A 115,343-nucleotide genomic window follows, 5' to 3' on the forward strand; every position below is an offset into this window, starting at 1 on the left:
ACTGGGTCTCGACGTGCCGGGGGCGGTCCAGGTAGCGCTCGACGAAGCACTCGCCACGGCCGAAGGCGGCGACCGCCTCGCGTACCGCCGAGTCGTACAGCTCCGGCACCTCTTCGAGGTTGCGGGCGACCTTCAGGCCGCGGCCGCCACCGCCGAAGGCGGCCTTGATCGCGATCGGGACGCCGTGCTCCCGGGCGAACTCGACGACCTCGTCGGCGCCCGACACGGGGTCCTTGGTGCCCGCGACGAGGGGCGCTCCGGCCCGCTGCGCGATGTGCCGCGCGGCGACCTTGTCGCCGAGGTCGCGGATCGCCTGCGGCGGCGGGCCGATCCAGGTGAGCCCCGCGTCGAGGACGGCCTGCGCGAACTCGGCGTTCTCGGACAGGAAGCCGTACCCGGGGTGGATCGCGTCCGCTCCCGAATCGGCCGCCGCGGTCAGCACCTTGGCGACGTCGAGGTAGCTCGCCGCCGGTGTGTCACCGCCCAGCGCGTATGCCTCGTCGGCGGCCCGGACGTGCGGAGCGTCCCGGTCCGGCTCCGCGTAGACCGCTACGCTCGCGATTCCGGCGTCCTGACAGGCCCGGGCAACCCGGACAGCGATCTCGCCGCGGTTCGCGATGAGCACCTTGCGCACGATGACTCCCTCCTGGAAACAAGGTGAGTTTAGGTATTGGTGACACCACACGCCGAGCGGCTCACAGGGGTGAGCTTGCCCACAGAGTGCGACCCCGGGGGCGGCTGCGTCCCCGTCATTCCTTGTCTCTACACGGTACGCCGGGTTTTGCGGGCTGCCCGCCGAACACCCCTGTGGCTAAGGTCTCCGTGGCGTAAAGCATGGTCATTCTGGTGCCGTTTGTGGAACCCCTACTAACGTCCCACGGATTCTTTAGGGTTCTGTCCAGGCACTTGCCGCCTCATTTACCCGTGAGTAGCGTTCCGTTGCCGCGCGAACGTGCTCGGCTGGCGAGAGAAATTAGGGGTGGGTCGGGGTGCCTCGGAGGCCCGTAGCGGCGGTCGGCGCGGCAGTGCTGATACTCGAAGCGCTGGGGATCGTGCTGGTCCACGTATTCCTCAGCATGGTCGTCGACGACCAGCAGATGTCCCTCGCGGGGCTCGCGCCGCGCTCGATGAGCGTCGCCACCGTCATCGGCGGCATTCTCTTCGGCGGCTATCTCCTCGTGTGCGCCGGGGTGTTGGTCCACATGGCGCTCCGCGACCGCGCGCCCCGCGACTTCCTCCGCATCCTGCTGATCAGCGCCGCCGTGGTGCACGGGCTGCTGGGCGCGTTCAGCATCGGGCTCGTCGGCTGGGCCGCGTTCCTCTTCATGATGCTGGTGCTCGGGCTGATCGTGTGGTCCCTCGTCGCCTACGGCGAGCGCGGCCGCGAGGGCGGTACGGGTGCGGGTGCGACGGTTGCGGACGCGGGTGACGGCGCGGCCGACGGCGACGCCCCCGGCCCCGCCGGGCCGCTCACCGGCCCGGCGCCCACAGGTCCGTGACGGCGACACCCACCTCCGCGAGCAACGTGCGCAGCAGCGGCAGGGACAGGCCGATCACGTTCCCGTAACTTCCCTCGATGCCGTCCACGAACGGCGCCGACAGCCCGTCCAACGTGAACGCCCCCGCCACGTGCAGCGGTTCACCGGAGGCGACGTACGCGTCGATCTCCGCGTCCGAGGGGACGCCGAAGTGCACCGTCGTCATGGCCGTGGCCGCGGCGCGCGCCCCGCTCGCCGTGTCCACCACGCAGTGCCCCGTGCACAGCACCCCGGAACGCCCCCGCATCGCCTTCCACCGCGCCGTGGCCTCCGCGGCGTCGGCCGGTTTGCCCAACGGCTCCCCGTCCAGCTCCAGCAGCGAGTCGCAGCCGACGACGAGCGCACCGGCGGCCTCGTCCCGAACGGCCACCGCGTCGGCCTTCGCCTCCGCCAGCACGCCCGCCAACTCCCTCGGCGTGTCCGCGTGCAGCGCGTCCTCGTCCACCCCGCTGACGATCACCTCCGGCGCCAACCCCGCCTGCCGGAGCAACCCCAGGCGCGCGGGTGAGCCGGAGGCGAGAACGAGACGGCGTGCGGGGAGCGGCGGTCGGCCGGTGCTGTCGATCATGCGGCCGATACTAGGCGGCGTCGTCCGCGGTGCGGGGCGTCAGCGCCCGCCCGCCGCCAGCAGGACGCATGAGAGGACGGCGACGGCGAGCAGCCAGCTCAGGCGCCGCAACATGGCCTGAGCGGCCCGGAGTTCCTCCGGCGGTTCGTCACGAGGGTCGGACCAGAGCATGCCCCCGATGGTGCGCCGGAAGGGGCGACGGCGCCTGAGTACCCGTACTCAAGCTCTTTCTGGGGCTCGGCTCGCTTCCGGGCGCTGGTCCCGGTGCCGACGCTCCTCGGCGCTGCGCTCGCTCGTCCCTCGCTCCCTTGACCTCGTCACTTTCGGCACCGGCGCGCCCCTCGGCTCGCTCAGGCGGGCCAGAACGTCGTGCGCCACGCCTTCGGGCCCGGGTGCGGGACCTGGGAGCGGGGGATGGTGCGGGCCGGGTCGGACCACTCGTCGGCCTCGGCCACCGTGTGGTCGCCCGCCACCGAAGCGGCGGCCCGCGCACGGACCACCGCCAGGGCGGCGGCCAGCTCCTCGGGGGTGGGGTTGCCGCGTACGACCTTGATCATGGTGTTGCCCCTCTCCGTGTTCCGTGCTTGCGGCGGCGGAACGGCCGCTCTAGAGCGGGATGTTGCCGTGCTTCTTGGGGGGCAGCTGCTCGCGCTTGGAGCGGAGCGTACGTAGCCCGCGGACGATGTGGCGCCGGGTCTCCGACGGCATGGTGACGGCGTCTACATACCCACGTTCAGCCGCGACATACGGATTGAGGAGCGCGTCTTCGTACTCCTCCGTCAGTTTCGCCCGCAACTCCTCGGTGCGTTCCGGCGATCCGGCCTCCGCGAGCGTCCTGCGGTGCAGGATGTTGACGGCGCCCTGGGCGCCCATGACGGCGATCTGGGCGGTGGGCCAGGCGAAGTTGAGGTCGGCGCCGAGGTGCTTGGAGCCCATGACGTCGTACGCGCCGCCGAACGCCTTCCGCGTGATCACCGTGATCAGCGGAACGGTCGCCTCCGCGTACGCGTAGATCAGCTTCGCGCCGCGCCGGATGATCCCGTCGTACTCCTGGTCGGTGCCGGGCAGGAAGCCGGGGACGTCCACGAAGGTGAGCACCGGCACGTTGTACGCGTCGCAGGTGCGGACGAAGCGCGCCGCCTTCTCGCTCGCGTCGATGTCGAGGCAGCCGGCGAACTGCATCGGCTGGTTCGCCACCACGCCCACGGAGCGGCCCTCGATCCGCCCGAAGCCGGTGAGGATGTTCGGCGCGAAGAGGGCCTGGGTCTCCAGGAACTCCCCGTCGTCCAGCATGTGTTCGATGACGGTGTGCATGTCGTACGGCTGGTTCGCGGAGTCCGGGATGAGGGTGTCCAGCTCGCGGTCCTCGTCCGAGGTCTCCAGGTCGGCCTCCTCGGGGAAGACCGGCGGTTCGGAGAGGTTGTTGCTCGGCAGGTACGACAGCAGCGCCTTGACGTACTCCACCGCGTCCTTCTCGTCGCCCGCCATGTGGTGCGCGACGCCCGACGTGGTGTTGTGCGTACGGGCGCCGCCGAGCGCCTCGAAGCCGACGTCCTCGCCCGTGACGGTCTTGATGACGTCCGGGCCGGTGATGAACATGTGCGACGTCTGGTCGACCATCACCGTGAAGTCGGTGATCGCGGGGGAGTAGACCGCGCCGCCCGCGCAGGGGCCCATGATCAGGCTGATCTGGGGGACGACGCCGGACGCGTGCACGTTCCGGCGGAAGATCTCCGCGAACAGGCCGAGTGCCGTGACGCCCTCCTGGATACGGGCGCCGCCCCCGTCGTTGATGCCGATCACCGGGCAGCCGGTGCGCATCGCGAAGTCCATGACCTTGACGATCTTCTCGCCGTAGACCTCGCCGAGGGAGCCGCCGAAGATCGTGAAGTCCTGCGAGTAGACGCAGACGGGGCGGCCGTCCACGGTGCCGTAGCCGGTGACGACGCCGTCGCCGTACGGCCGGTTGCGCTCGATGCCGAACGCGGTGGAGCGGTGCCGGGCGAACTCGTCCAGCTCCGTGAAGGAACCCTCGTCCAGCAGCAGGTCCACGCGTTCGCGCGCGGTCAGCTTCCCCTTCGCGTGCTGCTTCTCGACGGCGCGCGCGGACCCCGCGTGGACGGCCTCCTCCGCCCGCCGCCGGAAGTCCGCGATCTTGCCCGCGGTCGTATGGATGTCGGGGCTGGTCTCCTGCTCGGACACGGCCTTCGGCTCCTACTCGTCTCGGGGCTACTCGCTCGTAGGTTATCCGTGCGGCCCCGTCGCGTCGCTGCGGCGTTGGACACATCGCCGTCACCCGCCGGACACCCGCGGGGGCGTACGGGACGTACGCGTCGTACCGGTTCCGAGCCGTACGCCACCTCCCCGGACTAGGGTGTGGACGTATGACCCCGCAACCGCCCGACGGGCCGGGAAACCGCTGGTCCGACCTTGATCGGCCGCCGCTCAGCGCCGACGCGCTGCGCCGCGCCCTCGTGCGCGAGGGCGGCCTCTACACCTCCCTGGACGTGCTCGACGCCATCGGCTCCACCAACACCGAGCTGGTCGGGCGCCTGAGCGCCGGGACCGCCGCGCCCGGCGCCGTCGTCGTCGCGGAGGAGCAGACCGCCGGACGCGGCCGGCTGGAGCGCACCTGGACCGCGCCGCCGCGTTCCGGACTGTTCTTCTCCGTGGCCCTCCGGCCGTCCGCGCCCGTCGAGCGCTGGGGCTGGCTGCCGCTGCTGGCGGGCGTCGCCACCGCGACGGCCCTGGCCCGCGCGTCGGGCGTCGACACCTCCCTGAAGTGGCCGAACGACCTGCTGGCGGACGTCGCGGGCGACGAACGGAAGATCGGCGGCATCCTCGCGGAACGCACGGGCGACGACACCGTCGTGATCGGCATCGGCCTCAACGTCTCGCTGCGCGCCGACGAACTCCCCGTCCCCACCGCCGGATCGCTGGCGCTCGCCGGGGCGGACGGCACCGACCGGGACCCGCTGCTGCGCGCGGTGCTGCGGTCGCTGGAGGAGTGGTACGGGCGCTGGGACGAGGCGGACGGCGACCCGGGCGCGAGCGGCGCGCAGGCGGCGTACGCGGCGGGCTGCGCGACGCTCGGCCGCTCCGTACGGGTCGAACTGCCCGGCGGCGACGCCCTGACCGGCGAGGCCGTGGCGCTCGACGGCGACGGTCGGCTGGTGCTCGCCACGTCCGCGGGCGTGCAGCGGCCCGTCGCGGCGGGCGACATCGTGCACCTGCGCGGCACCGACGGCTGACGGGCGGTGGCGGAGACGTACGCGGGCCGGACCGGGTGTGGCCGAAGCAGAGTGAGCTGGCACACACCTGCCGTATTGTGGGCGTTCCGCAGACGGGAAGAGAACGGGAAGGTCTGTGCACAGGGACGACCGGACCTGGCAAGGGGCGGGCAGTGACCGTGGATGAGCCGGACCCTCCCGGCGACGGGACGCCCGCCGCCCCCCGGCAGGGCGGCACGGAGGACGACCCCAGCGCCCTGCGGATCGAGGAGCTGATCCTCGGCGCCCCGCGCCAGTACACCCCGTTCCAGGCGGCGCGCGCCGCCGGGGTGTCGATGGATCTGGCGTCCCGCTTCTGGCGCGCGATGGGCTTCGCGGACGTCGGCCAGGCGCGGGCGCTGACGGAGGGCGACGTGCTCGCCCTGCGGCGGCTGTCGGGCCTGGTCGAGGCAGGGCTGCTGAGCGAGCCGATGGCGATCCAGGTGGCCCGTTCGGCGGGGCAGACCTCGGCGCGGCTGGCGGACTGGCAGGTGGACTCGTTCCTGGAGAGCCTCACCGACCCGCCGGAGCCGGGCATGACCCGGAACGAGGTCACGTACCCGCTGGTGCAGCTGCTCCTGCCGGAGCTGGAGGAGTTCCTCGTGTACGTCTGGCGGCGCCAACTGGCCGCCGCCACCGGACGGGTCGTGCAGACCGACGAGGAGACCGTCGACCGGCGGCAGGCCATCGGCTTCGCGGACCTCGTGGGCTTCACGCGGCTGACCCGGCGGCTGGAGGACGAGGAACTGGGCGAGCTGGTCGAGGCGTTCGAGACCACCGCCGCCGACCTGGTCGCCGCGCACGGCGGGCGGCTGATCAAGGCGCTGGGCGACGAGGTGCTGTACGTCGCGGAGGAGGCGGGCACCGCGGCGGAGATCGGGCTGCGGCTCATCGAGACGTTGGGGAACGACGCGACCATGCCGGAGCTGCGCGTCGGCATCGCCTTCGGCACCATGACGACGCGCATGGGCGACGTCTTCGGCAACACCGTCAACCTGGCGAGCAGGCTGACGTCGATAGCGCCGAAGGACACCGTGCTGGTCGACGACGCGTTCCGCGCGGAGCTGACGGCGGCGGGCGACGCCCCCGAGTCGGAGAAGGAGAGCGCGGACCTCACCGGGTTCCGCTTCGCCCTCCAGCCGCTCTACCGGCGCCCGGTGCGCGGGCTCGGCGTCGTCGAGCCCTGGCTGCTCGGCCGCCGGGGCTAGCGCCGCCCCGTACGGTCGCCGCCCGGTCTCCCGCCGCCCCGCCGCGTACGCGATGATGCTGCGCAGCGCGAGTGCGTGAGCGACCGTTAACAGCTGAGGAGCGTGCGATGACGCGGTACGGCGAGTGGATCGAGGTCAGGACGGGGGCCGCGGACGCCGGTTCCGGCGCGGGCGCCGCCCACGTCGCGGAGCTGGTGCTCGACCGGCCCGCGGCGATGAACGCGGTCTCCACCGACCTGGCCCGCGCGCTCGCGGACGCCTGCGCGGACCTCGCGCGGGACACCTCCGTACGGGCCGTCGTGCTGACGTCCACGCACGAGCGCGCGTTCTGCGTCGGCGCGGACCTCAAGGAGCGCAACTCCTTCACCGACGCCGAGTTGGGCCGCCAGCGCCCGCACGCGCGCGCCGCGTACACGGGCGTGCTGGAGCTGCCCGTACCGACGATCGCCGCCGTCCACGGCTACGCGCTGGGCGGCGGCTTCGAGCTGGCGCTCTCCTGCGACCTGATCGTGGCCGACCCCAGCGCCGTGGTCGGGCTGCCGGAGGTGTCGGTCGGGGTGATCCCCGGCGGCGGCGGTACGCAGCTGCTGCCGCGCCGGGTGGGCGCCGCGCGCGCGGCGGAGCTGATCTTCAGCGCGCGCCGCGTGGACGCCGCCGAGGCGCACGGGCTGGGGCTGGTGGACCGGCTGGTCGGCCCCGGCGAGGACCGTACGGAGGCGCTGGCGCTGGCCGCGGGCATCGCCGCCCACTCGCCGGTCGGGCTGCGCGCGGCGAAGCGGGCACTGCGTACGGGCTGGGGCACCGACCTCCGGGCCGGGCTGGAGATCGAGGACGCGGCGTGGCGCTCTGTCGCGTTCTCCGGGGACCGGGCGGAGGGCGTGGCCGCGTTCAACGAGAAGCGGAAGCCGGAGTGGCCCGGGGAGTGACGGGCGGCGCGCGGCGGGGTCGGTCCGGGAGGTCCGGACGGGTCGCGGCGGCGCCCACCGTACGGCGCGTGCCGTAACGGCTTACGCCGCTTGCCGCGCGCGGGCGTACGACGGGTGGAATACCCGGCGCGCGTGACACGGCGGAGGGTACCGAACGCTTCTAGGCTGGGCACATGGGAGAGGACGCGCGGCTGCGGGCGGCGGTGGAACTGGCGCAGGCCATGGCGGTGGCCCACACGTCGCGGGAGGTCGCGTACGCGGCGGCAGCGGGTGCCCGGGACGCGTTGGGCGGCGCGTTCGCGGCGGTGTCCGTGTGGGAACGCGAACGCGGGCGGCTGCGCGTACTGGCGAACGCGGGCACGCTCGCGGACGGCGAGGCGCGCCATCCGGCGGACGAGTCGTACCCGGTGCACGACTTCCCGGAGATCACCGGCTTCCCGCACGGCGAACCGGTGGGCGACGACGGGACGCCCCGCGCCTGGGTCGAGACGGCGGCGGGCGGCGCGGCCGAGGACACGGGTACGGCGGGCGGTACGGAAGGAGGCCCGGCGGGCGCCCCGTACGCGGGTGGCGGGCGCGCGGAGATGCTGCGCAGGCGCGGGCGGGCGTGCTGCGTGGTCGCGCCGATCGTGCTGCACGGGCGCGCGTGGGGCGAGTTGTACGTCGCCCGGAACACCGACGAGCCCGTCTTCCGGCGCGACGACGCCGACTTCGCGGCCGTACTCGCCGCGATCATCGCCGCCGGGATCGCGCAGAATGAGCGGCTGGAGGAGGTCCGGCGGCTCGCCTTCACCGACCCGCTCACGGGCCTCGCCAACCGCCGCGCCGTGGACGCGCGGCTGGAGGAGGCGATGGCGCTGCACCGTTCCGAGGCCGCCGTCGTCAGCCTCGCGGTGTGCGACATCAACGGTCTGAAGCGGGTCAACGACGAGTACGGGCACGCCGCCGGGGACCGGCTGCTGGAGCGCTTCGGCTCGGTGCTGTCGCTGTGCGGCGCGATGCTGCCGGGCGCGCTGGCGGCGCGGCTCGGCGGGGACGAGTTCTGCCTGCTCGCGGTGGGGCTGCCCGCCGACGAGGTGGTCCGCGCGGCGGACGAACTGTGCCGCCGGGCCGGGCGGTTGGAGTGGGGCGAGGGGGTCGCGTGCGGGGTCGCGTCGACGGGCGATCCGATCGGGCCCGTACGGTCGGCGCGGCGTCTGTTCCGGCTGGCGGACGCGGCGCAGTACCAGGCGAAGGCGGCTCGGGCGGAGAAGCCGGTGGTCGCGGGGCGGGAGGGGCCGCGGGACCCGGTCGTGCGGCTGGCGGACACCCCGGCGCGGCCGGGCGGGGAGCGGCCGGGGGGTGAGCGGAGGCGGTTCCGGGGGAGCGCCCCGCGTTGACGAATCGTTTCGGCGGAGCGTCGTCCGTGGCGTCGGCGGATCGTTCCGGCGCCGCGCGGTCCGCTCCGTACCGGCCGTGACAGAACGCGATTCACTCTCTAGGGTGCCTGAATATGAATATGCATACCGTGGTGGTGGAACCCTCCGGCGCCAGCGCCGAGGACGTTCTCGCCGTCGCCCGGGGCGGTGCCCGGGTCGAGCTGTCCCGGGCGACGCTGGACGCCGTCGCCGCCGCGCGCGGACACATCGAGGACCTGGCCGCCAAGCCCGAGCCCGTGTACGGCGTCTCCACCGGATTCGGCGCCCTCGCTGTCCGGCACATCAGCCCCGACCTGCGCGCCCGCCTCCAGCGCAACATCGTGCGCTCGCACGCCGCCGGGATGGGCCCGCGCGTGGAGCGCGAGGTGGTGCGCGCGCTCATGTTCCTGCGGCTGAAGACCGTCTGCTCCGGCCGTACGGGCGTCCGCCCCGAAGTGGCGCTCGCCATGGCCGACGTGCTCAACGCGGGCATCACGCCCGTCGTGCACGAGTACGGCTCCCTCGGCTGCTCCGGCGACCTCGCGCCCCTCTCGCACTGCGCGCTGACCCTCCTCGGCGAGGGCGACGCCGAGGGCCCGCCCGCCGACGGGTCGGCCGAAGGTGCCGTACGGCCCGCCGGTGAACTCCTCGCCGAGCACGGCATCGCCCCCGTCGAACTGCGCGAGAAGGAGGGCCTGGCCCTCCTCAACGGCACCGACGGGATGCTCGGCATGCTGGTCATGGCCTGCGCCGACCTGGCACGCCTGCTGACCTCCGCCGACATCACCGCCGCGCTCACCATGGAGGCGCTGCTCGGCACGGACCGCGTGCTCGCGCCCGAGCTGCACGCCCTCCGCCCGCACCCCGGGCAGGCCGACAGCGCGGCCAACATGCTGAAGGTGCTGGCCGGTTCGGGCCTCACCGGGCACCACCAGGACGACGCCCCGCGCGTCCAGGACGCGTACTCGGTGCGCTGCGCCCCGCAGGTCGCGGGCGCCGTACGGGACACCCTCACGCACGCCCGTACGGTCGCGGCGCGCGAACTCGCCGCCGCCGTCGACAACCCCGTGGTGCTGCCCGACGGCCGCGTGGAGTCCAACGGCAACTTCCACGGCGCGCCCGTCGCCTACGTGCTCGACTTCCTCGCCATCGCCGCCGCCGACCTCGGGTCGATCGCGGAGCGCCGTACGGACCGGCTGCTGGACAAGAACCGTTCGCACGGGCTGCCGCCGTTCCTCGCGCAGGACGCCGGGGTGGACTCGGGGCTGATGATCGCGCAGTACACGCAGGCGGCGCTGGTCAGCGAGATGAAGCGGCTCGCCGTGCCGTCCTCCGCCGACTCGATCCCGTCCTCCGCGATGCAGGAGGACCACGTGTCGATGGGCTGGTCGGCGGCGCGCAAGCTGCGTACGGCCGTGGACAACCTGACGCGGATCATCGCCGTCGAGCTGTACGCGGCGGCGCGCGCCGTCGAACTGCGCGGCGCCGACGACGGGTCGGGCCGCGCCGCGCTGCCCGACCCCGCGCCCGCGTCGCGCGCGGTGCTCGCGGCGGCGCGTGCGGCCGGGGTGGCGGGCGCGGGCGGCGACCGCTTCCTGTCACCGGACCTGGCGGCGGCCGAGGAGTTCGTACGGAGCGGCGGGCTCGTCGCGGCGGCGGAGTCGGTGACCGGGCCGCTGGCCTGAGCACGCGGTACGGGCGGGCGTCCGGGGCGTGGTGCCCGGGGCGCCCGCCCGTACGTGGTGCGTGCGTTGGTACGTGCGCGCGTTGGCGCGTGCGGTGCCGGTGGTGGTGCGCGGTTACGCGGCGCCGCGCCGCCCGGCGCGTACGGCGAGCAGGCCGGTGAGCCCGACGGCGCCGGCGGCCGTCCCCACGAGGACGGACGTCGGCACACCGCCGGAGCCCTCCTCCGTCTCCCCGGCCGCTCCGTCCGTCCACTGCTCCGTGGAGCCGTGGTCGCGGTCGGAACCGGAACCGGAACTGGAACCGGGGTCGGGGTCGGACGCGGCCGAGGAGTCCGACGCGTCCGAGGCCGATCTGGCGTGTGTGACGGGCCCGTTGTCCGTGGCGGTGCGCACGTGATGCGTCGTGCCGGTCGAGTTGACGTCCGGTGAGGTGTCCGCCGACGGCAGGAACGCGACGGCGAACAGCGCCCCCGCCGCGACGACCGCGGTGGCCAGCGGCCTGCGGTGAGCGGCTGCGGTGGGCGGTATGGGCACGGGGAGCCCCCTAGCTGCGAGTAGGCAGTGCGGGGGCCGATGTTAGTGATACCGCGCGGCAGGGCAAAGGCGCGGTGCCCCGAGCCGCGCGCCCCCGCGGCCGAACGGGCCCCCGTACGCTCCGCATATGCCACATGTGCCGTCCGTGAGCGCCGGACCCGTCCCGTGATGTCGTACATGTGTGGTATGTCGGCGCCGGGAAAGTGTGACATGGGCGACGTCGCGCAAGTGCGGCGCGAGGTGTAGCCGGGGGACGACCGGGCACGCGATCCGGAGTCCGGAACGGCCGTCGCCCGTCTCCGACTCCGCGAACCCCCGCGGTCCGCGGGTCACGATCTGGTGTCCTGCCCCACACTTTGCGCCGAGGTGGAACGGATCACAGCGCCGCTGCGTATTGATGGGTACAGCTGGGATACGCTTGTCCGGTTTTCGCCGGTACGGGGTGTACGGCGGCAGGGGTTCTGGGACTCTTGGACTCGGCAATCAGATGGGGAAGTGTGTGATGAAGGTGGGGAAGCACCGCAGGGCCGTGACGGCGGCGGCGATGCTGCTGAGCGGTGCGCTGGCACTGACCGCCTGCGGCGGCGACGACGGTGACGGCGACGGGGGCAAGGACGGCAAGGACAAGTCCAACTCCCAGAGCAGCGCTGACAAGGCGGCCGCCGAGGAGTCGTCCGACGCGCGAATAACCATCGATCCCAAGGACGGCGAGTCCGGCGCGAGCATCAACTCGGGCGGCAAGGTCGCGGTCAAGGACGGCAAGCTCACCGACGTCACCATGACGGCCGCGCAGTCCGGGACCGAGATCCCGGGCGAGATCGCCGGTGACGGCACGTCGTGGAAGCCCACCGGTGCCCTGGAGCGGGCCACGCGGTACGTGATCAAGGCCGTGGCGGAGGACGGGGACGGCCGCGAGGCGCACGAGACCTCGACGTTCACCACCGTCTCCCCGGAGAACAGCTTCATCGGTTACTTCACGCCGGACGACGGCAAGACCGTCGGCGTGGGCATGCCAGTGTCGATCAACTTCGACAAGCCGGTCACCAACAAGAAGGAAGTCCAGTCGGCGATCAAGGTCGACACCACGAGCGGCCAGCAGGTCGTGGGGCACTGGTTCAGTGACACCCGGATCGACTTCCGCCCCGAGGACTACTGGAAGTCCGGCTCCAAGGTCACGGTCGACCTCGCGCTGGACGGCGTGGACGCCGCCGAGGGCGTCACCGGCGTGCAGGACAAGGAGTTCTCCTTCAACGTCGGCCGTTCGCAGGTCAGCACCGTGGACGCGGAGTCCAAGAAGATGACCGTCGTCCGCGACGGCAAGACGGTCAAGACCGTGCAGATCTCCGCGGGCAACGCCGAGAACCCCACGTACAACGGGGAGATGGTGATCTCCGAGAAGTACAAGGAGACCCGGATGAACGGCGCGACGGTCGGCTTCACGGACGACGACGGCAAGGGCGAGTACGACATCAAGGACGTACCGCACGCCATGCGCCTCTCCACCTCCGGCACGTTCATCCACGGCAACTACTGGGGCGCGGACTCGATCTTCGGCTCCGTCAACACCAGCCACGGCTGCGTGGGTCTGAACGACGTGAAGGGCGCGGGCGACTCCAAGCAGGACGGCGCCTGGTTCTACGAGAACTCGATGATCGGCGACGTCGTCATCGTCAAGAACTCGCCCGACAAGGAGATCAAGCCGGACAACGGCCTCAACGGCTGGAACATGTCCTGGTCCGAGTGGCAGGCGGGCTCCGCGGCCTGATCCGCGAGGGCGCCGACGTACGGCCCGACCTGACGGCGCCGACGTACGGCACCGGCGCACAGCGCGTACGGGAGGCGGGGCACGGGAGTCGACTCCCGTGCCCCGCTTCCCGTTCGTGCCTGTGGACTCCTGCGTCCGTGGCCGTACGTGTCAGTGGCCCGCCAACGCGCCGGTGTCCCGCGCGAACTCCCGCAGGAACGCGTCGTCGAACGCGTGCAGGTCGTCCGGCTTCCGGCTCGTCACCAGCGTGTTGGAGCCGCCCCGGCAGACGAACACCTCCTCGTCGACCCAGGTGGCGCCCGCGTTGCGGAGGTCCGTCTGGAGGCTCGGCCAGGACGTGAGCGTACGGCCGCGTACGACGTCCGCCTCGATCAGCGTCCACGGCGCGTGGCAGATCGCCGCGACGGGCTTGCCCGCGTCGAAGAAGCCCTTCACGAACCGTACGGCGTCGGCGTCGGCGCGCAGCGCGTCCGGGTTGGCGACGCCTCCGGGCAGCACCAGACCGTCGTACTCGTCGACGCACGCGTCGTCCACGGTCTGGTCCACGGCGTACGTGTTGGCCTTGTCGAGGTGGTGGAACGCCTGCACCCGGCCCTCCGTCGTGGAGACCAGACGCGGGGTTCCGCCGCTCTCGACCACCGCTCGCCACGGATCGGTGAGTTCCATCTGTTCGACCCCCGCGGGGGCCACGAGAAAGGCGATCTTCACGATCGTCACTCCTCTCCGGCTCGTCAGGCTGCGGTTTCCGTCGGTGGCGGGTGTCCCGTACGCGCCAGGTCATGCACACGAACGTCCCCACCGGCCCGGCGGCCGGGCGTACGGTGACCGCGGCGGGGGCGCGGAGCGCGGGTGAGAGGGGTTCGGGGTGGCGGAGCGTACCGACTGGACGGCCGTGTTCGACGACGGCTACACGCGGCAGCGGCGGCGGGACACGCGGCGGCGGGTGTGGCGGGAGGTGTACGGCGACGAGTACCCGGAGGGTGCCGACCCGTACAGCTACACGACGCGCACCGAGCTGGCCCGTATCGCGGCGGAGGTCCGCGTCGGGCGCGGCGGGCTGCTCGTCGACCTGGGGTGCGGGCGGGGCGGCACCGGGCTGACGGTGGCGGCGGCGCTGGCGGGCGCGGGTACGGCGGGTGCGCGTGCCGGTGCGGGTGCCGGTGCCGGTACGACGGGTGCGGGCGGGGCGGATACGGATACGGGTGCGGACGTGCGGCTGCTCGGGCTGGACATCTCCGAGGTGGCGCTGCGCGAGGCCCGTACGGCCGTGGCCCGCTTCCCCGGCCTGGACCCCGCCCACGTCACCTACCGGCGGGGCGAGTTCGCGGCGACGGGGCTGCCGGACGGCGCCGCGGACGCCGTGATGAGCGTCGACGCGCTGACCTTCGCCCCCGACAAACAGCGGGCGCTCGACGAGGTGTTCCGCGTCCTCGCCCCCGGCGGCCGGGCCGTCTTCACCAGCTGGGACTACGACCGCACCCCGGACGACCGCCCACCCCAAGTCCCGGACCACCGGCCGCTGTTGACGCGCGCGGGCTTCACCGTACGGGCGTACGAGGAGACCCCGCACTGGCGGCGGCGGATGCGGGCCGTCAGCCACGGCCTGATCGCGCACCGCGACGGGCTCGCGGCGGAGGAGGGGCCGGAGGCGGCCGACGCGGTGGTCGCCTCGGTGCGGCACCAACTGGCGTACCAGATCCCGCTGATGTCGCGCCGGGTGCTGGCCGTCGCCGAACGGCGGCCCTGACCACCGCGCCCGACCGCCCGCCACCCGCCTCCGTGCGCACCGCGCGCTGCCCCCGCAGTGGTCGTCAAGGCCCGCCCAGTGGCGGTGAGTTGGCGGGCGATGAGCCTCCAGGCGCTGAGCGGGGCCGGGCGGTGTGCCCGGAGGACCCCGGCGGCGGATGGAGCGACTTCCTGTGGGCGTACGCCGGTACGAGCACGTCCGGTGGACCGCGCTCCCGGACGCGCTGGCGGACGCGGGCGGGGCGAACCGGACTTCACGCACCAAGTCTGAGGAAACACCTGCCCGTTGGGCGCGGGCGCCGGGGCGCGGGGGAGTGACGGGTAGACCTCGGAGCGTAGGCGACGGAGGGCGCCGCCCCGCCCCCACCTGGAAGGAGACCTCCATGTCGCGAACGGGACGCGGACCACGGCACCGCGGTCGGCTCCGGCGGGGACTGACGGGCGTCGCGGGCGGCCTGCTCGTCCTCGGCAGCGTGTCCGCCACGGCGTACGCGGGGGAGTACGCGCCGGAGCCCGCTCCCTCGTCGGAGCCGGACGGGGAGCACCGGGCGAACGCCGAACTCCTCGGCGCCTGCGCGGTCCCGCCCGAACACGACCCCGCGATCATCGACACCGTCCACCAGGTCGCCCTCGACCACCAGGTCACCCCGAAGGTGCTGCTGGCCGCCTTCGAGGCGGGCTGGGTCGAGTCCCACATGCACAACCTCGACTGCGGCGACAAGGACTCCCTCGGCGTCTTCCAGCAGCGCCCGAGCGCGGGCTGGGGCACGCCGGAGCAGATCACGGACCCGGTGTACGCGACGGCCGGATTCCTCGAACAGGCCGTCCGCAACGACGCCCGGAACCCCGCCTACACCCCCGGCCAGCTCGCCCAGAGCGTCCAGCGCTCGGCGTTCCCCGACCGCTACGACCAGAGCGAGGCCAAGGCCCGCGAGCTGATCGCGATCGCCGGACGGACGGCGGGCACGCGTACGGCAGCCGGTACCGCCGCGCGTACCTCCGGCTGAGCCGCGCGCGTCGACCGGCCGCCCGTACGTACGGGCCGGGGCGCGCGCCGTTCAGCTCCCGCCCGGCCCGCGCTGCTGCCCCCGGTCCGGCCCCGGCGCCGTCCGCCAGAACTGCCGCTTGTCCACCTCCCGTACGAACACCCCGAGCCGCGCCAGCTCCTCGCGCAGCTCCCGCGCGTCCGCCGTGTCCGCGCCGGACTTCCGGAGCGTACGGTCGCGCGCCCTGAGCAGCGGGTCGGCGCCGGCGGGCAGCCCGGGGGCGTCGGGGACCCAGCGCCGGAACGCGTCGCGGTACGGGTCCTCGGCGGCCCAGCGGTAGCCGTACGAGGTGAACGCCGCCGCCAGCCGGCCCGCGTCCAAGTCGCACTCCTCGCGCGCCAGTTCCTCGCCCTCGTGGCCGAACACCACGAGCTGCTTACCGTCCCGGCACACCAGGCCGATCCGTTCGCGCGGGATGTCGCGCGACCTGTCCTCCCTGGTGAGGACGGTGCGTTCGGCCGACACGGACAGCGACAGCTCGTGGTGCAGGATGACGGCGCCGCCCAGCAGCCCCACCACCCCGCCCGCGCAGAGCGCGCCGACGGTGAGCCACGGCTGCGGCACCGAGCCCAGCAGCTCCAGCGGCCTCTCGAACGGGATGAGGGGGATCTCCACCAGCCGGTCCGCGAGCAGCGTCACCGCCCAGGCGAGTCCGGCGCCGAGCACGGTCAGGGCGTACGCGATCCAGTGCGGCTGCGCGAGCCGCGTGACCCCGCCGCGCTCGGTGCCACCGCCCGTACCCGTACCCTTGCCCGGGTCGGCGTCCGGTCCGGCCGTACGTGGCCGCTCCGGCTCCGGGCCGCTCGGCCCCCGGTTCTGCGGCTCCTGGTCCCTCGTCATGATCGACACTCATCCGTCTCCGGCTCGGCGCGTGCTGCGGCCGGTCGCGTCCGGTGTTCCGGCGCGTCCGGTGTTCCCCGTCGAACGTAGGAGCCGTGCGCCGCGCGGACCATCGGCCGGGAGCAGCCCGCCGGGTGCCGAAAGTCGTACGCGCGGGCCGCGCCGTCATCCGAAGGTGAACCCGCACGGAGGTGAACCCGCACGGCCCGTGCGCGGACCCGAACTCCCGCGCCCCGTATGCCCCGACCCGTACCGGCCCATGGTGGTGCGGGCACCGCGTGCGCGCCGTAGGGTGTCCTCTCCCCGAGCCGCAGGAGCCGCCGCCGTGACGTGCCCGCCCCCTCGTGACCCGCGCGCCGACGGCACCTCGCGCCGCCGCTTCGGACGGCTGGCCGCCGGACTCGGCCTCGCCACGGGCGTGGCCGCCACCTCGGCGGGCGCCCGCGCCACGGACACGTACGGCGTCACGGAGACGTACGGCGTCACGGACACGTACGGCGGAGGGGGCGGCGCGAGGAGGGGCGCACCGTACGGCGCGGGCGGCGACCCGCAGGCGCACTACGCCCACGCGCGCCGCCTCGCCGGGAACGACCCCGTCCTGCGCGCCATCATGACGGCGCTCACCCCGGACTACGAGCTGCCCCGCCCGCCCGCGCAACCCCCGCTGCGCCTCTTCGACAACCTCGTGCTGCTCAGCGCCGGTTGGGTCTCCGCCCTGGCCGTGCTCACGGACGACGGCATCGTGCTGCTCGACGCCCTCGCCACCCCGGAGGAGGCCGAGACGGTGCTGCTCCCCGGCCTGCGGGAGGTGGGCGCGGACCCGGCGGCGATCCGGTACGTCGCCGTCACCCACGGCCACCCCGACCACTACGGCGCCGCCCGCCACCTCGCCGAGCGCTACGGCGCCCGCGTCCTGATGTCCCCCGCCGACTGGGACCTCGTCGCCCGCACCGGCCCGGCGCACGCCCCCGTACGCGACCTCGACCTGGCCGACGGGCAGCGGCTCACCCTGGGCGGCACCACGATCCGCTTCCACCACACGCCCGGCCACACGCCGGGCACCGTCTCACCGATCCTTCCCGTACGGGCGGGCCGCGAGCGCCGTACGGCGATGCTGTGGGGCGGCGCCAACCCGCCGGAGAGCCGTGCGGAACTGGCCGCGTACCTGGAGTCCCTGCGTACCTTCCGGCACCGGATGCGGCTCGCGGGCGTCGACGTGGAACTCTCCAACCACCCCAACGACCACGGGCTCGAACGCGCCGCCCGACTCCGCGCCGACCCGTCCGGGCCGAACCCGTTCGTGCTCGGCCGCCGCCGTACGGACCGCTTCATGGCGGTCATGACGGCGATGCTGCGCGGCCGGTACGCGGCGGCCCCCGCGCCGGGCCGACCGGCGGCGCCCTGACCGCCACCTCACCTCCGGCCCGGCCGGCGCACGTACCGCCCCGACCGGTGTACGAGGGGCGCCCGGCGGGTGCCGTACGCGCGTCGGGCCGTCCCGCCGGTACGGCGTCGTCTTTCCCACGCCCGACGCGGACAACCGATCGGCCCGGACCTCCGTCCTCCCGTACATGGCAGACCCCACCTCGGAAGCACCGCGCGGCCCCCTCGCGGAACCGTTCCCCGAACCGTCCGCCGGGCGGCCCACCCGTGGCCCCGCCCCGTCCGGCGGCCCCGGCGCCCGGCCGTACCACGGGCCGAACCGTGGGCCGTACTGCGGACAGGGCGCCACGCCGTACGCCCTCGCGGGCTGCCAGGGCACGCCGGTCGGCGGGCACCCCGCGTGCCTGGCGCACCTCGACGAGGCCGACCGCGCCGCGTACCTCGCCGCCCTCACCCCCGGCGCCGACCTCGACCACCGCGGCACGCCGTTCACCCAGGCCCTGCTCGACCGGCTGCTCGCCGCCGTCCACGACGACGCGGAGCGTCGTCCGCGCACCGGCGCCGCCTCGTTCGCCGGGGCGGTCTTCGCGGGCGACGTGGACTTCCGCGGTACGGCGTTCACGGGTGCCGCCGACTTCGACGACGCCACGTTCACCGGCCGCGCCGACCTGCACGGGACATGGTTCGGCGCCGCCGCCCACTTCACGGACGCGCGCTTCGGCGGCGCCGCCGACCTCGCGGGCGCGGCCTTCCACGGCGAGGCGCACCTCGGCGCGCGGTTCGGCGGTGACGCGCACTTCGGCGGCGCGCAGTTCGGCGCCCGCGTCCGCTTCGACCGGGCCCGCTTCGGCGCGGCGCGGCGGCTGGGGCCGCTGGTGTGCGGCGGCACCGTACGGCTCGACGGCGCCGAGTTCGGCGCGCCCGTGACGGTGGAGATCGCGGCGGCGGGCGTGTCGTTCCGGCGTACGCGCTGGGAGGCCCCGGCGGCGCTGCGGCTGCGCCGCGCGACCGTCGACCTGGCGGGCGCGGTGTTGGAGCACCCGGTCACCCTGGTGACGTACCCCCGCCCGTTCACCGGTCCGCTGGGCGACGACATGGGGGAGGAGCCGCTGGCCGACCGGGACGCGCAGGTGCACGTACGGTCCCTCGACGGGGTGGACGCCGCCCGGCTGACCCTGACGGACGCGGACCTGACGGGCTGCCCCCTCACGGGCGTCGTCCACCTCGCGGACCTCCGGCTGGAGGACACGGCGGAACTGCGCGCGCTGACGGGGTGAGGGCGGCGGAGGGGCGTGCCGATCGGCGGCTCACGGGGTGACCGGCTCACGGGCTGGCCGACTCACGTGCTCACGGGGCTCGCCGGAAAGCATGCGGCGATGGCGGACAATTCTGGCGCCGACTTGCTGTCACGGCACGGGGGTTCCGGATTCCGCCGCCGGTCCTACGCTGCGTGCGCATGGACCTCACCACGGCGCTGGCCCTCTTCGGCGCGGTCACCGGTGCCGGGAGCCTCGGCTGGACGATGTGGAGCCACCGCCTCACCGGCGGGCGCGTACGGGTGTCCGCACAGCAGATCCGCGTGGACGACCACTGGCTGATCACCACCAGCGTCACCAACACGGGACGGCTCGACGTGGAGGTGATCGGCTACATGGTCTGGCTCCACCACCACAACAACCGCCTGCGCAGGCCCCGTTGGCGACTCCGCCTGGGCAGGGACCTCGGCTTCCGCGAGGCGTGGACGACGACGTCGGCGTTCCACCCCTCGGTGGTGATCACGGCGCCGGTGTCCTTCGACGTGGATGACGAGCACCACGAGTTCCCGTACGTCCTCAAGGCGGGCACCGTCTCGCACCTGCCGGAAGTCATTTTCGAGGCGCTCGACTTCGTCTCCGGCAGGCTGCGCGTCGCCGTACGGTTCGGAGCGCACCGTCCGATCGAGGAGCCCGTACGCGACGCCGGCGCCCTCCGGCCCCGGTCCTCGACGGCCTCAACGACGCCCACCCGGGCCCGTGGTCGATCCGCCTCGGCCGCGGCCAGCCCTGCCCTCGGCCCCGCCGGGTCCGTGCTCCCAGGTCCTGTCGTGATCCTAGGGTCTGCCCATCGGCAGCTCGGAGATGCCCGGGCTCCGCCGCATCGTCTGCCGCGTCTCGTACAGGCCCGCCGACGCCGGACACGACGGCGCCCAGCACGCCGAGCACGGTGCTGACCAGGGCATTGGTGGAGGGGCCGTGCCGCGGAACGCAGCCGGGTCGTGCCTGCCCGGTCACCGCTTGTGAGGAACGCCTTCGGCCGGGATCTGCGTTCAGAGCTCCTCGAAGGGCGGGATGATCCGTACGACGACGATCAGGCCCGCACGCGGGAAGGAGAACCATCCTCCCGCCGCGTCCATGCGCCGTAGTCCGCCCGGCCGGGGGCGTCGCCGAAGTCGCTCACATCCACGCCCGTCGCGGCCAGTTCGACGAGCTGCGAGGTCAGACGTTCCACCTCCGACACCACGTACGTCGGCACCCCGCCGGCGACGTGGGCGTGGTCCGGGTCGTACTCCCAGCGCCAGCCGCCGCTCACCGCGGCGTCAGCGCGAGCGCCGCGTGGGCCTCGTCGAGGAGGCGGCCGATCTCGGACGCCGCCTTCCGCGCCTCCGACGCGTAGCCGGACGCCGCCAACTCCTCCCAGTGCCGGAGTCTTGCGGCGAGGTCCGGCTGTCGCTGGATGTGGACGTAGACGGCCCACTGCGCGATGAAGCGCTGCAACGGCGCGAGGTCCGCTCCCTGCCGGGACTGGTCCGCCGCTTGGTCGAGCTCGCGGGTGTAGGCCGGGAGCGAGGCGGGCGCGATCTGCGCCAAGGCCTGGCGCAGACCGGACACGGTGGCGGGCGGCTCGGGCACGAGAGGCTGCCCGGCGGCGGAGGTCAGGGCTTCTCCCATGGGTGAGAGTGTGCTGCCTGCGGCCAGCGTACCGAGTGGGATCAGCCGTCCGCCGCCCGAACGGGTGACGCACCCGTCACCTGCCGGGGCCGGTGCTACCCCTCCGCCGGGGCCACGCCCACGGGGCAGCTCACGCCCGTGCCGCCGATGCCGCAGTAGCCCGAGGGGTTCTTGTCCAGGTACTGCTGGTGGTAGGGCTCCGCCGGGTAGAAGGTCCGGGGCGCCGCCGGGAGGATCTCCGTGGTGATCTCGCCGTAGCCCGAGTTCGCGAGGACCTTCTGGTACGCGTCGCGGGACGCCTCGGCCGTCGACTGCTGGGACGGGCTGTGGGTGTAGACCGCCGAACGGTACTGCGTGCCCACGTCGTTGCCCTGGCGGAAGCCCTGCGTCGGGTCGTGCGACTCCCAGAACAGCTTCAGCAGCGCTTCGTACGAGACCTTCGCCGGGTCGAAGACGACACGGACCGCCTCGGTGTGACCGGTGAGGCCCGAGCAGACCTCCTCGTACGTGGGGTGCTCTGTGTGGCCTCCCTGGTAGCCCACGAGGGTCGTCCACACGCCCTCCGTCTGCCAGAACTTGCGCTCGGCGCCCCAGAAGCAGCCCAGCCCGAAGTCGGCCGTCTCCAGGTGCTCCGGGTACGGGCCGAGCAGCGCGTTGCCCAGGACCGTGTGCCGGTCCTCGACCGCGTACGTCGGGGCCGGGCGGCCCGGCAGCGCCTCGTCGGGCGTCGGGAGGTGGGACTTGTGGCGGCCGAAGATCATGGTGGCTCCCGTGGGGCGTACGGAAAGGGCAGCGTCCGTTCAACGAGCGTGCCGCGCCCCGAATTCCCCCGCCGCGCCGCGGAACGGCGGGAACGTTCCCGAACGCCCCGGAACGGTCGCGGACAGCCGGGAACGGTCAGGAACGGCCCGGAGCGGTCCGGTCCGTGCGCGGTCCCGCCGGGGTGGTCAGTCCGCGCGCTCGGTCTTGTCGGCCGTCACCCGTTCCGCGTCCGCGGTCTCGGCCGCGTCCCGGCCGGAGTCGCCCGCCGCCGCGTCCCCGTTGGACCCGCCGCGAGGCTCCTCCGGCGTCTCCTCGAAGTCGATCTTCTTCATCTCCTTCGTCATCGACTTCATCAGCATCCACACCGCGAGACCGATGACCGCGAAGACGATGAAGCCGAGGACACCGGGCGTCACCTTGTTCTCGTCCAGCTCCTTCGCCAGGGGGAGAAGCAGGACCGCGCTGCTCTGCGTCGCACTCATACGTCAATTCTCGCGGATGCCCGCGAAGAGGTCGTCCTCGGGGAGGGAGGTGTCGACGAGGGACTTCGCGAGCTCGTACTCCTCGGTCGGCCAGATCTCCCGCTGGACGTCCAGCGGGACGCGGAACCAGCCGCCGTCGGGGTCGATCTGCGTCGCGTGCGCGATCAGTGCCTTGTCGCGGATCTCGAAGAAGTCGGCGCAGGGCACGAACGTGGTGAGCGTGCGCTCCTTCGCCCGCATCTTCTCCCAGCGCTCCAGCCACTCCCCGTACGGCGACTCCATGCCGCGGGCCAGCAGCCCCTCGTGCAGGGCGATGGTGCGGGGGCGGTTGAAGCCCTGGTTGAAGTACAGCTTCTGGGGCTGCCAGGCGGGACCGGCGTCGGGGTAGCGCTCCGGGTCGCCGGCGGCGTCGAAGGCGACCGCGGAGATCTTGTACGTCATGATGTGGTCCGGGTGCGGATAGCCGCCGTTCTCGTCGTACGTGGTGATCACGTGCGGCTTGAACTCGCGGATCAGCTTCACCAGCGCGCCCGCCGCCTCGTCCACGTCCTGGAGTGCGAAGCAGCCCTCCGGCAGCGGCGGCAGCGGGTCGCCCTCGGGGAGGCCCGAGTCGACGAAGCCCAACCAGGACTGCTTCACCCCGAGGATCTCCCGGGCCTCGTCCATCTCCTTCTTGCGGACCTCGTGGATGTGCTCCTCGATGTAAGGGTCGCCCTGGAGCCGGGGGTTGAGGATGGAGCCACGCTCGCCGCCCGTGCAGGTGGCGACCAGCACGTCCACCCCCTCGGACACGTACTTCGCCATGGTCGCGGCACCCTTGCTCGACTCGTCGTCGGGGTGCGCGTGCACGGCCATCAGTCGCAGCTGTTCAGTCAAGACCCGATCCTCGTCATCTCGTCACTTCAGACGGCTTCTATAGTGACCGCACCAGCACCCTGGTCTATTCCCCCGCCCAGACCGAAGGCTCAGGACATGGTTGCAGCGCAGCAGACACCGCCCGAGGGTCGGTACGGCCGCTCCGCCGACGCCCGTGCGGACCGCACGCTGAGGACCGTCGGCCTCGTGCTGGGTGTGCTGGCGCTGGCGCTGGTCGGCTGGTTCGGATTCTCCTACGTCTCGGGTGCGGATGTCAGCGGAGAACTGATCAAGTTCAAGGTGGTCTCGGACGATTCGGTCGAGGCGCATCTGGAGATCCGCAAGGACTCGGACGTGCGCGGGGTGTGCACGCTGCGGGCGATGGACAAGGAGGACGGCGAGGTCGGGCGCAAGGACGTGCGGGTCGACGGCGACGAGAGCCGCGTCGACACCGTGGTCACGATGCGTACGACGGGGCTCGCCGCCAGTGTCGAGCTGGTCAACTGCGAGTCGGTACGGGAGAACTGAGGCGCGGTTCCCCGCGCGGGGTCCGCAACGTCCGTTCCGTGGGCGTCCGATGACGGGAAGTGTCTCCGTGCTGACTTTCTGTTTCTCCTTCTTCCCTTTTCCGCCGTAATTGTTAGGCTCGTAGTTTCCGCCCGCCCACCCAGGCGCAGCCTGTTGGGTAGGGCGTTGCTTATATCCCAGCACCGACGAGGAGCGACCTGTGACCCAGACGAGCGACAGCGTCACCTGGCTGACCCAGGAGGCGTACGACCAGCTCAAGGCCGAGCTGGAGTACCTGTCGGGTCCTGCACGCACCGAGATCGCCAAGAAGATCGAGGCGGCTCGTGAGGAGGGCGACCTCCGGGAGAACGGCGGATACCACGCGGCCAAGGAGGAGCAGGGCAAGCAGGAGCTGCGCGTGCGGCAGCTCACGCAGCTGCTCGAGTCCGCGAAGGTGGGGGAGGCGCCCGCCGACACCGGCGTGGTCGCGCCCGGCATGGTCGTGACCATCGCGTTCGACGGCGACGAGAGCGACACCATGACCTTCCTGCTGGCCTCGCGCGAGTACGCCAGCTCGGACGTCGAGACGTACTCGCCGCAGTCCCCGCTGGGCGCGGGTGTGAACGGCAAGAAGGTCGGCGCCGACGCCGAGTACGAGCTGCCGAACGGGAAGATGGCATCGGTGCGGATCATGGACGCCAAGCCCTACCAGGGGTGAGCACCGTCGGAGACGGCCGCCGCGGATGAGGCGGTGGTGAGGGGCCGGGCGCGCGGGGCGTGCCCGGCCCCTCCGCGTCCGGTGCGGGTGCCGCGCCGCGCTGTGGAGCGCCCCGCTGTGGACCGCCGCGCCGCGCGGGTTCCCGTGGCCCCACGCCGTCACCCCGTGGCCGACTTGTATCTGCGGACCGCCAGGGTGCGGAACACCGCGATGATCACGATCGACCAGAGCAGCGAGGCGAGCACCGGGTGCTGCATGGGCCAGGCGTCCGCGGTCGGGTAGCCCGGCGGTATGTTGCCGAACAGCTCGCGGGACGCCTGCACGGTGGCGCTGAACGGGTTCCACTCGGCGACGTGCCGGAGCGCGGACGGCATGTTCTGCGAGGGGACGAAGGCGTTGGAGAGGAACGTCAGCGGGAACAGCCAGACCAGTCCGCCCGAGGTGGCCGCCTCCGGCGAGCGGACGGACAGGCCGATGAGCGCGCCGATCCAGGTGAAGGCGTACCCCAGCAGGAGCAGCAGGCCGAAGCCGCCGAGGACCTTGAGAAGGTTCTCGTGCGTGCGCCAGCCGACCAGCAGCGCGACGAGTGCGAGGACGACGAGGGTCAGCGCCGTCTGCACCAGGTCGGCGAGGGTGCGGCCGGTGAGTACGGCGCCGCGCGTCATCGGCAGTGAGCGGAAGCGGTCGATGAGGCCCTTGTCCATGTCCTCCGCGATGCCCGCGCCCGCGCCCGCCGTGGCGAAGGTGACCGTCTGCGCGAAGATGCCGCCCATCAGGAACTCGCGGTAGGCGTCGGCGTCCGTGCCCGCTCCCGGCAGTTCGATGGAGCCGCCGAAGACGTAGCTGAACAGCACCACGAACATGATCGGTTGGATCAGGCCGAAGATCACCACCTCGGGGATGCGGAGCATCCGGATGAGGTTGCGCTGGGCCATGACCAGCGAGTCGGACACGGCCTGGCCGAAGCCGCCCTTGGCCCGTGGCGTGGCTGGTGCGAGCACCGCGCCGTCATCGGTGGTCACGACGCCGCTCCTGTCCTGTCCGCGCCGATCTGCGCGCGGGTGCCCGTGTCGGCGTCCGGGCCGACGTCCCAGCCGGTGGCGGTGTCCGGGCCGGTCCCCGTACGCGCTCCCGTGCCCGTACGTGACTCCGCGCCCGTACCCGTACGTGCCCCCGTGCCCGGATCGCCGCCGCCCGCTCCCGTACCCGCGCCCCGTTCCGTCGCGGCCGCGTGGCCCGTCAACGAGAGGAACACGTCGTCGAGCGTGGGGCGGCGCAGGCCGATGTCGTCGATCTCCACGCTCCGCGCGTCGAGTTCGCGGATGATCTCGGCGAGCAGCTTCGCGCCGCCGGTCACCGGAACGGTGATCCTCCGGGTGTGCTCCTCGACCCGCGAGCCGCCGCCCTCGCCGAAGCCCCGCAACACCTCCTCGGCCGTCGGGAGGAGCGCGCGCTCGTGCACGACGACCTCGACCCGTTCGCCGCCCGTGCGCGCCTTCAGCTGGTCGGAGGTGCCGCGGGCGATGACGCGGCCGTGGTCCACCACGGCGATGTCGTGGGCCAACCGGTCGGCCTCCTCCAGATACTGCGTGGTGAGCAGCAGTGTGGTGCCTCCGGCGACCAACTCCTCGATGACGGACCACAGTTCCTGCCGGTTGCGCGGGTCGAGGCCGGTGGTCGGCTCGTCCATGAACATCACCGGAGGGCTCACGACCAGTGCCGCGGCGAGGTCGAGGCGGCGCCGCATCCCGCCGGAGTACGTCTTCGCCGTACGGTCGGCCGCGTCCGTGAGGTGGAAGCGCTCCAGCAGGGTGGCGGCGCGCTTCTTGGCGTCGCGCGCGGAGAGTTGGTGGAGCCGTCCGACCATGCGCAGGTTCTCCCTGCCGGTCAGGTACTCGTCGACGGCGGCGAACTGGCCGGACAGGCCGATGGAGCGGCGTACCTCGTTCGGATGCTTCAGGACGTCGACACCGGCCACCACCGCTCTGCCGCCGTCGGGTCGGAGCAGGGTGGTCAGGACGCGGACCGCGGTCGTCTTGCCCGCGCCGTTCGGTCCGAGCAGGCCGAGCACGGTGCCTTCGGGGACGTCGAGGTCGACGCCGTCCAGTGCCCTGACCTCGCCGAAGGTCTTGACGAGACCTTCGGCGTAGATGGCGCTCGGCATGGGGCCCCCAGAGTGGGATGGAGTGGGTCCGATAAGGGATTTTACGGACAGCGCGCCCGTACGGCATGTGCGGTCCGCGTCGCCGGTGACCCCCGCGACTCCCTCACTCTGGCAGACGCGATATAGCGCGTCAAGCGTGGGGACGAGTCCCCGGGCAGGGTGTGCGGCGCGGCTGAATTGTCATGAACTATCAGTAAGTTGAGGGGGAGAGGCGCCTCGCGGCCGTGTCGCGACCGTCCCGGAGAACGCCACCGCCCCACTCGCGACAGTCGCGAGTGGGGCGGGAGATGCCAGGGTGGCGCGAGGGGAGGGCCGGTGTCAGCCCAGGACGGTGTAGCCCGCGGCGCGCAGCGCGTCCGCGACGGCGGCGCAGTGCTCCCGCCCCTTCGTCTCCAGACGCAGTTCGACCTCCGCCTCCTCCACGCCGAGGCGGGAGTCGGTACGTACGTGGCTGACGTCCAGGACGTTCGCGTCCGCCTCCGACAGTTCGCGCAGGAGGGCCGCCAGCGCGCCGGGCCGGTCCGTCAGCCGCAGCCGCAGGGAGAGGTAGCGACCGGCGGCGGCCATGCCGTGGCGCAGGGTGCGTTGCAGCACGAGGGGGTCGACGTTCCCGCCGGACAGCACCGCGACGACCGGCCCCTCGAACGTGTCGGGTGCTTCCAGCAGCGCGGCCACCGGGCTCGCGCCCGCCGGTTCGACGACCAGCTTGGCCCGTTCCAGGCACAGCAGGAGCGCGCGGGACAGCGCGTCCTCGGAGACGGTGCGGACCTCGTCGACCAGGCGGCTGACGATGGCGAAAGGGACGTCCCCCGGACGTCCGACCTTGATCCCGTCGGCCATGGTCGACGGCGCGGTCAGCACCACGGGGGCGCCCGCCGCCAGCGAGGGCGGGTACGCGGCGGCGCCCTCCGCCTGAACGCCCACGACCCTCACGTCCGGCCGGAGTTGCTTGACCGCCGCCGCGATGCCGGCGGCCAGGCCGCCGCCCCCGACGCCGACGACGATGGTGCGCACCTCCGGGCACTGCTCCAGGATCTCCAGCCCGACGGTGCCCTGCCCCGCGACCACGTCCGGGTGGTCGAAGGGGTGGATGAACACGGCGCCCGTCTCCCGCGCGTACTCCTGCGCGGCGCGCAGCGTCTCGTCCACCACCTGTCCGTGCAGGCGCACCCGTGCGCCGTAGTCGCGGGTGGCGGCGACCTTCGGCAGGGGTGCGCCGACGGGCATGAAGACCGTCGAGGCGACGCCGAGCAGGGACGCGGCTAGGGCGACGCCCTGCGCGTGGTTCCCCGCGCTCGCCGCGACGACGCCGCGCGCGCGTTCGTCTGCGGAGAGGGCGGCGATGCGCACGTACGCGCCGCGCAGCTTGAACGAGCCGGTGCGCTGGAGGTTCTCGCACTTGAGGTGTACGGGGGAGCCGACCAGTGCGCTCAGGTGGCGGCTGCCCTCCAGGGCGGTCGCGCGGGCGACGCCGGAGAGCGTCTTCTGCGCGGTGCGCACGTCGTCCACGGATACGGCGAGGGCGGTGCCGAGGTCCCCGCCGGTGCTGTCAACCATGCCGCCAGTGTGGCGTACCGTTCCGGCCGGCGCGTATCGCGAGGGTGCCTCCGATGGCACGCGCTCCCCGCGTGGTCGCGCAGCGCGTGCGCCCGCGTACGCACCGCTTCCGTACCGGGGTGTACGCGTCCCCCGTCGGTCTCCGTCGCCCGTGCGCGCGGAGCCCGTACGCCTCCCACCGCCCACTTCCGTCGTCCGCGCGCGCGGAGGCGGAAAACCGCTCCGGGGCCGGGGTCCGCCCCCGGAACAGGGGGTGTTCCCGTGCGCGGTCCGGGTTCGCGAAGGGCGCTACGCCGGGGCTGCCGGTGCGCGTACCCTGTGCCCCACACTTTCGGTCGTACGTATTTGAACTTCCAAAGAAGCGAGCATCCCGGCCATGCCCACGCACCCGGACATGACGACAGAACTCCCCGACGACGACTCCGCCGTCCCCGACGCGGAGCTGCCCGAACCGCCCGAACCGCCCGTACTCGACGCGCTCCAGCACCAGGTCGCCGTCTTCGCCCGGCGGGCGGAGCAGACCCGGCTCGGCGGCGTCGGACAGGCCCGCAACTCCATGGACCGTGCCGCGTACCTGCTGCTCAACCGCCTCGACCTGGAAGGCCCCATGGGGGTCAAGGCCCTGGCCGCCGGAATGGGCATCGACTCCTCCACCGTCACCCGGCAGGTGGCGCCCCTCGTGGACTCCGGCCTGGTGAAGCGCACTTCGCACCCGGAGGACGGCCGCGCCGTCGTCCTCCAGCTGTCGCCGCGCGGCACCGCGCGCCTGGAGCAGGTGCGTTCCTCGCGGCGCGAACTGATGGAACTGCTCACGGACGGGTGGTCCGAGGAGGAGCGCGACGTGTTCTGCGCCCTGCTCACCCGCTTCAACTCGGCGCTCCACGGCGCGCAGAACGCGGTGACGGTGACTCCCGGCTCTTGATTTGATCACTGTGCGTGCCGTCCCATGGAACGTGGGGGTACGTACTGTGCGAATGCGGCAGGCGCGACAGGACTCCCGCCGGGCCCGCGACTTCGAGGCGTTCGTCGCGGGCGCGGGCGGACGGCTGCTGCACGCCGCCACGCTGCTCACCGGCGAGCGCCCCGGCGCCGCACCGGCCGCCGAGCGGCTGCTGACCGCCGCGCTGGCCCGGACGTACGCGTCGTGGGACCGGCTGCGCGGCGAGGACCCGTACGCGTGCGCGCGGCAGGAGTTGGCCGCCGCCTTCGCGCACGGCGCGTGGCGCCATCGGGCCCCGCGCGGCGGGCTGCTGGGCGGGCTGCCGCCGCGCGAACGGCTGGTGCTGGTGCTGCGGTTGTACGAGGGCGTGGCCGAGGAGCAGGTCGCGGCGGCGCTCGGACTGCCGGTCGAGCGCGTCCGCGCCTTGTGCGTGGGCGCCTGCGCCACCCTGCGCAGCCGCCCTCCGACGGCGGCCCCCGTACGGCGGTCGCCGTCGCGTACGGGTACGGCCGCGGGGACCCGGGCGGGTGCGGCGTGAGCGCCCCCGACCGCAAGCAGGCGGAGGTCCGGCGGATGCTGGAGCGGGACCCCGCGCCGGTGCCGACCGACCTGGCGGCGCGCGCCGTCGCCGCGGGCGCGCGCCGGTCGCGCCGCCGCCACGCGCTGCGCGCCGTCCTCTGGGTGCTGCTGTGCGTCGCCGTCGTCGTGTTCGCCGTGTGGGCGCTGTCCGTGGAGCCCTGGGTGGCGCGGCCGGACCGCACCTCGCCGTCGTACGGTTGGTGACGGCCGGTGGGTGTCCGGCGTCCGTCAGCCGGTGCGCGGGCCGGGGCGCGTCGGACCCCCGGGCCCGCCGACTGCCCGTTCCACGGCGCCGGGCCGCCCTCCGGGCAGCGCTCGGGCACGCCGCGGGCGCCGCGAATTCGAGGGGATTGCTGGTAATGCGTGGTGCACGCTGACACGGCGGGCGCCGATGACCCGTGCCACTTCAACGCAGGGGAAGCAGCGCATCATGACTGAGATCAAGTCCGTACAGGTCGCGGACGGCGTTTCGTTCTTCGTGCCCCAGACCGGGGATGGCCAGTTCTCCGAGGTCTCCTTCATCTACCACGAGATTTTCGAGGACCGTACATATCTCCGCCACGGGATCAAGCTCTCCGACACGTCGCGGATCGTGGACGCCGGCGCGAATGCCGGTCTCTTCAGCGTCTTCGTCAAGCAGCAGTTCCCCGGCGCCCGTGTGCTCGCGATGGAGCCGATTCCGCCGATTTACGAGGCTCTCCAGCGCAACCTGGAGGCGCACGGCGTGGAGGGTGTCGACGCCCGCAACCTCGCCCTGGGGGAGAAGAGTGAGCAGGTGAAGTTCACCTTCTACCCTGTCATTCCGGGCAATTCGACCCGCTACCCGGAGCAGAAGAAGGTCGGCCAGGAACTGACGGTCGGGCACATCGGCCAGGCCGAGGTGGACCGCGTGATGACGGGCATCGAGGTCGAGGCCCAGGTGGAGCGGCTGTCCACGGTGCTCGCCGACTGGGCGCCCGGGGAGCGGATCGACCTGCTCAAGATCGACGTCGAGGGCGCCGAACTCGACGTCATGCGCGGCCTGGACGACGAGGACTGGGCCCGCGTCGACCAGACCGTCATCGAGGTTCAGGACCTGGACGGGCGGCTCGACACGATCGTCGCGCTGCTGGAGGACAAGGGGTTCTCCGTGGTCAAGGAGCGCGCGGAGATGCCGGAGGAGTACCGCTACCACATGGTGTACGCCACCCGTCAGCCGTGACGCCCCGGTCCCGCGCCTGCCTGCGGGCGCGGGACGACATCCCGTACGGCGTGCCCCCACACCTGACGCCGCGCGGCCCGCGCACGCCCCACACCCGTACGACCCGCCCGCGTACGCCCGGCGCCCGGCCCGCCGGTGGTCACATCCCGGTCGCGCCCACGTAGTTCTCCGCGAGCATCGTGGACGCCGCCTTCGAGTGGCAGACGTACGCGAGCTGCGCCAGCTGCGCCCGCTGCTCGAACTCCGCGCCCTCCGTACGGTGCAGCAGCCCCGTCATCCACTGCGAGAAGTCCTGCGCGCGCCACACGCGCCGCAGGCAGGTGTCCGAGTACGCGTCGAGGGGGCCCTCGTCGCCGTCCGCGTACCGGCGGATCAGCGCGTCCCCCAGCAAACGGGCGTCGGACACGGCCAGGTTGAGCCCCTTGGCGCCGGTCGGCGGGACGATGTGCCCGGCGTCCCCGGCCAGCAGCAGCCGTCCGTGCCGCATGGTGCGGCTGACGAAGCCGCGCATGCCGGTGACGCTCCGCTCCGTCACCTCGCCCTCCGCCAACCGCCAGCCGTCGTCGGTGGCGAGCCGCAGGTGCAGCTCCTTCCAGACGCGCTCGTCCGGCCACTCCGCGAGGTCCGTGTCGGGCGGCACCTGGAGGTAGAAGCGGCTGACGGACGGCGAGCGCATGCTGTGCATGGCGAATCCGCGGTCGTGCCGTGCGTAGATCAACTCGTCGGAGGAGGGCGGCACCGAGGCCAGGATGCCGAGCCAGGCGAAGGGGTAGTCCCGCTGGTACGCGGGCGACTCCGGCGGTCTGCACACCCCGTGGAAGCCGTCGCACCCGGCGATCCAGTCGCAGTGCAGCTCGTGCGTACGGCCGTGCTGTTCGTAGCGGATGACGGGCGTCGCCGTGTCCGTACCGGCGACCTCGGTCACGGTCGCCTCGAACTCCACGTCCGCGCCCGCCGCGCGCCGGGCGTCGATCAGGTCGGCGACGACCTCCTGCTGCCCGTAGACGGTGATGGACTCGCCGGTCAGCTCGTCCATCGCGATCCGGTGACCCCGCCCCGCGAACCTCAGCTCGAATCCGCCGTGCACGAGGCCCTGGCGCAGCATCCGTTCGCCCGCGCCGACGTCGCACAACGCGCGCACGGTGCCGGGTTCCAGCACGCCCGCCCGCACCCGCGCCCGTACGTACGCCTCGTCCTGCCGCTCCAGGACCACGGTGTCGATGCCCTGCCGGTGCAGCAGCTGCGCGAGCAGCAGCCCGGCCGGGCCGGCTCCGACGATCCCCACCTGGGTGCGCGTGCGCATGGACCTGACTCCCTCTCGGCGGCGCGGACTCCGGTACGCGGGCCCCGGCTGGCGCGGGAACCCCGTTCGCGGGCTCCCGTACGGAGCCGTACGGGACGCGTCGGTACCGTACGGCCGGTCCGCGGCGCCGGTCCACCGGCGCGGGACGCACTCCCCGCCCTTCTGGGTCAAGACCTAGGGTCTGCGTCCCGCCGGGGCGCCGCGGGCGACGCCCCGTGCCGTGCGCGGGGTCAGCCCAGGGCCTCCGTGAGGTCCGTGAGCAGGTCGTCCGCGGCCTCGATGCCGACGGAGAGACGGACGAGGTCGGCCGGTACCTCCAGCGCGGAGCCGTTCACCGACGCGTGCGTCATCAGCCCCGGGTGCTCGATCAGCGACTCGACGCCGCCCAGCGACTCGCCCAGCGTGAACAGGCGCGCGCGGTTGCAGACCCGTACGGCCGCCTCCTCGCCGCCCTCGACGCGGAACGACACCATCCCGCCGAACGCCCGCATCTGCTTCGCCGCCACCTCGTGCCCGGGGTGCGTGGGCAGGCCCGGGTAGTAGACCTGGGTGACCGAGGGGTGGCCGGTGAGCAGGTCGACGACACGGGTGGCGTTCTCGCTGTGCCGGTCCATGCGGACGGCGAGCGTCTTGATGCCGCGCATCACCAGCCAGCAGTCGAACGGCCCGGCCACGGCGCCCATCGCGTTCTGGTGGAAGGCGAGTTGCTCGCCCAGCTCCGCCTCGGCGGTCACGAGCGCGCCGCCGACCACGTCCGAGTGGCCGCCCATGTACTTCGTCGTGGAGTGCACGACGACGTCCGCGCCCAGCGCCAGGGGCTGCTGGAGGTAGGGGCTGGCGAAGGTGTTGTCGACGACGAGCCGCACCCCGGCCGTACGGGCGATGTCCGCGAGCGCCGCGATGTCCGTCACGCCGAGCAGCGGATTCGACGGGGTCTCCACCCAGATCGCGCGCGTACGGTCGCGCAGCGCCGCCCGTACCGCCGCCGGGTCGGAGGTGTCCGCGACGGACCACTCCACGCCCCACTGCTCGACGACCCGCGCGAACAGGCGGAACGTGCCGCCGTACGCGTCGTTCGGGATCACCACGTGGTCGCCGGGGCGCAGCAGGGTGCGCAGCAGGCAGTCCTCGGCGGCCAGCCCGGACGCGAACGCCAGGCCGCGGCGCCCGCCCTCCAGCGCGGCGAGGTTCTCCTCCAGGGCGGTGCGGGTGGGGTTGCCCGAGCGGCTGTACTCGTAGCCGCCGCGGAGGCCGCCGACACCGTCCTGCTTGTACGTGGACACCTGGTAGATCGGTGTCACCACCGCGCCGGTGGCGGGGTCGGCGGGCTGCCCGGCGTGAATGGCGCGGGTCTCGAAGCTCTGCGGGAAGTTGTGCTCGTTCATGCGGCCACCGTAATGGGCCGTACGGTGGAGTCGAGTGCCCCACCTTCCCCCTGTTCCCGGAGAGTTCGCCGCGATGGAAGCCCTTCTCCTGCTGATCGCCCTCACCGCCGTCTTCGGCGTTCTCGTGGCACCCGCGCTGCGCAGGCGGCGGCTGGCGCAGCAGGGCGTGCAAGGACTGGCGAAGGCGGCCTCGCCGTCCGCCGGGTACGGCTTCGTGCCGGTGGGGCAGCTCGACGTACGGCTGCCGGGCCCCGACCCGGCGCTGGTCGAGGCGTTGGAGGAGACGCAGCGTACGCAGACGTGGGAGCCCGTCGCGCAACTCCTCGCCCTCACGGGTGACGAGTGGGAGCTGCGCTGGCAGCGCGTGCTGTCGATCGCGGGCGCCGCCGCCCTGGAGTTGACGGAGTCGCGGGCGCGGGACGCGGAAGGCGACTCCGCGCGCGCGGAGGGCGGGTCCGGCGCGGACGGTGCGCGGAAAGAGGGTGACGGGGCGGGCGTCTCGTTCACGAAGGGGGACGTCGTACGGGACGCGCGGTGGCTGCGGGCCTGGCGGTCCGAGCGGGCGTCGGACCCGGGGGGCGCGCAGGTGTACGCGCAGTTCCTGGTCTGGCAGGCGATGGCCGACACCGGCTCCGCCGACCACCGGATCATCCTCGAGGAGGCCCGTACGGTCTGCCGTACCGCCGCCGGGCTGGCGCCCGCCGACCCCACGCCGTACGTGACGGAGCTGCACGTCGCCCGCGTGCTCAGCTACCGCAGGGCGGACTTCGAGGAGCTGTGGTCCGAGGTGACGCGGCGGGCACCGCACCACATGGGCGCCCATCTGGTCGCGCTGCCGTACTGGTCGGAGCGGTGGAGCGGCTCCAAGGAGGACGCGGACACGTTCGCGCGCACGGCCGCGGCGGCGTCCCCGGAGGGCACGCTGCTGGCCGCGCTGCCGCTGTTCGCGGTGCTGGAGCACCTGCCCGAGGTGAACGTGGTGCGCGGCCTCTACCAGAGCGCGGAGATCGAGACGGCGATCGAGGCCGCGGAGTTCGCCGTGGACCAGGTCGAGGGTGACCATCCGGTCAGGCCGCACGTGCTGCACCTGCTCGTCTGGTTCCTCGTACGGGCCGAGCGATACGCCGAGGCGATGGACGCGCTACAGGTGGTGGACGGTTTCGTGGGCGCCGTTCCGTGGGTCGACAGCGCCGACCCCGCCGCTTCGTACGCCGCTTACCGCGCGCTCGCCATCAGCGGCTTCGAGGCTTCCGGCGGCACCGCGATCCTGCCGAACTGAGCGGCCCCGGCTCCTCCTCCAGAGTAATGGTCGGACTACTGACCGGAGTCGCCGCAGAAAAGCGTACGCATAGACTTCTCGTCGTGGACATGACCGATACCCCCCGCGTCACCCTCCCGGGTAATTTGATAACTCAACTTGACTGGTGAATTCCCAGTTCAGGGGAGGGTATTGTCAAGCTGTGACTGCTCTGACTTGACTATCATCTGTGACTTGTGACAGGTTTCCCACGACGGCTGTTCACGGCAACCGGAGGGGGAGGTTGATGAGCCGGAACGAGCAACTCCGGATCGTCGGAGTGTCACACCTCGGGGTCTTCTCTTCGTGCCGTCCGGTCGACGGTTCCACGTACTCCCCAGTAGCGAAACGCGCTGGTCGAGGCCGTACGCACTCCCGTTCCCCGCTCTCCGCACCTCTCGCGCGCGCTCCGCGACCCGCCCCCGTGGCGGTCGTCCCGACCGCGGCGCGGGCAGGAAACGGCGCTCCCGGCGCGGAAACGGGCCGTGGGGTCGGAGGCGTGGTTATCGGTTCCGGTGACGAACAGGTCACGGCGCTCGGTGGTGAGCGCCCCACGCGGCAGTCATTTCTGCTACTCGGGGGTAACGCAGTAATTAAACGAGAGTGACGGTGCTGTGGCTTCGCACCTATTGACGAGTTGTAAATTCTGGGCACCCCCCACCTCGGCCCAGGTGGCGCCCTTCCATCGTCTTTCCGTGCGGAAAGGAAGACCGGGGAAAGCATTCCGGGACTTCGCGGACCGCGTGTAAAGGCTGCGACCAAGTGGGCCGATCGTGATAACCGATGACCCCTTCGGTAACGGAGGGAGACGGTGCGAACACATGGGATTCGGGGGACGATTCCCGTGTGTTGAGAGAGAAAGGCACTGATCCCCTTGACTCCTCAGCGAACCAAAGAACCGGCCCCCGAGGTCCGACGCCCGAACGGGCAACAGCGGACCTGCATGGCGAGCCTCGACTCCTCCCTCACCGTGGTCGCCGCCGACGCCGCCTTCCTCCGGCAGTTCGGCGCCACCTCCGCCGAGATCTTCGGCCGCAACCTCTACGAGCTGCTGCACCCCAGCGCCCCGCAGATGCTCGACCGGCACTTCGCGCGCCTCGCGGACGGACGCCGTACGCACTTCGCCGAGCGCGTCGTGGGCCTGCGCGAGGGTGACAAGGTGTTCTCCGCCGAGATGACCGGCGTCGCCGTGCAGAGCGTGGGCAACTCCCTCTCCTGCGTGATGATCCTCCGCCCGGACGACGGCCCGGTGGACGTCCCCGAGACCGCCGCCGCGGCCCGCCGCAACAAGGCCGTCTTCTCGCACCTCGACGCCCGGATACTGGAGGGCGTCGCCAGCGGCTCGTCCACGGTGCAGCTCGCCGCCCGGCTCTACCTGAGCCGCCAGGGCGTCGAGTACCACGTGGGCCTGATGCTCCGCCGCATGAAGGTGCCGAACCGCGCCGCGCTCGTCGCCCGCGCCCACTCGATGGGGATGCTCACCGTCGGCAGCTGGCCGCCCCGGGTGCTCCCCGACTTCGTGAAGGACGCCAAGTAGCCTCCTCCGCTCGCGTACCGGCCCGGAGCCCCGCCCTCGACAGGCGGGCGCACCGGGCCCGCGTCGTTCCACGCCCCGGGCGGGCGTGCGGAGCGGCGGCGCGGGGCGCGCGTGCCGTACGGCGGGTCGTTCCGTACGTCCACGGGCGACGTGTGTGGGGATTTCCCCAAACGGGGGCGCTGGAGGATGAGGCACACAGTCGACAGGGACGGGGTCAACCGGATCATGCCGCACGTATCCGAGAGCGCGAGCGTCACGCGCATGCTGCTCGCCAGTGACGGCTCGACCACGGTCCTGCTGGAGGCGCTGCTCGAATGCCCGCTGGTGGTGCTCGTCGAGTCCCAGCAGGACGTGTCCGTCGAGGAGTTGCCCGACCGCGCCGTGACCGCGTTGGGGTTGGCGCCGGGGGACCCGGTCATCGAGCGGCGGTCCGCACTGGTCACCCCCGACGGCGTGCCCGCCAGCATGAACCTGGTCTTCTTCGCCGCGCCGCCCAGCGGCTGGTCCGGCTCGGCCAGCGACACGGCGCCGCTCGGCAAGCGGCTGCGCGAGGCACGCACCCGGCAGCACCGCGAGGTGCTGTCGTTCGGGGCGTCGCGGTGGCCGGGTGACGACTCGGGCCGCCCGTGCGCGTACAAGGAGTACGTCATCGCGTGCGACGACGGCGTACGGCTCTACGTGCTGGAGAAGTTCCACCCCGATCACGTCGAACCGCCCGCGGACGCCGGGCTGTTGGCGACGGCGGGGCCCGACGCGGTCTGAGGCGGCCGGGACGGGCGGGGCGGTCGCGCGCCCGGTTCGGCCTCCCGTCGGCCCGGGGGACGACGCCTTCACCGAAGCGGCACACCAGCACCACCAGTGCTCACAACCCTGGCGGCAACATCTCCGGGAGCGGTGACACCGACCACGCTGGCAGTACGGCGCCACAGCAGCACCGAGCACCACGGCAGCACCCGCACCGCACCACAACAGCACAGCAGCCCGCAGCACACCGCCACTCGACCGACTCCTGAGCGAAGGAGCAGATCTCGATGACTGTTGCCCCACGTGACGCGCACGAGGCCGAGCACGCGCCGACCCCCTCCCGGCAGGACGGCGATTCGGGGACGTCGAACGCGTCGAAGGGCGAGTTCGCGATCACGCTCCTCTGCGACCTCGTCGCACCGATGGTGCTGTTCTACGTCTTCCGCGCCGTCGGGATGGGCCAGTTGCCCGCGCTGCTGCTGAGCGCGACGCCGCCGCTGATCCACACGCTCTACTCGATGGTCAAGCACCGCAAGGTCGACACCATCGGCGTCTTCGTCATCCTCATCGTCGGCCTCAGCGCGGCGGTCTCGGTGATCTCCGGCGACCCGCGCGCCGTGCTCGTCCGGGGCGCGGTGCTGACCGGTCTGATCTCGCTGTGGATCCTGTCGACGATCTGGCTGGCCCGCCCGTTCGTCTACCGCGCGATGGAGGCGCTGCTGCCCGCCAAGCGCGCGAAGATGGACGAACTGTGGCACAACGACCCGTCGTTCCGCCGCCTGTGGAACAGGTTGACGCTGCTGTGGGGCGTGGGTCTGCTGATCGACGCGTTGATCCGGCTGGTGATGGCGTACACGCTGCCGGTCGACTCGGTCCCCGCGCTGGAGGGCATCCTCTACGCCGTGACGTGGTGCCTGCTCCAGCTCGTCACGCAGCTGGCCCTGAGCAAGACCGGCACGTTCACCAAGATCTTCGGCGAGCGTGACACCCCGTTCGCCCGCTTCCGCAAGGGCGGCAAGGGCAAGGCGACGCGCGCGGCCGAGGAGCAGGCGGCGGCGGACGTGCCGGAGACGGCCCCGACCGGGCGGCCGTAGCACCGGAGGGTACGCGCCCGGTCCGCGTCCACGGGCGTGATGTGACCGGGGTCAACGGGCGTCAGCGGGCGAGGAGTTCGCGGAGGGCGCCGGTGACCACGGCCGGCGCCTCCTCCGCCATGAAGTGGCCGTGGTCGACGGTGGTGTGCCGCAGGTCCGGCGCCCACGCGCGCCACAGGGCGGCCGCGTCGAAGCCGAGCGCGGCGCCCCAGTCCTGCTGGAGCACGGCGACCGGCATGCGCAGCCGCCGCCCGGCGGCGCGGTCGGCGCGGTCGTGGGCGAGGTCGACCCCGGCGGAGGCGCGGTAGTCGGCGACGACGGACGGTACGGCGGCGCGGCAGGCGGCCAGGTAGGCGGCGCGTACGTCGGCCGGTATCGCCGCCGGGTCGCGGGTCCAGATGTCGAGGAAGTGCCCGAAGAACGCCTCGGGTTCGGCGCCGATCAGCCGTTCCGGCAGGCCGGGCGGCTGCGCCATCAGATACAGGTGGAAGCCGACAGCCGCGTCGACGCCGCGCATCGCCTCCCACATGTCCACGGTCGGCAGCACGTCCAGGCACGCGAGGTGCGTGACGGCGTCCGGGTGGTCGAGCCCGGCGCGGAACGCGACGAGCGCGCCCCGGTCGTGCCCGGCCAGCGCGAAGCGCTCGTGCCCGAGGGCGCGGGCCAGGGCGACGACGTCGGCGGCCATGGTGCGCTTGGCGTACGCCCCGCCGTCGGCACGGTCCGTACCATCCGCCTCGGCGGGCTTGTCGCTCGCGCCGTAACCGCGCAGGTCCGGGCAGATCACCGTGTGGTCGGTGGCGAGGTCGGCGGCGACGTGCCGCCACATCAGGTGCGTCTGCGGGAAGCCGTGCAGCAGCACGACGGGGCTGCCGCCGGAGGCGGCGCTGACGGCGGCGTTCAGGGCGACCCCGTCGGCGACGGTGACACGTTCGTACGTGAAGCCGTACGGGCCGACGGGGGCGGTGGTGTCGGAGCAGTCGGCGAACCGGTGGCCGGTGTACGCGGGAGGCATGGGCGCCCCTTCCGTGAGCGGTGGACACCGTGCGGGCGGCACGGCGTGCTCCAGCGTCCCCGGCGCGGATGAGCAGCGGATGAGCGCCGCGTACGGGAGCCGCGTACGGGCGCGCGCTACCGTGGCCCGGCCGGGGGACCCGCGACCGGAAGGGCCCCCGACCAGGGGCGGCGTCCCCGGGAAGGCGGTCGGCGGCGCATGGTCGTGTTCGGGGTGCTGGGGCCGGTGGCCGCCTGGGAGACCGCCGGGGACGGCGGCTGGGACGGTGCCGGGGACGCGGTCGCGCTGAAGGGGCCGCGGCACCGCGCGGTGCTGGCCCGGCTGATCGTCGCCCGCCGCCGGGTCGTGCCGGTCGGTCTCCTCGTCGAGGACCTGTGGGCGGGCGAGGCGCCGCCGGGCGCGGTGAGCGCCGTACGCACCTTCGTGGCCGCGCTGCGCCGCGCCCTGGAGCCGGAGCGCGCGCCCCGCGCGCCCGCGCGGCTGCTCGTCACCGAGGGCCCGGGGTACGCGCTGCGCGCCGGGCGCGACGCGGTCGACGCCTGGCGCTTCGAGGACGCCGTCACCGAGGCGGGCGACCTGCCGCCCGCGCGGGCGGCGGCGCGGCTGGCGGAGGCGGGGGAGTGGTGGCGGGGGCCCGCGTACGCGGAGTTCGGCGCCGAGCCGTGGGCGCGCGCGGAACGGGCCCGGCTGGGCGAGCTGCGCGCGCGGGCCGTGGAACGGCTCGCGGAGGCGCGGCTCGCGCTCGGCCGCGCGCCCGACGCCGTACCCGACCTGGACGCGCACGTCGCGGAGCACCCGTGGCGGGAGGAGGGGTGGCGGCTGCTGGCCCTCGCGCTGTACCGCGCGGACCGCCAGGGCGACGCGCTGGCCGTGCTGCGGCGCGCCCGTACGCTGCTCGTCGGGCGGTTGGGCGTGGACCCGGGGCCGGAGCTGCGGCGCCTGGAGGCGGACATCCTGCGGCAGGCGGAGCACCTGCGCCCGCCCGACGCCCGTACGCCCGGCGCCCACACCCCCGACGCCCGTACGCCCGGCGCCCCCACGGCCCCCGACCCCGGTGGTGCCGCCGCCCGTGTGTGGTCCGAGGCGGCGGCCGCGTACGACCGGACCGCCGGGTCCGGCGCCCGTGTCCGCCTGGAGTCGACCGTCGACCTGCTCCGCGGCCTCGCCGTGACCGGCGGCGGTGGGCTGGTGGCGGCGCGGCGGCACCGGCTGGCGGCCGTCGCGGCGGCCGAGGAGGTGGGCGACCCGGAGCTGACGGCGCGGGTCATCGGCGCGTACGACGTGCCCGCCGTGTGGACCCGCGCGGACGACCCGGAGCAGGCCGCGCGGATCGTGGCCGCCGCCCGCCGCGCCCTCGCCGCGCTCCCGGAGGGGGCGCACGGGGCGGCGCGCGCCCGGCTGTTGGCGACGGTGGCCGTGGAGTCGCGCGGCCAGGTGCCCGGCGCCGCCGCCGACGCGGCCCGCGCGGCGGCCGGGGAGGCGGTGCGGATCGCGCGCGGTCTGGACGATCCGGCGCTGCTGGCGTTCGCGCTCAACGGCGCGTTCATGCAGGCGTTCCGGCGGGCCGGGCTGGCCGGGGAACGGGACGCGATCGGCGCCGAACTCGTCGCGCTCTCCGCCCGCAACGGCCTCCCCACGTACGAGGTGCTGGGCCGTCTCGTACGGCTCCAGGCCCGTGCCGCCCTCGGCGACCACGTCGCCGCCGACGCGCACGCCGCCGCCGTGGACCGGCTGGCCGGGCGGCACGAGCTGCCGCTGGCCGGGGTGTTCACGCGCTGGTACGGGGCGTTGCGCCGCGCCGCCGACGACACCGTCCCGCCGCCCGTGGCGGAGGCCGCCTACCGCGACGCCGCCGCGCTCCTGGACGGCGCGGGCATGCCCGGCCTGTCCCACGGCCTGCTGCCGCTCGCCCTGCTGTGCCTCCGGCTGCGCCGCGGCCTGCCCGCCCCGACCGGCGAACCGCCCGGGGGACCGGCGGGTTGGGGGCCGTACGCGCCCTGGGCGCGGCCGCTGGTGCTGCTCGCCCGCGGCCACCGTACGGCCGCCGCCGCGGCCCTGCGCGCGCTGCCCGAACCACCCCGCGACCTGCTGTACGAGGCGATGTGGTGCCTGGCCGTACGGGCGGCGCGCGAGCTGGGGGACGAGGTGACGCTGCGCCGCGCGTACGCGGAACTCGCCCCGGCCGCCGGGGAGTTCGCGGGCGCGGGCAGCGGCCTGCTCACCCTGGGACCGGTCGCGGACCACCTGCCGCGGTGACCGGCCCGGGTACGGCGGCGGGGTGCGGCGGTCGGGCTCAGCCCCGCGCCGGGTACGTCCCCCGCGACCCCGTCGTGCCGGTCGCACCCGTCGCGTACAGCGGCACGTACGCGTCCAGCACGCGGTCCAGGTACGCGCCCGGCGGGCCGGAACCGGCGTCGAAGTCCGGTACCAGCTTGCGCAGTCGGGCCGTCGACACCGGCGTGCGGAACGGTCCGCCGTGCTCCGGTACCCGCGTGCGTTCCACCGCCGTGCCGAGCCGCTTCTCGATGCCGTCGATGACGTCCTCGACGGACTCCGGCCGCCCGGAGACCACGTTCAGCGTCTCGCCGGACACCTCGTCCGTCAGCAGCCGGTCGAGGGCGTGCAGCAGGTCGCGGATGTCGACGAGGTCGCGGTACACGCCGTCGTAGACGGTCACCTCGCCGGACTCCACCTGCCGTACGAGGGCGGGCAGCAGCTGGTGCGCGCGCTGGCGCGGGCCGATCAGATGGCTGAGCCGCAGGATGAGGTGGTCCGCGCCGGAGGAGCGGACGCACGACTCCAGGGCCAGCTTGTGCCGCCCGTACACGCTCGGCGGGAACACTGGGTCGGTCTCCGCCGCGGGCGACTCGGGCGCGCCGTACATCGCGAACGACGCCGTGGAGAAGAACACCACCGTGCGCCGTTCGCGGCGGCACTCCCGCAGCACCTCGTACAGCAGGTGCGCCTCGCGGTCGAACTCCTCCGCGACCGCGGTCGACGTGCTCGACACCCCGGCCGCGATCGCGGTGACCCGGGGGAAGCGCCCGTCGAAAGCCTCGCGCAGATGGCTCGCGACGAAGCCGTTTCCCACGATCCGCATCGTCACCCCTCGCCCGCCGCGTCGCCCGTCGTGCGCGCGTCCGCCGTGACACGTACGGCCAACTCGCGTACCTGGTCGACCAGTTCCGTCGTCTCCAGCGCGGCCGCCCGCCAGTCGGCCTCCACCGGGTCGGCCGACGCGCCGCCCGCCGTGCCCGCCGCCGCGGCCTGCACGGCCCGCGCGAACCCGGCGATGCCGTGGGCGAGTTGGTCGGCGGGCGGCAGCGTGAACCGTTCGCCGTGGTCCTGTTCCTCCAGGACCAGCCGCGGCTGGTACGCGGGCGGCGGTGTGAACGGCCGGTCCACGGAGAGCCGCGCCCGGCTGCCCCACAGGGCGTACGACTGCCCGTAGTCGTGCTCGAAGCCGTAGTCGACGGTGACCAGGACGCCCGACGCGGACGTCAGCAGCGCCTGCCCCGACAGGTCGAGTCCGTCGGACTCCCGTACCCGCATCGTCGCGCCCGCCACCGCGAGGCGTTCCCCGAGGACGAGCCGCGCGGCCCGCAGCGGGTACACGCCGAGGTCCAGCAGGGCGCCGCCGCCCAGCGACTCGTCGTAGCGGATGTCGTCCGCGGGCAGCGGCGGGATGCAGAACGCGCCGTGGAACGACCGGAGTGTGCCCAGCCTGCCCTCCGCGACCAGCGCGCGGACGCGCTGGTGCTGCGGGTGGTGCAGGAACATGTAGTTCTCGCGGAGGACCAGGCCGCGTTCCGCCGCGAGCCGTACGAGGTCCCCGACCTCCGCCGCCGCGACGCCCGCGGGCTTCTCGACCAGCACGTGCTTGCCCGCGCGCAGGGCCCGTTCGGCCCAGGGCACGTGCAGCGACGTGGGCACGGAGACGTACACGGCGTCCACGTCGTCGCGCTGGAGCAGCCCGTCGTACGTGTCCGCCGCGCAGCCGAACCGTCCGGCGAACTCCTTCGTCCGCCCCTCGTCGCGTCCCGCGACCGCCGTCAGCTCCACCGCGTCGCTCGCCACCATCGCGGGCAGCGCGCGGCGGTTGGCGATGGCGGACGTGCCCAGCGCGCCGATCCGTACCGGCGCGGCCGCGGACTCCGCGGCACCCACGAGGCTCACCGGACGCTCCGCAGCGCCGCGACGAGCGTCCGGGCCTGTACGTTCAACTGGCCGCCGTACCGCAGCAGTTCGTCCAGCTGCGTCACGCTCGTCCAACGGAACTCCGCCGCGCACGCGCGCGGCCCGTCCCCTGTCTCCAGTGTCTCCAGCACGTCGTCCTCGACCTCGGTGATCACGTAGCGGCACTCGGCGTGGTGGAAGCGGCCGCCCTCCTCCGAGAGCACCGAGTCGAAGAGGGGCTTGCCCGCCCCGCCCTCCAGCAGCTCCCGCTGGAACGGCGGCTGGTCCTCCGCCGGGAGATGAGCGTAGTTCCCCGGCGTCAGCTGCACGGTGGGGCCCAGCTCCGCCACGTCGATCAGGCCCGGCTCGACGCGCGCCCGCAGCAGTACGTGCGGCACCCCGGCCACGTACCGCAGCAGCAGGCCCGACAGGCCCACGCCGCTCGGCAGCAGCAGCGGCTGCGTCCAGGCGGGCACCTCGCGGCGGCCGGAGCTGACGTCGACACCGATGACGCTGAAGAAGAGGCCGCGCTCGTGCTCGACCCGGTCGTCCCAACGCTGCCACCCGGCCACGTCGTTGAGCGGCAGCCGGGTGGTGGTGACTTCGTGCTCGACGCGGCGCTGGGTGAGCCAGCTGCGTACCTCCGCGTCGCCGTGCAGGGAGACGGCGGGGGCGCCGCCGTCGGCGGGCGGCTGCCAGTCGGGGAGGCAGGCCAGGACCGTACGGGAGTCCATGTTGACGAGGTTGTCGAAGCCGAGGAGGGCGTTGACCTGGCCGAGCGTCAGCCAGCAGAAGTCCTCGCCCGCCTCCACCTCCGGGCCGACCTCGACGACCATGTTCCGGTTCCGCTTGCGGTGGAACCAGGTGCCCTGCTCCGACTGGAGGGAGTCCGCGAGGACGCTGCCGGGCGCCGGGCGGTAGAACGAGTCGAGGTACGCGACGGCCGAACCGCCGTGCACCCGCGAGTAGTTGCTCTTCGTCGCCTGGATCGTCGGGGACAGCTGCACGCCGTTGACGTTGCCCGGCTCGGACTTGGCCTGCATCAGCAGGTGCAGTACGCCGTCGATCTCCCGTACGGCGATGCCGAGGATGCCGAACTCCGGCTGGTCGATGATCGGTTGCTCCCACTCGGGCACCGGCCCGAAGTCCGACCGCACCCGCAGCCCGTGCACCGTGAAGAAGCGCCCGCTGCGGTGCCGGAGGTCGCCCGTCGCCTGGTCGAAGCCCCAGCCCTTCAGCTCGCTGAAGGGGACGCGCCGGACCCGCTGCGGCTGCTCGCGCCGCCGCTCGTCCAGCCACTCGAAGAACGCGGCGTTGCTCATGGCCACGCCGTCCGTCGCCGCCGCGGAGACGGCGAGCCGCGCCGCGGGCCCGCCGCCTCCGGCGCCGGAACCGCGTGACGTCGGCGCCGCGCTGGCCTTGTGCATGATTCGCCTCTCCCGTGCTGGAACGGAGTCGCCCACTGCGTGTGCTGGAACGGAGTCGTCCACCGTGTGCAGACTGCCTGGCGGGATACCGGGAACCGCCTAGACTTTCGCCGCCCGGCCCGATTCCGCGCCGCCGCCCGCGCCGGACGCGCGGTGGTGAGGACGCGTACGCGCGAGGTTCCGGGAATCACCTAGTTCCGGATCGCGGGGCCCGTGGGCGCGCCCCCGCCGGTCCTACCGTGGGGGACCCCCGGCCCGTACGGACGCGGGGCGAACGCGGGAGGCACACAGCATGAGTCACTTGGCAATCTTCGTCGTACCGGGCTACGGCCACGTCGGCCCGACGATCGAACTCACCAGGGAACTCGTCGGACGCGGGCACCGCGTCACGTACGTCATCGACGAGGGGTACGCGGACGTGGTCGCCGAGGCCGGCGCCCGTACGGTCACGTACCGGTCGATCCGTGGCCAGCTGCCCGGCCAGAAGAGCCTCGAAGGCGCCCACATGGCCAGCCTCTTCGCGGACTTCATCCAGGACGGCGCCGAGACCGTGCTGCCGCTGGCCGAGTCCGCCCTCGCGGACGACCGGCCGGACCTGATCCTCTACGACTTCGGCAGCTTCCCCTCCGCGCGCATGCTGTCGCGGAAGTGGTCCGTGCCGACGGTGCAGCTGTTCCCGCAGATCGCCTCGAACGAGCACTTCTCCCTGTTCGGCGGCCCCGACGCCGCGATCCAGACCGACGAGTCCGCGATGGCGGAGTTCGGGCGCGGCTACGCCGCCCTCCTCGCCATGGCCAACGCGAACGGCGTGACCGAGGCCGACATGCCCGTCTTCGCCGCGGGCTTCGACGAGCGGAACCTGGTCTTCCTGACCCGCGCGTTCCAGCCCAAGGGCGAGACGTTCGACGAGCGGTTCGCGTTCGTCGGCCCCTGCTTCGCCGCCGACGCAGGGAAGGCGGACGACGCGTGGCAGCCGCCGTCGTCGTCCGACGCGAAGGTGCTCCTCGCGTCCATGGGTACGGAGTCCAACGAGCAGGCCGAGTTCTTCCGCTCGTTCAGCGACTCCTTCAAGGACGACGAGTGGCACGTCGTGATGACCCTCGGCAAGGGCGCCGACCCGGCCGCGCTGGGCCTCGCGGACCACATCGAGGCGCACTCGTTCCTGCCGCACCCCCAGGTCCTGCCGCACGCCTCCGTGCTCGTCACGCACGGCGGTCCGGGCAGCGTCACCGAGGCGCTGCACTACGGCACCCCCATGGTCGTCGTGCCGCAGACCCCGGAGACCCGCTTCAACGCGCAGCGCCTCACCGAGCTGGGCCTCGGCACCACCGTGCTGCCGGAGGACCTGACCGGGGACACGCTGCGCGCCGCCGTGGACAAGCTCGCCGCGGACACCCAGGTGCGCGAGAACGTGGCCCGGGTCGGCCAGGAGTCCCGTGAGGCGGGCGGCGCCGTGCGCGCCGCCGACGTGCTGGAGGGCTGGATCGCGGGTTCGCCCGCGAAGTGACCCGCCCGGGGGCGGGCGGGTTCGCCCGTCACCCCCCGTCGCACCGTCGCACCGTCGCCGCCGGACCCGCCGCCACGCGGGTCCGGCGGCGCGGTGACGGGGCGGCCTCCGCGCCGGAGCGGCGGCCGTGAACCGCCGGGGCCCTCCCGCCCGTTCGGGACGGCGCCCCGTGGCGGGAAACCGCCGCTGGACGCGGGCCCCGTACGCCGAGGCCGTACGCCGAGCCCGTACGCGACGCCGCGTGCCGGAACGTACGCCGCACCGCACGTCGTATGTCCGCTTCCGCCCGTTCCGGAAGTGGTGCCGGGGGTGCCGCGGACGGGGCGGGGAGGTGCGCGCGAGGCCGTGCGGCCGAGCGCTCCCGAGGACCTCCGTGAGGGGCGTAAGCCCAGTTCACCGGGGGTCGCCCGGACGGTGTCAGCGACTGGAAATTCCCCTAGTGCTGTCCACCCGGGACAGGTGGCGCACACCCCTCTGTGGAACTCTGAACGCGGTTGTGAGGCTCCACTAAGGGTGACTTGGTCGTTTGGAGTGCGATAGATGAACATGTCGGAACCCGAAGGCACCGGAAGCCCTCTCCCGCAGCACGACCTCCCGCAGGGCGCCGACGCCTCCGACCGCCGCCCGCCGCACCGCGAGCCCATCGCGGTCATCGGGCTGGCCTGCCGACTCCCCGGCGCCGACACCCCCGCCGCACTCTGGGACCTGCTGACCGAAGGCCGCAGCGCCCTCACCGACGTCCCCGCGGACCGGTGGGACGCCGACGCGTACCGCGAGGCCGCCGTCGCCCCCGACGGGCGGCCCGTCCCCGCGCGCGGCGGGTTCGTCGCGCACGTGGCCGACTTCGACCCCGCGTTCTTCGGCATCTCGCCGCGCGAGGCCGCCGCGATGGACCCCCAGCAGCGCCTCGCCCTCGAACTCGGCTGGGAAGCCGTCGAGAACGCCCACCTCGACCCCGACGTGCTGCGCGGCGAACGCGGCGGCGTCTTCGTCGGCGCGACCGTCGAGGACTACGCCGCCCTCGTCCACCGGCACGGCGAAGCCGCCATCGGGCACCACACCATGCCCGGCCTCAACCGCGGCCTCATCGCCAACCGCGTCTCGTACGCCCTCGGGCTGCGCGGCCCCAGCATGACCGTGGACACGGCGCAGTCCTCGTCCCTCGTCGCCGTCCAGAACGCCTGCGACAGCCTGCGCGCCGGGGACTGCGACCTCGCCCTCGCCGGGGGCGTCCACCTCAACCTCGTGCCCGAGAGCACCATCGCCGCCGCCCGCTTCGGCGCCCTCAGCCCCGACGGCCTCTGCTACACCTTCGACGAGCGCGCCAACGGCTTCGTACGCGGCGAGGGCGGCGGCATCCTCGTCCTCAAGCCCCTGTCCCGCGCCCTCGCCGACGGCGACCGCGTGCACGGCGTCATCCGCGGCGGCGCCGTCAACAACGACGGCACCGGCGACACCGTCGTCAGCCCTGACGCGGGCGCCCAGGAGGACGTGCTCCGCCGGGCCTGCGCCCGCGCGGGCGTCGACCCCGCCCACGTCGACTACGTCGAACTGCACGGCCCCGGCACCCCCGCGGGCGACCCCGTCGAGGCGGCCGCGCTCGGCGCCGCCCTCGGCACGGCCGAGGGGCGGCGCGCGCCGCTGCGCGTCGGCTCCGTCAAGACCAACATCGGCCACCTGGAAGGCGCTTCGGGCATCGCGGGCCTGCTGAAGGCGCTGCTGTGCGTCAAGCACGGCACCCTCGTGCCGAGCCTCAACTACTCCCGCCCGCACCCCCGTATCGCCCTCGACGAGCTGAACCTGCGCGTGCAGCAGGACGCCGCCCCGTGGGAACGGGACGGCGTACGGCCGCGTACGGCGGGTGTGTCGTCGTTCGGCATGGGCGGTACGAACGCGCACCTGATCATCGAGGAGCCGCCGGAGGTCGAGGCGGAACCGGTGGCCGTGGAGGACGGCGCGGGTGTGGTGCCGTGGGTGCTGTCGGCGCGTTCGGCGGAGGCCCTGCGGGCGCAGGCGGAACGGTTGGCCGCGTTCGTGGAGGCGGGCCGTCCGGACGTGTCGGGCGTCGGCCACGCGCTGCTGAACGGGCGCGCGGTCTTCGAGCACCGCGCGGTGGTCGCCGGTGCCGAACGGGACGTCCTCGTCGCCCGCCTGGCCGAGGTGGCCGCAGCCCCGTCGCGGGCGGTGCCGGAGGACGGGTCGGGTCGTGGTCCGGTGTTCGTGTTCCCGGGTCAGGGTGCGCAGTGGGTGGGTATGGGGCGTGAACTCCTCGATTCCTCGCCGGTGTTCGCGGCGCGGTTCGCTGAGTGTGATGCGGCGTTGGCGCCGTTCGTGGACTGGTCGTTGTCCGGTGTGTTGCGGGGCGTCGAAGGTGCTCCGGGGTTTGACCGGGTGGATGTCGTGCAGCCGGTGTTGTGGGCGGTGATGGTGTCGTTGGCGGAGGTGTGGCGCTCGTACGGTGTCCAGCCCGCCGCTGTCGTGGGTCATTCGCAGGGTGAGATCGCCGCCGCGTGTGTGTCGGGCGCGTTGTCGATCGAGGACGCGGCGCGTGTGGTGGCGTTGCGGAGTCAGACCATTACGGCGCTTGCGGGTCGTGGTGGCATGGTGTCGGTGGCGAAGCCTCGTGCCGAGGTGGATGAGTTGATCTCCGGGTGGGACGGCCGTATCTCGGTCGCCGCCGTCAACGGGCCCTCCGCTGTGGTGGTTTCGGGTGACGCCGACGCCCTCGACGAACTCCGCGCCCACTGCGACGAGCGGGAGATCCGTGCGCGTCGTATCGAGGTGGACTACGCCTCCCACTCGGCGCATGTGGAGAGCATCCGCGACGATATCCTGACCGCTCTCGCGCCGGTCCAGCCGCGTGTGCCGTCCGTGCCGTTCTTCTCCACCGTCACGGGTGACTGGCTGGACGCGGACACCCTGGTGGACGCGGACTACTGGTACACGAATCTGCGGCAGACGGTGCAACTGGAGCCCGCGATCAGGTCGTTGATCGAGGATGGTCATCGTGCGTTCGCGGAGATGAGCCCGCACCCCGTGCTCACGGTTCCGGTGCAGGACACGGCTGAGGCGACGGACACCGAGGTGACGGTGACGGGCACGCTCCGCCGGGACGAGGGCGGTCTCGACCGCCTCTACCTCTCGCTGGGTCACCTGTGGGCGCATGGCGTGGAGGTGGACTGGTCCCCGGCGTTCCCCGCCGACCGCCGCCCCGCCACCCCCGTCGACCTCCCCACCTACCCCTTCCAGCGGCGCCGTTGCTGGATCGACGCCGTCGGAATCCCCGCGCCCCGGCCCGAACTCCCCGCCGCCGCCCCGGTGTCCGCGCCCGTGCCCGTGCCCGCCGGGCAGGCCGCGCTGGACGCCGTGCTCGACGGCGCCGCCGCCGTCCTCGGCCACGACTCGGCGGAGACGGTCGAGAGCGGCCGTACGTTCAAGGACCTCGGTTTCACCTCCGTCACGGCCGTGGAGCTGCGGGACCGCCTGAACGTCCAGTTCGGCGTACGCCTGCCCTCCAGCGCCCTCTTCGACCACCCGACGCCCGTACGCCTCGCCCGGCAGATCGACACCGAGCTGACCGGCGGGCAGCCGGACCCGGCCGGTGACGCCGTACTCCCGCGCACCCCGCGCGAGGCCGACGAACCGATCGCGATCGTGGCGATGGGCTGCCGCTTCCCCGGCGACGTCCGTACGCCCGAGGACCTGTGGCGCGTCGTACGCGACGGGTTGGACGTCGTGTCCGACTTCCCCACGAACCGCGACTGGGACCTGGCGGCGCTCCACGACCCGGACCCGGAGCGTTCCGGTACGAGCTACGTGAGCAAGGGCGGATTCCTGCACGACGCGGGCGAGTTCGACGCCGCGTTCTTCGGGATCTCGCCGCGCGAGGCCCTCGCGATGGACCCGCAGCAGCGGTTGCTGCTGGAGACGTCGTGGGAGGCGCTGGAGCGCGCGGGCATCGACCCGACGTCCGTACGCGGCAGCCGTACCGGCGTGTTCGTCGGCGCGATGGCGCAGGACTACGGGCCGCGGCTGCACCAGGGCGGCGAGGACGTCGAGGGGCACGTGCTGACCGGTACGACGACGAGCGTCGCGTCCGGCCGTATCGCCTACACGCTCGGCCTGGAGGGCCCGGCCGTCACCGTCGACACGGCGTGCTCGTCGTCGCTGGTGGCACTGCACATGGCGGCCCAGTCGCTGCGGAACGACGAGTGCTCCATGGCGCTCGCGGGCGGCGCGACGGTGATGTCCAGCCCCGGCATATTCGTGGAGTTCAGCCGCCAGCGCGGCCTGTCGCCGGACGGTCGGTGCAAGCCGTTCGCGGCGGGTGCGGACGGTACGGGGTGGGGTGAGGGCGTCGGTGTGCTGCTGCTGGAGCGGCTGTCCGACGCGCGGCGGAACGGGCACCAGGTGCTGGCCGTCCTCAAGGGTTCCGCGATCAACCAGGACGGCGCGTCGAACGGTCTGACCGCGCCCAACGGCCCCTCCCAGCAGCGCGTCATCCGCGCCGCCCTCGCCAACGCCCGGCTGGAGCCCGGCGACGTGGACGTCGTCGAGGCCCACGGCACCGGCACCACCCTCGGCGACCCCATCGAGGCACAGGCACTGCTCGCCACGTACGGACGGGACCGCGACGCCGAACGGCCCCTCTGGCTCGGCTCCTTGAAGTCCAACGTCGGCCACGCGCAGGCCGCCGCGGGCGTCGGCGGCGTCATCAAGATGGTCGAGGCGCTGCGGCACGGCGTCCTGCCCAGGTCCCTGCACGCCGAGGACCCGTCGCCGCAGGTCGACTGGGAGTCCGGCGCCGTACGGCTGCTCGCCGAGGCGCGGGAGTGGGACACCGCCGGGGACACTGCTGCCCGTACGCGGCGCGCGGCCGTCTCCTCGTTCGGCATCAGCGGCACCAACGCGCACGTCATCCTGGAGGCCGCCGCAGAGGCCGCCCCCACCGCTTCCGTGGCCTCCGAGGGCGACGGGTCGGAGGCCGTCGCCCCCTGGCTGCTCTCCGCCCGTACGGCCGACGCGCTCAAGGCACAGGCGGAGACGCTGCTCGCCCACCTCGACACGGCGACCACCGCACCGCGCCCCGTGGACGTCGGGCACACCCTGCGCACCGCGCGCGCGGCGCTCGACCACCGCGCGGTCGTCACCGGCGCGGACCGGGACGAACTCCTCGCCGGACTGCGGGAGGTGGCCGCCGGCCACGTCGACGCGGTCGCGGGCGAGCACCGGCGCGGTCCGGTGTTCGTGTTCCCGGGTCAGGGTGCGCAGTGGGTCGGTATGGGGCGGGAGTTGTTGGACTCCTCGCCGGTGTTCAAGGCGCGGTTCGCTGAGTGTGACGCTGCGTTGGCGCCGTTCGTGGACTGGTCGTTGTCCGGTGTGCTGCGGGGTGTCGAGGGCGCTCCGGGGTTTGACCGGGTGGACGTCGTACAGCCCGTGCTCTGGGCGGTGATGGTGTCGTTGGCGGAGGTGTGGCGCTCGTACGGTGTCCAGCCCGCCGCCGTCGTCGGCCACTCGCAGGGTGAGATCGCCGCCGCGTGTGTGTCCGGCGCGTTGTCGATCGAGGACGCCGCACGCGTGGTGGCGTTGCGGAGCCGGACCATCACCGCACTCGCGGGCCGCGGCGGCATGGTGTCCGTCGCGCTGCCCCGCGCCGACGCCGAGGAGCTGATCGCCGCATGGCCCGGAAGCCTGTCCGTCGCCGCCGTCAACGGGCCCTCCGCCGTGGTGGTGTCCGGTGATGTGGCCGCTCTGGACGCCCTTGTGGAAGCTTGCGAGGAGCGCGAGGTACGGGCCCGCCGCATCGAGGTCGACTACGCCTCGCACTCGGCGCACGTGGAGGAGATCCGCGAGGAGATCCTGACCGCCCTCGCGCCGGTCCGGCCGCGTAAGCCGTCCGTGCCGTTCTTCTCCACCGTGACCGGCGACTGGCTGGACGCGGACACCCTGGTGGACGCGGACTACTGGTACACGAACCTGCGGCAGACCGTACAACTGGAGCCCGCCGTACGGTCGTTGATCGAGGACGGCCACCGCGCGTTCGCGGAGATGAGCCCCCACCCCGTGCTCACCATGCCGGTGCAGGACACGGCCGAGGCCACCGACACCGACGTGACCGTCACGGGCACGCTCCGCCGCGACCAGGGCGGCCTGCCGCGCCTCCACGCCTCCCTCGGGGAGCTGTGGGCGCACGGCGTCGAGGTCGACTGGGCACCGGCGTTCGCCGGGCACCGGCCCGCGCTGGTGGACCTGCCCACGTACGCCTTCCAGCGGCGGCACTTCTGGCTCGCCACCGACAGCGCGGACCGTACGGCCGCCGACCCGGCGGACGCACGTTTCTGGGACACCGTCGAACGCGAGGACCTCAAAGCCCTCGCGGGCACCCTCGGCCTCAGCGACCCCGGCGCGCTCGCCGCCGTGCTGCCCGCCCTGTCGTCCTGGCGCCGCGACCGGCGCCAGCGGGACACCGCCGACTCCTGGCGCCACCGCGCCGTCTGGCGCCGCCGCCCCGAACCGGCCGCGGGCACCGCCACCGGCGCCTGGCTCCTCGTCGTACCCGAGGGCCACGAGGACTCCACCCCCGTCGCCCAGGCCACCGAGGCGCTGCGCGCCGCCGGGGCCGAGGCGTACACCGTGCTCGTCGGGCAGGCCGAGGCCGCCGACCGCGAACTCCTCGCCAAGCGGCTGCGGACCGCCGAACACGGCACGGACACCGTCTCCGGCGTACTGTCCTTCGCCGCGCTCGACGAGTCGCCGCTGCCGGACCGGCCCGCCGTGCCGACCGGGCTCGCCGTGACGCTGGCGCTGGTGCAGGCGCTCGGCGAGGTCACGTTCGACGCGCCCCTGTGGTGCCTGACCCGTGGCGCCGTCGCCGCCGATGGCGAGGCCGCCCCGTACGCGCCCGCGCAGGCCGCCGTCTGGGGCCTCGGCCGCGTCGCCGCCCTCGAACACCCCGACCGCTGGGGCGGGTTGGTGGACCTGCCGCCGCCCACCGCGACCGGGCCCGGCTCCACCGCGACCGACGAGCACGCCGACGCCGGCGGTGTCGACGCGCGCGAACGTACGCGGACCCGGCTCGCCGCCCTCCTCACCGCCGACGACGCCGAGGACCAACTCGCCCTCCGCGACTCCGGCGTGTACGCCCGCCGCCTCGTCGCCGCCCCCGCCGCCACCCAGGCCGCGCCCCGCACCTGGCGCCCGCGCGGCACCGCCCTCGTCACCGGCGGCACCGGCGCCCTCGGCGCCCGCGTCGCCCGCTGGCTCGCGCGCGGCGGCGCCGAGCACGTCGTGCTCGCCTCCCGGCGCGGCGACGCGGACGCCGACGGCGTCCCCGAGCTGCGCGCGGAACTGGCCGAGCAGGGCGTCGGTGTCACCGTCGCCGCCTGCGACACGTCGGACGGCGACGCCGTACGGGCGCTCGCCGCACGCCTCGCGGCCGACGGGCACACGGTACGGGCCGTCGTGCACGCCGCGGGCGTCAGCCAGTTGGGCACCCTGGAGGAGGCGGACACCGCCGACCTCGAAGCGGCCCTCGGCGGCAAGGTGCGCGGCGCGGAGCACCTGGCGGAGGCGTTCGGCTCGGACGCCCTCGACGCCGTCGTGCACTTCTCCTCGATCTCTGGCACGTGGGGCGTGGCCGACCACGGCGCGTACGCCGCCGCCAACGCCGCCCTCGACGCGTACGCCGCCCGCCAGCGCGCCGACGGCCTGCCCGCCCTCTCCGTCGCCTGGGGCCCCTGGGCGGGCGGCGGCATGATCGCCGACTCCCTCCAGGACGTGCTGCGGCAGCGCGGCGTACCGGTCATCGACCCGGACACCGCCCTCCACGGCCTCCAGCGCGCCCTCGACCTGGACGACACCGTCGTGGCCGTCGCGGACGTCGACTGGCCGCGCTTCGGCGGCGTCTTCACGTCCGTACGCCCCAGCAGGCTGCTGGACGAGATCCCCGCCGCGCAGCCCGCCGCCGACGACGACGCCGCACGTACGGCGGAACCCTCCGCGTTCCTCCGCGAACTCGCCGGACTCGACGAACGCCGCCGGAACGCACGCCTCGTGGCCCTCGTCCGCGAACAGGTCGCCTCCGTCCTCGGCCACGCCGACCCGGCGTCCGTCGACCCGCAGGGCGCGTTCAAGGAGCTGGGCTTCGACTCGCTCACGGCCGTCGAACTGCGCAACCGCCTCCACACCGCCTCCGGCCTGAAGCTCGGCGCGACCGTCGTCTTCGACTACCCCACCGTGCGCGCCCTCGCCGGGCACCTGTCGGGCAAGCTCACCGGCTCCGACGGGCCGTCCGCCGCGTCCCTGTCGACCGGCGCCGTACGGGCGGCGGGCGCGCGGGACGGCGAGGCCGACGAGCCGATCGCGATCGTCGCGATGAGCTGCCGCTTCCCCGGCGGCGTACGGTCCCCCGAGGACCTGTGGCGCGTCGTACGGGACGGTGTGGACGTCATCTCCGACTTCCCCACCGACCGCGGCTGGGACCTCGACGGCCTCTACGACCCCGACCCCGACAGCACCGGCAAGAGCTACGTACGGCGCAGCGGATTCCTGCACGACGCCGCCGACTTCGACGCCGCGTTCTTCGGCATCTCGCCGCGCGAGGCCGTCGCCATGGACCCGCAGCAGCGGCTGCTGCTGGAGACCTCCTGGGAGGCGCTGGAGCGCGCCGGACTCGACCCGGCGGCGCTGCGCGGCTCACCCACCGGCGTGTACGTGGGCATGACCGACCAGGAGTACGGCACCCGGCTGCGCGCCGCGGCGGGCGAGGCCGAGGGCTACCTCGCGACGGGCGCCGTCGGCAGCGTCGCCTCCGGCCGCATCTCGTACACCCTCGGCCTGGAGGGCCCGGCCGTCACCGTCGACACGGCCTGCTCGTCGTCGCTCGTCGCGCTGCACATGGCGGCGCAGGCGCTGCGCAACGGCGAGTGCACCCTCGCGCTCGCGGGCGCGGTGATGGTCATGTCCGACCCGTCGCAGTTCATCGCGTTCAGCCGCCAGCGCGGGCTGGCGCCGGACGGCCGCTCGAAGCCGTTCGCGGCGGCGGCCGACGGCTTCGCCCTCTCCGAGGGCGCGGGCGTCATCGTCCTGGAACGGCTGTCGGACGCGCGGGTGAACGGGCACCAGGTGCTGGGCGTCGTGCGAGGTTCCGCGATCAACCAGGACGGCGCGTCGAACGGTCTGACCGCGCCCAACGGCCCGTCGCAGCAGCGCGTCATCCGCGCCGCCCTCGCCCAGGCCGGACTCTCCGCCGGGGACGTGGACGCGGTGGAGGCGCACGGCACGGGTACGAAGCTCGGCGACCCGATCGAGGCCGAAGCCCTCCTCGCCACGTACGGCGAGGAGCGGGAGGCCGGGCGCGAGCCGCTGTGGCTGGGCTCCGTGAAGTCCAACATCGGGCACGCGCAGACCGCTTCGGGCATGGCCGGGGTCATGAAGATGGTCCTCGCCATGCGGCACGACCTGCTCCCCGCGACCCTCCACATCGACGAGCCGTCGCCGCACGTCGACTGGTCCAGCGGCACCGTGGAACTGCTGGCCGAGGCCCGCCCCTGGGAACGGAACGGGCAGCCGCGCCGCGCCGGGGTCTCGTCGTTCGGCGTCAGCGGTACGAACGCGCACCTGATCATCGAGGAGCCGCCGGAGGCCGCTCCGGAGGTTCCGGAAGCCGTCGACGCTGTTCCGGGCGTGGTGCCCTGGGTGGTGTCGGGGCGTTCGGGGGAGGCGTTGCGTGCGCAGGCGGAGCGGTTGGCGGATTTCGCGGCCGGTGCGGGTGCGGGTGTGGCGGATGTGGGTCATTCGTTGGTGGTGGCGCGTGCGGGGTTGGAGCACCGTGCGGTCGTGACCGGTTCGGACGTGGACGGGTTGGTGGAACGCCTGCGCGCGGTGGCGCGTGGTGAGCTGCCCGCCGGGGCTGTGCAGGGGGTGGACGAGACCTCGGGTGAGAGCCCGGATGTGGTGTTCGTGTTCCCGGGTCAGGGTGCGCAGTGGGTGGGTATGGGGCGTGAACTCCTCGACTCCTCGCCGGTGTTCAAGGCGCGGTTCGCTGAGTGTGACGCGGCGTTGGCGCCGTTCGTGGACTGGTCGTTGTCCGGTGTGTTGCGGGGTGTTGAGGGCGCTCCGGGGTTTGACCGGGTGGACGTCGTGCAGCCGGTGTTGTGGGCGGTGATGGTGTCGTTGGCGGAGGTGTGGCGCTCGTACGGTGTGCAGCCCGCCGCTGTCGTGGGTCATTCGCAGGGTGAGATCGCTGCCGCGTGTGTGTCGGGCGCGTTGTCGATCGAGGACGCGGCGCGTGTGGTGGCGTTGCGGAGTCAGACGATCACGGCGCTTGCGGGTCGTGGTGGCATGGTGTCGGTGGCGAAGCCCCGTGCCGAGGTGGATGAGTTGATCGCCGGGTGGGAGGGCCGTATCTCGGTCGCGGCGGTGAACGGGCCCTCCGCTGTGGTGGTTTCGGGTGACGCCGACGCCCTGGATGAACTCCGCGCCCACTGCGATGAGCGGGAGATTCGTGCGCGTCGTATCGAGGTGGACTACGCGTCGCACTCGGCGCATGTGGAGAGCATCCGCGAGGCGATTCTGACCGCTCTCGCGCCGGTCCAGCCGCGTGTGCCGTCGGTGCCGTTCTTCTCGACGGTGACGGGTGACTGGTTGGACGCGGACACCCTGGTGGACGCGGACTACTGGTACACGAATCTGCGGCAGACGGTGCAACTGGAGCCCGCGATCAGGTTGTTGATCGAGGATGGTCATCGTGCGTTCGCGGAGATGAGCCCGCACCCCGTGCTCACGGTTCCGGTGCAGGACACGGCTGAGGCGACCGACACCGAGGTGACGGTGACGGGCACGTTGCGCCGGGACGAGGGCGGTCTCGACCGCCTCTACCTCTCGCTGGGTCACCTGTGGGCGCATGGTGTGGAGGTGGACTGGTCCCCGGCGTTCGCGGCGTGCCGCCCGAATGTCGTCGACCTGCCTACGTACGCGTTCCAGCGGCAGCGTTTCTGGTTGGAGGTGCCGGACGCGAAGGTCGCGGCGGACCCGGTCGACGCGCAGTTCTGGGAGACCGTCGAACGCGAGGACCTCGAAGCCCTCGCCGGCACCCTCGGCATCACCGACTCGGGCGCGTTGGGCCAGGTGCTGCCCGCGTTGTCGTCCTGGCGCCGCGACCGGCAGCAGCGGGCCACGGTGGACAGCTGGCGCTACCGCATCGTGTGGCGCCCCCGCCAACTCCCCAAGTCCGGTGTCCTGGACGGCGACTGGCTGCTGGCCGTCCCCGCCTCCCACCGTGCCGACCCGCTCGTCGGCCAGGTCACGGAGGCCGTCATGGCGGCGGGCGCCCGCGTGAACGTGTTCACCGTGGACCCCTCCGCCGTGGACGACGGCACGTTGGCCGAACAGCTGCTGACGGAGGCCGAGTTCGGCGCCGACCCGCGCGGTGTCCTCTCCCTCCTCGCCCTCGACGACGCCGACAGCGCCCACGGCCACGGCGTCAGCCGCGGCCTCCTCGCCACCATCGCGCTCGCGCAGACCCTCGAAGAGGGCGTCGTCCCCGCGGCCCCCCTGTGGTGCCTCACGCGCGGCGCCGTCTCCACCGGCCCCGACGACGCGTCGCCCGCCCCCGCGCAGGCGGCCGTACGCGGCCTGGTCCGGGTGTTCGGGCTGGACGAGCCGGAGCGGTTCGGCGGCCTCGTCGACCTCCCCGCGCACGACGGCCCGGACGGCGGGTACGGCGCGGACGACCGTACGGCCGCCCTGGACCTCCTCGCCCCGCTCCTCGCGCACGCCCAGGCGTACGCGGGCGCGGCGGGCGCGGACGAGTCGTCCGTCGAGCCGCCCGAGGAGGACGTCGCCCTCCGCCCGTCCGGCGTCCACGCGCGCCGCATGGTCCGGGCGCCGCTGAGCGCCTCGCCGTCCGTACGCCAGTGGTGCCCGCACGGCACCGTCCTGGTCACCGGCGGTACGGGCGCGCTCGGCAGCCACGTGGCCCGCGACCTGGCCCGCGAGGGCGCCGAGCACCTGCTGCTCGTCAGCCGCCGCGGCGAGAACGCGCCGGGCGCGGCCGAACTCCGCGAGGAGCTGACCACGTTGGGCGCCCGCGTCACCGTCGCCGCGTGCGACGTGGCCGACCGTACGGCGCTCGCGGAACTGCTCGCCGCGATCCCCGCCGACCTGCCGCTGACCGCCGTCATGCACACCGCCGGTGTCGTCGGTGACCCGCGCCCGCTGGCCGGTACGTCCCTGGCGGACGCGGCGGCCACCGTACGCGGCAAGGTCGCCGGTGCCCTGCACCTGGACGAGCTGCTGGCGGACGCGGAGCTGGAGGCGTTCGTGCTGTTCTCCTCCGGCGCCGGGGTGTGGGGCAACGGCGGTCAGGGCCCGTACGCCGCCGCCAACGCCCAGCTCGACGCGCTCGCGGAACGCCGCCGCGCCACGGGCCGTACCGCGACGTCCGTCGCCTGGGGCGCCTGGGCGGACGGCGGCATGGTGGACGAGGCGGTGGCGGAGCAGCTGCGCCGCCGCGGGGTGCCGGAGATGGCGCCGGACCTGGCCGTACGGGCGCTGGGCGAGGCCGTCGACCGGGACGAGACGGCGCTCGTCGTCGCGGACATCCGGTGGGACCGCTTCCTGCCCGCGTACGCCAGCCGCGGCCACCGGCCGTTGCTGGACGACCTGCCCGACGTACGGGAACTGCTCGCCGCCCGGCGCCGCGAGCAGGACGCGGCGGACGCGGGCCAGGCGGAGGACCCGGGCGCGGAGCTGGTACGGCGGCTGAAGGCGCTGCCGGAGCCCAAGCGGAAGCGGGCGCTCGTCGACCTGGTGCGCGGCGAGGCGGGCGCGGTGCTCGGGCACGCGTCGCCGGACCAGGTGAAGGCCGACCGGGCGTTCCGGGAGCTGGGCTTCGACTCGCTGACGGCGGTCGAGCTGCGCAACAGGCTCGCCGCCGCCACCGGCCTCAAGCTGCCCGCCGCCCTGGTCTTCGACCAGCCGACACCGAACGCGCTCGCCGCCCACCTGCGCGCCCAACTGCTCCCCGAGGGCGGCGACGGCGCCGAGGGCGGCCCGGAACTGCCCGCCGAACTCCAGCAGTTGGACACCGCCTACCGTGAGGCGCCGGACGACGACGCCCGCCGGGCGATGGCGGACGGCATGCGCGCGCTGCTCAGCGCGTGGGACGGCGGGACACCGCGGGAAGAGGACGACGACGGCATCGACGAGGAAGTCGCGGCCGCCAGCGACCAGGACATGTTCGATCTGATCGACCGGGAACTCGGGATCTCCTGAGCCAGCACGTGCAGACATCCCGTTTCTTGAAGGGCTGACGCTTCACCATGGACAACAACGAGGACAAGCTCCGCGATTACCTCAAGCGGGTCACCACGGACCTGCGGCAGACCCGCCGCAAGCTGTCCGAGGTCGAATCACGGCAGCACGAGCCGATCGCCGTTGTCTCGATGGCCTGCCGCTGGCCCGGTGGCGTCACCAGCCCGGAGCAGCTGTGGCAGCTGGTCACCGACGGCACCGACGCCATCGGTCCGCTGCCCACCGACCGCGGCTGGGACCTGGACGCGCTCTACGACCCGGACCCGGACCAGCTCGGCACCAGCTACGTGCGCGAGGGCGGCTTCCTCTACGACGCCGCCGACTTCGACGCGCCCTTCTTCGAGATCTCCCCGCGCGAGGCGCTGGCCATGGACCCGCAGCAGCGGCTCCTGATGGAGACCGTGTGGGAGGTCTTCGAGCGCGCCGGGATCGACCCCGGCACGCTGCGCGGCAGCAGGGCGGGCGTCTTCGTCGGGTCCAGCAACCAGGGCTACGCCGTGGACGGCTCCATGGCGCCCGACGAGGTCGAGGGCCACCTCCTCACCGGCGGTTCGGCGGCCGTGCTGTCGGGGCGCGTCGCGTACCACTTCGGCCTGGAGGGCCCGGCCGTCACCCTCGACACCATGTGCTCGTCGTCGCTGGTGGCACTGCACCTCGCGATCCAGTCCCTCCGCGACGAGGACTGCACCATGGCGCTCGCCGCCGGTGCCACCGTCATGTCGTCCACCCGTAACTTCGTGGAGTTCAGCCGTCAGCGGGGGTTGGCGCCGGACGGTCGGTGCAAGCCGTTCGCGGCGGGTGCGGACGGTACGGGGTGGGGTGAGGGCGTCGGTGTCCTGCTGCTGGAGCGGCTGTCCGACGCGCGGCGGAACGGGCACCAGGTGCTGGCCGTCCTCAAGGGTTCCGCGATCAACCAGGACGGCGCGTCGAACGGTCTGACCGCGCCCAACGGCCCCTCCCAGCAGCGCGTCATCCGCGCCGCCCTCGCCAACGCCCGGCTGGAGCCCGGCGACGTGGACGTCGTCGAGGCCCACGGCACCGGCACGAAGCTCGGCGACCCCATCGAGGCCGACGCGCTCAGCGCCACGTACGGCAAGGCGCACAAGCCCGAACGCCCGCTGTGGCTCGGCTCCGTGAAGTCCAACATCGGCCACACGCAGGCCGCCTCCGGCATGGCCGGCGTCATCAAGATGGTGCAGGCGCTCCAGCACGGCGTCCTGCCCAAGTCCCTCTTCGCGGACGACCCCACGCCGCACGTCGACTGGGAGGTCGGCACCGTACGGCTGCTCACCGAGCAGCGGCAGTGGCCCGACACGGGCGACGCGCCGCGCCGCGCGGGCGTCTCGTCGTTCGGCGGCAGCGGCACCAACGCGCACGTCGTACTGGAGCAGGCACCCGCCGCCGACGCGTCCATCGAGGACGCGGACAGCCCGGCGGAGGAGAAGGCCGCGGTCACCGCCGCCGTACTCGCCGCCGCCGCCGACGTCGACGCGGAGGAGGCCGCCGCGACGGCGCCCCCCGCGGGCAGCCCGATCCCCTGGGTGGTGTCGGGGCGTTCGGGGGAGGCGTTGCGTGCGCAGGCGGAGCGGTTGGCGGATTTCGCGGCCGGTGCGGGTGCGGGTGTGGCGGATGTGGGTCATTCGTTGGTGGTGGCGCGTGCGGGGTTGGAGCACCGTGCGGTCGTGACCGGTTCGGACGTGGACGGGTTGGTGGAGCGGCTGCGCGCGGTGGCGCGTGGTGAGCTGCCCGCCGGGGCTGTGCAGGGGGTGGACGAGACCTCGGGTGAGAGCCCGGATGTGGTGTTCGTGTTCCCGGGTCAGGGTGCGCAGTGGGTGGGTATGGGGCGTGAACTCCTCGACTCCTCGCCGGTGTTCAAGGCGCGGTTCGCTGAGTGTGACGCGGCGTTGGCGCCGTTCGTGGACTGGTCGTTGTCCGGTGTGTTGCGGGGTGTTGAGGGCGCTCCGGGGTTTGACCGGGTGGACGTCGTGCAGCCGGTGTTGTGGGCGGTGATGGTGTCGTTGGCGGAGGTGTGGCGCTCGTACGGTGTGCAGCCCGCCGCTGTCGTGGGTCATTCGCAGGGTGAGATCGCTGCCGCGTGTGTGTCGGGCGCGTTGTCGATCGAGGACGCGGCGCGTGTGGTGGCGTTGCGGAGTCAGACCATTACGGCGCTTGCGGGTCGTGGTGGCATGGTGTCGGTGGCGAAGCCCCGTGCCGAGGTGGATGAGTTGATCGCCGGGTGGGACGGCCGTATCTCGGTCGCCGCCGTCAACGGGCCCTCCGCTGTGGTGGTTTCGGGTGACGCCGACGCCCTCGATGAACTCCGCGCCCACTGCGACGAGCGGGAGATCCGTGCGCGTCGTATCGAGGTGGACTACGCCTCCCACTCGGCGCATGTGGAGAGCATCCGCGACGACATCCTCACCGCTCTCGCGCCGGTCCAGCCGCGTGTGCCGTCCGTGCCGTTCTTCTCCACCGTCACGGGTGACTGGCTGGACGCGGACACCCTGGTGGACGCGGACTACTGGTACACGAATCTGCGGCAGACGGTGCAACTGGAGCCCGCGATCAGGTCGTTGATCGAGGATGGTCATCGTGCGTTCGCGGAGATGAGCCCGCACCCCGTGCTCACGGTTCCGGTGCAGGACACGGCTGAGGCGACCGACACCGAGGTGACGGTGACGGGCACGCTCCGCCGGGACGAGGGCGGTCTCGACCGCCTCTACGCCTCCCTGGGTCACCTGTGGGCGCATGGTGTGGAGGTGGACTGGTCCCCGGCGTTCGCGGCGTGCCGCCCGAATGTCGTCGACCTGCCTACGTACGCGTTCCAGCGGCAGCGTTTCTGGTTGGAGGTGCCGGACGCGAAGGTCGCGGCGGACCCGGTCGACGCGCAGTTCTGGGAGACCGTCGAACGCGAGGACCTCGAAGCCCTCGCCGGAACCCTCGGCATCACCGACCCCGGCTCCCTCGGTGAGGTGCTGCCCGCCCTCTCCTCCTGGCGCCGCGACCGCCAGCGGCGCGCGACCCTCGACAGCTGGCGCTACCGCATCGTGTGGCGCCCCCGCCAACTCCCCAAGTCCGGTGTCCTGGACGGCGACTGGCTGCTCGTCGTCCCCGCCGCCCAGCGCGACCACGTACTCGTCGGCCAGGTCAGGGAGGCCGTCGCCGCCGCGGGCGCCCGCGTCAGCGTGCTGACGCTCGACGCGTCCGCCGTCGACGACGGTTCCGTGGCGGAGAAGCTCCAACAGCTGCTGTCCTCCGGCGAGTTCGGCGCCGACCCGCGCGGCATCGTGTCCCTCCTCGCCCTCGACGAGGCGCACCAGCCCGGCCACGAGGGCGTCACCGTCGGCCTCGCGCTGTCCCTCGCGTTCACGCAGGGCCTGCTCGCGACCGGTGTCGAGGCGCCGATCTGGATGCTCACCACCGAGTCCCACACCACCGGTCTCGCCGACGACCCGGTGCACCACCCGATGCAGGCCGCCGTCTGGGGCTTCGGCCGGGTCGTCGCCCTCGAACACCCCGCGCTCTGGGGCGGGTTGGTCGACCTGCCCGCCGCGCTCGACGACACCGTCGCCGGGCTGCTCACCGCGAAGTTCGCGGAGGGCGGCGACGAGGACCAGGTGGCCCTCCGCCCCTCCGGCCCGTACGACCGCCGCCTCGTCCGCACCCCGCGCGCCACCCCCCGTACGCCCCGCGAGCCGTGGCGTACGAGCGGCAGCGCGCTCATCACCGGCGGTACGGGCGGCCTCGGCGCACACACCGCGCGGCTCCTCGCCCGCCGGGGCGCCGAGCACCTGGTGCTGACCAGCCGCCGCGGCATGGACGCGCCGGGCGCGGCCGAACTCCGCGACGAACTCACCGCGTTGGGCGCCCGCGTCACCGTCGCCGCCTGCGACGTCACCGACCGCGCGCAGGTGCGCGCCCTGGTCGAGCAGGTGGAGGCGGACGGCCCGGCGTTCCGCACGGTCGTGCACACCGCGGGCTACGGCCTGCTGGTGCCGGTCGCGGACGTCAGCATGGACGACTTCGACGAGGGCGCCCGCGCCAAGCTCCTCGGCGCGCAGAACCTGGACGTGGTGTTCGACCGCGACGGGCTCGACGCGTTCGTGCTGTACTCGTCCGTCGCGGGCGTGTGGGGCAGCGGCGACCACGGCGCGTACGCCGCGTCCAACGCGTACGTCGACGCCCTCGCCGACCACCGCCGCGCGCGCGGACTCGCCGGTACGACCATCCCGTGGGGCATCTGGAGCCCCGAGGGCGGCGGCATGGCCGTCGAGGTGGTGAAGGAGCAGCTGAAGTGGCGGGGCATCCCGTTCATGGACGCGGGTCTCGCCGTGCAGGGCCTGGAGCAGGCGCTCGACGACGACGAGACGTTCCTCGCCGTCGCGGACATCGACTGGCCGCGCTTCGTCCCGGTGTTCACCGCCACCCACTCCCGGCCGCTGCTGCACGAGGTGCCGGACGTCGCGGAGCTGATGGCGGCCGACGAGGCCGAGACGGAGGGCGCGCAGAGCGCGTCCGCGACGCTCCAGACGCAGCTGCTGGGCATGGACGCGGGGGAGCGGGAACGTACGCTCGTCGACCTCGTACGCGTCCACGTCGCCGGGGCCCTCGGCTTCACCGACAGCTCGGACGTGTCCGCCACGCGCGCGTTCAAGGAGCTGGGCTTCGATTCGCTGACGGCCGTCGAGCTGCGCAACCGCCTCAACGCCGCGACGGGCCTGAAGCTCGCCGCGACCGTCGTCTTCGACTACCCGAACGTCCGGACCCTCGCCGGGCACCTCGCCGTCAAGCTGATCGGCGACGCCGCGTCCGGCCCGGCCGCGCCCGGCACCGTCGTACGGCCGCTGCCGACCGGCACCGCCGGCACCGTGGACGACGAGCCGATCGCGATCGTCGCCATGAGCTGCCGTTTCCCCGGCGGCGTGCAGTCCCCGGAGGACCTGTGGCGCGTCGTACGCGACGAGCTGGACGTCGTGTCGCCGCTGCCCACGGACCGTGGCTGGGACGTCGAGCGGCTCTACGACCCGAACCCGGACACCGTCGGCACCACGTACGCGCGTGAGGGCGGATTCCTGGAGGACGCGGGCGAGTTCGACGCCGCGTTCTTCGGGATCTCGCCGCGCGAGGCCCTCGCGATGGACCCGCAGCAGCGGCTGCTGCTGGAGACGTCGTGGGAGGCGCTGGAGCGCGCCGGTATCGACCCCAAGAGCCTGCACGGCACCGCGACCGGCGTGTTCGTCGGCGCCGCCTACCAGGGCTACGGCAACACCGCCGCCCCGCCCGAGGGCCTGGAGGGCCACCTCATCACCGGCACGGTGACGAGCATCGCCTCCGGCCGCATCTCGTACACCCTGGGCCTGGAGGGCCCGGCGGTGACCATGGACACCGGCTGCTCGTCGTCGCTCGTCGCCACGCACCTCGCCGTACAGGCGCTGCGCAGCGGCGAGTGCACCCTCGCCCTCGCGGGCGCGGCGGCCGTCATGGGCGAGCCCATCGGGCTCATCGGCTTCAGCCGCCAGCGCGGCCTGGCCCGCGACGGGCGGTGCAAGGCGTTCGCCGCCTCGGCGGACGGCATGGGCATGGCCGAGGGCGCGGGCATGATCGTCCTGGAACGGCTGTCGGACGCGCGGGCGAACGGGCACCAGGTGCTGGGCGTCGTGCGGGGTTCCGCGATCAACCAGGACGGCGCGTCGAACGGTCTGACCGCGCCCAACGGCCCGTCGCAGCAGCGCGTCATCCGCGCCGCCCTCGCCAACGCGGGCCTGGAGCCCGGTGACGTGGACGCGGTGGAGGCGCACGGTACGGGTACGAAGCTGGGCGACCCGATCGAGGCGCAGGCGCTGCTCGCCACGTACGGCGAGGAGCGGGAGGCCGGGCGCGAGCCGCTGTGGCTGGGCTCCGTGAAGTCCAACATCGGGCACGCGCAGGCCGCTTCGGGCGTCGCGGGCGTCATCAAGATGATCGAGGCGTTCCGGCACGGCCTGCTGCCCCGGTCGCTGCACCTGGACGAGCCGTCGCCGCACGTCGACTGGTCCAGCGGTGCCGTGGAGCTGCTGGCGGAGGCCCGCCCGTGGGAGCGGAACGGGCACCCGCGGCGCGTGGGCGTCTCGTCGTTCGGCGTCAGCGGTACGAACGCGCACCTGATCATCGAGGAGCCGCCGGAGGTCGAGGCGGAACCGGTGGCCGTGGAGGACGGCGCGGGTGTGGTGCCGTGGGTGCTGTCGGCGCGTTCGGCGGAGGCCCTGCGGGAGCAGGCGCAGCGGTTGGCCGCGTTCGTGGAGGCGGGCCGTCCGGACGTGTCGGGCGTCGGCCACGCGCTGCTGAACGGGCGTGCCGAGTTCGAGCACCGCGCCGTCGTGGCCGCCGCCGACGTGGACACCTTCGTGGCGCGCCTCGGCGACATCGCCACCGGGACCTCCGTCGGGGTGCCGGAGGACGGGTCGGGTCGTGGTCCGGTGTTCGTGTTCCCGGGTCAGGGTGCGCAGTGGGTGGGTATGGGGCGTGAACTCCTCGATTCCTCGCCGGTGTTCGCGGCGCGGTTCGCTGAGTGTGATGCGGCGTTGGCGCCGTTCGTGGACTGGTCGTTGTCCGGTGTGTTGCGGGGCGTCGAAGGTGCTCCGGGGTTTGACCGGGTGGATGTCGTGCAGCCGGTGTTGTGGGCGGTGATGGTGTCGTTGGCGGAGGTGTGGCGCTCGTACGGTGTCCAGCCCGCCGCTGTCGTGGGTCATTCGCAGGGTGAGATCGCCGCCGCGTGTGTGTCGGGCGCGTTGTCGATCGAGGACGCGGCGCGTGTGGTGGCGTTGCGGAGTCAGACCATTACGGCGCTTGCGGGTCGTGGTGGCATGGTGTCGGTGGCGAAGCCTCGTGCCGAGGTGGATGAGTTGATCTCCGGGTGGGACGGCCGTATCTCGGTCGCCGCCGTCAACGGGCCCTCCGCTGTGGTGGTTTCGGGTGACGCCGACGCCCTCGACGAACTCCGCGCCCACTGCGACGAGCGGGAGATCCGTGCGCGTCGTATCGAGGTGGACTACGCCTCCCACTCGGCGCATGTGGAGAGCATCCGCGACGATATCCTGACCGCTCTCGCGCCGGTCCAGCCGCGTGTGCCGTCCGTGCCGTTCTTCTCCACCGTCACGGGTGACTGGCTGGACGCGGACACCCTGGTGGACGCGGACTACTGGTACACGAATCTGCGGCAGACGGTGCAACTGGAGCCCGCGATCAGGTCGTTGATCGAGGATGGTCATCGTGCGTTCGCGGAGATGAGCCCGCACCCCGTGCTCACGGTTCCGGTGCAGGACACGGCTGAGGCGACCGACACCGAGGTGACGGTGACGGGCACGCTCCGCCGGGACGAGGGCGGCCTCGACCGCCTCTACGCCTCCCTGGGTCACCTGTGGGCGCATGGCGTGGAGGTGGACTGGTCCCCGGCGTTCCCCGCCGACCGCCGCCCCGCCACCCCCGTCGGCCTCCCCACCTACCCCTTCCAACGCCAGCACTACTGGCTGGAGTCCGCCCCGGCCCCCGCGCCCGTCCCGCAGACGGCCGGTGCCCTCGACGTGGTGGACGCGAAGTTCTGGGAGACGATCGAGTCCGAGGACATCGACGGGCTCGCCAGCGAGTTCGACATCTCGCTCGACCGCGAGTCCCTGCACAGCGTCGTCGCCGCGCTCTCCTCCTGGCGGCGTGAACGGCAGCAGGCCAGCATCGTGGACGGCTGGCGCTACCGCGTCGCCTGGCGTGCCACGCCCGCCTCGTCGAACGCCTCCCTGAACGGCACCTGGCTCGTCGTCGTACCCGACGCGCACCAGGAGGACCCGCTCGTGGAGCGGATGTTCGAGGCGCTCGCCGTCAGCGGCGCGCAGACGCAGACCCTCGTCGTCGGCAAGAACGACGCCGACCGCGACTGGCTGGCCGACCGGCTGCGTACGGAGGTGCAGGGCGCCCTGTCCGGCATCCTCTCCCTCGTCCCGCTCGACGAGCGGCGCTGGCGCGAGGACCAGGCGCTGCCCACCAGCCTCGTGCTGACCACGACGCTGCTCCAGGCCCTCGGCGACGCGGGTGTCGACGCGCCCCTGTGGTGCGCCACGCGCGGCGCCGTGACGGTCAGCCGCCCCGACACGCTGACCAGCCCCACGCAGGCGATGACCTGGGGGCTGGGCCGGATCGCGGCGTTCGAGTACCCGCAGCGCTGGGGCGGCCTCATCGACCTGCCCGAGAAGGTCGACCACCGCGCGGCCCGCCGTCTCCTCACCGTGCTCTCCGGCGAGCTGGACGAGGACCAGGTCGCGGTGCGCCCGTCCGGCGTGTTCGCGCGCCGCATGCTGCGCGCCGTCAACGGCCCGGCGGACGTGGAGCCGTGGCGCCCCACCGGCACCGTGCTGGTGACCGGCGGTACGGGCGGCCTCGGCGGCCACGTGGCGCGCTGGCTCGCGCGCGGCGGCGCCGACCACGTCGTACTGGCCAGCCGCCGGGGCGCCGACGCCCCCGGCGCGGCCGAACTCGTCGCGGAACTGGCCGCGTCCGGCACCGCCGCCACGGCGGTCGCCTGCGACGTGGCCGACCGCGCGGCGGTCGACGCGCTCCTGGCCGACCTGCCCGGCGGGCAGCCGCTGACGGCCGTGGTGCACACGGCGGGCATCATCGACGACGGCATGCTCGACGCGCTCGTCCCGGAGCGCGCGGCGGCCGTACTGCGGCCCAAGGTGGACGCGGCGCAGGTGCTGCACGAGGCGACGCGGCACCTGGAGCTGTCGGCGTTCGTGCTGTTCTCGTCCATGGCGGGCACGCTCGGCGGCCCCGGCCAGGGCAGTTACGCCGCGGCGAACGCGTACCTCGACGGCCTCGCGGAACGCCGCCGCGCCGACGGCCTGCCCGCCACCTCCGTCGCGTGGGGCGCGTGGGCGGGCGGCGGTCTCGTCGACGAGGAGCTGGCGGAGAACCTGCGCCACCTCGGCGTCCCCCCGATGGACCCCGGCCTGGCGATCTCCGCGTTGCAGAACGCGTTGGACCAGCGGGACACGTTCGTCGTCGTCGCGGACGTCGACTGGCGCGTCGCGGCGGCCCGGGTCGCCGCCGCCCTCCGGGAACTGCCCGAGGCGCAGCTGGAGGAGAGCGCGACCCGCAAGGAGAACGCGGCGCCCGAGGACGCGGCGCCGCTCGTACGGCAGTTGGCGGCGTTGAGCGCGGGCGAGCGGCGCGGCGCGCTGCTGGAGGCCGTACGGGCGCAGGCCGCGGCCGTGCTCGGCTTCGACCGGGTGGAGGCGGTGCCGGAGACGCGGGCCTTCCGCGACCTGGGCTTCGAGTCGCTGACGGCGGTCGAGCTGCGCAACCGGCTCGGTGAGGCCACCGGCCTGCGGCTGCCCGTCACGATGGCGTTCGACCACCCGACGGCGAGCGCGCTGGCGACGTTCCTGCACGGCGAACTCTTCGCGGACGGTTACGAGTCGGGCGCCACCGCCGCCCCCGTCGTCGCGGTGGACCGCGACCCGGTGGTCATCGTCGGCATGGGCTGCCGCTTCCCCGGCGGCGTACGGTCCCCGGAGGACCTGTGGCGGCTGGTGGCGGACGGTACGGACGCGATCGGGCCGTTCCCGGAGAACCGCGGCTGGGACGTGGACGGGCTGTACGACCCGGACCCGGACAAGCCCGGCACGTTCTACTCGCGTGACGGCGGATTCCTCTACGAGGCCGACCACTTCGACCCGGCGTTCTTCGGCATCTCGCCCCGCGAGGCGCTCGCCATCGACCCGCAGCACCGGCTGCTGCTGGAGACGGCGTGGGAGGCGTTCGAGCGGGCGGGCATCGACCCGGTGTCCGTACGCGGCACCCAGTCCGGGGTGTTCGTCGGCTCCAACTACAACGACTACGGCTCCCGCGTCCGCCGCGCCCCCGAGGGCATGGAGGGCTACCTCGCGACGGGCAGCGCCAGCAGCGTCGCGTCCGGCCGCATCGCGTACACCTTCGGGCTGGAGGGCCCGGCGGTGACCGTCGACACGGCCTGCTCGTCGTCGCTCGTCGCGCTGCACCAGGCGGCGCAGGCGCTGCGCAGCGGCGAGTGCTCGATGGCGCTCGCGGGTGGCGTGACGGTGATCTCGACGCCGGACACGTTCATCGAGTTCAGCCGCCAGCGGGCGTTGGCGCCCGACGGGCGCTGCAAGGCGTTCAGCGCGGACGCCGACGGCGCGGGCTGGGCCGAGGGCGTCGGCCTGGTGCTGCTGGAGCGGCTGTCGGACGCGCGCGCCAACGGGCACCGCGTACTGGCCGTCGTCAAGGGCTCCGCCGTCAACCAGGACGGCGCGTCCAACGGCCTCACCGCCCCCAACGGTCCGTCGCAGCAGCGCGTCATCCGTGCCGCGCTGGGCCAGGCCGGGCTGGAGCCCGGCCAGGTCGACGCCGTCGAGGCGCACGGCACCGGCACGTCGCTCGGCGACCCCATCGAGGCGCAGGCCCTGATGACGGTCTACGGGCAGGCGCACACGCCGGAGAAGCCGCTCTGGCTCGGCGCGGTCAAGTCCAACATCGGCCACACGCAGGCCGCTTCCGGCATCGCCGGGGTCATCAAGATGGTGATGTCGCTCGCGGAGGGCGCCCTCCCGCGGACCCTGCACGCCGACGAGGTGTCCCCGCACATCGACTGGTCGGCGGGCACCGTACGGCTGCTCCAGGAGCAGCGGGAGTGGGCCCGTACGGACGAGCCGCGCCGGGCGGGCGTGTCCGCGTTCGGCATCAGCGGCACCAACGCGCACGTGATCCTGGAGGAGGCCGGGCCCGAACCGGAGCCCGCCGTCTCCGTACCGGCACCCGCGCCCGCCGCCGAGGCGCTGGACGCCGGCACCGCCGTGGACGGCGTGTCGCGCGTGCCCGTGCCGTGGCTGCTGTCCGGCCGGGGCGAGGCGGCGCTGCGGGAGCAGGCCGCACGGCTCGGCGCGCACCTGGCGGCGGCCGGAGCCCCCGGCGGGCCCGGCGCGCCGTGCGCCGCCGACGTGGCGCTGTCGCTGGCGACGACGCGCGCCGGGTTCGAGGACCGGGCCGCGGTCATCGGCCTGGCCACGCTGGGCACGCCCGGCACCGGCGCGTCCCCGGCGGCGGAGGCCGCCGCCGCGGACATGGCGGAGGCGCTGGCCGCGCTCGCGGCGGGCACCGAGCACCCGCGGCTGATCACCGGCCGCGCGCGCGGCGGGAAGACGGCGCTGCTGTTCACCGGGCAGGGCGCGCAGCGGGCCGCAGCGGGCCGCCGCCTGTACGACACGTCGCCCGTGTTCGCGGACGCGCTGGACGAGGTCTGCGCCCACCTGGACGCGCACCTGGACACACCGCTGGAGGGCCGTTCCGACGCGCCCGTCGAACGGCAGCTGCGCGAGGTGCTGTTCGCGGACCCGGACACGCAGCCCGCCGGGCTGCTCGACCGGACCGCGTACACGCAGGCCGGGCTGTTCGCGCTGGAGGTGGCGCTGTTCCGGCTGCTGGAGTCGTACGGGACGCACCCCGACTACCTCCTCGGCCACTCCGTCGGCGAACTGGCCGCCGCGCACGTCGCCGGGGTCCTGTCCCTCGACGACGCGTGCGCGCTGGTCGCCGCCCGGGGCCGCCTCATGCAGGCGCTGCCCGGCCGGATCTCGGACGACGGCACCGCCGTCCCGGGCGCCATGGTCTCCGTGCGGGCGACGGAGGAGGAACTGCTGCCGCTGCTGGAGCCGTACGGCGACCGCGTGTCCGTCGCCGCCCTCAACGGGCCCCGCGCGGCCGTCCTCTCCGGCGACGAGGACGCGGTGACGGAGGTCGCCGAGGCGCTCGCCGCCGACGGCCGCAAGACGAAGCGGCTCACCGTCAGCCACGCGTTCCACTCCGCGCACATGGAGGGGATGCTGGAGGAGTTCGGGCGGCTGGCCGGGCGGCTCACGTACGAGGAGCCGCGGATTCCCGTCGTCTCCAACGTCACCGGCCGCCTCGCCACCGGCGACGACCTGCGCACCGCCGACTACTGGGTACGGCACGTGCGGCAGGCCGTCCGCTTCCACGACGGCGTACGGCTGCTCGCGGGCGAGGGCGTCGGCACCTTCGTGGAGCTGGGCCCGGACGGGGTGCTGACCGCCATGGCGGGCGACTGCCTCGCGGAGCACGCCGAGGCCGCCGACGCCGAGGGGGCCCCCGTGGCGTCGGGCGCGCCCGCGCCGCTGCTGGTGCCCCTGCTGCGGCGCGGCACCGACGACGCCGAGTCCGTCACCACCGCGCTGGCCCGGCTGCACGTCCACGGCCACGGCCTCAACTGGGCGGGCGTGCTCGCCCCGTTGGGCGCCCGTACGGTCGACCTGCCGACGTACCCGTTCCAGCAGCAGCGGTACTGGCTGGAGGCTTCCGACAGCGGGCAGGAGATGGCCGCGACCGGCCTGGAGGCCGCCGGGCACCCGCTGCTGGCCGCCGTCGTGCCGCTCGCGGGCGGCGAGGGCGCGGTCTTCACCGGCCTGGTGTCCGTCAGCCGCCAGCAGTGGCTCGCGGACCACGCCTTCGACGGCAACGCCGTCTTCCCCGGCACCGCCTTCCTGGAGCTGGCGCTCCAGGCGTGCGAACGGGTGGGGGCCGCGCAGGTCGAGGAGTTCACGCTGGAGCAGCCGCTGATCCTGCCCGCGTCGGGCGCCGTACAGCTCCAACTCGCCGTGCAGGGAACGGACTCCACCGGTGGCCGCGCCGTCACGGTGCACTCGCGGCCGGACGGCGACCCGTACGCGGAGTGGACGCGGCACGCCACCGGCGTGCTCACGGACACCCCCGCGGAGCAGCGGGACCTGACGGCGTGGCCGCCGCCCGGCGCCGAACCCGTCGACGTCACCGGCCTCTACGAGGACATCGCCGCCCGCGCCTTCGACTACGGGCCCGCCTTCCGCGGGCTGACGGCGGCCTGGCGGGACGGCGGCACCGTGTACGCGGAGGTCGCCCTCGACCAGGAGCAGCACGTGGCGGCCGAACGGTTCGCGCTGCACCCGGCGTTGCTCGACGCGGCGCTGCACACGCTCGCGCTCGCGCCGGACGCGGCGGGCCGCGCGGTGGCGCCGTTCAGCTTCACCGGGGTGGCGCTGGCCGCGACGGGCGCCACCGCGCTGCGCGTACGGCTCACGCCGCACCCGCGCTCGGACGGCGCGGCGGCGGACGGAGGCACGGGCGGGGGCGGTTCGGACGGCGGACCGGAGACCACGTACGCCGTGCAGGTCACCGACACCACCGGCGCACCCGTCGCCACCGTCGGCGGCCTCGCGCTGCGCGCCGTGGGCGGCGGCCAGCTGGCCGCTCCCGGCAGCGGCCCGCGCGGCCTGCACCGCGTCGAGTGGACCGCACTGCCGCTGCCCGAGGCGTACACCGGCCGCGTCGCCGTCGTCGGCGCCGCCGACGACCTGGCCGAACTGGGCACGCCCGACGGCGCGTACGCGACCGTCGCCGCGCTCGGCGCGGCCGTCGCCGCCGGACTGCCCGTACCGGAGACCGTGCTGGCGCCGCTGGCGCCGCTGGCGCCCGCCGCCGACGGCACGGACACCGGCGCCACGGGCACCGCCGACGCGGTGCGCCGCGCCACGGCGCGCGCCCTCGCGGTGGCGCAGGACTGGCTCGCCGACGAGCGGTTCGCGGACTCGCGGCTCGTCCTGTGCACCCGCGGGGCCGTCGCCCCCGGCACCGGCACCGGCACCAGCACCGGCACCGGCACCGGCACCGGCACCGGCACCGGCGCCGGCGCGGCTCCGGCCGCGGCGGAGGCCGCGGTGTGGGGGCTGCTGCGTGCGGCCCGTACGGAGAACCCCGGCCGCTTCGCGCTGCTGGACCACGACGGGACGGACGCCTCGTACGGCGCCCTGAACCGCGCGCTGGCCACCGGCGAACCGGAGTCGGCGCTGCGCGACGGCGCCCTGTCGGTGCCCCGCCTCGTCCGCGTCACCGCGCAGGAGCTCGCGGCCGGGGACACCGGAGCCGACGCCACCGCGACCGAGGCCACCGCCGCCACCGGGCCGTTCACCGGCTTCACCGACGGCGGCACCGTCCTGGTCACCGGCGCCAGCGGCATGCTGGGCAAGCTGCTGGCCCGGCACCTGGTGGCCGCGCACGGCGTACGGTCGCTGCTCCTCGCCAGCAGGCGCGGCGCCGAGGCCGAGGGCATGCCCGAGCTGTGCGCCGAACTGCGCGCGGAGGGCGCCGAGGTGACCCTCGCCGCCTGCGACGTCGCGGACCGGGCGCAGCTCACCGCGCTGCTGGAGACCGTGCCCGACGCGCACCCGCTGACGGCCGTCTTCCACACGGCGGGCGTACTGGACGACGGCGTGTTCGCGGCGCTCACCCCCGAGCGCCTGGAGCCCGTGCTGCGCGCCAAGGTGGACGCCGTACTCAACCTGGACGACGCCACCCGGGACCTGGACCTGTCGGCCTTCGTGCTGTACTCGTCGCTCGCGGGGACCCTCGGCGGCGCCGGACAGGCCAACTACTCGGCGGCCAACGCCTTCCTGGACGCCCACGCCGCCCGGCTGCGCGCCCACGGCCGCCCCGCCACCTCCCTCGGCTGGGGCCTGTGGGCGGAACGCAGCGGCATGACGGGCAAGTTGGACGGCGCCGACCTGCACCGCATGGCGCGCGGCGGCGTGCGTCCGATGGCCACCGACGAGGCCCTGGCCCTGCTGGACGCGGCGCTGGCGACGGGTGAACCGCACCTGGTGCCCGCCCAGTTGGACATCGCCGGGCTCAGGGCGCCCGACGGCGGCGTCCCGCACCTGCTGCACCGCCTGGCGCCGCCGCGCGCCCGGCGGGCCGTGTCCGCCGCCGCGTCCGCCGGCCCCGAACGGGCCGAGCAGACCGTCGGGTTGCGGGAGCAGCTGGCCGAACTGCCGCTGGCGGAGCGCCCGTCGGCGGTACTGGACCTCGTCCTCACCCAGGCCGCGCTCGTCCTCGGCCACGCCTCGGCCGACGCGCTCGACCCCGAACGCGGCTTCCTGGAGCTGGGGTTCGACTCGCTGACCGCCGTGGAGCTGCGCAACCGGCTCGGCGCCCTCGCGGGCGTACGGCTGCCCGCGACGCTGCTGTTCGACTACCCGTCGCCGCCCGTGCTGGCCGCGCACCTGCTCGCCAAGGCGGCGCCGCCGGAGCCCTCGGGGCCCACGGCGAACGGCACCGCCGACGCGTCCGGCGGGCTGCTCGGCGGGCTGGACACGTGGGAGGCGGAGTTCGACCGGATCGTGCGGGACGACGCGGCCCGCACCGAGCTGTCCACCCGGCTCCAGACGCTGCTCGACCGGCTGGGCGCGGCGGGTCCCGCCGAGGGCAGTGTGGAGAGCCGGGTCGAGGGCGCGTCGGACGACGAGCTGTTCGACTTCATCGACAACGAACTCGGGGGCGCCTGACCGGACCAGCCGGACCAGCCGGACCAGCCGGTACGCGCCGGACCAGCCGGTACGGGACGGGGGCGTCCACCGCCCCCGCCCCGTACCGGGCCCCGACCGACTGCCCGCCCCGCACCCGTAGCCGCACTCGCACTCGCACCCGAGTCCGCACCCGTACCCGTACGGGCCTCATCACCGGAGTAGTCCCATGCGTGTCCTGTTCGTCAGCCTGGCGGAGAAGTCCCACCTGTACTGCCAGGCGCCGCTGGCCTGGGCGCTGACCGCGGCCGGGCACGAGGTCCGGGTCGCGTCGACCTCGCTCCTCACCGAGACCACAACCCGCGCCGGGCTCACCGCCGTACCGGTCGGCGAGGTCAACACCCTCCTCCACGAGCAGATGGCCGCCCACCCCTGGACGCAGGACATCGAGACGGCCAACTGGAGCCGCACCGAGCAGGGCGACATCTCGTGGAAGGACATCAAGTTCCGCTACGACATCAGCGTCAACCACGGCGTCACCGCCTACAACGACCCGATGATCGACGACCTCGTCGCCGTCGCCCGGGAGTGGCGGCCCGACCTGGTGATCCGCGACCCGCTGGCGTACGCCGGCGGCATCGCGGCCCGTGCCTGCGACGCCGCGCACGCGCGGCTGCTGTGGTGCGCCGACGTGTGGGCCCGTACGCGGCACACGTACCTCGCGATGCTGCCCGACGCCCCGCCGGAGGAGCAGAACGACCCGCTGGCCGAGTGGCTGACGGACCGCTGCGCCGCCGCCGGTGTCGAGTACGACGAGGAGCTGGCGAACGGCCGGTTCACCCTCGACACCATGCCGCCCAGCCTGCGCCTGCCGTCCGACCTCGACGTCGTCGACATGCGCTACGTCCCCTACAACGGCCACGCCGTCGTCACCGAGTGGCTGCGCGAGAAGCCCGCGCGGCCCCGCGTGTGCCTCACCCTCGGCACGTCCAACAGCGAGGACTACGGCACCGACTTCGTCTCCGTGCCCGACATCTGCGAGGCCCTCGCCGACCTGGACGTCGAGGTCGTCTGCACCCTCTCCGAGGCGCAGATCGAGAAGCTCGGCACCCTCCCCGGCAACGCGCGCGCCGTCCACGGAGTCGCCCTCAACACGCTGCTCCCCACCTGCTCCGCGATCATCCACCACGGCGGCTTCGGCTCGTACGCCACCGCGCTGGCGCACGGCGTGCCGCAGCTCGTCCTGTCCACGTACATCTCCGACCACCAGCTGCGCGGCACCGGCCTGCGCGACGCCGGGGCGGGCGACTTCGCGCACTGGAAGGACGCCGACGCGGCGTACGTACGGGACGCGGTGCGGCGGCTCGTCGAGGAGCCGTCGTACGCCGAGGCGGCCCGCGCGCTCCAGGCCGAGGCGGCCCGGCTGCCCAGCCCGGCGGAGCTGGTGGCGCGGCTGGAGGAGGTCGTCGCGGAGCACCGCGCGGAGCGCGCGGCGGCACGGGCGTGACCGGGGTACGGGCGTGACGGCCGTACGGACCAGCGGGTACGGCCGTACGCGATTGTCTGAGCGATTCCCCAGACCCTGACGGCGACGGGATACACCGGCGGGGACACCCACCACGATGGGAGACCTGCGCGCGGTGTGCGGGGACGACCCGTACCGGCGGGCAGCGCACCGCGACACCGGAAAGGACCGAGGACCACGATGAAGATCACGGTGGACAGGAACAGGTGCGTGGGCGCCGGTAACTGCGTACTGGCGGCCGACGAGCTGTTCGAGCAGGACGAGTCCAACGGCCGGGTGAACCTCCTCGTCGCCGAGCCGCCGGAGGAGAAGGCCGACATGGCGGAGGAGGCGGAGCTGATGTGCCCGTCCCGCGCCATCACTGTGGACTTCGACTGAAGTCCACCCACAGCGCAGCACACACCACCGGGATGGAATCGTGAAGGCACTGGTGCTCTCGGGGGGATCGGGTACGCGTCTGCGGCCCATCACCCACACGTCCGCGAAGCAGCTCGTTCCCGTCGCCAACAAGCCCATCCTGTTCTACGGGCTCGAAGCCATCGCCGCCGCCGGGATCACCGAGGTCGGCATGATCGTCGGGCAGACGGAGCCGGAGATCCGGCAGGCCGTCGGTGACGGCGCGGAGTTCGGCCTGGAGGTCACCTACCTCCGGCAGGACTCCCCGCTGGGCCTGGCCCACGCCGTCGCCATCGCCCGCGACTTCCTCGCGGACGACGACTTCGTGATGTACCTCGGGGACAACTTCGTCTTCGACGGCATCACGGAGCTGGTGAAGGACTTCCAGCGGGAGCGTCCGGACGCGCGCATCCTGCTGACGAAGGTGTCCGACCCCTCCTCGTTCGGCGTGGCCACGCTGGACGACGAGGGCCGGATCTCCGCGCTGGAGGAGAAGCCCGCGCACCCCAAGAGCGATCTCGCGATCGCCGGGGTGTACCTCTTCACCCCCGCCGTGCACGCGGCCGTCGACGCCATCGAGCCGTCCTGGCGCGGCGAGCTGGAGATCACCGACGCGATCAAGGTGCTCATCGAGGAGGGACGCGACGTCCGCTCCACGATGATCACCGGCTACTGGAAGGACACCGGGAACGTCCCGGACATGCTGGAGGTCAACTGCACGCTCCTGGAGCGGCTGGAGACCCGTATCGAGGGCGACGTGGACGACGCCAGCGAGATCGTCGGCCGCGTCCGCATCGACGCGGGCGCCACCGTACGCGGCTCCCGGATCGTCGGCCCCGCCACCATCGGCAGCGGCACGGTCGTGGAGAACAGCTACATCGGCCCGTCCACGTCCATCGCGGAGAACTGCACGGTCCGCAACAGCGAGATCGAGTTCTCCATCGTGATGAGCGACGCGTCGTTCGAGGGCATACGCCGGGTGGAGGGCTCGCTCGTCGGCCGCCACGTCGCCGTCTCGTACGCGCCCCGCGTGCCCGCCACGCACCGGCTCGTCATCGGTGACCACGGCAAGGTGCAGATCTCGTCATGAGCGACCCGACCACCCCGTCCGAAGGGGGCGACGTGACGCGTCTCCTCGTCACCGGCGGCGCCGGTTTCATCGGCTCCCACTACGTGCGCACCCTGCTCGGCCCGGACGGGCCCGGCGGCGTACGCGTCACGGTGCTGGACAAGCTCACGTACGCCGGGACGCTCACCAACCTCCAGGAGGTGAAGGGGCACGACGGCTTCCGCTTCGTCCAGGGCGACATCTGCGACGCGGAGCTGGTCGACTCGCTCGCCGCCGAGCACGACCAGATCGTGCACTTCGCCGCCGAGTCGCACGTCGACCGGTCGATCCTCAGCTCCACCGAGTTCGTCCGCACCAACGTGCTGGGCACGCAGGTCATGCTCGACGCGGCGCTGCGGCACGGCGTACGGAGCTTCGTGCACGTCTCCACGGACGAGGTGTACGGGTCGATCGACGAGGGGGAGTGGACGGAGGAGTGGCCGCTCGCGCCCAACTCCCCGTACGCGGCGGCCAAGGCGTCCAGCGACCTGCTGGCCCTCTCGTACCACCGCACCCACGGCCTCGACGTCCGCGTCACCCGCTGCTCCAACAACTACGGGCACCACCACTTCCCGGAGAAGGTCATCCCGCTGTTCATCACGAACCTGCTGGACGGCCTGCCGGTGCCGCTGTACGGCGACGGCGGCAACGTACGGGACTGGCTGCACATCGACGACCACGTGCAGGGCATCGAGCGGGTGCGCCGGGCCGGGCGCGCGGGCGAGGTCTACCACATCGGCGGCGGCACCGAGTTGAGCAACAAGGAGCTGACGCAGCTGCTGCTCGACGCGTGCGGCGCGGGCTGGGACATGGTCGAGCACGTCGCGGACCGCAAGGGCCACGACCGGCGTTACGCCCTGGACTGGACGAAGCTCCGCACCGAGCTGGGCTACCACCCGCGGAAGGACTTCACGACCGGCCTCGCGGAGACCGTCGCCTGGTACCGCGACAACCGCGCCTGGTGGGAACCGTTGAAGAAGAACACCGCAGCCGTCCCCCTGGGACGCTGAACGGGCACCCTCCGTGCCCCGTCGCCGCCCGTCTCTCCCCTCCCCCCCAGGGGACAGGCGGAAGCCGGAGCGACGGAAGGGCGAACGGCCGCACCCCGCGCGGGAGCGGCCGTTCGCTGCGTTCCGTACGGCCCGCCGTCGAGTGGACTCGCGCCGCGCCGGGGTCAGCGGGTGTGGGGGCGGTGCCCCTGGGCGAGGGAGTCGGCCAGTGCGGCGAGGGTCTCGGCGAGGGCGGGCACCTGCTCGGCGGGGACGCGGTCCAGCACGCGGCGCCGGGCGCTGGCCAGATGGGCGGGCTGGGCGGCCTCCATGGTGCGCAGCCCGGCGTCGGTGAGTACGGCCTCGCTGCCGCGCGCGTCCTGCCCGTGCCGCTCCTTCCGTACGAGCCCGTGCTTGCCGAGGCCGTCGACGACGCGGGTGATCCGGGACGGCGTCAGCCCGGCGGCGTCGGCCAGCGCGGACATCCGCAGCCGCCGGTCGGGGGCGGCGCCGAGCAGGTGCAGTACGGCGAACTCGGTCATCGTGAGGCCCGTACGCGACATGTCGTCCTCCAGCACGCGCGGCAGGGCGTGGGCGAGGCGGCCGAGGCTCTGCCAGAGCCGCTGCTCGTCGGGGGAGAGCGGCGCGGGCGGCGGGCCGGACGGGGAGGGGGAGGGCTTCGGGGACGGGGGTGAGGCGGGCATGCGGGCAGTGTATTTGACGAGGCAATCAATCAGCTGCATTATTGCCGACGCAAGCAACTTTCTGGAGGTCGCCATGCCCTCGCCCCCCGTTCCGCCCTCTGTCCCGCCGGTGCCGGTCGCGCCGCCGCCCGTCGCGCCGATGGCCGCCCCGCCCGGCTTCCGCCACGGCGACACGGACGTCGACGGCGTACGGCTCCACCACGTCACCGGTGGCGACGGCCCCGCCGTCGTCCTCCTGCACGGCTGGCCGTTCACCTGGATCGAGTGGCGCGCCCTGCTGCCGCAGCTGGCCGCCCACGGCTTCACCGTCATCGCCCCCGACCTGCGCGGCTCCGGCGACTCCGCGATCCCCGCCGGGCACTGGGACAAGCGCGCCGAGGCCGACGACCTCCACCGGCTGCTGCGACGGCTCGGGCACGACGAGGCGTACGTGGTCGGGACCGACGTCGGCGCCATGACCGCGTACACGTGGGCCGCCGCGTACCCGGACGACGTACGGGCCCTGGTCCTCGCGGAGTCGGCGCTCCCCGGCCACGGGCTGGAGGAGCTGATGAACCCGGCCACCGGCGGCCACTGGCACTTCGGCTTCCACGCGCGCAGCGAACTGGCCGCGATGCTCACCGAGGGCCGCGAGGAGCGTTACCTCGACGGCTACTGGTCCATGATGAGCTGCGGCGGCCTCACCCGCGCCGACCGCGCCGAACTCCTCCGCGCCTACACCGCGCCCGACGCCATGCGCGGCGGATTCGAGCACTACGCCTCGCTGGTCGAGGACGGCCGCGCGGCGCGCGCCGCCCGCGCGGCCACCGGCCCGCTGCCCATGCCCGTACTGGTGCTGAACGGCGAACACGGCCTGCCGCAAGGGGTGTTGCTCGACGGCGCGCGGGCGGTGGCGACCGACATACGGGCCGACACCGTGCCCGGCGCCGGGCACACCTTCGCCGCCGACAACCCGCGCTGGACGGCCGACCGGCTGGCCCGCTTCCTCACCGCCGAGGCCGCCCCGCACCGCGCGCCGGTCCCGTAGCCCGGCCCCCGTACGCGGGCCCCGGCCCTCGTACGCGCCTCCCCGAAAGCCCCTTCGTACGCACCACGGAGCAGCAGCATGCAGATCCTCGTCATCGGCGCCACCGGCTACGCCGGCCAGCACGTCTCCGCCGCCCTCGCCCGCGCCGGGCACACCGTCCGCGGCCTCACCCGCGACCCCGACTCCCCGGCCGCCCGCCGCCTCACCGTCGCTGAAGTGAACCCCGTGCGGGGCGACTTCGCCCGGCCGGAGAGCTGGCGCGGCCACCTCGACGGTACGGACGCGGTGGTGCACCTGCTGCTGGAGGCGGGCGACCCCGTCGGCAGCGACCGGCGGCTGTTCGCGGAGCTGGCCGCCGCGCGGGAGCGCGACGGACGCGCCCGCCATCTCGTCTACACGACGGGCATCTCCGCGTACGGGCGCACCGGTTCGCCGCTGATGGACGAGCGGACGCCCGGTGACCCCGCGAGCCCGCTCGCCTTCCGCCTCGCCCTGGAACGGGAGTTGGCCGCGTCCGGCCTGCCGCACACCGTGGTCCGCCCCGGCTTCCTCTACGGCGGCGCCGCCACCACGTCCCTGACCGGCGAGTGGTTCGCCGCCGCCGAGGCGGGCCGCCCCGTCTTCCACGGCGACACCACCAAGCGCTGGAGCTGGGTGCACGTCGACGACCTCGCCGACGCGTACGTCCGCGTGCTGGACGACCCGATGGCCGTCGACGGGGAGGTCTTCGTCGTGGCCGACGACCAGCGGACGCGCGCCCTCGACCTCCAGTACGCCGCCGTACGGGCCGCCGGTTGGGCCGGGGAGGTCGCGCGGGAGTCGGCGGAGGCGGGTGGGATGCTGCAACTGGCCGCCGACCAGGACGAGTTGGTGACCAGCGCCAAGGCCCACCGGATGCTCGGCTGGCGCCCCCGGCACCTCGCGTTCACCGACGCCCCGGAGACCCACCACCGCGCCTGGCGAGCCGCCCGCACCCCGGCCTGACCACCAGCGCGCGTGCGCGGGGGCGGGCGCGCGGGTTCGCGCGTCCGCCCCCGTGGGCCCCCGCCCCGGTCCCTCGGCTCGCCGCCGACGGACGTGCGTGGTCAGACCCCCGCCGAGTCCTTCGCGTACGGCGCGCTCGGCGCGGGTACGGGGTCCTGCTCGGGGCCGCTCTCGCTCAGCCCGAACCGCGCGTGGAAGGCGCGCAGGAAGCCCGGCGCGTACCAGGCGGACCGGCCCAGCAGCCGCATCGCGGCCGGTACGAGCACGCCGCGGACGGCGATCGCGTCGATGAGGATGGCCAGGCCGCTGCCCAGGCCGAACATCTGCATGAAGCTGATCTCCGAGGTGCCGAAGGCGAAGAAGCTCACCGCGATGAGCAGGGCCGCCGCGCTGACGATGCGGCCGGTGTGGCCGAGCCCGTTCGCCACGGCCGACTCGTTGTCCTCGCCCAGCTCGTGGAGTTCCTTGATGCGGCTGGTGACGAACACCTCGTAGTCCATCGACAGGCCGAACGCGATGCAGAACATCAGCACCGTCATCGACGTCTCCATCGGCTGTGGGGTGAAGCCCAGCGCGGACGACAGGTGGCCGTCCTGGAACATCCACGTCATGACGCCGACGGTGGCCCCCAGGCTGATCAGGTTGAGGACCAGGGCGCGCAGCGGCTGTACGACGCTGCCGGTGAAGAGGAACAGCAGGACGAACGTGCTGACGGCGATCAGCGTGACGGCGAGCGGCAGTTCGGCGGCGATGGAGTCGTTCGAGTCGACGAGTTCCGCGTCGGCGCCGCCCACCAGCGGCTCCGCCCCGGCGGGCGCGGGCGCCGTACGCACCTTCTCGACCAGGTCCTTCGCCGCGTCGGACTTCGGGGTGAGGGAGCTGACCACGGTGAGCTGCTGCCCGTCGGGCCGGCCCAGTGCCGGGTTGCCGGGGCCGGTCGCGGTGGTGTTCCCGTCGCTGTGGACGCCGGTGCTCGCCTCGACGCGGAGCACGCCGTCCAGGCCGGACAGGCGGGCCGCGTACGGTGCCAGCGCCCGTTCGCCCACCGGCTCGTCGAAGACGACGTGCAGCGCGCCGTCCTCACTGCCGTTGAAGTCCTCCCGCAGCGTCTCGGTGACCTGTCGGCTCTCGGCGTCCTCGGGCAGCACCCGCTCGTCCGGCGTGCTGAACGTGATGCCCAGCAGCGGGCTCGCCGCCAGCAGCAGCACCGCCAGCACGGGCAGCGCGGTGAGCGCGGGCCGCCGCATCACGGTGCGGGCCAGGCGGCCCCACAGCGGCGTACGGGTCGAGGTGCGGCCCGGCCGGTACCAGGGCATGCGGCCGCTGTTGATCCGGTGCCCCAGGACGGTGAGCAGGGCGGGCATCACCAGGAGCGTGCTGACGGCCGAGACGGCCACGACGCCCACGCCCGCGTAGCCGAACGACCGGAGGAAGTACTGCGGGAACACCATCAGCGCCGCCAGTGCCGCCGCAACCGTCGCGGCGGAGAACGCGACCGTACGGCCCGCCGTGCTCATCGTCTTGCGTACGGCGTCCTCGACGGTCGCCCCCGACGCCAGCTGCTCGCGGAAGCGGCTGATCATCAACAGGGCGTAGTCGACGCCGAGTCCGAGACCGAGGGCCGTCGTCAGGTTGATCGCGATGATGGACACGTCGGTGACGCTGCCGAGCACGTACAGCTCCGCGAAGACGCCCACGATGGCGATGACCGCGATGGCCAGCGGCAGCAGCGCGGCGACCACCGTGCCGAAGACGACGAGGAGCAGCAGCAGGATCAGCGGCACGGCGATGGACTCGGCCAGCACCAGGTCCTTCTCCGTCTGCGACCCCATGTCGGCGCTCACGCTGGCGCCGCCGCCGACCCGTACGGTGAGCGCGGCGCCGTCGCCGTTCCCCTCGCCCTCGCCGTACGTGCCGCCGTACGCGTCGATGATCCGCTCGCTGTTCTCCTCCAGCTCCTTGTCCTTCCCCTTGACGTTGGCGAGGACGATCGCCTCCCGTCCGTCGCGGGAGCGCAGGTCGGAGCTGCCGGTGTCCCAGTACGAGACGACGTTCTCCAGGTCCCGTTCGCCGCGCAGCTCCCGTACGAGCGCCTCGCCGCGGTCCCGGGCGTCCGGGGCGTCGACGCGGCCGTCGGCGGCGCGGACGAGCAGGATCAGGTTGGTCTCGCCGCCGAACTTCTCGTCGAGCACCTTCGTGGCCCGGCTGGACTCGGACGACGGGTCGTCGTAACCGCCGCCCAGCAGCGTGCTGAACGCCCCCGCGCCCAGCGCGCCCATGGCCACCACGGCGACGACGGTGAGCGCGAGCACCCATCTCGCCCGGCGAATGGTGAGTTCCGCTATACGTTCGAACACGACCGGTCTCCTTGAGGTTCCCCATGCGCGGTGCGGCGGCCGGGCAGACGCGTGCGGGCGTACCCGTGCTCGCGCTGGCGACCTGGAAAGAGCGGTGACGCGGGGCCCGTTCCGCCGGTGTCGGCGGTCGGTCCGTCGTCCCGCACCGCGACGCTAGCGGGGTCAAAGAAGATTTGGCAGTGTGAGAATTTCTTGACAGGTTTCATCACCCTGGTGACGTAACGGCAAGATCGACGTACGGTCGCCTCATGCCTCCAGAGCCACCAGCAACGGCGCCCACCTCCCTGCGGCAGCGGCGCCGGGCCGCCGCCGTACGGGAGATACTCGGCGCCGCCGAGCAGCAGATCACCGACCGCGGGCCGTCGGCCCTGTCCCTGCGGGCCGTCGCGCGGAGCCTCGGCATGACCGTGCAGGCGCTCTACCACTACTTCCCGAACCGGGACGCCCTCGTCACGGCGCTCATCACCAAGGCGTACGACGACCTGGCCGACGCCGTGCAGGCGGCGATGGCCGAGCCGGACCCGGCGGGGGAGGGGGAACGGGGGGACGCGGGCGCGGCGGGGGAGGGCCCGGCGCTGCCGCGGTTCGTCGTCGCCGCCGAGGCGTACCGGCGCTGGGCCATCGACCACCCCGAGCGCTTCCAGCTGCTCTACGGCGCGCCGCTGCGGGACTACGAGGCGCCCGTCGAGGGGCCGACGACGCAGGCGCTCCGGCGGATGAGCGAGCTCTTCGCGGCGGAGCTGTTCGGCCGCTACACCACCGCGCAGCTCGCGGCGGCCGAGACGCCCGAACTCTCCGCCGGGCTACGGGACTTCGCGGACCAGCCGCCGCGCGAGAGCATGCAGGTCCTGCCCGCGCCCGCGATGGCACTCTTCCTCTCCGCGTGGGGCCACCTGCACGGGCTGGTCGTGCTGGAGGTGTTCGGGCACACCGCGTTCCTCGGCGAGCACCGGGCGGAGATCTTCCGTACGGCGATGCGGAACCTGCACGACGACCTGCACCGGCGCGTTCCGGCGGCGGGCGCGGCACCCGGGGGCCGCCGGAAATGACGGATGCGGGCAGTGGACGCCGCCGCGCCCACTGCCCGCATCCGCTGTCTCAGGGGCGCTCAGTCGTCCCAGGTGACCAGGAGCGAGTTCGCGCCGTAGTGCATCGCCCGTTCCCGCAGGGGGACCTCGGACGCGTCGACCGCGAGCCGCAGCGTCGGGAAGCGGTCGAACAGCTTCGTCAGGCCGATGCGGAGCGTGGCCCGCGCCAGGTGCTGGCCGAGGCACTGGTGGATGCCGAAGCCGAACGCGACGTGCTTGCGCGCGGAACGGGTCACGTCCAGGTGGTCGGCGTCCTTGAAGAAGTCCGGGTCGCGGTTGGCCGCCGGCAGCGAGAGCACCACCGTCTGACCCTTCTTGATGGTGACGCCGCCGATCTCCACGTCCTCCAACGCCGCCCGGCTCGCGCCGAACTGCGACACCGTCAGATAGCGCAGCAGCTCCTCGACGGAGCCCTCGGCCAGCTCCGGGTCCGCCCGCAGCCGGGCCAGCTCCTCCGGGTGCTCCAGCAGCGCGAACGTCGACAGGCCCAGCATGTTCGGGGTGGTGTCCAGCGCGCCGCCGATGATGATCCACGCCATGTTGGCGATCTCGTCGACCGTCAGGTCACCCGAGGCCAGCAGGTGGCTGAAGATGTCGTCCAGGGGCTCCTCGATGCGCTTCTCGACGAGCTGCACGAGCAGCTTCTGCACCTCCTCCATGTGGAAGACGAACTCCTCCATGGAGAACTCCAGGGTGAAGATCGCGTGGAAGTGCTTGGACATGTCCGCGACCATGTCCGGCGGTACGCCCATCATCGAGCACACCGAACGGGCCGGGATGACCTCGGCGAACTCCTTGATGAGGTCGACCGGCCGCTCCTTCGTCGCCAGCTCGTCCAGCACCTCGTCGATCAGCACGGCGAGCGTCGGCTCGTACTCGCGGATCTTGCGCACCGTGAAGTGACCGGCCAGGTGCGTCCGGTACTTGGTGTGCTCCGGCTTGTCCATCCGGACGAACGAACCCGGCGCGGACGGCTCCGGCTCGTACTTCTCGATCGGGAACGGCGGCTCGATCAGGTGCGCGCACAGCTCGTTGCGGTGGCTGAAGCGGTTGTCGGACAGGATCTGGCGTACGTAGTCGTGCCGGGTGACCAGCCAGCCGTTCGGATCGTTCGGCGCGATCTTGAACGTGATCGGGCTGATCGGCTCCTCCTCGCGGAGGCGGGCGTACTCTTCGGCCGGATCGAACGGGCAGGTCCGCTTGCTCGGTACCACCGGTGCATCGACCATGGCGGCGTGTTCCTTTCTCATGGGTCTCACATGTGGCGGCGCCGGAGCCCGCGCCGGGCGGGGCGTCGTTACGCCCGGCTCACCGTCAACGGGAGGCTGCGGGCGCCGAAGATGTTGCTGCCGTGGAACGACAGCCGTTCGCTGCGGTCCACGCGTATCTCGGAGTAGCGGTCGAGCAGCAGGTTCAGCACTATGCGGGCTTCGAGGCGCGCTATCGGTGCGCCTATGCAGTAGTGGATGCCGTGACCGAAGGCCAGCTGCCGGGAGTTGGCGCGGCTCGGCAGGTACGTGTCGGGGTCGTCGAAGACGTCCTCGTCGCGGTTCGCGGAGAGCATCCAGAGGCAGAGGTACGTGCCCTTGGCGAGCCGTACGCCGTTCAGCTCCGTGTCCCGGGCCACGACCCGGTCGATCTTCGTGAAGGGGGAGCGCAGGCGCAGCGTCTCCTCTATGTACGCGGGCACCTTGTCGCGGTCCTCGCGCAACTCCTTGTAGAGGTGCGGGTGTTCGTCCAGGCACAGCAGTATGTTGCCGAGGAGCACGGACGTGGTGACGTGCCCGGCGAGGAGCAGCAGCGCGGAGAAGTTGATGACCTCCATGTCGTTCAGCTGCTCACCGCCCACGTCCGCCGAGCACAGCTGGCTGATGAGGTCCTGCTGCGGTTCCGCGCGCCGGGTGGTGACGAAGCCCTGGAGGTACGCGCCGAGCGCCTCGGCCGTGGAGGCGAGGCCCGCGACGCTCTCGGGGTCCTCGGGGTCGACGGCGAGGAGGTTGTTCGCCCACTCCTGGAACTGGTCCCGGTCGGACACGGGCACGCCGAGCATCATGGAGATCACGGAGACGGGCAGCGGGTTGGCGAGGGTGCCGTTCATCTCGAAGCCGTCGGCGCCGGCGACCGTGTCCAGCAGCTCGTTGGTGATCTCCGCTATGCGCGGCTCCAGTTCGGCCACCATCTTCGCGGTGAACGCGCGGCTGACGATGCGCCGCAGCTTGCCGTGCTCGGGCGGGTCGAGCATGAGGAGCTGCCCGCCGGCCGGGTTCTGCGCGGGGGCGGCGTCGGCGTCCTCGGCAGCGGACTCGGCGTCGGTGGCGGTGTCGGCCGATGCGGCGTCGGTGTCCGCGGCGGGTGCCTCGGCGGCCGGTGCCTCGGTGGCCTCCGCCGTCTCCGGAGCCGCCGCCTCCGCCTGCCCGGTGGCCTGCTCCGCCGTCTCCGCCTGCTCGGCGTTCGCGTCGCCGCCGCCCCGGCGCGGGCCGCCGAACAGCATCAGGTTGTTGGAGAACGTCGCGGGGTCGGTGACCACCTTCGTGATGTCCTCGTGCCGGAAGACGTGCGCGTGCCCGTCCGGCGCGTGCCACACCGGCGCCTCCCGGCGCATGCGGGCGAGCCAGCCGAGCAGCGTCGCGCCGCCGTCCGGATCGACCTTGGGCACGCGGTCGACCTCGGGCCCGGGGACCCCGGTGGTGCCGGTGGCGGGAGCGGCCCCCGCCCCGGGAGCGCCGGACAGCGCCTGCTCCGGCTCCCGCGCGGACTGCTCGTCCCCGTGCTGCTGCACTACCACTGGTTCCTCCCGTGAATGCTCGGTGACCAAGCCGAGCACGAAGCCGTGACAGCGGGCCAGTGTGCGCCGCGATGTCTAGGGAATCGGTCACTCATACGTGTGTGCGGCACGCGTCCGGCCAACGCTAGGGGTTCTCTTAGAGCAGGTCACTGCCCCTCCGGGCATACGGGACGCCCACGCATAATCGGCCGAGGCATCGGTGGGACGGACATCGGTGGGACCGCGTGCGCGCTCGGGCCGAACCGGCCCGGTACGGGGCGTCGCGCGGTGTGCCCGCCACCGACGACCCGCCGCTGTGCACCGAAACCGTCGTCGAGACCGAACCGTAGTCGAAGCCGAGTGCAATGGCTGCACCCGTGCGGCCAACCCGTACGAGGACAGCGACGAGGACACAGCGACAGTGAGCGAGGACAAGTGAGCGAGGACAAGCTCCGTGACTACCTGAAGCGGGTGACCACGGATCTGCACCACACTCGCACCCGGCTCCGCGAGTTCGAGGCGAAGGCCTCCGAACCCGTCGCCGTCGTCTCGATGAGCTGCCGCTACCCCGGCGGCGTCAGCTCGCCCGAGGACCTGTGGCGGCTCGTCGAGAGCGGTACGGACGGTGTCACGCGGTTCCCCGAGGACCGCGGCTGGGACGTCGACAGCCTCTACGACCCCGACCCCGCCACCCCCGGCACGTGCTACACCCGCGAGGGCGGGTTCCTGCACGACGCCGCCGACTTCGACGCCGACTTCTTCGGCATGTCCCCGCGCGAGGCGCTGGCCGTCGACCCGCAGCAGCGGCTGCTGCTGGAGGCGGCGTGGGAGGTCTTCGAGCGGGCCGGGCTGCGCCCCGCCGACCTCCGGGGCAGCAACACGGGCGCCTTCATGGGCGTCATGTACAACGACTACGGCTCCCGCTTCCCCGAACCGCCTCCGGGCCTCGACGGGTTCATCGCGAACGGCAGCGCCGCCAGCGTCGCCACCGGCCGCATCTCGTACCTCTTCGGGCTGGAGGGCCCGGCCGTCACCGTCGACACGGCCTGCTCGTCGTCGCTCGTCTCGATCCACCTCGCGACGCAGGCGCTGCGGCAGGGCGAGTGCGACCTGGCGCTGGCGGGCGGCGTCGCCGTGATGTCGACGCCGGTGACGTTCATGGAGTTCTCCCGGCAGCGCGGGCTGTCGGCGGACGGCCGCTGCAAGTCGTTCGCGGACGCCGCGGACGGCACCGGCTGGGGCGAGGGCGTCGGCATCCTCCTGCTGGAACGGTTGTCCGACGCGCGCGCCAACGGCCACCAGGTGCTCGCCGTGCTGCGCGGTTCCGCCGTCAACCAGGACGGCGCCAGCAGCGGCCTGACCGCGCCCAACGGCCCCTCGCAGCAGCGCGTCATCCAGGCCGCCCTCGCCAACGCCGGTCTCCAGCCCGGCGACGTCGACACCGTCGAGGCGCACGGCACCGGCACGAAGCTCGGCGACCCGATCGAGGCGCAGGCGCTGCTCGCCACGTACGGCCAGGACCGGGACGCCGAACAGCCTTTGTGGCTCGGCTCGTTCAAGTCGAACGTCGGGCACACGCAGGCCGCCGCGGGCGTCGGCGGCGTGATCAAGATGGTGCAGGCCATCCGGCACGGCGTCCTGCCGCGCACCCTGCACGTGGACGAGCCCGCGACGGCCGTCGACTGGACCGAGGGACACGTACGGCTGCTCACGCGGGGCCGCGAGTGGCCCGAGACGGGGCGGCCGCGGCGCGCGGCGGTGTCGGCGTTCGGCGTCAGCGGTACGAACGCGCACACCATCATCGAGCAGGCGCCGCCCGAGGAGCCCGTGGCGGAGCCGTCGGCGGAGCCCGCCGGGAGGACGGCCGTGCCGCAGCCCCCGGCCGTCCCGTGGGCGCTGTCCGGGCGCACCCCGGAGGCGCTGCGCGGGCAGGCGGAACGCCTCCTCGCGTACGCCGAGCGGCACCCCGACGCGGACCTCCACGCGGTGGCCCGTTCGCTGCTCACGACGCGTGCGACGTTCGAGCACCGCGCGGTCGTCGTGGGTACGGACCGGGGTGAACTCCTCGACCTGCTGCGGGCGTTGACCCACGACGAGACCCTCACCGGAGTGGTGACGGGGTCGGCGCGGCGCGGCGGCCGTACGGCGTTCGTGTTCGCCGGGCAGGGCTCGCAGCGGGTGGGGATGGGCCGTGAACTGTACGGCGCGTTCCCGGCGTTCGCGGCGGCCTTCGACGAGGTGTGCGCGCACTTCGACGCCGAACTGGAACGGCCCCTGCGGGACGTGGTGTTCGAGGACGCGTCCGACGTGCTGGGCGAGACGGGCTACACGCAGCCCGCGTTGTTCGCCGTGGAGGTGGCGCTGTTCCGGCTGGTGCGGTCGCTGGGTGTGAAGCCGGACTACCTGGTCGGCCACTCCATCGGTGAGTTGGCCGCCGCGCACGTCGCGGGTGTGTGGTCCCTGGCTGACGCCTGCCGCCTCGTCGCCGCCCGTGGCCGGTTGATGCAGGCGCTTCCGGCGGGCGGTTCGATGGTGGCGGTGGAGGCTTCCGAGGCGGAGGTGCTGCCGCTGCTCGAGGGTCGTACGGCGTCGATCGCCGCCCTGAACGGGCCGTCGTCCACGGTGGTTTCGGGTGCCGAGGAGGCCGTCGAGGAGATCGCGGCGCACTTCCGGGGCGAAGGGCGTCGTACGAGCCGTCTGTCGGTGAGCCACGCGTTCCACTCGCCGTTGATGGAGCCGATGCTGGCGGAGTTCCGTACGGTCGCGCAGTCCGTGTCGTACGCGGCCCCCACCATCCCCGTGGTGTCGAACGTGACCGGTCAACTCGCCACCCCCGAGCAGCTGTCCGACCCCGGCTACTGGGTCCGCCACGTCCGTGAGGCCGTCCGGTTCGCCGACGGCATCGCCACGCTCGCCGAGCGCGGCGTACGCCGCTACGTCGAGGTCGGCCCCGACAGCACCCTCACGGCGATGGCCGAACCGTCCGTGCCCGACGACGCCACCCTCCTGTCCCTCCTGCGGAAGAACTGCGCCGAGGGCACCGCCCTCGTCGGCGCGCTCGGCCGCCTCCACGTCAACGGCGCCTCCCCCGACTGGGACGCGCTGCTGCCGCCCGCGCCCCGCGTGGACCTGCCCACGTACGCCTTCCAGCGCGAGCGCTACTGGCTCGACGGCCCCGCCACCGCCCGCAGCGAGGCCGCGGGCCCCGAGAGCGCGCTGTTCGCCGTCGACTGGGTCGACGTCACCCTGCCCGAGGCGGGCGCCGCCACCGTCGCCGTGCTCGGCCGTACGCACGCCGACCTCGGCGCGCTCAGCGACGCCGTCGCGCGCGGCGAGACCGCCCCCGACGTCGTCGTGCTCCCCTGGAAGTCCGCCGTCGCGAGCGGCGCCCGGTCCGGCGACGCCGCGTCCCCCGAGGCCGTGCACGCCGCCGTCAACGCCGCGCTGGCGCACGTGCAGCGCTGGCTCGCCGACGAGTCGCTGTCCGGCGCGCAGCTGGTGCTGCTCACCTCCGGCGCCGTCACCACCTCCGACCGCGAACGGCTGAAGGACCCGGTGGCCGCCGCCACCTGCGGCCTGCTGCGTTCCGCGCAGTCGGAGAACCCCGGCCGGATCGTGCTCGTCGACGCGCAGACCGGCACCGGCGTCGGCATGGCCGCGGCCGTCGCCGGCAGCGCGAGGCGCGAGGTCGACGCCGCCGTACGCGTCGCCCTGTCCGGTGAGCCGCAGATCGCGCTGCGCCCCGGCGGGCGGGCGCTCGCCCCCCGCCTCGTCCGGCACACGCCGCCCGCCACGCGGCCGGACGCCGCCCCGCCCTTCGACCCCGACCGCACGGTGCTCGTCACCGGCGCGTCCGGCGCCGTCGGTACGGCCGTCGCCCGCCACCTCGTCACCGCCTGCGGCGTGCGCCACCTGCTGCTCACCAGCCGCCGCGGCCCGGACGCGCCCGGCATGGACGCGCTCCGCGCCGAACTCGCCGCCGCCGGCGCCGAGGTGACCGTCACCGCCTGCGACGCCGCCGACCGCGACGCCCTCGCGGCGCTGCTCGCCGCCGTCCCCGCGGACCGGCCGCTGGGCGCCGTCGTGCACGCCGCCGGTGTGCTGGACGACGGCATCGTGTCGTCGCTCACCCCGGAACGGGTCCGTACGGTCCTCCGCCCCAAGGTGGACGCCGCCGCGCACCTGGACGAGCTGACGCGCGAACTGGGCCTGGACCTCACGGCGTTCGTGCTGTTCTCCTCCGCGTCCGGCACCTTCGGCGGCCCCGGCCAGGGCAACTACGCCGCCGCCAACGCGTACCTGGAGGCCGTCGCCCAGCGCCGCCGCGCCGACGGCCTGCCCGGACTGGCCCTCGGCTGGGGCCTGTGGGCGGCGAACAGCGACATGACGGCCGGGCTGGCCACCGCGGACCGGCAGCGCCGCGAGCGCACCGGCATCGGCAGCCTCCCCACGGACGACGCGCTGGAGCTGTTCGTCACCGCGCTGCGCAGCGACCGTACGACGGTGCTGCCGCTGCGCATGGACCTGGGCGTGCTCCGCGCCGCCGCGGCGGACGACGCGCCGCACGCGCTGCTGCGCGAGCTGGCGGGCCGCAAGGGCGCGCGGAAGATCGCGACGGTGGACACGTCCGCCGGGGACATCGGCAGCGTCAAGCTGGCGGCGACGCTGGCGGCCCTGCCCGACGGCGAACGCTTCCCGACGCTGCTCGGCCTGCTGCGCGCCGAGGTCGCGACCGTGCTCGGTCACGCGTCCGCCGCCCGCGTCGACGCCGACCGCGCCTTCACCGAGCTGGGCTTCGACTCCCTGACCGCGCTGGAACTGCGGAACGCGCTGGGCCGCCGTACGGGCCTCACGCTCACCGCCAGCCTCATCTTCGACCACCCGACCCCGGCGGCCGTGGCCCGCCACCTGATGGACGAACTCCTCGGCGCCGTACCGGAGTCCGCCCCCGGCGGCCCCGCGCGGCCCGCCACCGCGGACGAGCCCGTCGCCATCGTCGGCATGGGCTGCCGCTTCCCCGGCGGCGTCGACGGACCCGAGGCGTTCTGGCGGCTGCTGGCCGAGGGCCGCGACGGCATCGTGCGGTTCCCCGAGGACCGGGGCTGGGACACCGCGGCGCTGTACGACCCGGACCCCGAGCACGAGGGCACCAGCTACACCCGCGACGGCGGCTTCCTCGACGGCGTCGCCGACTTCGACGCGCCGTTCTTCGGGATCTCGCCGCGCGAGGCCCTGGCGATGGACCCGCAGCAGCGGCTGCTCCTGGAGACGTCCTGGGAGGCCGTCGAACGCGCCGGGATCGACCCCCGTACGCTCCGCGGCAGCCGTACCGGCGTCTACGCGGGCACCAACGGGCAGGACTACACCAACGTCCTGCGGGACGCCGCCGAGGACAGCGAGGGCTTCCTCGGCACCGGCAACGCGGCGAGCGTCGTCTCCGGCCGCATCGCGTACACGCTGGGCCTGGAGGGCCCGGCCGTCACCGTCGACACGGCCTGCTCGTCGTCGCTCGTCGCCCTGCACTCCGCCGTACGCGCCCTCCAGTCCGGCGAGTGCGACGCGGCGCTCGCGGGCGGCGTGACGGTGATGACGACACCGGCCGCCTTCCTGGAGTTCAGCCGCCAGCGCGGGCTCGCGGCGGACGGCAGGTGCCGCGCGTTCTCCGACGACGCGGACGGCACCGGCTGGGGCGAGGGCGTCGGCATGCTGCTCGTCGAGCGGCTGTCGGACGCGCGCGCGAACGGGCACCCGGTGCTCGCCGTCGTCAAGGGCTCCGCGATCAACCAGGACGGCGCGTCCAACGGCCTCACCGCGCCCAACGGCCCCTCCCAGCAGCGCGTCATCCGCGCCGCCCTGGCCGACGCGGGTCTGGAACCGGGCGACGTGGACGCCGTGGAGGCGCACGGCACCGGTACGACGCTGGGCGACCCGATCGAGGCGCAGGCGCTCCTCGCCACGTACGGCCGGGACCGCGACGCCGAACGGCCCCTGCTGCTCGGCTCGGTGAAGTCCAACATCGGGCACACCCAGGCCGCCGCCGGTGTCGCCGGGATCATCAAGACCGTCCTCGCCCTCCAGCACGGCGCACTGCCCCGCACCCTCCACGTCTCCACGCCGTCCACGCACGTGGACTGGTCGACGGGCGGCGTACGGCTCCTCACCGAGAACGCCGACTGGCCGGACACCGACGGCGGGCGGCCCCGCCGCGCCGCCGTGTCGTCGTTCGGCTTCAGCGGCACCAACGCGCACGTCGTCCTGGAACAGGCGCCCGCCGCGGACCGTACGGACGCGGACGCCGCCGAGGCCCCGACCGGCGGGCCCACCGTGTGGCCGCTGTCCGGGCGTACGCCCGAGGCGCTGCGCGCGCAGGCCGCGCGGCTCCACGCGCACGCCACCGCGCACGGCGAACTCTCCGCCGCGGCCCTCGGCCACGCGCTCGCCCGCACCCGTACCGCCTTCGACCGGCGCGCCGTCGTCTTCGGCGAGGACCGCGACGAACTCCTCGCCGCCGTCGCCGCGTTGGCCGACCCCGCACCGGCCGGGGCCGCGTCCGCCGTGACGGGCACCGCCCGTACGGCGCGCACCGCGTTCCTGTTCACCGGGCAGGGCGCGCAGCGGGCCGGGATGGGCCGCGCGCTGCACGCCGCGTTCCCCGTGTTCGCCGCCCGCCTCGACGAGGTGTGCGCCCACTTCGACGCGGAGCTCGAACGGCCCCTGCGCGACGTGATGTTCGCGGACGACGAGCCGCTGCTGCACCGCACCGCGTACACGCAGCCCGCGCTCTTCGCGTACGAGGTCGCCCTGCACGCGCTCGCCGCGTCCGCCGGGCTCCGCGCCGACCTCTTCCTCGGCCACTCGATCGGCGAGCTGACCGCCGCCCACCTCGCGGGCGTCTGGTCGCTCCCCGACGCCTGCCGCCTCGTGGCCGCCCGCGGGCGGCTCATGGACGCGCTGCCCGGCGAGGGCAGCGCCATGGTCGCCGTCCAGGCCACCGAGGACGAGGTGCTGCCGCTGCTGGACGGCCGCACGCACGAGGTGTGCGTCGCCGCCGTCAACGGGCCGCGCTCCCTGGTGCTCTCCGGCGACGAGGCGGCCGTACTGGACGTCGCCGCCGGACTGGCCGGACAGGGCCGCCGTACGAAGCGGCTCACCGTCAGCCACGCCTTCCACTCGCCGCACATGGACGGGATGCTCGACGCGTTCCGCGCCGTCGCGGAGAGCGTCGACCACCACGAGCCGCACACCGCCGTCGTGTCCAACGTGACCGGCGTCCTCGCCACCGCCGACGAACTGCGCTCGCCCGACTACTGGGTACGGCACGTACGGCAGGCCGTGCGCTTCGCGGACGGCGTCCGCGAGGCGTGCGCCCAGGGCGCCGAACGGCTCGTGGAGATCGGCCCCGACGGCACCCTCGCCGCCATGGCGGAGGAGAGCCGCGCGCCGGAGGGCACCACCCCGGCCGGTACGGACGGCGCCGCCGAGGGGGCGCCGCACGGGACGACCGTCGTGGCGCTCGTACGGGGCCGCACCGCCGAACACGCCGCCGTGCTCCAGGGGTTCGCCCGCGCGTACGTGGACGGCGCGGACGTCGACTGGCCCGCGCTGACCGGCGCCGGGACGGACACGGACACCGGCGCCGGGACCGACACCGCCGCCGGGACCGCCGGGGACGCGCCCGTTCCCGCGCCCCTGCCCACGTACGCCTTCCAGCGCCGACGCCACTGGCCGACCCGCCGCGCGGGCTCCCTCGGGGACCTCGGCGCCGCGGGCCTGGAGGCCGCCGGACACCCGCTGCTCGGCGCCGCCGTGGACGTCGCGGACGCCGAGGGCCACCTCTTCGCGGGCCGCCTCTCCGTCCACGACCAGCCCTGGCTGGCCGACCACGCGCTGGGCGACGCCGTCGTCTTCCCCGGCACCGGCTTCCTGGAGCTGGCCGTGCGCGCGGGCGACCGCGCGGGCTGCGACGTCGTCACCGAACTGACCCTGCTCGCCCCCCTGTTGCTCTCCGACACCGGCCACGCCAGCGTCCAGGTGTGGGTCGGCGCCGAAGGCGCGGCGGGCAGCGGCGAGCGGCCCGTCAGCATCCACGCGCGGGACGCCGCCACCCCCGACGCGCCCTGGACCCTGCACGCCACCGGCCTGCTCGGCACCGCCGCGCACGACGCGCCCGACCTGGCCGCCGACCTGACCGCCGACCCCGGCGCGTGGCCCCCCGCGGGCGCCGCCGAACTGCCCGTCGACGACGTGTACGCGCGCCTCCAGGACGCCGGGTTCGCCTACGGCCCGCACTTCCAGGGCCTCCGCGCCGCCTGGCAGGACCCCGTCGTGTCCGGCGGCGTCCTCGCCGAGGTGGCGCTGCCCGAGGGCGCCCACGACGACGCCGGACGCTTCGGGCTGCACCCCGCGCTGCTCGACGCGGCGCTGCACGCGACCTCGTTCCTGCCGCTGGAGGACGGTACGGGCGGGCGGCTGCCGTTCGCCTGGCGCGGCGTACGCCTGCACGCGTCCGGCGCGGGCGCGGTGCGCGTACGGCTCGCCGCCACCGGCCCGGACTCCGTCTCGCTCGCCGTCGTGGACGGCGCGGGCGGCCCCGTCGCCACCGTCGACGAACTGGTGCTGCGGCAGACGTCGCCCGACCAGATCGCCGCCGCCCGTACGGCCCAGGCCGCCGCGCTCGACCCGCTGTACCGCCTGGACTGGCCCCTCGTCACCACGCCCGGCGCCGGCGGAGTCCCGGGCGACGCCGCCGCGTTCGTCCTCCTCGGCGACCCGGCCGGGGCCGAGGGCGCGGCCGGGTCCGCCTCCGCCGCGTACGCCGACACCGCCGCCCTCCTCGCCGCCCACGGCGGCGGGACCGCCCTGCCCGGCACCGTCGTCGCGCCCGTCACGGGCGGCGACGCCCGTACGGCCGCCGCGCGCGCCCTCGCGCTCGTCCAGGAGTGGACGGCCGACGAACGGCTCGCGGGCGTCCGCCTCGCGTTCCTCACCCGCGACGCCGTGGACGCCCCGCACACCCTCCGGCACGACGCCGCGCACGCCGCCGTCTGGGGCCTGCTGCGCTCCGCGCAGTCCGAGCACCCCGACCGCTTCCTGCTGCTCGACACCGACGGCCAGGACGCCTCGTACCGGGCCCTGCCCGCCGCCCTCGCCGCCGACGAGCCCCAACTCGCCGTACGCGCCGGGACGTTGCACGCCCCGCGCGTCGCCCGCGTCACACCGGACGACACGCTCCGGGCCCCGGCGGGCGCCGACGCCTGGCTCCTCGACATCCCGGAGAAGGGCAGCCTCGACAGCCTCGCGCTGCTCGCCAGCGACCGCGGCACCCGCCCGTTGGAGCCCGGCGAGGTGCGGATCGCCGTACGGGCCGCCGGCGTCAACTTCCGCGACGTGCTCAACGCCCTCGGCATGTACCCGGGCGACGCCAGCGACTTCGGCCTCGAAGGCGCGGGCGTCGTCACCGAGATCGGCGCCGACGTGGCGGACGTGGCCGTGGGCGACCGCGTACTGGGCATGTTCCCCGGCGCGTTCGGCCCGTCGGCCGTGGCCGACGCGCGGACCGTCGTCCGCATCCCCGAGGGCTGGTCGTTCGCGCAGGCCGCTTCCGTGCCCATCGTGTTCCTCACGGCGTACTACGCGCTGGTGGATCTGGGTGGGGTACGCAAGGGTGAGTCGGTGCTGGTGCACGCGGCCGCCGGTGGTGTGGGCATGGCCGCGGTGCAGTTGGCGCGTCATCTGGGCGCGGAGGTGTACGGCACGGCGAGTCCGGGGAAGTGGGACACGCTGCGGGCGTCCGGCCTGGACGAGGGCCGTATCGCGTCGTCGCGTGACCTGGAGTTCGAGCCGAAGTTCCTGGCGGCGACGGACGGTCGTGGCGTGGACGTGGTGCTGGACTCGTTGGCGCGGGAGTTCGTGGACGCGTCGTTGCGTCTGCTGCCGCGTGGTGGGCGGTTCCTGGAGATGGGCAAGACCGACATCCGGGACCCGGAGAAGGTCGCCGCCGACCACGACGACGTCGCCTACCGCGCCTTCGACCTGATCGAGGCGGGCCCCGACCGCATCAAGGAGATGCTGGCCGAACTGGTCAAACTGTTCGACGCGGGCATCCTCACCCCGATCCCCGTCGCCGCGTGGGATGTGCGGCGTGCGCCGGACGCGTTCCGGCATCTTCAGCAGGCGCGGCACGTGGGCAAGGTGGTGTTGACCGTTCCGGCCGGGTTGGACCCGGAGGGGGCGGTGCTGGTGACGGGTGGTACGGGTGGTCTGGGTGCGTTGGTGGCCCGGCATCTGGTCGCGGAACGGGGCGTGCGGCATCTGGTGCTGGCGTCGCGTCGGGGTGAACGGGCTCCGGGCGCGACGGAGTTGGCGGAGGAGTTGCGTGCCGAGGGTGCGGAGGTGGCGCTGGCGGCGTGTGACGCCGCCGACCGGGAGGCTTTGGCCGGGCTGTTGGCGGGGCTGGAGCGTCCGTTGACGGCCGTGGTGCACACGGCGGGCGTGTTGGACGACGGTGTCATCGGGTCGCTCACGCCCGAGCGGTTGGACACGGTGTTGCGTCCGAAGGCCGACGCGGTCGCCAACCTGCACGAGCTGACCGCCGACGCCGACCTCGCCGCGTTCGTCGTCTTCTCCTCCTCCGCGGGCGTCCTCGGCGCCCCCGGACAGGGCAACTACGCCGCCGCCAACGCCTACCTGGACACCCTCGCCGCCCGCCGCCGCTCCGACGGCCTGCCCGCGACATCCCTCGCCTGGGGCCCCTGGTCGCAGACCACCGGCATGACCAGTGGCCTCGGCGAAGCCGACCTGCGCCGCATGGCACGCGCCGGACTGCCCGCGCTCCGCCCCGAACAGGGCCTCACCCTCTTCGACCAGGCGCTCGACCAGCCCGCCGCCGCCGTCCTCCCGATGGCCGTGGACACCCGCGCCCTCGGCGGCAGCGGCACCGTACCGCCGCTGCTGCGCGGCCTCGTCCGCGCGGGCCGCCGTACGGCCGCCGCCGGAGCCGCGGGCGCCGACGCCGCCGAGTCGCTGGAACAGCGCCTCGCCGGACTGTCCGCCGCCGACCGGCACCGGCTGGTGCTCGACACCGTCTGCGGCCAGGTCGCGGGCGTCCTCGGCTACGGGTCGAGCGGCGACGTCGGCCCCGAGCAGACGTTCAAGGAGCTGGGCTTCGACTCGCTCACCTCCGTCGAACTCCGCAACAGGCTCGGCGCCGCCCTCGGCGTCCCCCTGCCCTCGACGCTCGTCTTCGACTACCCGACGCCCGACGCGCTCACCAGCCACGTGTGCGCCGACCTGATCCCCGACACGGGCGCCGACCCCGGCGCGCGTACGGGCTCCGGCGCCGGAGGCGCGGACTCCGGTACGCCGGACGACGCGGCGATCCGTACGGCACTCGCGACCGTCCCCCTCGACGCCCTCCGCGCCTCCGGCATCCTGGACACCGTCCTCGCCCTCGCCGCGAACGGCGCCGGGAAGGGGAACGGGACCGGCGACAACGGTGTCGCCGGAGACGCCGACGGAGACGACGACGCGTACGACGCCCTGGAGGTCGACGACCTCGTACGGCTCGCCCTCGGCGACGACGGCTGACCCCAACGACCCACCACGCACCACCTGCGGAGCTGAAGATGGCCACGTCCGAGGACCGAGTAGTCGCAGCCCTCAGGGCATCGCTGCGCGAGAACGACCAGCTGCGGAAGGAGAACCAGCGGCTGGCCGGGGCCACCCCCGAGCCGGTGGCGATCGTCGCCGTCAACTGCCGCTTCCCCGGCGGCGCCGACAGCCCCGAGGCGTTCTGGCAGCTCCTCGTGGACGGCGGCGACGCGCTGTCCGAGATGCCCGCGAACCGGGGCTGGGACCTCGACACCCTGAGCGGCGCCACCGGCGCCCGCACGGGCGGCAGCGCCACCACGCGGGGCGCGTTCGTGCACGACGCGGACGAGTTCGACCCCGCGTTCTTCGGCATGTCCCCGCGCGAGGCGCTCGCCACCGACCCGCAGCAGCGCCTCCTCCTGGAGACCTCCTGGGAGCTGCTGGAACGCGCCGGGATCGACCCGCACACGCTCCGCGGCAGCCGTACGGGCGTCTTCGCCGGATGCAGCAACCAGGAGTACGGCTCCGGACTGGACGAGGTGCCCGAGGGCATCGAGGGCCACATCCTCACCGGCAACGCGGGCAGCATCGTCTCCGGCCGCATCGCCTACACCCTGGGCCTGGAGGGCCCGGCCGTCACCGTCGACACCTCCTGCTCCTCGTCGCTCGTCGCCCTCCACCTCGCGGCGCAGGCCCTGCGCGTCGGGGAGTGCGACCTGGCGCTGGCGGGCGGTGTGACGGTGATGTCGACGCCCGCCGCGTTCGTGGAGTTCAGCCGCCAGGGCGGCATGGCCGCCGACGGCCAGTGCAAGGCGTTCTCCGAAGGCGCCGACGGCACCGGCTGGGGCGAGGGCGCGGGCCTCCTCCTGCTGGAACGTCTCACCGACGCCCACGCCAACGGCCACGAGGTCCTCGCCGTACTGCGCGGCTCCGCGCTCAACCAGGACGGCGCCTCCAACGGTCTCACCGCCCCGAACGGCCCCGCCCAGCAGCGCGTCATCCGCGCCGCCTTGGCACAAGGCGGTCTGGAGCCCGGCGACGTGGACGCCGTGGAGGCGCACGGCACCGGTACGTCACTGGGCGACCCCATCGAGGCGCACGCCCTGCTCGCCACGTACGGGCGGGGCCGCGACCCCGAACGGCCGTTGTGGCTCGGCTCGGTGAAGTCCAACATCGGGCACACCCAGTCGGCCGCCGGAGCGGCCGGACTCATCAAGATCGTCCTCGCCCTCCGGCACGGCGTACTCCCGCGCACCCTCCGCGCCGAGCAGCCCACCACGCACGTGGACTGGGCGGCGGGCGGCGGAGGCGTACGGCTGCTGCACGAGCCCGTGGAATGGCCCGCGCGGGAGGGGCACGTACGGCGCGCGGGCATCTCGTCGTTCGGCATCAGCGGCACCAACGCCCACGCGATCCTGGAACAGGCACCCCCGCCGCCCCCGGCCGACGCCGCACCGGAGGCCGCACCGGCCGCCGCGCCGCTGCCCGCCGTGCCGTGGACGCTGTCCGCGCGCAGCGCGGACGCGCTCCGCGCGCAGGCCGCGCGGCTGCTCGCCCACCTGACCCGCCAGCCCGGAACGGCCCCGGCGGCGGCCGACATCGGCCGCTCCCTCGCCACCACCCGCGCCGCGCTGGAACACCGCGCGGTACTCGTCGGCCCCGACCACGACACCCTCCTCGACCGCCTCCGCCACCTCGCGGAGGGCGAGTCGACACCGGGCGTGGTGACGGGCTCGGTGCGGCGGGGCGGCCGTACGGCGTTCGTGTTCGCGGGGCAGGGTGCGCAGCGGGTGGGGATGGGTGCCGAGTTGTATGGCGCGTTCCCGGTGTTCGCGGAGGCGTTCGATGAGGTGTGTGCGCATTTTGACGGGGAGTTGGCGCGTTCGCTGCGGGATGTGATTGCGGATGGTTCGGGTGCGTTGAGTGAGACGGGCTTTACGCAGCCTGCGTTGTTCGCGTTCGAGGTCGCGCTGTTCCGGTTGGTGGAGTCGTGGGGTGTGCGGCCTGACTTCCTGGTGGGGCATTCGATCGGTGAGTTGGCTGCCGCGCATGTGGCTGGTGTGTGGTCGTTGGCGGACGCGTGTCGTCTGGTGGCGGCGCGTGGTCGGTTGATGCAGGGGCTGCCTTCTGGTGGGTCGATGGTGGCGGTGGAGGCTTCCGAGGCGGAGGTGTTGCCGCTGTTGGAGGGTCGTACGGCGTCGATCGCCGCCCTCAACGGTCCGTCTTCCACGGTGGTTTCGGGTGCCGAGGCGGACGTGGAGGAGGTAGCCGCGCACTTCCGTGCGGAAGGGCGTCGTACGAGCCGTCTCTCCGTCAGTCACGCGTTCCATTCGCCGTTGATGGAGCCGATGCTGGCGGAGTTCCGTACGGTCGCGGAGTCCGTGTCGTGCGCGGCCCCGACCATCCCCGTGGTGTCGAACGTGACGGGTCAACTGGCCACTGCGGATGAGCTGTCCGACCCCGGCTACTGGGTGCGCCACGTCCGTGAGGCCGTGCGGTTCGCTGACGGCATCGCCACGCTCGCCGAGCGCGGTGTACGGCGTTACGTGGAGATCGGCCCGGACGGCACGCTGACCGCGATGGCCCAGCCCTCCGCGCCCGACGACGCCGCGCTGGTGGCGTTGCAGCGCAAGGACCGTTCGGAGGCGGAGTCGCTGCTGGTCGGTGTGGGTCGGTTGCACGCGGACGGTCTGTCGCCGGACTGGTCGGTGCTGTTCGCGGGGGCGTCCACGGTCGCGTTGCCGACGTACGCGTTCCAGCGCCAGCGCTACTGGCTGGAGCCGTCCGACCCGGCCGGTACGTCCGGCGGCCCGGCGCGCGCCACGGACTCCGGTTTCTGGGCCGCCGTCGAGCAGGGCGACGTGGACCGGCTGGCGCACAGCCTGGGCCTGGACCGTTCGCTGCTGGCGCCCGTCGTACCGGCCCTCGCGGGCTACCACCGCGAGCAGCGGCAGCACGCCACGACGCAGTCCTGGCGCTACCGCGAGCAGTGGAAGCCGCTCGGCACGCTGCCCGACGCGCCGGTGCCGTCCGGGCGTTGGCTGGTCGTCGTACCGGAAGGGCTCGACGCCGGGCACCCGCTCGTGCGCGGCCTGACGGAGGCGCTGGGGACGGTGGAGGCGTACGCGCCCCGCACGCTCGCCCTCGGTCCGGGCCACGACCGCGACGACGTGACCCGCCTCCTGACTGACGCGTTGAACGGGGACGGGGACACGGACGCGGACGGGAACGGCGACGCCGCTGGTACGGACGGCACCGTCGGCGTCCTGTCGCTGCTCGCCCTCTCCGGCGACGTCCCCGTACGCCTCGCGCTCACCAACCACCTCCTCCAGGCCCTCGCCGCGCGCGACGGCGCGGCACCGCCCCTGTGGGCGGTGACGACGGGCGCGGTCTCCACCGGCCGTTCCGACCGGCTGCGCGCCCCGGAGCAGGCCGCAGTCTGGGGCCTCGGGCGCGGCGCCGCGCTGGAGCACGCCGGGCTGTGGGCGGGCCTGGTGGACCTGCCGGAGGAACCGGACGTACGGGCGTGGGCGCGCCTCCGCGCCGTACTCGCCGCCTCGGCCGCCGACACCGGCACGGGCGCGGGCGCGGGCGAGAACGAACTCGCCGTCCGCGCCAACGGCGTCCTCGCCCGCCGCCTCGTCCGCGCGCCGGGCGCCGACACCACCGCCACCGACGCGGACACCGGCACCCAGGACACGGGCACCGGCACCGACAGCGCCCCGTACGCCCTCACGGGCACCACGCTCATCACCGGCGGCACCGGCACCATCGGCGTCCAGCTCGCCCGCCGCCTCTCCGAGCAGGGCGCGGAGCACCTGCTGCTCGTCAGCCGCCGCGGCCCGGACACCCCCGGCATCGACACGACCGTCGCCGAACTGACCGCCCTCGGGGCGGGCGTCACCGTCGCCGCCTGCGACCCCGCCGACCGCGCCGCGCTCGCCGCGCTGCTGGCCGAGATCCCCGCCGACCGCCCGCTCACCGCCGTCTACCACGCGGCGGGCGTCCTCGACGACGGCATGCTCACCACCATGGACGAGGGCCGCTTCGCCACCGTCCTGCGCGCGAAGCTGGACGCGGCGCTGCTGCTCGACGAGTTGACGCGCGAGCGGGACCTGTCGGCGTTCGTGCTGTTCTCGTCCGTCGCCGGCGCCCTCGGCTCCGTCGGGCAGGCCAACTACGCCGCCGCCAACGCCGCGCTCGACGCCCTCGCCCAGCGCCGTCGCGCCGACGGCCTGCCCGCGCTCTCCGTCGCGTGGGGCCCGTGGGCGGGCGGCGGCATGGCCGACGACCCCGCCGTCCTCGCCCGGCTGCGCCGTGGCGGACTCACCCCCATGGAGCCCGCCCCGGCGCTCGCCGTCCTCGCGGCGGCGCTGCGCGAGGGGGAGACGCAGCTCGTCGTCTCCGACATCGACTGGAGCGCCCTCGCGGCGGGCGGGCAGACCGCCGGGCGGCAGGGCGGCGTACGGCCGCTGTTCCGCGAACTCCCCGAGGCCGCCGCCCCGTCGGCCGCCGCCCCCGGCGGTGCCACCGGCACCGACCTGCGCGGCAGGCTCGGCGCGCTGGACCCGGCCGAGCGCGAACGGGAGCTGCTGCGTCTCGTACGCGAGCGCGCCGCCGCCGTCCTCGGCTACCCCGGCCCGCAGGCCGTCGAGCCCGGACGCGCGTTCCAGGACCTCGGCATCGACTCGCTGACCGCCGTCGAGCTGCGCAACGCGCTCACCGCCGAGTCCGGGCTCCCGCTGTCCGCCACCCTCGTCTTCGACCACCCGACACCGGCCGCGCTCGCCGCGCACCTGCACGCCGAACTCCTCGGCGGCGACGCCCTGTCGGACGCGGCGGGCGGCGACCGTACGGGTGCCGCGTCCGCCGTCGACGAGCCCGTCGCCATCGTCGCGATGAGCTGCCGCATGCCGGGCGACATCGCCACACCGGAACAGCTCTGGGAGCTGGTGGCGTCCGGTACGGACGCCATCGGGGACTTCCCGGAGGACCGCGGCTGGGACACGGACGCGCTGTACGACCCGGACTCCCGCCGCAGCGGCACGAGTTACACGTCGCGCGGCGGATTCCTGCCGGGCGCCGCCGAGTTCGACCCCGCGTTCTTCGGCATCTCACCGCGTGAGGCCCTCGCCATGGACCCGCAGCAGCGGTTGCTGCTGGAGACGTCCTGGGAGGCCGTGGAGCGGGCGGGCATCGACCCGCACACGCTGCGCGGCAGCCGCAGCGGCCTGTTCGTGGGCTGCGCGTACCAGGGCTACGGGGCCGCCGCCGACGACGTACCCGAGGACGTGCACGGCCACCTGCTGACCGGTAGCGCGGGCAGCGTCGCGTCCGGCCGTATCGCGTACACCCTGGGCCTGGAGGGTCCGGCGGTGACGGTCGACACGGCGTGCTCGTCGTCGCTCGTCGCCCTGCACCTCGCGGCGCAGGCGCTGCGCAGCGGCGAATGCGACCTGGCCCTCGCGGGCGGTGTGACGGTGATGTCGACGCCCGCGTCGTTCGTGGAGTTCAGCCGTCAGCGCGGCCTCGCGCCGGACGGACGCTGCAAGGCGTTCGCGGACGAGGCGGACGGCACGGTGTGGTCCGAGGGCGTCGGCATGCTCCTGGTCGAGCGCCTGTCGGACGCCCGGGCGAACGGGCACGAGGTGCTGGCCGTCGTACGCGGTTCGGCGGTGAACCAGGATGGTGCGTCGAACGGTCTGACGGCGCCGAACGGTCCGTCGCAGCAGCGGGTGATCCGTGCGGCGTTGGCGCAGGCGGGTCTTGCGCCGGGTGATGTGGACGCGGTGGAGGCGCACGGTACGGGTACGTCGTTGGGTGACCCGATCGAGGCGCAGGCGCTCCTTGCCACGTATGGGCGGGACCGGGACGCCGAACGGCCGTTGTGGCTCGGCTCGGTGAAGTCCAACCTGGGGCACACGCAGGCCGCCGCCGGTGTCGCGGGCGTCATCAAGATGGTGCAGGCCATGCGCCACGAGCAGCTTCCCCGGACGCTGTACGCGGACGCGCCCTCGACGCACGTGGACTGGTCGGCCGGGAACGTACGGCTGCTGAACGAGCCGGTCGAGTGGCCCGTACGCGAGGGCCACGTCCGGCAGGCCGCCGTCTCGTCGTTCGGCCTCAGCGGCACCAACGCCCACGTCGTCATCGCCGCACCCGACAGCGAGACCACCGGCGCCGAGGCCGCGGGCACGGCGCCGGAGGCGCCCGCCGAGGCCCCCGGCGCCCCGTGGACGCCGTGGCTGCTCTTCGCGCGGAGCGCGGAGGCGCTGCGCGCGCAGGCGGCGCAACTGGCCGCGCTGCTGACGGGCGCGGGCGGTGACACGTACGAAGTCGCCGCTGTGGCCGGTGCGTTGGCGACGTCGCGGGCGCGCTTCGAGCACCGCGCGGTCGTCGTCGGCTCCACGCGCGCCGAACTGCTGACGGCCCTGGAGGCCGTCGCGCACGGCGAACGGCAGCCCACAGCCGGGCACGCGGTGACCGGTACGGCACTGGGCGAAGGCGAAACGGCGTTCGTGTTCGCGGGGCAGGGTGCGCAGCGGGTGGGGATGGGTGCTGAGTTGTATGGCGCGTTCCCGGTGTTCGCGGAGGCGTTCGATGAGGTGTGTGCGCATTTTGATGGGGAGTTGGCGCGTTCGCTGCGGGATGTGATTGCGGATGGTTCGGGTGCGTTGAGTGAGACGGGCTTTACGCAGCCTGCGTTGTTCGCGTTCGAGGTCGCGCTGTTCCGGTTGGTGGAGTCGTGGGGTGTGCGGCCTGACTTCCTGGTGGGGCATTCGATCGGTGAGTTGGCTGCCGCGCATGTGGCTGGTGTGTGGTCGTTGGCGGACGCGTGTCGTCTGGTGGCGGCGCGTGGTCGGTTGATGCAGGGGCTGCCTTCTGGTGGGTCGATGGTGGCGGTGGAGGCTTCCGAGGCGGAGGTGTTGCCGCTGTTGGAGGGTCGTACGGCGTCGATCGCGGCGTTGAACGGGCCTTCGTCGACGGTGGTTTCGGGTGTCGAGGAGGCCGTCGAGGAGGTCGCGGCGCACTTCCGGGGCGAGGGTCGTCGTACGAGCCGTCTGTCCGTCAGTCACGCGTTCCATTCGCCGTTGATGGAGCCGATGCTGGCGGAGTTCCGTACGGTCGCGGAGTCCGTGTCGTACGCGGCCCCGACCATCCCCGTCGTCTCCAACGTGACGGGTCAACTGGCCACTGCGGATGAGTTGTTGGACCCGGGTTACTGGGTCCGCCATGTCCGTGAGGCCGTCCGGTTCGCGGACGGCATCGCCACTCTCGCCGAGCGCGGCGTACGGCGTTACGTGGAGGTCGGCCCGGACGGCACCCTGACCGCCATGGCCCAGCCCTCCGTACCTGCGGATGCGGCGCTGGTGGCGTTGCAGCGCAAGGACCGTTCCGAGGTGCAGGCGTTGTTCACGGGCGTGGCTGCCGCGTTCGTGGACGGCGCGGACGTCGACTGGTCGGTGCTCTTCCCGGGCCGCGCGCGCGGCGTCGTGCTGCCGACGTACCCCTTCCAGCGCGAGCGCTACTGGCTCGTGCAGCGCCCCTCCGCGGGCGGTACGGCGGCCGAGTCGGACGCGCCGTTCTGGGACGCGGTGGAGAACGACGACCTGGAGTCGTTGGCGGGCGAGCTGGCCATCGACCGTTCCGCCTCCTGGGCTGAGGCGCTGCCCGCGCTCGCCTCCTGGCGCCGTGGTCGCCTGGCCCGTTCCGAGGTGGACGGCTGGCGCTACCGCGTCGCGTGGCAGCCCCTCTCCCTCACCCCCGGCCCGGAACTGGCGGGTCGTTGGCTGCTGTTGGTGCCGGAGGGTACGGACGTGCCGGAGGGGCTGGACGCTCTCGGTGCGGGCGTGGAGACGGTACGGGTGCCCGCGCGCGCGGACCGTACGGCGCTGGCCGCCCTCCTTCGCGAAGCGGAGTTCTCCGACGACGCCGACGTGAGCGGCGTACTGTCCCTCCTCCCCGCGGGCGCCGCCTCCGGCGCGACGCTCCGTGTACCGGACGCCCTGCGGCAGACGGTGTCCCTCGTACAGGCCCTGGGCGACGCGGAGTTGGCGGCGCCCCTGTGGACGCTGACACGCGGAGCCGTCTCCACCTCCCGTACGGAGAAGGTCACCGACCCGGCTGTGGCCGGTGTCTGGGGCTTGGGTCGGGTGGTGGCGCTGGAACACCCGGAGCGTTGGGGTGGGTTGGTGGATCTGCCCGCCGTTTTGGACGCGCGTACGGTCTCCCGTCTGGCTGCCGTGTTGAGCGGTGTGTCGGGTGAGGACCAGGTGGCGTTGCGTGCTTCGGGTGTGCTCGTGCGGCGGATCGTGCGGGCGGGTGCGCCCGAGGGTCCGGTGCGGGAGTGGACGCCGGGTGGCACGGTGCTGGTCACGGGCGGTACGGGTGCCCTCGGCGCGCAGGTGGCGCGTTGGGCCGTCGCCCGGGGCGCGGAACACGTCGTCCTCACCAGCCGCCGGGGCGCCGACGCCCCCGGTGCGGCCGACCTGGAACGCGAGCTGACCGAGGCCGGTGCCCGTGTCTCCCTCGCCGTCTGCGACGTCACGGACCGTGACGCCGTCGCCAAGCTGCTCGCCGAGCACCCCGTCAACGCGGTGGTCCACGCGGCGGGCGCGCTCGACGTCGGCGCCGTCGACGAGCTGACCGGCGACGCGCTCGCCGCCGTCTGGGACGGCAAGGTGCGGGGCGCGTACCACCTGCACGAGCTGCTGGGCACACAGGAGTTGGACGCCTTCGTGGTGTTCTCGTCGATCGCGGGTGTGTGGGGGAGCGGCGGGCAGGCGGCGTACGCGGCGGCCAACGCCGCGCTCGACGCGCTCGTCGAGTCCCGTCGTACGGAAGGGCTGGCGGGTACGTCCGTGGCCTGGGGCCCGTGGGCCGAGGCGGGCATGGCCGCCTCCGACGACGCCCAGGAGCAGCTGCGCCGCCGCGGCCTGAACCCGCTGGCGTCGGAGGGCGGGCTCCGCGCGCTCCAGCGCACCCTCGACGTACGGGACGGCTGCGTGGTCGTCGCGGACGTCGACTGGGCCCGCTTCGCGGCGGCCTTCACCAGCCGCCGCGCCGCACCCCTCTTCACCGAACTGCCGGAGGCCGCCGCCGCGACCACCCGCGACGACGGGGCGGTCACGGACGGTGACGCGGGTGGCGAGCTGCTGCGCCGCCTGGCCGACGCGTCGGAGGGCGAACGGGCGGAGGCGGTCCTCTCGGTCGTCCGTACGTGTGCCGCGCGCGCTCTCGGGTACGGTGACCCGAAGGCCGTGGAGGCGCGCCGCGCGTTCAAGGACCTGGGCTTCGACTCGCTGACGGCCGTCGAGCTGCGCAACCAGCTCAGCGCCGAGACGGGCGTGGCGCTCCCCGCCACCCTGGTCTTCGACCACCCGACTCCGGCGGACCTCGCGCGGCACGTCACTGACCAGCTGTTCTCCGGAACGGCCGAGGACGGCGCGACGGTCATCGCGGATCTGGAGCGGATCGCGGCGGCGATTTCAAGATTTTCCCCAGACTACGACGCCCGCCCGGTCATCGAGGCCCGTCTACGACGCATGCTGTCGGAGCTGGGTGCCTCGGCTCAGGAAGAGCAGAAGGCCGGGGTCTCCCAGCAGCTGGACACGGCCTCGGACGACGAGATCTTCGATTTCATCAACCAGGAGCTAGGACGCTCCTGACGGGCCGTGGAGACCGTTCCACACCACGACCGTATGGGGCACGTTCCAATGGCGAATGAGGCGAAGCTCCGGGACTACCTCAAGTGGGTCACCGCCGACCTGCACAGCACGCGGCAGCGGCTCCAGGAACTGGAGTCGCAGCAGCAGGAACCGGTCGCGATCGTCGGGATGAGCTGCCGGCTGCCCGGGTCGGTGGAGTCCCCGGAGGACTTCTGGGAGCTGTTGACGGGCGGCGTCGACGCCATCTCGCCGTGGCCGACGGACCGCGGCTGGGACGAGGGCGCGCTGTCCGGCTCGGGCGCGCCCGGCTCCGGTACGGGCGGCGCAGGCGCGGACGGCGCCTCCGGTACGGCTGTGGACACGGACGGCGACACCGGCTACGCGCGCGAGGGCGGTTTCGTCCACGACGCCGCCGACTTCGACCCGGCGTTCTTCGGGATCTCGCCCCGCGAGGCCCTCGCCATGGACCCGCAGCAGCGGCTGCTCCTCGAAGCCTCGTGGGAGGCCGTGGAGCGGGCGGGCATCGACCCGCGCGCGCTGCGCGGCAGCCGCAGCGGCGTCTTCGTGGGTTGCAGCGAGATGGGCTACAGCAGCGGCCTCAAGAACGTGCCCGACGAGGTCCGCGGTCACCTCCTCACCGGCAACTCCACTTCGGTCGCCTCCGGCCGTATCTCGTACACGCTGGGCCTGGAGGGTCCGGCGGTGACGGTCGACACGGCGTGCTCGTCGTCGCTCGTCGCGCTGCACCTGGCCGCGCAGGCGCTGCGCGGCGGCGAGTGCACCATGGCGCTCGTCGGCGGTGTGACGGTGATGTCGACACCGGGCGCGTTCGTCGAGTTCGGCCGCCAGGGCGGGCTGGCCCCGGACGGCCGTTGCAAGGCGTTCGCGGACGGCGCCGACGGCACCGGCTGGTCCGAGGGCGTCGGCATGCTCGTCGTGGAACGCCTGTCGGACGCCCGCGCGAACGGGCACGAGGTCCTCGCCGTACTGCGCGGTTCCGCCGTCAACCAGGACGGCGCCTCCAACGGCCTCACCGCCCCCAACGGCCCCTCCCAGCAGCGCGTCATCTGGAACGCCCTCGCCGCCGCCGGTCTCGCCCCCGCCGACGTCGACGCCGTGGAGGCGCACGGCACCGGTACGTCGTTGGGTGACCCCATCGAGGCGCAGGCCCTCCTCGCCACGTACGGCGCGCAGCGCGACGAACCCCTCTGGCTCGGCTCCGCCAAGTCCAACCTCGGCCACACGCAGGCCGCCGCGGGCGTCGTCGGCGTCATCAAGACCGTACTGTCGCTCCAGCACGCCGTACTGCCCCGCACGCTGCACGCCGAGACGCCGTCCACGCACGTCGACTGGTCGGCGGGAAACGTACGGTTGCTGAACGAGTCCCGCGCCTGGCCGCGTACCGACGCCGAACGGCCGCGCCGCGCCGCCGTGTCGGCGTTCGGCGTCAGCGGCACCAACGCGCACGCCATCCTGGAGCAGGCACCCGCACCGGAGTCGCCCGCGCCCCAGGCCCCGGCGACGCCGGAGGCCGGGGCCGCGAAGCCCGAGGAGGCGGCGGCGGAGGTCGCGGAGGCCGCCGAGGTGGCGGCGCCCGAGCTGCCGCTCGTGCCGTGGACGCTGTCCGGCGCGGGCACGGAGGCGCTGCGCGCGCAGGCCGCGCGCCTGCTCGGCGCACTCCGGGCGCACCCGGGGCACGACGTACGGGACATCGCCCGTTCGCTCGCGACGACCCGTACGGCGCTCGACCACCGCGCGGTGCTGCTCGGCGGCGGACGCGCCGAACTGCTCGCCGCCCTGGAGGCGTTGGCGAACGGCGACCCCCAGCCCACCACCGGCCACCTGGTCACCGGCACGGCACGCGCCGAGGGCAAGTCGGCGTTCGTGTTCGCGGGGCAGGGTGCGCAGCGGGTGGGGATGGGTGCCGAGTTGTATGGCGCGTTCCCGGTGTTCGCGGAGGCGTTCGATGAGGTGTGCGCGCATTTTGATGGGGAGTTGGCGCGTCCGCTGCGGGATGTGATTGCGGATGATTCGGGTGCGTTGAGTGAGACGGGCTTTACGCAGCCTGCGTTGTTCGCGTTCGAGGTCGCGCTGTTCCGGCTGGTCGAGTCGTGGGGGGTGCGGCCTGACTTCCTGGTGGGGCACTCGATCGGTGAGTTGGCTGCCGCGCACGTCGCCGGTGTGTGGTCCCTCGCGGACGCCTGCCGTCTCGTCGCTGCCCGTGGTCGTCTGATGCAGGCGCTTCCGGCGGGCGGGTCGATGGTGGCGGTGGAGGCTTCCGAGGCGGAGGTGTTGCCGCTGTTGGAGGGTCGTACGGCGTCGATCGCGGCGTTGAACGGGCCTTCGTCGACGGTGGTTTCGGGTGTCGAGGCGGATGTGGAGGAGGTCGCGGCGCGCTTCCGTGCGGAAGGGCGTCGTACGAGCCGTCTGTCGGTGAGTCACGCGTTCCATTCGCCGTTGATGGAGCCGATGTTGGGGGAGTTCCGTACGGTCACGGAGTCCGTGTCGTACGCGGCCCCGACGATTCCCGTGGTGTCGAACGTGACGGGTCAACTCGCCTCGTCTGAGGAGCTGTCCGACCCGGGTTACTGGGTGCGTCATGTCCGTGAGGCCGTGCGGTTCGCGGACGGCATCGCCACGCTTGCCGAGCGCGGTGTACGGCGTTACGTGGAGATCGGCCCGGACGGGACGCTGACCGCGATGGCCCAGCCCTCCGTGCCCGAGGGCGCGGCGCTGGTGGCGTTGCAGCGCAAGGACCGTTCGGAGGCGGAGTCGCTGCTGGTCGGTGTGGGTCGGTTGCACGCGGACGGCCTGTCGCCGGACTGGTCGGTGCTGTTCGCGGGGGCGTCCACGGTCGCGTTGCCGACGTACGCGTTCCAGCGCCAGCGCTACTGGCTGCCCTCCAGCACGACGGCCGCCGAGGACCTCGCGGCGGGCGCGCAGGACCTCGTGGACGCGCGCTTCTGGGACTGGATCGAGCGCGAGGACGTCGGCGCGTTCGTCGAGGAGCTGGGGATCGACGGGGACGCGTCGTGGAGCGAGGCGTTCCCCGCGCTGTCCGCGTGGCGGCGGAGGCAGCGCGACCGTTCGCAGGCGGACGGCCGCCGCTACCGCACCGCCTGGAAGCCGCTCTCCGGCCTCTCCGGCGGGCAGGCGCGGTTGTCCGGGCGCTGGCTGCTGGTCACGCCCGAGGACCGTGCGACGGGCGGCCGGGCGGCCTGGTACGAGTCGCTGACCCACGGCCTGTACGCGCACGGCGCCACCCTCGAACTGCTCGACTGCGCCCCGGATCTGGACCGCGCCGCGCTGGCCGAGCGCCTGCGTCTGGCCGCCGACGGCGAGCCCGTCGCCGGGGTCCTGTCGCTGCTGGCGCTGGCCGAGGGCGAGCCCGACGGCGTACCGGCGGGCGTGCCCGCCACCGCCACCCTCGTCCAGGCCCTCGGCGACGTCGGGCTCACGGCGCCGCTGTGGGCGCTGACGCGCGGCGCCGTGTCCACGGGCCGTACGGACGCGGCGCCCGACCCGGCGCAGGCCGCCGTCTGGGGCCTCGGCCGGGTGGCCGCGCTCGAACACCCCGACCGCTGGGGCGGGTTGGTCGACCTGACCACGGACCTGGACCGCCGTACGCTCGCCCGGCTCGCCGCCGTCCTCGGCGGCGCGGGCGAGGACCAGGTGGCCGTACGGGCGTCGGGCGTGCTGGGCCGCAGGCTGGCCCGTACGACAGCGTCCGCGACGTCCACGGCGGGCGCGGGCTGGACACCGTCCGGCACCGTGCTGATCACCGGCGGCACCGGCGCGCTCGGCGCGCAGGTCGCCCGCTGGGCGGCCGAACAGGGCGCCGCGCACCTGCTGTTGACGAGCCGCCGCGGCGCCGACGCGCCCGGCGCGGACGCCCTCGCCGCCGAGCTGACGGAGCTGGGCGCGGGCCGCGTCACCGTCGCCGCCTGCGACATCGCCGACCGCGACGCGGTCGCCGCGCTCCTCGCGGAGCACCCCGTGGACGCCGTCGTGCACACGGCGGGTGTCCTGGACGACGGCGTGCTGGACGCGCTGACGCCGGATCGGTTCGCCTCCGTGTTCCGCGCCAAGGCGGCGGCCCGCCATCTCGACGCGCTGACGCGCGACCGGGACCTGTCGGCGTTCGTGCTGTTCTCCTCGTACGCGGGCACCGTCGGCTCCGCCGGACAGGCCAACTACGCCGCCGCCAACGCCCTCCTCGACGCCGTCGCGGAACGCCGCGCCGCCGAGGGGCTGCCCGCCACGTCGCTGGCCTGGGGCCCCTGGGAGGGCGACGGCATGGCCGCCGACGCCTCCGGGCTGCTCACCGGCCGCCAACAGCGCGGCGGCGTGCTGCCGCTCGCCGCGAGCGCCGCCCTGGAGGCCCTGCGCGGCGCCGTCCCCGGCGCCGACGCGTCCGTGCTCGTCGCGGACATCGACTGGGCGCGCTTCGGCCCCGCGTTCTCCGCGACGCGGCCGAGCGCGCTGCTCGGCGAGCTGTACGCCGCGCCCGAGGCCGCCGCCGTCCGGCACACCCCGTCGTCCGAACTCCGCGGCCGCCTCACCGGCATGGGCGCGGAGGAGCAGGAACGGGCGCTGCTGGAGGTCGTACGCGCCCGCGCCGCCGCCGTCCTCGGCTACCCCGGCCCGGAGGCGGTGCCCGCCGACCGCGCGTTCCGCGACCTGGGCGTGGACTCGCTCATCGCCGTCGAGCTGCGCAACGCGCTCGGCGTGGACTGCGGCGTGGCGCTGCCCGCCACCCTCGCGTTCGACCACCCGACGCCGCTGGCGCTGAGCCGCTTCCTGCGCGACGAGATCCTCGGCACCGTCACCGGAGCGGACGCGGCGCAGCCCGCCGCCGGACACGTCGCCGCCGACGACGACCCCGTGGTGATCGTCGGCATGAGCTGCCGCTTCCCGGGCGACGTACGGACGCCGGAGGACTTCTGGCGGCTGCTGAGCGGCGGCGAGGACGGCATGGGTGCCTTCCCCGCCGACCGCGGCTGGGACCTGGAGGCGCTGTACGACCCGGACGGGCGGCGCGAGCGGACCAGCGTCACCGACGTCGGCGGCTTCCTCCGCGACGTGGACGGCTTCGACGCGGGCTTCTTCGGCGTCTCGCCGCGTGAGGCCCTCGCCATGGACCCGCAGCAGCGGTTGCTGCTGGAGACGTCGTGGGAGGCGTTCGAGCGGGCGGGCATCGACCCGGCGTCGCTGCGCGGCAGCCGTACGGGCGTCTTCGTCGGCACCAACGGGCAGGACTACCCGGCGCTGCTCGCCGCCTCCACCGAGGACTTCGCCGGATACATCGGCACCGGTAACGCCGCCAGCATCGCGTCCGGCCGCATCTCGTACACCCTGGGCCTGGAGGGCCCGGCGGTGACGGTCGACACGGCGTGCTCGTCGTCGCTCGTCGCCCTGCACTGGGCGGTCCAGGCGCTGCGCAGCGGCGAGTGCGACCTCGCGCTGGCCGGTGGTGTGACGGTGATGTCGACGCCGGGCGCGTTCATCGAGTTCAGCCGCCAGGGCGGATTGGCGCCCGACGGGCACTGCAAGGCGTTCGGGGACGGCGCCGACGGCACCGGCTGGTCCGAGGGCGTCGGCATCATCGCCGTGGAACGCCTCTCCGACGCGCGCCGCAACGGCCACACCGTCCTCGCCACCGTCAACGGTTCGGCGGTGAACCAGGATGGTGCGTCGAACGGTCTGACGGCGCCGAACGGTCCGTCGCAGCAGCGGGTGATCCGTGCGGCGTTGGCGCAGGCGGGTCTTGCGCCGGGTGATGTGGACGCGGTGGAGGCGCACGGTACGGGTACGTCGTTGGGTGACCCGATCGAGGCGCAGGCGCTCCTCGCGACCTACGGGCGGGACCGGGACGCCGAACGGCCGTTGTGGCTCGGCTCGGTGAAGTCCAACCTCGGGCACACGCAGGCCGCCGCCGGTGTCGCGGGCGTCATCAAGATGGTGCTCGCGCTCCAGCACGGCGAACTGCCGCAGACCCTGTACGCCGAGACGCCGTCCACGCACGTGGACTGGTCGGCCGGGAACGTACGGCTGCTGAACGAGCCGGTCGAGTGGCCCGTACGGGACGGGCACGTACGGCGTGCCGGTGTGTCCTCGTTCGGCCTCAGCGGCACCAACGCGCACATCATCCTGGGCCAGGCCCCGGAGACCGCCGAAGCGGACGCCGACAGCGCCGCGCCCGTCCCCGAACAGCCGTCGTCCGTCGTGCCGTTCGCTCTCTCCGCCCGCACGCCGGAGGCCCTGCGCGCCACCGCGCGGAACCTCCTGGAGCAGCTGGGCACCGCGGGCGGCGACGCGTACGAAGCGGCCGCCGTGGCCGGTGCGTTGGCGACGTCGCGGGCGCGCTTCGAGCACCGCGCGGTCGTCGTGGCATCCACGCGCGCGGACCTGCTGTC

Annotated in this window: 62 protein-coding genes (2 of these 62 cut by a window edge); 36 read left to right on the forward strand and 26 right to left on the reverse strand. The window is 73.8% G+C overall.

Annotated elements, in window-relative coordinates; all coding sequences use genetic code 11:
- On the reverse strand, positions 1–634 hold the 5' end (the start) of the coding sequence (locus D7M15_RS19090) for a biotin carboxylase N-terminal domain-containing protein (RefSeq protein ID WP_121518626.1). The gene continues 1,124 nt to the left of window position 1, outside the view; only the first 634 of its 1,758 coding nucleotides appear in the window; its start codon is at positions 632–634; its stop codon lies off the left edge, out of view.
- A gap of 391 nt (positions 635–1,025) precedes the next feature.
- On the opposite strand from D7M15_RS19090, the gene D7M15_RS19095 reads away from it, so the two are divergent.
- Complete coding sequence (locus D7M15_RS19095; RefSeq protein ID WP_240649375.1) at positions 1,026–1,499, forward strand: hypothetical protein; 474 nt, start codon at positions 1,026–1,028, stop codon at positions 1,497–1,499.
- On the opposite strand, the gene D7M15_RS19100 is transcribed toward D7M15_RS19095, so the two are convergent.
- From D7M15_RS19100 to D7M15_RS19110, 4 genes are all read right to left on the reverse strand, one after another.
- Positions 1,471–2,106, reverse strand: a complete 636-nt coding sequence (locus D7M15_RS19100) for a Maf family protein (RefSeq protein ID WP_121518628.1) — start codon at positions 2,104–2,106, stop codon at positions 1,471–1,473. The two genes, D7M15_RS19095 and D7M15_RS19100, sit on opposite strands and share 29 nt — an antisense overlap.
- Before the next feature lie 39 nt (positions 2,107–2,145).
- On the reverse strand, positions 2,146–2,277 hold the full coding sequence (locus D7M15_RS29445; protein WP_276314465.1) for a hypothetical protein: 132 nt from the start codon (positions 2,275–2,277) through the stop codon (positions 2,146–2,148).
- A gap of 179 nt (positions 2,278–2,456) precedes the next feature.
- Positions 2,457–2,663: an acyl-CoA carboxylase epsilon subunit gene (locus D7M15_RS19105; RefSeq protein ID WP_121518629.1), complete on the reverse strand. Its 207-nt coding sequence runs from the start codon at positions 2,661–2,663 to the stop codon at positions 2,457–2,459.
- A gap of 49 nt (positions 2,664–2,712) precedes the next feature.
- Positions 2,713–4,308, reverse strand: a complete 1,596-nt coding sequence (locus tag D7M15_RS19110; protein WP_121518630.1) for an acyl-CoA carboxylase subunit beta — start codon at positions 4,306–4,308, stop codon at positions 2,713–2,715.
- A 182-nt stretch (positions 4,309–4,490) separates the two neighbouring features.
- Between D7M15_RS19110 and D7M15_RS19115 the strand changes: the two genes are divergently transcribed.
- The 5 genes from D7M15_RS19115 (at position 4,491) to hutH (ending at position 10,591) form a co-directional block, all read left to right on the forward strand.
- Entirely contained in the window at positions 4,491–5,357 is an 867-nt protein-coding gene (locus tag D7M15_RS19115) for a biotin--[acetyl-CoA-carboxylase] ligase (protein ID WP_121518631.1), read from the forward strand.
- A 236-nt stretch (positions 5,358–5,593) separates the two neighbouring features.
- Complete coding sequence (locus tag D7M15_RS19120) at positions 5,594–6,583, forward strand: adenylate/guanylate cyclase domain-containing protein (protein WP_240649687.1); 990 nt, start codon at positions 5,594–5,596, stop codon at positions 6,581–6,583.
- Positions 6,584–6,690: 107 nt separating this feature from the next.
- Positions 6,691–7,509: an enoyl-CoA hydratase-related protein gene (locus tag D7M15_RS19125; protein WP_121518632.1), complete on the forward strand. Its 819-nt coding sequence runs from the start codon at positions 6,691–6,693 to the stop codon at positions 7,507–7,509.
- Positions 7,510–7,682: 173 nt separating this feature from the next.
- On the forward strand, positions 7,683–8,888 hold the full coding sequence (locus tag D7M15_RS19130; RefSeq protein WP_121518633.1) for a GGDEF domain-containing protein: 1,206 nt from the start codon (positions 7,683–7,685) through the stop codon (positions 8,886–8,888).
- 119 nt (positions 8,889–9,007) lie between these two features.
- Positions 9,008–10,591, forward strand: a complete 1,584-nt coding sequence (gene hutH / locus D7M15_RS19135) for a histidine ammonia-lyase (RefSeq protein WP_121518634.1) — start codon at positions 9,008–9,010, stop codon at positions 10,589–10,591.
- A 114-nt stretch (positions 10,592–10,705) separates the two neighbouring features.
- Here hutH and D7M15_RS19140 read toward each other — a convergent pair whose 3' ends face one another.
- Positions 10,706–11,125: a hypothetical protein gene (locus D7M15_RS19140; protein ID WP_121518635.1), complete on the reverse strand. Its 420-nt coding sequence runs from the start codon at positions 11,123–11,125 to the stop codon at positions 10,706–10,708.
- A gap of 502 nt (positions 11,126–11,627) precedes the next feature.
- On the opposite strand from D7M15_RS19140, the gene D7M15_RS19145 reads away from it, so the two are divergent.
- Positions 11,628–12,890, forward strand: a complete 1,263-nt coding sequence (locus tag D7M15_RS19145) for an Ig-like domain-containing protein (RefSeq protein WP_240649376.1) — start codon at positions 11,628–11,630, stop codon at positions 12,888–12,890.
- Positions 12,891–13,040: 150 nt separating this feature from the next.
- Here the strand turns inward: D7M15_RS19145 and D7M15_RS19150 are convergent, their stop codons facing one another.
- Positions 13,041–13,598, reverse strand: a complete 558-nt coding sequence (locus tag D7M15_RS19150; RefSeq protein ID WP_121521024.1) for a type 1 glutamine amidotransferase domain-containing protein — start codon at positions 13,596–13,598, stop codon at positions 13,041–13,043.
- Positions 13,599–13,755: 157 nt separating this feature from the next.
- Between D7M15_RS19150 and D7M15_RS19155 the strand changes: the two genes are divergently transcribed.
- Together D7M15_RS19155 and D7M15_RS29150 are read left to right on the forward strand one after the other, a co-directional pair.
- On the forward strand, positions 13,756–14,637 hold the full coding sequence (locus D7M15_RS19155; protein ID WP_121518637.1) for a class I SAM-dependent methyltransferase: 882 nt from the start codon (positions 13,756–13,758) through the stop codon (positions 14,635–14,637).
- 382 nt (positions 14,638–15,019) lie between these two features.
- Positions 15,020–15,643: a hypothetical protein gene (locus D7M15_RS29150; RefSeq protein WP_121518638.1), complete on the forward strand. Its 624-nt coding sequence runs from the start codon at positions 15,020–15,022 to the stop codon at positions 15,641–15,643.
- A gap of 51 nt (positions 15,644–15,694) precedes the next feature.
- On the opposite strand, the gene D7M15_RS19165 is transcribed toward D7M15_RS29150, so the two are convergent.
- Positions 15,695–16,522 carry a hypothetical protein gene (locus D7M15_RS19165; RefSeq protein WP_127201775.1) on the reverse strand — a complete coding sequence of 276 codons (828 nt, stop codon included), beginning with the start codon at positions 16,520–16,522 and terminating at the stop codon, positions 15,695–15,697.
- A 325-nt stretch (positions 16,523–16,847) separates the two neighbouring features.
- Here D7M15_RS19165 and D7M15_RS19170 point away from each other — a divergent pair, with 325 nt between their 5' ends.
- The 3 genes from D7M15_RS19170 (at position 16,848) to D7M15_RS19180 (ending at position 20,114) form a co-directional block, all read left to right on the forward strand.
- On the forward strand, positions 16,848–17,927 hold the full coding sequence (locus D7M15_RS19170) for an MBL fold metallo-hydrolase (RefSeq protein WP_206337388.1): 1,080 nt from the start codon (positions 16,848–16,850) through the stop codon (positions 17,925–17,927).
- 166 nt (positions 17,928–18,093) lie between these two features.
- Positions 18,094–19,182 (forward strand): pentapeptide repeat-containing protein, encoded by a 1,089-nt coding sequence (locus D7M15_RS19175; RefSeq protein ID WP_121518640.1) that lies wholly within the window; start codon positions 18,094–18,096, stop codon positions 19,180–19,182.
- A 179-nt stretch (positions 19,183–19,361) separates the two neighbouring features.
- Positions 19,362–20,114: a hypothetical protein gene (locus D7M15_RS19180; protein ID WP_121518641.1), complete on the forward strand. Its 753-nt coding sequence runs from the start codon at positions 19,362–19,364 to the stop codon at positions 20,112–20,114.
- A gap of 137 nt (positions 20,115–20,251) precedes the next feature.
- On the opposite strand, the gene D7M15_RS19185 is transcribed toward D7M15_RS19180, so the two are convergent.
- The 5 genes from D7M15_RS19185 to mca all read right to left on the reverse strand — a co-directional run bounded on the left by D7M15_RS19185 (position 20,252) and on the right by mca (position 22,952).
- Positions 20,252–20,473, reverse strand: coding sequence for a hypothetical protein (locus tag D7M15_RS19185; RefSeq protein WP_346428816.1), 222 nt, complete (start codon positions 20,471–20,473; stop codon positions 20,252–20,254).
- Positions 20,470–20,832, reverse strand: coding sequence for a hypothetical protein (locus tag D7M15_RS19190; protein WP_121518642.1), 363 nt, complete (start codon positions 20,830–20,832; stop codon positions 20,470–20,472). The genes D7M15_RS19185 and D7M15_RS19190 overlap by 4 nt, the downstream gene beginning before the upstream one ends.
- Positions 20,833–20,927: 95 nt before the next feature.
- Positions 20,928–21,593 carry a peptide-methionine (S)-S-oxide reductase MsrA gene (msrA, locus tag D7M15_RS19195; protein ID WP_121518643.1) on the reverse strand — a complete coding sequence of 222 codons (666 nt, stop codon included), beginning with the start codon at positions 21,591–21,593 and terminating at the stop codon, positions 20,928–20,930.
- A 186-nt stretch (positions 21,594–21,779) separates the two neighbouring features.
- A complete protein-coding gene (locus D7M15_RS29155) occupies positions 21,780–22,076 on the reverse strand; it encodes a hypothetical protein (protein ID WP_240649377.1) in 297 nt (98 codons plus the stop codon).
- Positions 22,077–22,079: 3 nt separating this feature from the next.
- A complete protein-coding gene (mca, locus tag D7M15_RS19205; RefSeq protein WP_121518644.1) occupies positions 22,080–22,952 on the reverse strand; it encodes a mycothiol conjugate amidase Mca in 873 nt (290 codons plus the stop codon).
- 96 nt (positions 22,953–23,048) lie between these two features.
- Here mca and D7M15_RS19210 point away from each other — a divergent pair, with 96 nt between their 5' ends.
- Complete coding sequence (locus tag D7M15_RS19210) at positions 23,049–23,459, forward strand: DUF4307 domain-containing protein (RefSeq protein ID WP_121518645.1); 411 nt, start codon at positions 23,049–23,051, stop codon at positions 23,457–23,459.
- 199 nt (positions 23,460–23,658) lie between these two features.
- Complete coding sequence (gene greA, locus D7M15_RS19215; protein WP_121518646.1) at positions 23,659–24,156, forward strand: transcription elongation factor GreA; 498 nt, start codon at positions 23,659–23,661, stop codon at positions 24,154–24,156.
- A gap of 158 nt (positions 24,157–24,314) precedes the next feature.
- On the opposite strand, the gene D7M15_RS19220 is transcribed toward greA, so the two are convergent.
- The 3 genes from D7M15_RS19220 to ilvA all read right to left on the reverse strand — a co-directional run bounded on the left by D7M15_RS19220 (position 24,315) and on the right by ilvA (position 27,877).
- Entirely contained in the window at positions 24,315–25,157 is an 843-nt protein-coding gene (locus D7M15_RS19220) for an ABC transporter permease (protein WP_240649688.1), read from the reverse strand.
- Positions 25,158–25,174: 17 nt separating this feature from the next.
- Positions 25,175–26,320, reverse strand: a complete 1,146-nt coding sequence (locus D7M15_RS19225) for an ATP-binding cassette domain-containing protein (RefSeq protein WP_165906291.1) — start codon at positions 26,318–26,320, stop codon at positions 25,175–25,177.
- A gap of 318 nt (positions 26,321–26,638) precedes the next feature.
- A complete protein-coding gene (gene ilvA, locus D7M15_RS19230) occupies positions 26,639–27,877 on the reverse strand; it encodes a threonine ammonia-lyase (RefSeq protein WP_121518647.1) in 1,239 nt (412 codons plus the stop codon).
- A 376-nt stretch (positions 27,878–28,253) separates the two neighbouring features.
- Between ilvA and D7M15_RS19235 the strand changes: the two genes are divergently transcribed.
- The 4 genes from D7M15_RS19235 to D7M15_RS19250 all read left to right on the forward strand — a co-directional run bounded on the left by D7M15_RS19235 (position 28,254) and on the right by D7M15_RS19250 (position 30,597).
- Positions 28,254–28,799: a MarR family transcriptional regulator gene (locus tag D7M15_RS19235; RefSeq protein WP_206337389.1), complete on the forward strand. Its 546-nt coding sequence runs from the start codon at positions 28,254–28,256 to the stop codon at positions 28,797–28,799.
- 46 nt (positions 28,800–28,845) lie between these two features.
- Positions 28,846–29,355, forward strand: coding sequence for a sigma factor-like helix-turn-helix DNA-binding protein (locus D7M15_RS19240; protein WP_121518648.1), 510 nt, complete (start codon positions 28,846–28,848; stop codon positions 29,353–29,355).
- Positions 29,352–29,600, forward strand: coding sequence for a hypothetical protein (locus tag D7M15_RS19245; protein WP_121518649.1), 249 nt, complete (start codon positions 29,352–29,354; stop codon positions 29,598–29,600). Before D7M15_RS19240 ends, D7M15_RS19245 begins: the two co-directional genes overlap by 4 nt.
- Positions 29,601–29,826: 226 nt before the next feature.
- Positions 29,827–30,597 carry an FkbM family methyltransferase gene (locus D7M15_RS19250; protein WP_121518650.1) on the forward strand — a complete coding sequence of 257 codons (771 nt, stop codon included), beginning with the start codon at positions 29,827–29,829 and terminating at the stop codon, positions 30,595–30,597.
- A gap of 139 nt (positions 30,598–30,736) precedes the next feature.
- Here D7M15_RS19250 and D7M15_RS19255 read toward each other — a convergent pair whose 3' ends face one another.
- Positions 30,737–31,900, reverse strand: coding sequence for a 4-hydroxybenzoate 3-monooxygenase (locus D7M15_RS19255; protein ID WP_121518651.1), 1,164 nt, complete (start codon positions 31,898–31,900; stop codon positions 30,737–30,739).
- Between the two features lie 230 nt (positions 31,901–32,130).
- A complete protein-coding gene (locus tag D7M15_RS19260) occupies positions 32,131–33,285 on the reverse strand; it encodes a cystathionine gamma-synthase (protein ID WP_121518652.1) in 1,155 nt (384 codons plus the stop codon).
- A 73-nt stretch (positions 33,286–33,358) separates the two neighbouring features.
- On the opposite strand from D7M15_RS19260, the gene D7M15_RS19265 reads away from it, so the two are divergent.
- The 4 genes from D7M15_RS19265 to D7M15_RS19280 all read left to right on the forward strand — a co-directional run bounded on the left by D7M15_RS19265 (position 33,359) and on the right by D7M15_RS19280 (position 37,957).
- A complete protein-coding gene (locus D7M15_RS19265) occupies positions 33,359–34,564 on the forward strand; it encodes a hypothetical protein (protein WP_121518653.1) in 1,206 nt (401 codons plus the stop codon).
- Positions 34,565–35,525: 961 nt separating this feature from the next.
- The gene (locus D7M15_RS19270; RefSeq protein ID WP_121518654.1) at positions 35,526–36,119 is read left to right on the forward strand and encodes a LuxR C-terminal-related transcriptional regulator; all 594 of its coding nucleotides are present in this window, start codon (positions 35,526–35,528) and stop codon (positions 36,117–36,119) included.
- Between the two features lie 261 nt (positions 36,120–36,380).
- The gene (locus tag D7M15_RS19275) at positions 36,381–36,881 is read left to right on the forward strand and encodes a hypothetical protein (protein ID WP_127201776.1); all 501 of its coding nucleotides are present in this window, start codon (positions 36,381–36,383) and stop codon (positions 36,879–36,881) included.
- Between the two features lie 269 nt (positions 36,882–37,150).
- The gene (locus D7M15_RS19280) at positions 37,151–37,957 is read left to right on the forward strand and encodes a VC0807 family protein (protein ID WP_121518656.1); all 807 of its coding nucleotides are present in this window, start codon (positions 37,151–37,153) and stop codon (positions 37,955–37,957) included.
- Between the two features lie 61 nt (positions 37,958–38,018).
- On the opposite strand, the gene D7M15_RS19285 is transcribed toward D7M15_RS19280, so the two are convergent.
- Positions 38,019–38,972, reverse strand: coding sequence for an alpha/beta hydrolase (locus D7M15_RS19285; protein WP_121518657.1), 954 nt, complete (start codon positions 38,970–38,972; stop codon positions 38,019–38,021).
- 198 nt (positions 38,973–39,170) lie between these two features.
- On the opposite strand from D7M15_RS19285, the gene D7M15_RS19290 reads away from it, so the two are divergent.
- Positions 39,171–41,228, forward strand: a complete 2,058-nt coding sequence (locus D7M15_RS19290; protein ID WP_121518658.1) for an AfsR/SARP family transcriptional regulator — start codon at positions 39,171–39,173, stop codon at positions 41,226–41,228.
- Positions 41,229–41,265: 37 nt separating this feature from the next.
- Here D7M15_RS19290 and D7M15_RS19295 read toward each other — a convergent pair whose 3' ends face one another.
- The 3 genes from D7M15_RS19295 to D7M15_RS19305 are packed head-to-tail and all read right to left on the reverse strand — an operon-like array spanning position 41,266 to position 44,575.
- Positions 41,266–42,072, reverse strand: a complete 807-nt coding sequence (locus tag D7M15_RS19295) for an SDR family oxidoreductase (RefSeq protein ID WP_121521032.1) — start codon at positions 42,070–42,072, stop codon at positions 41,266–41,268.
- A 2-nt stretch (positions 42,073–42,074) separates the two neighbouring features.
- Complete coding sequence (locus D7M15_RS19300) at positions 42,075–43,148, reverse strand: Gfo/Idh/MocA family oxidoreductase (RefSeq protein ID WP_165906293.1); 1,074 nt, start codon at positions 43,146–43,148, stop codon at positions 42,075–42,077.
- Positions 43,145–44,575, reverse strand: coding sequence for an NDP-hexose 2,3-dehydratase family protein (locus tag D7M15_RS19305; protein ID WP_121518659.1), 1,431 nt, complete (start codon positions 44,573–44,575; stop codon positions 43,145–43,147). The genes D7M15_RS19300 and D7M15_RS19305 overlap by 4 nt, the downstream gene beginning before the upstream one ends.
- Before the next feature lie 292 nt (positions 44,576–44,867).
- On the opposite strand from D7M15_RS19305, the gene D7M15_RS19310 reads away from it, so the two are divergent.
- The 7 genes from D7M15_RS19310 to rfbB all read left to right on the forward strand — a co-directional run bounded on the left by D7M15_RS19310 (position 44,868) and on the right by rfbB (position 78,767).
- Positions 44,868–46,082 (forward strand): macrolide family glycosyltransferase, encoded by a 1,215-nt coding sequence (locus tag D7M15_RS19310; protein WP_240649378.1) that lies wholly within the window; start codon positions 44,868–44,870, stop codon positions 46,080–46,082.
- 546 nt (positions 46,083–46,628) lie between these two features.
- Positions 46,629–59,357 carry a type I polyketide synthase gene (locus D7M15_RS19315; protein WP_121521036.1) on the forward strand — a complete coding sequence of 4,243 codons (12,729 nt, stop codon included), beginning with the start codon at positions 46,629–46,631 and terminating at the stop codon, positions 59,355–59,357.
- Between the two features lie 47 nt (positions 59,358–59,404).
- Positions 59,405–74,770, forward strand: coding sequence for a type I polyketide synthase (locus tag D7M15_RS19320; RefSeq protein ID WP_121518661.1), 15,366 nt, complete (start codon positions 59,405–59,407; stop codon positions 74,768–74,770).
- 187 nt (positions 74,771–74,957) lie between these two features.
- Positions 74,958–76,235, forward strand: coding sequence for an activator-dependent family glycosyltransferase (locus D7M15_RS19325; protein ID WP_121518662.1), 1,278 nt, complete (start codon positions 74,958–74,960; stop codon positions 76,233–76,235).
- Positions 76,236–76,433: 198 nt separating this feature from the next.
- Positions 76,434–76,631: a ferredoxin gene (locus D7M15_RS19330; RefSeq protein WP_121518663.1), complete on the forward strand. Its 198-nt coding sequence runs from the start codon at positions 76,434–76,436 to the stop codon at positions 76,629–76,631.
- 40 nt (positions 76,632–76,671) lie between these two features.
- A complete protein-coding gene (locus D7M15_RS19335) occupies positions 76,672–77,739 on the forward strand; it encodes a glucose-1-phosphate thymidylyltransferase (RefSeq protein ID WP_121518664.1) in 1,068 nt (355 codons plus the stop codon).
- Positions 77,736–78,767, forward strand: coding sequence for a dTDP-glucose 4,6-dehydratase (gene rfbB, locus D7M15_RS19340; RefSeq protein ID WP_121518665.1), 1,032 nt, complete (start codon positions 77,736–77,738; stop codon positions 78,765–78,767). Before D7M15_RS19335 ends, rfbB begins: the two co-directional genes overlap by 4 nt.
- A gap of 164 nt (positions 78,768–78,931) precedes the next feature.
- On the opposite strand, the gene D7M15_RS19345 is transcribed toward rfbB, so the two are convergent.
- Positions 78,932–79,450 carry a MarR family transcriptional regulator gene (locus D7M15_RS19345; protein ID WP_206337390.1) on the reverse strand — a complete coding sequence of 173 codons (519 nt, stop codon included), beginning with the start codon at positions 79,448–79,450 and terminating at the stop codon, positions 78,932–78,934.
- A 73-nt stretch (positions 79,451–79,523) separates the two neighbouring features.
- Between D7M15_RS19345 and D7M15_RS19350 the strand changes: the two genes are divergently transcribed.
- On the forward strand, positions 79,524–80,477 hold the full coding sequence (locus tag D7M15_RS19350) for an alpha/beta hydrolase (RefSeq protein ID WP_165906294.1): 954 nt from the start codon (positions 79,524–79,526) through the stop codon (positions 80,475–80,477).
- Between the two features lie 78 nt (positions 80,478–80,555).
- The gene (locus D7M15_RS19355) at positions 80,556–81,461 is read left to right on the forward strand and encodes an NAD-dependent epimerase/dehydratase family protein (protein ID WP_121518667.1); all 906 of its coding nucleotides are present in this window, start codon (positions 80,556–80,558) and stop codon (positions 81,459–81,461) included.
- A 101-nt stretch (positions 81,462–81,562) separates the two neighbouring features.
- On the opposite strand, the gene D7M15_RS19360 is transcribed toward D7M15_RS19355, so the two are convergent.
- Entirely contained in the window at positions 81,563–83,818 is a 2,256-nt protein-coding gene (locus D7M15_RS19360; protein WP_121518668.1) for an MMPL family transporter, read from the reverse strand.
- 248 nt (positions 83,819–84,066) lie between these two features.
- On the opposite strand from D7M15_RS19360, the gene D7M15_RS19365 reads away from it, so the two are divergent.
- The gene (locus D7M15_RS19365; RefSeq protein WP_121518669.1) at positions 84,067–84,867 is read left to right on the forward strand and encodes a TetR/AcrR family transcriptional regulator; all 801 of its coding nucleotides are present in this window, start codon (positions 84,067–84,069) and stop codon (positions 84,865–84,867) included.
- A 59-nt stretch (positions 84,868–84,926) separates the two neighbouring features.
- Here D7M15_RS19365 and D7M15_RS19370 read toward each other — a convergent pair whose 3' ends face one another.
- Positions 84,927–86,135 (reverse strand): cytochrome P450, encoded by a 1,209-nt coding sequence (locus D7M15_RS19370; protein ID WP_121518670.1) that lies wholly within the window; start codon positions 86,133–86,135, stop codon positions 84,927–84,929.
- 68 nt (positions 86,136–86,203) lie between these two features.
- Complete coding sequence (locus D7M15_RS19375; protein WP_240649379.1) at positions 86,204–87,685, reverse strand: cytochrome P450; 1,482 nt, start codon at positions 87,683–87,685, stop codon at positions 86,204–86,206.
- 420 nt (positions 87,686–88,105) lie between these two features.
- Between D7M15_RS19375 and D7M15_RS19380 the strand changes: the two genes are divergently transcribed.
- The 3 genes in view from D7M15_RS19380 to D7M15_RS19390 are tightly spaced (at most 48 nt apart) and all read left to right on the forward strand, a layout consistent with a single transcriptional unit that may run on beyond the window.
- Positions 88,106–99,256 (forward strand): type I polyketide synthase, encoded by an 11,151-nt coding sequence (locus D7M15_RS19380; protein ID WP_240649380.1) that lies wholly within the window; start codon positions 88,106–88,108, stop codon positions 99,254–99,256.
- Positions 99,257–99,294: 38 nt separating this feature from the next.
- On the forward strand, positions 99,295–108,927 hold the full coding sequence (locus tag D7M15_RS19385; protein ID WP_121518672.1) for a type I polyketide synthase: 9,633 nt from the start codon (positions 99,295–99,297) through the stop codon (positions 108,925–108,927).
- A gap of 48 nt (positions 108,928–108,975) precedes the next feature.
- Positions 108,976–115,343, forward strand: partial view of a type I polyketide synthase gene (locus D7M15_RS19390; protein ID WP_165906295.1) — the beginning only. It continues 18,397 nt past the right edge of the window; 6,368 of the gene's 24,765 nt are visible here — the first part of the coding sequence; it begins with the start codon at positions 108,976–108,978; the stop codon falls past the right edge of the window.

The organism is Streptomyces sp. Z26 (genome assembly GCF_003665095.1).
GTDB classification, from domain to species: domain Bacteria; phylum Actinomycetota; class Actinomycetes; order Streptomycetales; family Streptomycetaceae; genus Streptomyces; species Streptomyces phytohabitans.

What these genes read in the sequence shown, in the direction of transcription:
- D7M15_RS19100 (WP_121518628.1), bottom strand. Translation starts at nt 2,106, where the DNA reads ATGATCGACAGCACCGGCCGACCGCCGCTCCCCGCACGCCGTCTCGTT.
- D7M15_RS29445 (WP_276314465.1), bottom strand. Translation starts at nt 2,277, where the DNA reads ATGCTCTGGTCCGACCCTCGTGACGAACCGCCGGAGGAACTCCGGGCC.
- D7M15_RS19105 (WP_121518629.1), bottom strand. Translation starts at nt 2,663, where the DNA reads ATGATCAAGGTCGTACGCGGCAACCCCACCCCCGAGGAGCTGGCCGCC.
- D7M15_RS19115 (WP_121518631.1), top strand. Translation starts at nt 4,491, where the DNA reads ATGACCCCGCAACCGCCCGACGGGCCGGGAAACCGCTGGTCCGACCTT.
- D7M15_RS19125 (WP_121518632.1), top strand. Translation starts at nt 6,691, where the DNA reads ATGACGCGGTACGGCGAGTGGATCGAGGTCAGGACGGGGGCCGCGGAC.
- D7M15_RS19130 (WP_121518633.1), top strand. Translation starts at nt 7,683, where the DNA reads ATGGGAGAGGACGCGCGGCTGCGGGCGGCGGTGGAACTGGCGCAGGCC.
- hutH (WP_121518634.1), top strand. Translation starts at nt 9,008, where the DNA reads ATGCATACCGTGGTGGTGGAACCCTCCGGCGCCAGCGCCGAGGACGTT.
- D7M15_RS19145 (WP_240649376.1), top strand. Translation starts at nt 11,628, where the DNA reads ATGAAGGTGGGGAAGCACCGCAGGGCCGTGACGGCGGCGGCGATGCTG.
- D7M15_RS29150 (WP_121518638.1), top strand. Translation starts at nt 15,020, where the DNA reads ATGTCGCGAACGGGACGCGGACCACGGCACCGCGGTCGGCTCCGGCGG.
- D7M15_RS19165 (WP_127201775.1), bottom strand. Translation starts at nt 16,522, where the DNA reads ATGACGAGGGACCAGGAGCCGCAGAACCGGGGGCCGAGCGGCCCGGAG.
- D7M15_RS19175 (WP_121518640.1), top strand. Translation starts at nt 18,094, where the DNA reads ATGGCAGACCCCACCTCGGAAGCACCGCGCGGCCCCCTCGCGGAACCG.
- D7M15_RS19180 (WP_121518641.1), top strand. Translation starts at nt 19,362, where the DNA reads ATGGACCTCACCACGGCGCTGGCCCTCTTCGGCGCGGTCACCGGTGCC.
- D7M15_RS19190 (WP_121518642.1), bottom strand. Translation starts at nt 20,832, where the DNA reads ATGGGAGAAGCCCTGACCTCCGCCGCCGGGCAGCCTCTCGTGCCCGAG.
- msrA (WP_121518643.1), bottom strand. Translation starts at nt 21,593, where the DNA reads ATGATCTTCGGCCGCCACAAGTCCCACCTCCCGACGCCCGACGAGGCG.
- D7M15_RS29155 (WP_240649377.1), bottom strand. Translation starts at nt 22,076, where the DNA reads ATGAGTGCGACGCAGAGCAGCGCGGTCCTGCTTCTCCCCCTGGCGAAG.
- D7M15_RS19210 (WP_121518645.1), top strand. Translation starts at nt 23,049, where the DNA reads ATGGTTGCAGCGCAGCAGACACCGCCCGAGGGTCGGTACGGCCGCTCC.
- D7M15_RS19225 (WP_165906291.1), bottom strand. Translation starts at nt 26,320, where the DNA reads ATGCCGAGCGCCATCTACGCCGAAGGTCTCGTCAAGACCTTCGGCGAG.
- ilvA (WP_121518647.1), bottom strand. Translation starts at nt 27,877, where the DNA reads ATGGTTGACAGCACCGGCGGGGACCTCGGCACCGCCCTCGCCGTATCC.
- D7M15_RS19235 (WP_206337389.1), top strand. Translation starts at nt 28,254, where the DNA reads ATGCCCACGCACCCGGACATGACGACAGAACTCCCCGACGACGACTCC.
- D7M15_RS19250 (WP_121518650.1), top strand. Translation starts at nt 29,827, where the DNA reads ATGACTGAGATCAAGTCCGTACAGGTCGCGGACGGCGTTTCGTTCTTC.
- D7M15_RS19255 (WP_121518651.1), bottom strand. Translation starts at nt 31,900, where the DNA reads ATGCGCACGCGCACCCAGGTGGGGATCGTCGGAGCCGGCCCGGCCGGG.
- D7M15_RS19260 (WP_121518652.1), bottom strand. Translation starts at nt 33,285, where the DNA reads ATGAACGAGCACAACTTCCCGCAGAGCTTCGAGACCCGCGCCATTCAC.
- D7M15_RS19265 (WP_121518653.1), top strand. Translation starts at nt 33,359, where the DNA reads ATGGAAGCCCTTCTCCTGCTGATCGCCCTCACCGCCGTCTTCGGCGTT.
- D7M15_RS19270 (WP_121518654.1), top strand. Translation starts at nt 35,526, where the DNA reads ATGGCGAGCCTCGACTCCTCCCTCACCGTGGTCGCCGCCGACGCCGCC.
- D7M15_RS19275 (WP_127201776.1), top strand. Translation starts at nt 36,381, where the DNA reads ATGCTGCTCGCCAGTGACGGCTCGACCACGGTCCTGCTGGAGGCGCTG.
- D7M15_RS19280 (WP_121518656.1), top strand. Translation starts at nt 37,151, where the DNA reads ATGACTGTTGCCCCACGTGACGCGCACGAGGCCGAGCACGCGCCGACC.
- D7M15_RS19285 (WP_121518657.1), bottom strand. Translation starts at nt 38,972, where the DNA reads ATGCCTCCCGCGTACACCGGCCACCGGTTCGCCGACTGCTCCGACACC.
- D7M15_RS19290 (WP_121518658.1), top strand. Translation starts at nt 39,171, where the DNA reads ATGGTCGTGTTCGGGGTGCTGGGGCCGGTGGCCGCCTGGGAGACCGCC.
- D7M15_RS19295 (WP_121521032.1), bottom strand. Translation starts at nt 42,072, where the DNA reads ATGCGGATCGTGGGAAACGGCTTCGTCGCGAGCCATCTGCGCGAGGCT.
- D7M15_RS19305 (WP_121518659.1), bottom strand. Translation starts at nt 44,575, where the DNA reads ATGCACAAGGCCAGCGCGGCGCCGACGTCACGCGGTTCCGGCGCCGGA.
- D7M15_RS19310 (WP_240649378.1), top strand. Translation starts at nt 44,868, where the DNA reads ATGAGTCACTTGGCAATCTTCGTCGTACCGGGCTACGGCCACGTCGGC.
- D7M15_RS19315 (WP_121521036.1), top strand. Translation starts at nt 46,629, where the DNA reads ATGTCGGAACCCGAAGGCACCGGAAGCCCTCTCCCGCAGCACGACCTC.
- D7M15_RS19320 (WP_121518661.1), top strand. Translation starts at nt 59,405, where the DNA reads ATGGACAACAACGAGGACAAGCTCCGCGATTACCTCAAGCGGGTCACC.
- D7M15_RS19325 (WP_121518662.1), top strand. Translation starts at nt 74,958, where the DNA reads ATGCGTGTCCTGTTCGTCAGCCTGGCGGAGAAGTCCCACCTGTACTGC.
- D7M15_RS19330 (WP_121518663.1), top strand. Translation starts at nt 76,434, where the DNA reads ATGAAGATCACGGTGGACAGGAACAGGTGCGTGGGCGCCGGTAACTGC.
- rfbB (WP_121518665.1), top strand. Translation starts at nt 77,736, where the DNA reads ATGAGCGACCCGACCACCCCGTCCGAAGGGGGCGACGTGACGCGTCTC.
- D7M15_RS19345 (WP_206337390.1), bottom strand. Translation starts at nt 79,450, where the DNA reads ATGCCCGCCTCACCCCCGTCCCCGAAGCCCTCCCCCTCCCCGTCCGGC.
- D7M15_RS19350 (WP_165906294.1), top strand. Translation starts at nt 79,524, where the DNA reads ATGCCCTCGCCCCCCGTTCCGCCCTCTGTCCCGCCGGTGCCGGTCGCG.
- D7M15_RS19355 (WP_121518667.1), top strand. Translation starts at nt 80,556, where the DNA reads ATGCAGATCCTCGTCATCGGCGCCACCGGCTACGCCGGCCAGCACGTC.
- D7M15_RS19365 (WP_121518669.1), top strand. Translation starts at nt 84,067, where the DNA reads ATGCCTCCAGAGCCACCAGCAACGGCGCCCACCTCCCTGCGGCAGCGG.
- D7M15_RS19370 (WP_121518670.1), bottom strand. Translation starts at nt 86,135, where the DNA reads ATGGTCGATGCACCGGTGGTACCGAGCAAGCGGACCTGCCCGTTCGAT.
- D7M15_RS19385 (WP_121518672.1), top strand. Translation starts at nt 99,295, where the DNA reads ATGGCCACGTCCGAGGACCGAGTAGTCGCAGCCCTCAGGGCATCGCTG.